General features: G+C 45.8%; 109 protein-coding genes, 4 tRNA genes and 1 pseudogene (2 of these 114 cut by a window edge). 89 read left to right on the forward strand and 25 right to left on the reverse strand.

Features of this window, described 5'->3' with window-relative positions; translation table 11 throughout:
• From ACE3K2_RS01425 to ACE3K2_RS01485, 13 genes are all read left to right on the forward strand, one after another.
• Window positions 1-1,057, forward strand: the 3' portion of a protein-coding gene (locus tag ACE3K2_RS01425) for an efflux RND transporter periplasmic adaptor subunit (RefSeq protein ID WP_421885853.1). Its footprint begins 53 nt before the window's first position; only the last 1,057 of its 1,110 coding nucleotides appear in the window; its start codon lies beyond the left edge, outside the window; it ends in the stop codon at window positions 1,055-1,057.
• Window positions 1,057-3,975 (forward strand): ABC transporter permease, encoded by a 2,919-nt coding sequence (locus tag ACE3K2_RS01430; RefSeq protein WP_421885856.1) that lies wholly within the window; start codon window positions 1,057-1,059, stop codon window positions 3,973-3,975. Before ACE3K2_RS01425 ends, ACE3K2_RS01430 begins: the two co-directional genes overlap by 1 nt.
• A 2-nt stretch (window positions 3,976-3,977) precedes the next feature.
• On the forward strand, window positions 3,978-4,841 hold the full coding sequence (locus ACE3K2_RS01435; protein WP_421885859.1) for an ABC transporter ATP-binding protein: 864 nt from the start codon (window positions 3,978-3,980) through the stop codon (window positions 4,839-4,841).
• A gap of 21 nt (window positions 4,842-4,862) precedes the next feature.
• A complete protein-coding gene (locus ACE3K2_RS01440) occupies window positions 4,863-6,314 on the forward strand; it encodes an ABC transporter substrate-binding protein (RefSeq protein WP_421885862.1) in 1,452 nt (483 codons plus the stop codon).
• Between the two features lie 114 nt (window positions 6,315-6,428).
• On the forward strand, window positions 6,429-6,620 hold the full coding sequence (locus ACE3K2_RS01445; RefSeq protein ID WP_047843730.1) for a hypothetical protein: 192 nt from the start codon (window positions 6,429-6,431) through the stop codon (window positions 6,618-6,620).
• Window positions 6,621-6,691: 71 nt separating this feature from the next.
• A tRNA-Met gene (locus ACE3K2_RS01450) sits at window positions 6,692-6,765 on the forward strand.
• 56 nt (window positions 6,766-6,821) lie between these two features.
• Window positions 6,822-6,895: transfer RNA gene (locus tag ACE3K2_RS01455), tRNA-Ile, on the forward strand.
• 183 nt (window positions 6,896-7,078) lie between these two features.
• Window positions 7,079-7,501 (forward strand): hypothetical protein, encoded by a 423-nt coding sequence (locus ACE3K2_RS01460; protein WP_421885864.1) that lies wholly within the window; start codon window positions 7,079-7,081, stop codon window positions 7,499-7,501.
• 204 nt (window positions 7,502-7,705) lie between these two features.
• Window positions 7,706-9,262 carry a tetratricopeptide repeat protein gene (locus ACE3K2_RS01465; RefSeq protein WP_421885867.1) on the forward strand — a complete coding sequence of 519 codons (1,557 nt, stop codon included), beginning with the start codon at window positions 7,706-7,708 and terminating at the stop codon, window positions 9,260-9,262.
• A 146-nt stretch (window positions 9,263-9,408) separates the two neighbouring features.
• A complete protein-coding gene (locus ACE3K2_RS01470) occupies window positions 9,409-9,576 on the forward strand; it encodes a hypothetical protein (protein ID WP_421885870.1) in 168 nt (55 codons plus the stop codon).
• A 171-nt stretch (window positions 9,577-9,747) separates the two neighbouring features.
• Entirely contained in the window at window positions 9,748-10,146 is a 399-nt protein-coding gene (locus tag ACE3K2_RS01475) for a hypothetical protein (RefSeq protein WP_421885872.1), read from the forward strand.
• Window positions 10,147-10,262: 116 nt separating this feature from the next.
• The gene (locus tag ACE3K2_RS01480) at window positions 10,263-10,376 is read left to right on the forward strand and encodes a YjcZ family sporulation protein (RefSeq protein ID WP_105410301.1); all 114 of its coding nucleotides are present in this window, start codon (window positions 10,263-10,265) and stop codon (window positions 10,374-10,376) included.
• 157 nt (window positions 10,377-10,533) lie between these two features.
• Window positions 10,534-10,863 (forward strand): DUF1904 family protein, encoded by a 330-nt coding sequence (locus ACE3K2_RS01485; protein WP_133385522.1) that lies wholly within the window; start codon window positions 10,534-10,536, stop codon window positions 10,861-10,863.
• 36 nt (window positions 10,864-10,899) lie between these two features.
• Here the strand turns inward: ACE3K2_RS01485 and ACE3K2_RS01490 are convergent, their stop codons facing one another.
• Together ACE3K2_RS01490 and ACE3K2_RS01495 are read right to left on the reverse strand one after the other, a co-directional pair.
• Window positions 10,900-12,123 (reverse strand): MFS transporter, encoded by a 1,224-nt coding sequence (locus tag ACE3K2_RS01490; protein WP_421885876.1) that lies wholly within the window; start codon window positions 12,121-12,123, stop codon window positions 10,900-10,902.
• A 140-nt stretch (window positions 12,124-12,263) separates the two neighbouring features.
• Window positions 12,264-12,452 (reverse strand): hypothetical protein, encoded by a 189-nt coding sequence (locus ACE3K2_RS01495; RefSeq protein ID WP_421885879.1) that lies wholly within the window; start codon window positions 12,450-12,452, stop codon window positions 12,264-12,266.
• Window positions 12,453-12,765: 313 nt separating this feature from the next.
• Between ACE3K2_RS01495 and ACE3K2_RS01500 the strand changes: the two genes are divergently transcribed.
• On the forward strand, window positions 12,766-13,914 hold the full coding sequence (locus ACE3K2_RS01500; protein WP_421885881.1) for an ATP-binding protein: 1,149 nt from the start codon (window positions 12,766-12,768) through the stop codon (window positions 13,912-13,914).
• 109 nt (window positions 13,915-14,023) lie between these two features.
• Window positions 14,024-14,506, forward strand: coding sequence for a DNA-entry nuclease (locus ACE3K2_RS01505; RefSeq protein ID WP_421885884.1), 483 nt, complete (start codon window positions 14,024-14,026; stop codon window positions 14,504-14,506).
• A gap of 39 nt (window positions 14,507-14,545) precedes the next feature.
• Here the strand turns inward: ACE3K2_RS01505 and ACE3K2_RS01510 are convergent, their stop codons facing one another.
• Window positions 14,546-14,770: a hypothetical protein gene (locus ACE3K2_RS01510; protein ID WP_339256381.1), complete on the reverse strand. Its 225-nt coding sequence runs from the start codon at window positions 14,768-14,770 to the stop codon at window positions 14,546-14,548.
• A gap of 206 nt (window positions 14,771-14,976) precedes the next feature.
• Here ACE3K2_RS01510 and ACE3K2_RS01515 point away from each other — a divergent pair, with 206 nt between their 5' ends.
• Window positions 14,977-15,426 (forward strand): hypothetical protein, encoded by a 450-nt coding sequence (locus ACE3K2_RS01515; RefSeq protein ID WP_421885887.1) that lies wholly within the window; start codon window positions 14,977-14,979, stop codon window positions 15,424-15,426.
• A gap of 426 nt (window positions 15,427-15,852) precedes the next feature.
• A tRNA-Leu gene (locus ACE3K2_RS01520) sits at window positions 15,853-15,938 on the forward strand.
• 79 nt (window positions 15,939-16,017) lie between these two features.
• On the opposite strand, the pseudogene ACE3K2_RS01525 reads toward ACE3K2_RS01520, so the two are convergent.
• Window positions 16,018-16,350 (reverse strand): annotated as a pseudogene (locus tag ACE3K2_RS01525) (tyrosine-type recombinase/integrase); the annotation flags it as partial.
• Window positions 16,351-17,036: 686 nt separating this feature from the next.
• Window positions 17,037-17,405 (reverse strand): ImmA/IrrE family metallo-endopeptidase, encoded by a 369-nt coding sequence (locus ACE3K2_RS01530; RefSeq protein WP_421886851.1) that lies wholly within the window; start codon window positions 17,403-17,405, stop codon window positions 17,037-17,039.
• A gap of 452 nt (window positions 17,406-17,857) precedes the next feature.
• Between ACE3K2_RS01530 and ACE3K2_RS01535 the strand changes: the two genes are divergently transcribed.
• Complete coding sequence (locus tag ACE3K2_RS01535; RefSeq protein ID WP_421885890.1) at window positions 17,858-18,862, forward strand: YecA family protein; 1,005 nt, start codon at window positions 17,858-17,860, stop codon at window positions 18,860-18,862.
• A 233-nt stretch (window positions 18,863-19,095) separates the two neighbouring features.
• Here ACE3K2_RS01535 and ACE3K2_RS01540 read toward each other — a convergent pair whose 3' ends face one another.
• Window positions 19,096-19,563 (reverse strand): fascin domain-containing protein, encoded by a 468-nt coding sequence (locus ACE3K2_RS01540; RefSeq protein ID WP_421885893.1) that lies wholly within the window; start codon window positions 19,561-19,563, stop codon window positions 19,096-19,098.
• Between the two features lie 422 nt (window positions 19,564-19,985).
• Between ACE3K2_RS01540 and ACE3K2_RS01545 the strand changes: the two genes are divergently transcribed.
• From ACE3K2_RS01545 to ACE3K2_RS01555, 3 genes are all read left to right on the forward strand, one after another.
• Entirely contained in the window at window positions 19,986-20,900 is a 915-nt protein-coding gene (locus tag ACE3K2_RS01545; RefSeq protein ID WP_421885896.1) for a Kiwa anti-phage protein KwaB-like domain-containing protein, read from the forward strand.
• A gap of 1,231 nt (window positions 20,901-22,131) precedes the next feature.
• Window positions 22,132-22,344 carry a hypothetical protein gene (locus tag ACE3K2_RS01550; RefSeq protein WP_421885899.1) on the forward strand — a complete coding sequence of 71 codons (213 nt, stop codon included), beginning with the start codon at window positions 22,132-22,134 and terminating at the stop codon, window positions 22,342-22,344.
• A 971-nt stretch (window positions 22,345-23,315) separates the two neighbouring features.
• Entirely contained in the window at window positions 23,316-26,237 is a 2,922-nt protein-coding gene (locus ACE3K2_RS01555; RefSeq protein WP_421885902.1) for an insulinase family protein, read from the forward strand.
• 155 nt (window positions 26,238-26,392) lie between these two features.
• On the opposite strand, the gene ACE3K2_RS01560 is transcribed toward ACE3K2_RS01555, so the two are convergent.
• Window positions 26,393-27,100 (reverse strand): helix-turn-helix domain-containing protein, encoded by a 708-nt coding sequence (locus tag ACE3K2_RS01560; protein ID WP_017687366.1) that lies wholly within the window; start codon window positions 27,098-27,100, stop codon window positions 26,393-26,395.
• 248 nt (window positions 27,101-27,348) lie between these two features.
• Here ACE3K2_RS01560 and ACE3K2_RS01565 point away from each other — a divergent pair, with 248 nt between their 5' ends.
• From ACE3K2_RS01565 to ACE3K2_RS01585, 5 genes are all read left to right on the forward strand, one after another.
• Window positions 27,349-28,569 carry a MalY/PatB family protein gene (locus ACE3K2_RS01565; protein WP_421885905.1) on the forward strand — a complete coding sequence of 407 codons (1,221 nt, stop codon included), beginning with the start codon at window positions 27,349-27,351 and terminating at the stop codon, window positions 28,567-28,569.
• 242 nt (window positions 28,570-28,811) lie between these two features.
• Window positions 28,812-29,480: a uracil-DNA glycosylase gene (gene ung / locus ACE3K2_RS01570; protein ID WP_421885908.1), complete on the forward strand. Its 669-nt coding sequence runs from the start codon at window positions 28,812-28,814 to the stop codon at window positions 29,478-29,480.
• A 19-nt stretch (window positions 29,481-29,499) separates the two neighbouring features.
• Window positions 29,500-29,919 carry a hypothetical protein gene (locus tag ACE3K2_RS01575; RefSeq protein WP_421885911.1) on the forward strand — a complete coding sequence of 140 codons (420 nt, stop codon included), beginning with the start codon at window positions 29,500-29,502 and terminating at the stop codon, window positions 29,917-29,919.
• 462 nt (window positions 29,920-30,381) lie between these two features.
• Complete coding sequence (locus tag ACE3K2_RS01580) at window positions 30,382-30,966, forward strand: TIGR00730 family Rossman fold protein (RefSeq protein WP_421885914.1); 585 nt, start codon at window positions 30,382-30,384, stop codon at window positions 30,964-30,966.
• A 120-nt stretch (window positions 30,967-31,086) separates the two neighbouring features.
• The gene (locus tag ACE3K2_RS01585; RefSeq protein WP_255319930.1) at window positions 31,087-31,215 is read left to right on the forward strand and encodes a hypothetical protein; all 129 of its coding nucleotides are present in this window, start codon (window positions 31,087-31,089) and stop codon (window positions 31,213-31,215) included.
• Between the two features lie 217 nt (window positions 31,216-31,432).
• Here the strand turns inward: ACE3K2_RS01585 and ACE3K2_RS01590 are convergent, their stop codons facing one another.
• Window positions 31,433-31,699: a hypothetical protein gene (locus tag ACE3K2_RS01590; RefSeq protein WP_421885918.1), complete on the reverse strand. Its 267-nt coding sequence runs from the start codon at window positions 31,697-31,699 to the stop codon at window positions 31,433-31,435.
• Between the two features lie 231 nt (window positions 31,700-31,930).
• Between ACE3K2_RS01590 and ACE3K2_RS01595 the strand changes: the two genes are divergently transcribed.
• The 9 genes from ACE3K2_RS01595 (at window position 31,931) to ACE3K2_RS01635 (ending at window position 39,394) form a co-directional block, all read left to right on the forward strand.
• Entirely contained in the window at window positions 31,931-32,668 is a 738-nt protein-coding gene (locus ACE3K2_RS01595) for a glycerophosphodiester phosphodiesterase (protein WP_421885921.1), read from the forward strand.
• Between the two features lie 272 nt (window positions 32,669-32,940).
• Complete coding sequence (locus ACE3K2_RS01600; RefSeq protein WP_421885923.1) at window positions 32,941-33,996, forward strand: FecCD family ABC transporter permease; 1,056 nt, start codon at window positions 32,941-32,943, stop codon at window positions 33,994-33,996.
• A gap of 2 nt (window positions 33,997-33,998) precedes the next feature.
• On the forward strand, window positions 33,999-35,030 hold the full coding sequence (locus ACE3K2_RS01605) for a FecCD family ABC transporter permease (RefSeq protein WP_421885926.1): 1,032 nt from the start codon (window positions 33,999-34,001) through the stop codon (window positions 35,028-35,030).
• Between the two features lie 44 nt (window positions 35,031-35,074).
• Window positions 35,075-36,790, forward strand: a complete 1,716-nt coding sequence (locus ACE3K2_RS01610) for an ABC transporter ATP-binding protein (RefSeq protein ID WP_249912174.1) — start codon at window positions 35,075-35,077, stop codon at window positions 36,788-36,790.
• Between the two features lie 232 nt (window positions 36,791-37,022).
• Entirely contained in the window at window positions 37,023-37,352 is a 330-nt protein-coding gene (locus ACE3K2_RS01615) for a hypothetical protein (RefSeq protein ID WP_421885929.1), read from the forward strand.
• A gap of 66 nt (window positions 37,353-37,418) precedes the next feature.
• On the forward strand, window positions 37,419-37,988 hold the full coding sequence (locus ACE3K2_RS01620; protein ID WP_421885932.1) for a DUF3221 domain-containing protein: 570 nt from the start codon (window positions 37,419-37,421) through the stop codon (window positions 37,986-37,988).
• Between the two features lie 48 nt (window positions 37,989-38,036).
• Window positions 38,037-38,432 carry a DUF5071 domain-containing protein gene (locus tag ACE3K2_RS01625; RefSeq protein WP_421885935.1) on the forward strand — a complete coding sequence of 132 codons (396 nt, stop codon included), beginning with the start codon at window positions 38,037-38,039 and terminating at the stop codon, window positions 38,430-38,432.
• A 344-nt stretch (window positions 38,433-38,776) separates the two neighbouring features.
• A complete protein-coding gene (locus tag ACE3K2_RS01630; protein WP_017687382.1) occupies window positions 38,777-38,956 on the forward strand; it encodes a ribbon-helix-helix domain-containing protein in 180 nt (59 codons plus the stop codon).
• Window positions 38,957-39,100: 144 nt separating this feature from the next.
• Window positions 39,101-39,394, forward strand: coding sequence for a DUF6809 family protein (locus ACE3K2_RS01635; RefSeq protein ID WP_421885937.1), 294 nt, complete (start codon window positions 39,101-39,103; stop codon window positions 39,392-39,394).
• Window positions 39,395-39,615: 221 nt separating this feature from the next.
• Here ACE3K2_RS01635 and ACE3K2_RS01640 read toward each other — a convergent pair whose 3' ends face one another.
• Window positions 39,616-40,518 carry a manganese catalase family protein gene (locus ACE3K2_RS01640; RefSeq protein ID WP_091014199.1) on the reverse strand — a complete coding sequence of 301 codons (903 nt, stop codon included), beginning with the start codon at window positions 40,516-40,518 and terminating at the stop codon, window positions 39,616-39,618.
• Window positions 40,519-40,779: 261 nt separating this feature from the next.
• Here ACE3K2_RS01640 and ACE3K2_RS01645 point away from each other — a divergent pair, with 261 nt between their 5' ends.
• The 4 genes from ACE3K2_RS01645 (at window position 40,780) to ACE3K2_RS01660 (ending at window position 42,146) form a co-directional block, all read left to right on the forward strand.
• Window positions 40,780-41,088 (forward strand): hypothetical protein, encoded by a 309-nt coding sequence (locus tag ACE3K2_RS01645; RefSeq protein WP_421885941.1) that lies wholly within the window; start codon window positions 40,780-40,782, stop codon window positions 41,086-41,088.
• 56 nt (window positions 41,089-41,144) lie between these two features.
• Window positions 41,145-41,465, forward strand: a complete 321-nt coding sequence (locus tag ACE3K2_RS01650; protein WP_036614744.1) for a DUF3889 domain-containing protein — start codon at window positions 41,145-41,147, stop codon at window positions 41,463-41,465.
• Between the two features lie 194 nt (window positions 41,466-41,659).
• Entirely contained in the window at window positions 41,660-41,881 is a 222-nt protein-coding gene (locus tag ACE3K2_RS01655) for a hypothetical protein (protein ID WP_421885944.1), read from the forward strand.
• Window positions 41,865-42,146 (forward strand): hypothetical protein, encoded by a 282-nt coding sequence (locus ACE3K2_RS01660; RefSeq protein ID WP_421885947.1) that lies wholly within the window; start codon window positions 41,865-41,867, stop codon window positions 42,144-42,146. The genes ACE3K2_RS01655 and ACE3K2_RS01660 overlap by 17 nt, the downstream gene beginning before the upstream one ends.
• A gap of 75 nt (window positions 42,147-42,221) precedes the next feature.
• Here the strand turns inward: ACE3K2_RS01660 and ACE3K2_RS01665 are convergent, their stop codons facing one another.
• From ACE3K2_RS01665 to ACE3K2_RS01675, 3 genes are all read right to left on the reverse strand, one after another.
• Window positions 42,222-42,458, reverse strand: a complete 237-nt coding sequence (locus ACE3K2_RS01665) for a DUF3892 domain-containing protein (RefSeq protein WP_421885950.1) — start codon at window positions 42,456-42,458, stop codon at window positions 42,222-42,224.
• 112 nt (window positions 42,459-42,570) lie between these two features.
• Window positions 42,571-43,014, reverse strand: a complete 444-nt coding sequence (locus ACE3K2_RS01670) for a GNAT family N-acetyltransferase (RefSeq protein WP_421886854.1) — start codon at window positions 43,012-43,014, stop codon at window positions 42,571-42,573.
• A gap of 235 nt (window positions 43,015-43,249) precedes the next feature.
• Window positions 43,250-43,507 (reverse strand): hypothetical protein, encoded by a 258-nt coding sequence (locus tag ACE3K2_RS01675; RefSeq protein ID WP_421885953.1) that lies wholly within the window; start codon window positions 43,505-43,507, stop codon window positions 43,250-43,252.
• 206 nt (window positions 43,508-43,713) lie between these two features.
• On the opposite strand from ACE3K2_RS01675, the gene ACE3K2_RS01680 reads away from it, so the two are divergent.
• From ACE3K2_RS01680 to ACE3K2_RS01705, 6 genes are all read left to right on the forward strand, one after another.
• A tRNA-Val gene (locus ACE3K2_RS01680) sits at window positions 43,714-43,785 on the forward strand.
• 173 nt (window positions 43,786-43,958) lie between these two features.
• Complete coding sequence (locus tag ACE3K2_RS01685; RefSeq protein ID WP_421885956.1) at window positions 43,959-45,632, forward strand: recombinase family protein; 1,674 nt, start codon at window positions 43,959-43,961, stop codon at window positions 45,630-45,632.
• A gap of 174 nt (window positions 45,633-45,806) precedes the next feature.
• On the forward strand, window positions 45,807-48,017 hold the full coding sequence (locus tag ACE3K2_RS01690) for a M1 family metallopeptidase (protein ID WP_421885959.1): 2,211 nt from the start codon (window positions 45,807-45,809) through the stop codon (window positions 48,015-48,017).
• Window positions 48,018-48,225: 208 nt separating this feature from the next.
• Complete coding sequence (locus ACE3K2_RS01695; protein WP_421885962.1) at window positions 48,226-48,495, forward strand: hypothetical protein; 270 nt, start codon at window positions 48,226-48,228, stop codon at window positions 48,493-48,495.
• Window positions 48,482-49,480, forward strand: coding sequence for a hypothetical protein (locus ACE3K2_RS01700; RefSeq protein WP_421885965.1), 999 nt, complete (start codon window positions 48,482-48,484; stop codon window positions 49,478-49,480). Before ACE3K2_RS01695 ends, ACE3K2_RS01700 begins: the two co-directional genes overlap by 14 nt.
• A 2-nt stretch (window positions 49,481-49,482) precedes the next feature.
• On the forward strand, window positions 49,483-50,169 hold the full coding sequence (locus ACE3K2_RS01705) for a hypothetical protein (RefSeq protein ID WP_421885968.1): 687 nt from the start codon (window positions 49,483-49,485) through the stop codon (window positions 50,167-50,169).
• Between the two features lie 126 nt (window positions 50,170-50,295).
• Here ACE3K2_RS01705 and ACE3K2_RS01710 read toward each other — a convergent pair whose 3' ends face one another.
• On the reverse strand, window positions 50,296-51,510 hold the full coding sequence (locus tag ACE3K2_RS01710; protein ID WP_421885971.1) for a chromate transporter: 1,215 nt from the start codon (window positions 51,508-51,510) through the stop codon (window positions 50,296-50,298).
• A 201-nt stretch (window positions 51,511-51,711) separates the two neighbouring features.
• On the opposite strand from ACE3K2_RS01710, the gene ACE3K2_RS01715 reads away from it, so the two are divergent.
• The 5 genes from ACE3K2_RS01715 (at window position 51,712) to ACE3K2_RS01735 (ending at window position 54,615) form a co-directional block, all read left to right on the forward strand.
• Entirely contained in the window at window positions 51,712-52,131 is a 420-nt protein-coding gene (locus tag ACE3K2_RS01715; RefSeq protein ID WP_421885974.1) for an organic hydroperoxide resistance protein, read from the forward strand.
• Window positions 52,132-52,305: 174 nt separating this feature from the next.
• Window positions 52,306-52,872, forward strand: a complete 567-nt coding sequence (locus ACE3K2_RS01720) for a YdhK family protein (protein ID WP_421885977.1) — start codon at window positions 52,306-52,308, stop codon at window positions 52,870-52,872.
• Window positions 52,873-52,984: 112 nt separating this feature from the next.
• Window positions 52,985-53,164: a hypothetical protein gene (locus ACE3K2_RS01725; RefSeq protein ID WP_421885981.1), complete on the forward strand. Its 180-nt coding sequence runs from the start codon at window positions 52,985-52,987 to the stop codon at window positions 53,162-53,164.
• A 481-nt stretch (window positions 53,165-53,645) separates the two neighbouring features.
• Complete coding sequence (locus ACE3K2_RS01730; RefSeq protein ID WP_278298976.1) at window positions 53,646-54,200, forward strand: copper amine oxidase; 555 nt, start codon at window positions 53,646-53,648, stop codon at window positions 54,198-54,200.
• A gap of 97 nt (window positions 54,201-54,297) precedes the next feature.
• Complete coding sequence (locus tag ACE3K2_RS01735; RefSeq protein WP_036614722.1) at window positions 54,298-54,615, forward strand: DUF1292 domain-containing protein; 318 nt, start codon at window positions 54,298-54,300, stop codon at window positions 54,613-54,615.
• A 206-nt stretch (window positions 54,616-54,821) separates the two neighbouring features.
• On the opposite strand, the gene ACE3K2_RS01740 is transcribed toward ACE3K2_RS01735, so the two are convergent.
• On the reverse strand, window positions 54,822-56,297 hold the full coding sequence (locus tag ACE3K2_RS01740; RefSeq protein WP_253442690.1) for an aminotransferase class I/II-fold pyridoxal phosphate-dependent enzyme: 1,476 nt from the start codon (window positions 56,295-56,297) through the stop codon (window positions 54,822-54,824).
• 176 nt (window positions 56,298-56,473) lie between these two features.
• Between ACE3K2_RS01740 and ACE3K2_RS01745 the strand changes: the two genes are divergently transcribed.
• The 4 genes from ACE3K2_RS01745 to ACE3K2_RS01760 all read left to right on the forward strand — a co-directional run bounded on the left by ACE3K2_RS01745 (window position 56,474) and on the right by ACE3K2_RS01760 (window position 61,041).
• Window positions 56,474-57,766, forward strand: coding sequence for an MFS transporter (locus ACE3K2_RS01745; protein WP_421885984.1), 1,293 nt, complete (start codon window positions 56,474-56,476; stop codon window positions 57,764-57,766).
• 253 nt (window positions 57,767-58,019) lie between these two features.
• Window positions 58,020-58,619: a hypothetical protein gene (locus ACE3K2_RS01750; RefSeq protein WP_421885987.1), complete on the forward strand. Its 600-nt coding sequence runs from the start codon at window positions 58,020-58,022 to the stop codon at window positions 58,617-58,619.
• 172 nt (window positions 58,620-58,791) lie between these two features.
• Complete coding sequence (gene gndA / locus ACE3K2_RS01755) at window positions 58,792-60,201, forward strand: NADP-dependent phosphogluconate dehydrogenase (RefSeq protein ID WP_421885989.1); 1,410 nt, start codon at window positions 58,792-58,794, stop codon at window positions 60,199-60,201.
• A gap of 330 nt (window positions 60,202-60,531) precedes the next feature.
• Window positions 60,532-61,041 carry a shikimate kinase gene (locus ACE3K2_RS01760; RefSeq protein WP_421885992.1) on the forward strand — a complete coding sequence of 170 codons (510 nt, stop codon included), beginning with the start codon at window positions 60,532-60,534 and terminating at the stop codon, window positions 61,039-61,041.
• Window positions 61,042-61,175: 134 nt separating this feature from the next.
• Here the strand turns inward: ACE3K2_RS01760 and ACE3K2_RS01765 are convergent, their stop codons facing one another.
• Entirely contained in the window at window positions 61,176-61,481 is a 306-nt protein-coding gene (locus tag ACE3K2_RS01765; RefSeq protein ID WP_017687407.1) for a rhodanese-like domain-containing protein, read from the reverse strand.
• 106 nt (window positions 61,482-61,587) lie between these two features.
• On the opposite strand from ACE3K2_RS01765, the gene aroA reads away from it, so the two are divergent.
• From aroA to ptsP, 4 genes are all read left to right on the forward strand, one after another.
• On the forward strand, window positions 61,588-62,883 hold the full coding sequence (gene aroA, locus ACE3K2_RS01770) for a 3-phosphoshikimate 1-carboxyvinyltransferase (protein WP_421885995.1): 1,296 nt from the start codon (window positions 61,588-61,590) through the stop codon (window positions 62,881-62,883).
• Window positions 62,884-62,942: 59 nt separating this feature from the next.
• Window positions 62,943-63,377, forward strand: a complete 435-nt coding sequence (locus tag ACE3K2_RS01775; RefSeq protein WP_421885998.1) for a CoA-binding protein — start codon at window positions 62,943-62,945, stop codon at window positions 63,375-63,377.
• A gap of 197 nt (window positions 63,378-63,574) precedes the next feature.
• Window positions 63,575-65,455, forward strand: a complete 1,881-nt coding sequence (locus ACE3K2_RS01780; protein WP_421886000.1) for a glucose PTS transporter subunit IIA — start codon at window positions 63,575-63,577, stop codon at window positions 65,453-65,455.
• Window positions 65,452-67,212 (forward strand): phosphoenolpyruvate--protein phosphotransferase, encoded by a 1,761-nt coding sequence (gene ptsP / locus ACE3K2_RS01785; RefSeq protein ID WP_421886003.1) that lies wholly within the window; start codon window positions 65,452-65,454, stop codon window positions 67,210-67,212. Before ACE3K2_RS01780 ends, ptsP begins: the two co-directional genes overlap by 4 nt.
• Before the next feature lie 120 nt (window positions 67,213-67,332).
• Here ptsP and ACE3K2_RS01790 read toward each other — a convergent pair whose 3' ends face one another.
• Window positions 67,333-67,857 (reverse strand): type 1 glutamine amidotransferase domain-containing protein, encoded by a 525-nt coding sequence (locus ACE3K2_RS01790; RefSeq protein ID WP_036674874.1) that lies wholly within the window; start codon window positions 67,855-67,857, stop codon window positions 67,333-67,335.
• A gap of 276 nt (window positions 67,858-68,133) precedes the next feature.
• Between ACE3K2_RS01790 and ACE3K2_RS01795 the strand changes: the two genes are divergently transcribed.
• The 4 genes from ACE3K2_RS01795 (at window position 68,134) to ACE3K2_RS01810 (ending at window position 70,939) form a co-directional block, all read left to right on the forward strand.
• Window positions 68,134-68,547 (forward strand): hypothetical protein, encoded by a 414-nt coding sequence (locus tag ACE3K2_RS01795; RefSeq protein ID WP_421886006.1) that lies wholly within the window; start codon window positions 68,134-68,136, stop codon window positions 68,545-68,547.
• Window positions 68,548-68,669: 122 nt separating this feature from the next.
• On the forward strand, window positions 68,670-69,017 hold the full coding sequence (ytxJ, locus tag ACE3K2_RS01800; RefSeq protein ID WP_421886010.1) for a thioredoxin family protein: 348 nt from the start codon (window positions 68,670-68,672) through the stop codon (window positions 69,015-69,017).
• Window positions 69,018-69,109: 92 nt separating this feature from the next.
• Window positions 69,110-70,123 (forward strand): catabolite control protein A, encoded by a 1,014-nt coding sequence (gene ccpA, locus ACE3K2_RS01805; protein ID WP_062835383.1) that lies wholly within the window; start codon window positions 69,110-69,112, stop codon window positions 70,121-70,123.
• A gap of 120 nt (window positions 70,124-70,243) precedes the next feature.
• Window positions 70,244-70,939 carry a 5'-methylthioadenosine/adenosylhomocysteine nucleosidase gene (locus ACE3K2_RS01810; protein ID WP_421886013.1) on the forward strand — a complete coding sequence of 232 codons (696 nt, stop codon included), beginning with the start codon at window positions 70,244-70,246 and terminating at the stop codon, window positions 70,937-70,939.
• 135 nt (window positions 70,940-71,074) lie between these two features.
• Here the strand turns inward: ACE3K2_RS01810 and ACE3K2_RS01815 are convergent, their stop codons facing one another.
• Entirely contained in the window at window positions 71,075-71,707 is a 633-nt protein-coding gene (locus ACE3K2_RS01815; protein WP_421886015.1) for a GNAT family N-acetyltransferase, read from the reverse strand.
• 295 nt (window positions 71,708-72,002) lie between these two features.
• On the opposite strand from ACE3K2_RS01815, the gene acsA reads away from it, so the two are divergent.
• Entirely contained in the window at window positions 72,003-73,727 is a 1,725-nt protein-coding gene (acsA, locus tag ACE3K2_RS01820) for an acetate--CoA ligase (protein ID WP_421886017.1), read from the forward strand.
• A gap of 131 nt (window positions 73,728-73,858) precedes the next feature.
• Here the strand turns inward: acsA and ACE3K2_RS01825 are convergent, their stop codons facing one another.
• From ACE3K2_RS01825 to rpsD, 3 genes are all read right to left on the reverse strand, one after another.
• Window positions 73,859-76,957 (reverse strand): transglycosylase domain-containing protein, encoded by a 3,099-nt coding sequence (locus ACE3K2_RS01825; RefSeq protein ID WP_421886019.1) that lies wholly within the window; start codon window positions 76,955-76,957, stop codon window positions 73,859-73,861.
• 229 nt (window positions 76,958-77,186) lie between these two features.
• Window positions 77,187-79,292 carry a methyl-accepting chemotaxis protein gene (locus tag ACE3K2_RS01830; protein ID WP_421886022.1) on the reverse strand — a complete coding sequence of 702 codons (2,106 nt, stop codon included), beginning with the start codon at window positions 79,290-79,292 and terminating at the stop codon, window positions 77,187-77,189.
• Window positions 79,293-79,483: 191 nt separating this feature from the next.
• A complete protein-coding gene (rpsD, locus tag ACE3K2_RS01835; RefSeq protein WP_062835377.1) occupies window positions 79,484-80,083 on the reverse strand; it encodes a 30S ribosomal protein S4 in 600 nt (199 codons plus the stop codon).
• Between the two features lie 465 nt (window positions 80,084-80,548).
• On the opposite strand from rpsD, the gene ACE3K2_RS01840 reads away from it, so the two are divergent.
• From ACE3K2_RS01840 to ACE3K2_RS01860, 5 genes are all read left to right on the forward strand, one after another.
• Window positions 80,549-82,537, forward strand: a complete 1,989-nt coding sequence (locus ACE3K2_RS01840; protein ID WP_421886025.1) for a sensor domain-containing diguanylate cyclase — start codon at window positions 80,549-80,551, stop codon at window positions 82,535-82,537.
• A 101-nt stretch (window positions 82,538-82,638) separates the two neighbouring features.
• Complete coding sequence (locus ACE3K2_RS01845; RefSeq protein WP_421886028.1) at window positions 82,639-83,526, forward strand: hypothetical protein; 888 nt, start codon at window positions 82,639-82,641, stop codon at window positions 83,524-83,526.
• A 111-nt stretch (window positions 83,527-83,637) separates the two neighbouring features.
• Window positions 83,638-84,753: an aminopeptidase gene (locus ACE3K2_RS01850; RefSeq protein ID WP_278298992.1), complete on the forward strand. Its 1,116-nt coding sequence runs from the start codon at window positions 83,638-83,640 to the stop codon at window positions 84,751-84,753.
• 96 nt (window positions 84,754-84,849) lie between these two features.
• Window positions 84,850-85,095, forward strand: a complete 246-nt coding sequence (locus tag ACE3K2_RS01855; RefSeq protein WP_036614658.1) for an HPr family phosphocarrier protein — start codon at window positions 84,850-84,852, stop codon at window positions 85,093-85,095.
• Between the two features lie 225 nt (window positions 85,096-85,320).
• Window positions 85,321-85,614 carry a YlaN family protein gene (locus ACE3K2_RS01860; protein WP_017687426.1) on the forward strand — a complete coding sequence of 98 codons (294 nt, stop codon included), beginning with the start codon at window positions 85,321-85,323 and terminating at the stop codon, window positions 85,612-85,614.
• Between the two features lie 185 nt (window positions 85,615-85,799).
• Here ACE3K2_RS01860 and cax read toward each other — a convergent pair whose 3' ends face one another.
• Window positions 85,800-86,870, reverse strand: coding sequence for a calcium/proton exchanger (cax, locus tag ACE3K2_RS01865; RefSeq protein ID WP_421886032.1), 1,071 nt, complete (start codon window positions 86,868-86,870; stop codon window positions 85,800-85,802).
• 184 nt (window positions 86,871-87,054) lie between these two features.
• Between cax and ACE3K2_RS01870 the strand changes: the two genes are divergently transcribed.
• Complete coding sequence (locus ACE3K2_RS01870; protein ID WP_017687428.1) at window positions 87,055-87,417, forward strand: Asp23/Gls24 family envelope stress response protein; 363 nt, start codon at window positions 87,055-87,057, stop codon at window positions 87,415-87,417.
• Between the two features lie 174 nt (window positions 87,418-87,591).
• Here the strand turns inward: ACE3K2_RS01870 and ftsW are convergent, their stop codons facing one another.
• On the reverse strand, window positions 87,592-88,881 hold the full coding sequence (gene ftsW / locus ACE3K2_RS01875; protein ID WP_421886035.1) for a putative lipid II flippase FtsW: 1,290 nt from the start codon (window positions 88,879-88,881) through the stop codon (window positions 87,592-87,594).
• Window positions 88,882-88,894: 13 nt separating this feature from the next.
• Complete coding sequence (locus ACE3K2_RS01880; protein WP_062835371.1) at window positions 88,895-89,242, reverse strand: YugN family protein; 348 nt, start codon at window positions 89,240-89,242, stop codon at window positions 88,895-88,897.
• A 210-nt stretch (window positions 89,243-89,452) separates the two neighbouring features.
• Here ACE3K2_RS01880 and ACE3K2_RS01885 point away from each other — a divergent pair, with 210 nt between their 5' ends.
• The 8 genes from ACE3K2_RS01885 (at window position 89,453) to ACE3K2_RS01920 (ending at window position 97,818) form a co-directional block, all read left to right on the forward strand.
• On the forward strand, window positions 89,453-90,622 hold the full coding sequence (locus ACE3K2_RS01885) for a M20 family metallopeptidase (RefSeq protein WP_421886038.1): 1,170 nt from the start codon (window positions 89,453-89,455) through the stop codon (window positions 90,620-90,622).
• A 168-nt stretch (window positions 90,623-90,790) separates the two neighbouring features.
• Window positions 90,791-92,467 carry a DNA repair helicase XPB gene (locus ACE3K2_RS01890; protein ID WP_421886857.1) on the forward strand — a complete coding sequence of 559 codons (1,677 nt, stop codon included), beginning with the start codon at window positions 90,791-90,793 and terminating at the stop codon, window positions 92,465-92,467.
• 36 nt (window positions 92,468-92,503) lie between these two features.
• Complete coding sequence (locus tag ACE3K2_RS01895) at window positions 92,504-94,222, forward strand: helicase-associated domain-containing protein (RefSeq protein WP_421886041.1); 1,719 nt, start codon at window positions 92,504-92,506, stop codon at window positions 94,220-94,222.
• 151 nt (window positions 94,223-94,373) lie between these two features.
• The gene (locus ACE3K2_RS01900; protein WP_145322858.1) at window positions 94,374-94,811 is read left to right on the forward strand and encodes a YlbF family regulator; all 438 of its coding nucleotides are present in this window, start codon (window positions 94,374-94,376) and stop codon (window positions 94,809-94,811) included.
• A gap of 143 nt (window positions 94,812-94,954) precedes the next feature.
• Window positions 94,955-95,218, forward strand: coding sequence for a YlbG family protein (locus ACE3K2_RS01905; protein ID WP_095290540.1), 264 nt, complete (start codon window positions 94,955-94,957; stop codon window positions 95,216-95,218).
• Between the two features lie 165 nt (window positions 95,219-95,383).
• The gene (locus tag ACE3K2_RS01910; RefSeq protein ID WP_017687436.1) at window positions 95,384-95,821 is read left to right on the forward strand and encodes a hypothetical protein; all 438 of its coding nucleotides are present in this window, start codon (window positions 95,384-95,386) and stop codon (window positions 95,819-95,821) included.
• A gap of 132 nt (window positions 95,822-95,953) precedes the next feature.
• On the forward strand, window positions 95,954-96,877 hold the full coding sequence (locus tag ACE3K2_RS01915; protein WP_421886044.1) for a selenium metabolism-associated LysR family transcriptional regulator: 924 nt from the start codon (window positions 95,954-95,956) through the stop codon (window positions 96,875-96,877).
• A gap of 71 nt (window positions 96,878-96,948) precedes the next feature.
• Window positions 96,949-97,818 (forward strand): PHP domain-containing protein, encoded by an 870-nt coding sequence (locus ACE3K2_RS01920; RefSeq protein ID WP_421886047.1) that lies wholly within the window; start codon window positions 96,949-96,951, stop codon window positions 97,816-97,818.
• A 71-nt stretch (window positions 97,819-97,889) separates the two neighbouring features.
• Here ACE3K2_RS01920 and ACE3K2_RS01925 read toward each other — a convergent pair whose 3' ends face one another.
• Window positions 97,890-98,336, reverse strand: a complete 447-nt coding sequence (locus ACE3K2_RS01925) for a GNAT family N-acetyltransferase (RefSeq protein WP_421886050.1) — start codon at window positions 98,334-98,336, stop codon at window positions 97,890-97,892.
• 372 nt (window positions 98,337-98,708) lie between these two features.
• A complete protein-coding gene (locus ACE3K2_RS01930) occupies window positions 98,709-100,481 on the reverse strand; it encodes an Rqc2 family fibronectin-binding protein (protein WP_421886053.1) in 1,773 nt (590 codons plus the stop codon).
• 356 nt (window positions 100,482-100,837) lie between these two features.
• Here ACE3K2_RS01930 and ACE3K2_RS01935 point away from each other — a divergent pair, with 356 nt between their 5' ends.
• The 12 genes from ACE3K2_RS01935 to rsmB form a co-directional block, all read left to right on the forward strand.
• The gene (locus ACE3K2_RS01935) at window positions 100,838-103,696 is read left to right on the forward strand and encodes a cation-translocating P-type ATPase (RefSeq protein WP_421886056.1); all 2,859 of its coding nucleotides are present in this window, start codon (window positions 100,838-100,840) and stop codon (window positions 103,694-103,696) included.
• A gap of 182 nt (window positions 103,697-103,878) precedes the next feature.
• Window positions 103,879-104,712, forward strand: coding sequence for a diaminopimelate epimerase (dapF, locus tag ACE3K2_RS01940; RefSeq protein WP_421886861.1), 834 nt, complete (start codon window positions 103,879-103,881; stop codon window positions 104,710-104,712).
• 215 nt (window positions 104,713-104,927) lie between these two features.
• Window positions 104,928-106,817, forward strand: coding sequence for a bifunctional homocysteine S-methyltransferase/methylenetetrahydrofolate reductase (locus tag ACE3K2_RS01945; RefSeq protein WP_421886059.1), 1,890 nt, complete (start codon window positions 104,928-104,930; stop codon window positions 106,815-106,817).
• A gap of 19 nt (window positions 106,818-106,836) precedes the next feature.
• Window positions 106,837-107,736: a YicC/YloC family endoribonuclease gene (locus ACE3K2_RS01950; RefSeq protein ID WP_253439066.1), complete on the forward strand. Its 900-nt coding sequence runs from the start codon at window positions 106,837-106,839 to the stop codon at window positions 107,734-107,736.
• Between the two features lie 51 nt (window positions 107,737-107,787).
• The gene (gene remA, locus ACE3K2_RS01955) at window positions 107,788-108,048 is read left to right on the forward strand and encodes an extracellular matrix/biofilm regulator RemA (protein ID WP_006209218.1); all 261 of its coding nucleotides are present in this window, start codon (window positions 107,788-107,790) and stop codon (window positions 108,046-108,048) included.
• A gap of 13 nt (window positions 108,049-108,061) precedes the next feature.
• Complete coding sequence (gene gmk / locus ACE3K2_RS01960; protein ID WP_017687445.1) at window positions 108,062-108,634, forward strand: guanylate kinase; 573 nt, start codon at window positions 108,062-108,064, stop codon at window positions 108,632-108,634.
• Window positions 108,635-108,791: 157 nt separating this feature from the next.
• Window positions 108,792-109,004 (forward strand): DNA-directed RNA polymerase subunit omega, encoded by a 213-nt coding sequence (rpoZ, locus tag ACE3K2_RS01965; RefSeq protein ID WP_091028645.1) that lies wholly within the window; start codon window positions 108,792-108,794, stop codon window positions 109,002-109,004.
• Between the two features lie 134 nt (window positions 109,005-109,138).
• Window positions 109,139-110,374: a bifunctional phosphopantothenoylcysteine decarboxylase/phosphopantothenate--cysteine ligase CoaBC gene (gene coaBC / locus ACE3K2_RS01970; protein ID WP_421886068.1), complete on the forward strand. Its 1,236-nt coding sequence runs from the start codon at window positions 109,139-109,141 to the stop codon at window positions 110,372-110,374.
• A 3-nt stretch (window positions 110,375-110,377) separates the two neighbouring features.
• The gene (priA, locus tag ACE3K2_RS01975; protein WP_421886071.1) at window positions 110,378-112,927 is read left to right on the forward strand and encodes a primosomal protein N'; all 2,550 of its coding nucleotides are present in this window, start codon (window positions 110,378-110,380) and stop codon (window positions 112,925-112,927) included.
• Between the two features lie 117 nt (window positions 112,928-113,044).
• The gene (gene def / locus ACE3K2_RS01980; RefSeq protein WP_145322836.1) at window positions 113,045-113,533 is read left to right on the forward strand and encodes a peptide deformylase; all 489 of its coding nucleotides are present in this window, start codon (window positions 113,045-113,047) and stop codon (window positions 113,531-113,533) included.
• A gap of 12 nt (window positions 113,534-113,545) precedes the next feature.
• Window positions 113,546-114,499, forward strand: coding sequence for a methionyl-tRNA formyltransferase (gene fmt, locus ACE3K2_RS01985; RefSeq protein ID WP_421886074.1), 954 nt, complete (start codon window positions 113,546-113,548; stop codon window positions 114,497-114,499).
• Window positions 114,496-115,343 carry the 5' portion of a 16S rRNA (cytosine(967)-C(5))-methyltransferase RsmB gene (gene rsmB / locus ACE3K2_RS01990; protein WP_421886077.1) on the forward strand. It continues 670 nt past the right edge of the window, so only the first 848 of its 1,518 coding nucleotides appear in the window; it begins with the start codon at window positions 114,496-114,498; its stop codon lies off the right edge, out of view. Before fmt ends, rsmB begins: the two co-directional genes overlap by 4 nt.

The following is a 115,343-nucleotide window of genomic DNA, read 5'->3' on the forward strand; positions in this document are numbered from 1 at the left end:
GAGGGGGAAACGCGCAGCAATTATTGTACTTGGTGCGATAATGGTTGCAACGATGTCGGGCTGCTCATTGCTGCCGTCAGAAACAGAGGAAGAAGTGCTTCCGCCAATTACGCCGCCAACGATCTCCAAGAAACCGGAATATGAGGTTCGGACAGAAACGTTGGAGAAAAAAGTAAGTGGCAGTGGCAAGATGATGAGTCAGCGGGAAGAGAAGGTGTACTTCACGCTTGATGGCATGCATGTCAAAGAGTTAAATGTTAAACCAGGGGATAAAGTGAAAAAGGGTCAGCTTCTTGCCGTGCTCGATGTGGAGAGTGTGGAGAAGGAGATTCGTGGCAAAAAACTGGCTATTCGCAAATCCGAAGTTCAGATGAAGGAAACACTTCGCAAAAAGGATGAGATGGACCCGGTGGAGTTTGAAGAGGCAACGATTGCGTTTGAAGAACTGCGCCAGGAACTTGCTGATCTGGAAGCACAACTGGGCAAAGCCACGTTGACTGCTCCGTTTGGTGGCACCGTAATTGCTGTGCAGGTTGAGAAGGGTGCAGCCGTGAAAGCGTATGATCCGATTGCTACGATTGCGGATACATCGAATCTGGTAGTGGCAGCTACCTTTGCCAAGGAAGATCTGGAGAAGTTCTCAGCCGGTATGAAGGCAGAAGTGGACATTAATGGAGCCGGTAAAGTCGCTGGCAAAATTAAAGTCATGCCTCTTGCTGACGCATCGGAAAGCGGCAGTGGCGAAGGATCGGGGGAAGGCGGGACGCCCCCAACCAAGGAAACGCTGGATAAGTATGTTATCGTTACACTTGCAAAAATGCCAAAAGGCGTGGAACGTGGCACACCACTATCGGTCTCGATTGTAACGCAGCGCACCGAGAACGCAATTGTGATTCCTGTATCCGCTTTACGCTCCATCGGTTCAAGAACGTACGTACAAGTCGTGGAGAGTGATGGCAGCAAGCGTGAAGTGGACGTTGAAGTTGGTCAGCAGACATCGACAGATGTGGAGATTCTGAAAGGTCTGACCGTAGGCGAGAAAGTAGTGGGACGCTAATGGGGCTGCCATTGCTTCGACTGCTGTTCCGCAAAATGTGGAACACGCGCTGGATGACCTTCAGCACATTGATCGGATTAATTGTGGCGGTTGCGTTCACCGTCAGTATTCCCATGTATGCCGATGGTGCGTTGAAACGGGTCGTTGCGCAAACGCTGCAGGATAATAGTGAGGGATTGCCAGCCGGTTCGTTGCTCATGAGTTATCAGGCACCCGGTGGTGTGAAGACAGACACACGGGGTCTGGACGAAGTGGATCGTTATATTCGTGAGGATGTTCCTCGCGATATCGGGTTTCCTTTCCATACGTATGTGAATTCGAGATCCATTCGCAGTACAGAGGTGAGCCCGGAAGATCCAACCAAAGTGGATGCCAGCAGGGTACGCAGTATGAGTCTGGGTACCATGAGTGGGCTGGATGCACAGGTGAATTACTCTGCCGGGGTAAAACCTGGAAACCAGGTCAAAGATGACACGATCGAGGCAGTCATGCTGGAAGAGGGCATGTACCGTAACGATCTGCACATTGGTGACATTCTGGAATATCCGGTGTATAGCGGCCTTGATATCACATTGCGTGTGAAGATTACAGGGTCTTTCAAGGCCGATGATCCGAACAGCCCTTACTGGGTGCAAGGATTTGACGGCATGATGAATGGGCTTTATGTGGATGAGTCGGTTTTTAATGATATTTTATTGAAGGAAAAAGGGATTCCACTTCAAAATTCACGTTGGTATTATGCCTTTGATCTGAAAGAAATCCAAACCAGCCAGTTATCAGGTCTGACTTCCGTGCTGGAAAGGCTGGATATTGATCTGTATCAGCGGCTGAAAGATACAAAAGTGGACATCACCTTCGGTGACCTGCTCAAGCAGTTCCGCAGTCAGAGTCTGCAATTGCAGACGATGCTGTTTACCTTGGCAGCACCGATGATTGCGATGGTCTTTTATTTTATTGCGATGAACGCCAGACAGTCATTACAGAAGCAAGAAAGTGATATTGCGGTATTGCGCAGCCGTGGAGCTTCAGCTCGGCAGATCTTCTCTCTCTACCTGCTTGAAGGCATATTTCTGGGCGCTATTGCGTTGGTTATCGGGCCGTTGCTCGGTTGGTTTATGGCCAAAAGTATCGGTTCAGCAAGTGGCTTTCTCTCGTTCGTAGATCGGAAGTCCATTCCGATCGGTGTATCCAAAGAAGCTATTCTTCTGGGCGTAGCAGCGGTCCTTGTTGCGATCATCGCATCACTTATCCCTGCGATAACCTACGCACGGGCAACGATTGTATCTGCCAAACGGCGGCAAGCACGTACAGACCGTCCGCCAGTATGGCAACGCTGGTTCCTGGATGTTGTGTTACTGGGTCTGGCTGGATATGGATACTACCTGTTCTATGAACGTCAGATGTTGACCTTCCAGACGGGAATGACAACCGATCAGTTGCAGGTACAGCCGTTTCTGTTCTTTGTACCCGCACTTGCAATCTTTGCGCTTGGACTATTCTTCCTGCGCTTGTTCCCGTGGATATTGAAGCTTATTCAGTTGATCGGTCGCAAGTTTCTCCCGGTCCCGTTGTATCTGACATTAACGCAGCTATCGCGTTCATCTTCTTCCTATTATCCGTTGATGATCCTGCTTGTATTAACACTGGGACTTGGGGTGTACAACTCGGCGGCGGCCCGGACAATTGATCTGAATTCCACGGAGCGTACGCTCTACCGTTATGGTTCGGATGTGATTATGCAGACGGTGTGGGAAGGAACACCTGAGGTTAAACCCGGTGGTTCCGGACAGAATGGCGGTACGGGTGGAGGTCAACAAGGTGGTGGCAATGGAGGTGGAGGTTCTACTGGTGGAGGTTCCGGCGGAGGCAATGGGGGTGGAGGTGCTCCGGGTGGTGGCGGTTCTTCGCAGCCATCCAAAGTCATTTACTCCGAACCTCCATTTGAAGTGTTCCGCAGATTGGATGGTGTCGAACATGCAGCAAGAGTACTGCAGACCAAGGGCAATATTATCGTCTCTGGTAAATCGGGCGGACAGGGGATGCTGGTCGGCATTGATAATGTAGACTTTGCTCAAGTGGCGTGGTTCCGCAACGATCTGTTCCCGGCACATCCCTACAAGTACCTTGACTTGCTTGGTAAATATGAGGGGGCTGTATTGATCTCTTCCAAATTTGCTGACAAGTTCAAGCTCAAAACTGGAGATCTCGTCTCCATGGGTGTACAGGGACAGGCAATTGAATTCGTCGTCTTCGGGATCATTCCTTACTGGCCAGCCCAGTATCCGGATCAGATGCCATTCTTCGTGGCGAATCTGGATTATATCTATGATCAGGTGCCTCTGATTCCTTATGAGGTATGGCTGAAAATGGAACCGGATGCCAAAGTGGCTCCATTAATGGAGAAACTTGCAGCAGAAGGCATTGAGTTATCGTCTGTGCGTGACGTACGCACCGAGTTGGTATCTCAGGGGAAACACCCGTCACGAGGGGGCGTATTCGGGATTCTGAGCCTTGGTTTCCTGGTATCGGTTATTATCTCGTTGATTGGATACGTGCTGTACTGGTTCTTCAACTTGTCCGGACGTGTTGTACAGTTTGGTGTATTACGGGCAATGGGGTTATCCCGGGCACAACTGAGCGGTATGCTGCTGCTGGAACAGGTGTTCACAGCGGGGCTGTCGATCCTGCTAGGTATTGGAATTGGTCAGGTATCGAGTCGTTTATTCCTGCCATTCCTGCAAACGACGGATAATGTCTCTGCTCAGGTACCTCCATTCCGGATTGTGTTTGAGCAGCAAGATATGTTGCAACTGTATGCGGTCACTGTGGTGATGCTGGTCATTGGTGCAACCATGTTGCTCTGGCAGATTCGCAGACTGCGGGTTCACCAGGCGGTCAAAATGGGAGAGGAGAGGTAAACGTGATCCAATGCGAAGGACTTGTCAAAATTTTTAAATCCAGCGATGTGGAAGTCGTTGCCCTTCAAGGTCTCAACCTGACTGTTAATCAAGGTGAAATGATGGCCATCATCGGTAACAGCGGTAGCGGTAAATCCACGCTGCTGAATATTCTGGGCGGGCTTGATCGTCCTACGGCTGGTACGGCTGTTGTGGGCGACTGGGATTTGCTCAAGATGACAGATGCCCAATTGGTTGAATACAAACGTCATACGGTAGGTTTTATCTGGCAAAATAACGGTCGTAACTTGTTGCCTTATCTCACTGCACTGGAAAATGTGGAGACTCCCATGATTCTGGGAGGCAAGCGTGATCGTGCTTACGCGAAACAGTTGCTCGAATGGGTAGGCCTTAAGGATCGGATGCATAACAAATTGCATCAATTGTCAGGAGGAGAGCAGCAACGGGTAGCGATTGCAATCTCATTATCCAATCGCCCCAAAATTCTGCTTGCAGATGAACCAACCGGTTCGGTCGATTCCGAGACATGTGATACCATCATGGGCATTTTTCGAAAAATGAACAAGGAACTCGGCGTTACGATTGTCATCGTTACCCATGACTTGACGCTAGCTGGCAAGGTAGACCGGATCGTAGCGATCCGGGACGGCTTGACCAGTACCGAGTTTGTGAAGCGCAACCCGAATTTGGATGATGAGCATCAATTGTCCGAAACGGGTATGCCGGACATTCATGAAGCATTTGTCATTATTGACCGTGCAGGGCGGCTTCAGGTGCCAAAAGAGTATCTGGAGGCCTTATCCATTGATAACCGGGCTACGTTGGAATTTGACGGTGAACGCATTGTCATTACACCGCCAAGATAATTAATGAGGGGGAATTGGGAGATGAAGAACAGGTTGTGGGGAAAACGTGTGCTGGCTGTCATGGCTACTGCGACGCTGGCATTGCCGCTGATTGCTGGCTGTACGGCAAGTGAAGCCAAGGATACGGAGCAACGTGTATTACGTGTGGCTACAATGTGGGGAGGACAGGATGACAGTTACTTCCGCCAGCAATTTACCGATGCTTTTGAACTGACACATCCCAATGTAACGATTGAGATTGTAGCTGCTGTTGACCAGAGCAGCATGTATGGATATGGCAACACGGAGGAGCAGCAGGAAGCTCCGGATACGATGGAAAGTCTGAAGAAGATTATGACGGGGGATAACCCGGTTGACGTTATCGTGGCGGATACTTCTACAGTCAAATCATTAATTCAGGAGAATATGGTAAAACAACTGGACCCACTGATTCAGGAAGATAAGTTTGACACCAATGATATCGTGCCTAGTGTACTGGAGGGAATTAAAGACCTTGGGGATCAGAGCATCTATGCTTTGACACCAACATTCTCCTCTTCTGCTTTGTTCTACAACAAGGGCATGTTTGAGAAAGCAGGCGTTGAACCGCCGACGGATAACATGACTTGGGATGATATTTTCAATCTGGGGGCCCGACTTACGAAAGGCGAGGGTAAAGACCATGTATTTGGTTTCTCCTTCACCACATATCAGGGGGGAGCGCCGTACTACTCCATGCAGCAGTACTACAGTTCGTTGCAATTGAAGACGTTTGACGACAAAGCAGAGAAGATGACCGTAGATTCTCCTCAATGGGAGAAAGTATGGAGCACCATCAGCAAACTTGCAATTGACAAAGTTATTCCTAAAGGTGATGAACCACAGGATCAGAATCCGAGTGGACGTTATGATCCGGTTCAGGGTGATCTCTTCCTGAGTGGCAAGACAGCTATGGCTATCGGCGATTATAGCTATATTAATCAATTAATTGATGCGAATAAAAATGCAGATAAAATGAAAGATTTTACAAAGGTAGATTGGGATGTAGTCACACCTCCAGTTCACCCGGAATCTCCTGAAATCGGAGGAAGCATCTATCTGAGCAACTTGATGGCGATCAACAGTGCGGCTCAGAACCCGGATGATGCGTGGGAATTGATCAAGTATATGAACAGTGAAGATTGGGCCAAAATCAAAGCACGTAGCAGCTATGAGATGGTATCACGGAAGAGCTTCATTAAGCCTAAAGACGGCCTGGATTACAACATTCAAGCCTTCTATTCTTTGAAGCCTATTCCGCCAACGAATACCAATCTGGATAAACTGTATCAAAAATCCCCAGGCTTGTGGCAAGTAAACGATAAAGGGATGGAATATTTCAATCAGGTACTTGAGAACAAAAAGACACCAAAAGAAGCGCTCGGTGAGTGGGCAGCTAAAGGAAACGAGATGCTGGAGAAATTGAAAAAGGATCCTAAAGCTACGTTTCAATGAGACAATGAGATTTGATGAAGTAGTCATATCGTAAGTTATGGATAGCCGCTGAAGATTTTAATCTTTGGCGGCTATTTTTATGAAAATGGGGTATTCTACAAAAAGCAGGAATAAATGACGACTCCGGAAAGGACGAGCGGTATGCACTGGGTATATTTCAGCAAGTTGTATGCAACCAAATTTCAGGCAGGATGTCTGGCTAAACGTATGGAGCAGGACGGATGGATTTACGGTCATAATGAACCGGCGGAAGTGGAAGTTTATCGATCACGCAAAGGACGTTACGGTGTACGTTTTATTCCCTGACATTACCCCTTGACTTATTGGGATAGAATGGTGTATATTAATTAAGTCGCTGTTTTAATATTTCTTACTGACGCGGGGTGGAGCAGCCCGGTAGCTCGTCGGGCTCATAACCCGAAGGCCGCAGGTTCAAATCCTGCCCCCGCAATTTAGTTTTTCCTGGATGATCCACAGCCATCATCTGCACGTTATACATTATGTCTAGGGCCCTTAGCTCAGTTGGTTAGAGCGGTCGGCTCATAACCGATTGGTCACAGGTTCGAGTCCTGTAGGGCCCATACTCTTAAACCCCTTGCCTAGTGCAAGGGGTTTTTTCTATCTGTATGTGAGTTCTGGAGTAAAGGTATCTGACTAATGGTGTCTTTCTAAAATACCTTTTTTTTCGAATCACGATGTATGTCCATGCCATATCTAAAATCTCGCATATACTACCTTATCCCAACCAATAGGAGGTAGATTTCATGAGTCAATTTCTTGATGCAAGAACATCTCAGAATGCGAGTTTGGCTAACTCTATCGCAATACCAATCCTGGTTATTAACACACCACAATTATTTGGTCAGATTGGTCTGCAAACAGAAGGAGCAGGGGCAAACCCACGGGTACAATTCAAAGGAACGGTAGCCGTACAACTTCCTTTGGCACTCGTTGGTGTAACCATCACAATTGTTAGGGGGACTTTGGCTACGGACCCTGTCATCTATTCTGCAACGTCTACGTTTAGCTTGAGTGTCCTTGCACCTCAGATTATTACGTTCTCTGCGGATGACTTCAATCCACCTATCACGCCTCAATTGACGTACACTGCATTTATTAGCTCCAACTTGCTCGGAACGATCCGTGTAGGCCCTGAGAACTTTGACGGAGCCGTGTATTCCGACTAATGTTGAGCGTCCTTGACTGAGTGAACTAGATCAATAGTCTTTGTAAATGAAAGGCCTCACGGACCTGCCCTCAAAAGCAGGTTTTTTTCTTGTTGAAGGGGAAGACTGAGCTTCATGGAGTAGACAGGGTTCTATGATATAATACATTACAGAGATTGAATGGTATTCGAAGAAATTAGTGATAGAAAGCAGGTTTCCATTTTAATGACGTCAAATGAAAGTCAACGTTTTCGTTACAGTGAAGCTCCGGTCTGGGATTGGCAGAGAGCTTATTATGAACAGAAGGGGTTACAGGCTTGGACTGAGAATCAAGTCCCTCAATATATTACCAGTAATCCGATGATTGCCACGGCTTATGCAGAGATGATCTTTGGGTTTCTTCAGGACCTCTCGAACAAGGGAAAGATCACGGAGACCGTAACCATTCTTGAATTAGGAGCGGGTGTAGGGCGTTTGGCACATCAAGTTCTCCTGAAACTGATCGAGTTAAAGGAATTTGCTGGAATACAGTTACCGCCTTTCAGATATGTGATGACGGATCTGGTTGCGGAGAATGTGCTGGGTTGGAAAGAGCATCCTTCCATGCAATCCTTTATTCAACAAGGAATAGTGGATTTTGCACGTTTTGATGCTGTATCGGATACGGAATTGAATCTGGCCGTCGCAGGCACGGTTATTCGGCCTGGTGATCTGAAACAACCGTTGTTGTTGATTGCCAATTACTTTTTTGACAGCATCCCGCAGGAATTAATCTACATTGGGGATGGCGAGATATATGAGTGTGATCTGCTTGTTCAGTCTCCGGATCGTCGTCTTGATCTTGATCCTGCTGAGATGTTGAAAAACATGATGTTGAGTTACGAGTATCGCAGGGCGCCTGAATACAGTGCAGATAACTATCCGTATTCGGAACTGATCACGTTGTACAAGGCGGAGCTGGAGGATTCCCACATCCTGTTCCCGGCAATTGGCTTGTCCTGTCTCGAACGGTTGAACAAGTTGTCACAGTCAGGTTATGTGTTGATTACCGCTGATAAAGGGGATCATCGACTGGATAACTGGAAGTTCGCAGAGCCACCTGAATTCGTTCTGCACGGAAGTTTTTCTTTAACAGCCAACTACCATGCCATTCAGTATGTCTTGGAACAACAGGGTGCCTACACACGATTCACAACACATCATTATAAAGATCTGAATGTTGGGTGCATGTTGATGGTGGACGAACCCCTCAGTTATGTGAACACACGTCTCGCCTACCATCGATTTGTTGAACGTTTTGGACCGGATGACTTTTTCAGTATGAAACAATGGGTAGACCAACGGATAGAAAGTATGGAGTTGAAGCATATTTTACCGTTTTGGCGTTTGGGCGGGTATGATGCCGAGTTCTTGATCCACAGTGCAACGCACATTTCCAGTCTTCTTCCTGATGCAAGTGATGAGGAAATGCTCGATATTCAGTCTGGAATTCATACGATGTGGTCGACCTACTATGTGATGGAGCACCAAGGGGGACTCGCATTTCTGGCAGGGCAGCTTTTATATGAGATGTATATGTATGAGGATGCGAAACGGTTTCTGGAGATATCATTGGTTGCAGATCCGAGTAACCATAATCCAGCCGTCTTATACGATTTGGCTGTGTGCTGTTATGAACTTGAACTGGAAGAAGAAACCCTGTCATATACCCGTAAAGTATTGGCTCTGGAACCTGATCACGAAGAGGCAACAGCGTTGCTCCAGAGTTTCGAGTTGATCTGAACGGAACAATTGAAGTCCTGTCTCCTGTATGTATGTAGGATGTGATGGGTAATGTCTATATAGAAATTGAAACCTTTAATTGAACTTCATCGTATTACTGGGATATTCAACCAATCATTTCTATAGTACATAAAGGAGACAGAGTTATGAAGAAAATGTTATCCGTCGCATTATATCCGCTTGCTTGGGTGCTGGGGGCACTGAGTATCTTATCTGGAAATGAAAACAGTGTCCTATTGGTGAAAGATATCGCTGCAGATCGAAGCTATGACGGACAGGCTATCTATGATAGTATTGAACGTAGAAATGCCTAACTACATATCCTTGAACTGTAAAGGTAATTGTGTCGTCGTGCAATAACATGAGAACCAATTACTCTTGAAGCAAAGTGCGATGAGCAGGAGTTCTGTCCGTACCATCTTTAAGCCGGTTTCGTACCTTATTCAGGTATGAACCGGCTTTTATTAATGAATGGGGGATACGAGATGAAGATGATCATTGGACAACCGAGGCTGGAACATCATTTGCTGCAGCTTGAATCCGAACTCAAGCAACATCCTGATGCGGATGTATTGTTCTTTCCTGAAGGTTATCTGAACCAGAATGTTGAAGACGCTTGTCGCTTGGCGGCTGAATATGGAACCATGATTGTATCAGGTCATCGCAGTTTGCATGAACGTCCGAAGGACCGATCCATCATCATCAGTAAGGCTGGAGAGATTGTATTGGAGAAAGCTAAATATACACCTGCTGAGACGGTTGTTCTGGCATCCCGAAGTGATACACGTACTCGTACAATCCTTCTGGATAGAAAAAATACAGACCCATCACCTCAGGAATCACAGCAAAAACAACTGAAAATCTCTATCGCTCCATCCGGTTAAATGACCGGGTATGAATCCTTGATGAATGGGCAGATGAACTTGCCAATTCGCCCGGTCACTTGTGCGGAATACGCATATGTTATGGCATACCTTGAAATTCAAAGGAGGCCAATCAAATGAGTCAAGTTGGATACGGTTGTTGTAATGTTGGTGGCGGATGGACTTCTACAAGTGCAATTCTCGTGCTTTTCATCCTGCTCGTGATCATCACAAAATCCTTCTGGCTGTAAGTCACGTATAGAACGTGCAAACAGTGGCTCCGCTGAAACTTCAGCGGGGCTTTTCCTATTTATAAGAACAACATATGCCATCCATGACATTTGACAACTGAAAACAATGTGCTTAAAATCACATAAGAGACTATTAACAGAGATTGAAGGGATAGCAATGCCGTTTATTCGCTTTAAAGGATTCACAGGTCCTCAGCTAGAGGAAGTTGTACCCCAAATTACAGAGCAGATGGCCCTAATTACTCATATTCCAAGGGAGAGAATGAAGGCAGAGCGTCATGATGTACAAGCGCTAACACCTTCTCCGGCTTCTATAGAGATTCTGATGTTTCAACGTGACCAAGAGATTCATAATCGGATTGCATCGTCGGTGCAAGCTATTTTGGAAGAAGCGTACATGCCGGATGTGCATATTTTCTTCAATATATTGTCACCTACTTTGTATTATAAACAAGGCAAGCCGCTGACAGATTATCGATTGGATTGAGACCGGGACGAGCAACGTGTTGCTCGTCTCTTTGATTTACATATTCTTCGTGTGTTTAGCATTGGGCTGATTCCTGTGAACCGTGCCGAGTAATAATGAGCATATTGCAGACGAGAGAAATAAGGCTCCACCAATGAGGTATACCCATTGAACGCCCAGTTGATCAGCGGCTAGACCAAAGATGACTATAGATACACTCATAACCGTGGAAATCAGGACGCCATGTGTGGCATATACTTTGGTTAGGGATGCGACAGGCACACTGCTCTGAAGCGCTGTCTGCTGAGCCACATCACGAATCTGATTAACTGGACCCATGAGGATGCATAACACCAGAGCGAGCCATGGCAGGCTGTTTAGACCATAAGTGATGGTCAGCAGGCTGAAGAGAAGAGAACCCATGGTCATGCTAGCGATCAGATGCTTCTGAATCCATTTGGCTAGTGTAAGAGCCAGAATACCTCCAAGCATGGTTCCAACAGCGTAACTCGAGTTCATGAGTCCCCACCAACCTTCTCCTCGTCCCAGGGCTTCTCTTGCAAAGGCCAGTGTGACAGCTCCAATCCAGATGGAACCCGCAAGAGCCTGAGCAATGTCCATCAGCGTGAGTAGTCGTAATGATGGATTCTTCCAAAGCATACTCCAGCCTTCCCTTAATACATTCCGTGGTAAAGCAGATTTCTGTAGTTGTTCTACATTCCGTGTGAGCGAGCCCATGGTAATCATAAAGATCAGAACGGCCCAAGACAGGCTTGTAGCTGCCCAGAATGTCTGTGAAGGCCCCCAGTTCATCACGGCGAATCCCGTCATGGCGTACCCCACAATGGTTACAGTCTGATTGGAGAAAGAGAGGAGGCTATTGGTTTTCACAAGATCTTCTCCCTGAACCAAGCGTGGCGTTAAAGCATTCAGCATTGGAGATTCCCATCCGTCCAAAAAGGAGAGTATGGCCACTCCGATCAATAGAATCGGCAGTTGTAAAATCAAGTGATTCAACGAAATGGCTATACAGGTCATGATTAATGTTTTGGCTAAGGAAATGCTGATCAATAGTCTGGAGAATGGGAAACGGTTCAGAAGTAATGGTAATGTGAAACCTGCTGTTATGCGTCCAATGATCTGTATAAGTGGGAACATTGCAGCAGAGAGGACCGATCCAGTATGACTGTAAATAAACGTCGTAATGACCATGATATATATGACATTAATAAGCGAGAGCAGCGTTTTGGCGGCCCAGTACGGATAAAATGCGATGTTCATGCCTATGATGTCCTTTCCGAAACGATATATCTATATTACGGGCATTGTCATCATTGCACCACAAACAAATTTATCATTTTCCCGTCATTTCAGCACAAAAAAACTGCCCAACAGGGCAGTCATCTTCTCATACTTATAGTTCATGCCATAGCGAGTGTGAATGCGATAAGCAACATCAGCATGCTGGTCGTTCTGACCATAGTCATATAAGGCCTGCTGGGTTCGGCTTCACCCCGGAAGATCCAGCCATAACGCAGATACCAGCCGAATTTTGGGAAACAGAGATTGATGATACAGAGTACCATGAATATAAAAAAGAGGGTTCTCATACCCATCTTCCTTTCTTACTTATATAACGAATCTCATCTTAACGTTTGCGTCTGCTAAAAAAGACTACAATCAAAATAATAATGATGATAATTAACAGAAATTTCATGTATGTTCCTCCTGATGTGTAGTTAGGTTGTTGTGGAATGTTAGTTATCAACTATTACCCAAGAACCACATGACTTGAATAACTATGTTACAATTAAAATATATTGTTTTATTATCAACACATACCATCTGGTGAATTGTATCTCCATATAATGTTCGAATACAGACTATATTAACATTAACGTGTGTGAGATGAAGGAGGAAGGCATGAGCCAAAATAATCAACTCTCATTACAATGGGAATTTATCATCTCGAAAGTGAAATCCTCCGTGACGGTGGTCGATGCAACATTGCCTGAGCTTCCGCTCATGTATGTAAACGAACACTTTACCCGGCTGACAGGATACACGTATGAAGAGTCTGTCGGACAGAATTGCCGATTTTTGCAAGGGAAGGATACAGACCCTGAAACGGTAATGCAGATTCGTGATGCAATAAAGGAACAACAGTCCATTAAGATTGATATCTTAAATTATACAAAAAGTGGTCAAAAGTTCTGGAACGAACTGAATATTAATCCGATCTTTAATGAATCCGGAGAGTGTTTGTATTTTGTAGGCATTCAATACGATATTTCTGAAAGGAAGTATGCCGAACAGCAGTTGAAGTTTGCAACTACAATGGCGGAGATGAACAGCAGAGGGCAATTGGAGTTCATCGGTAAGCTGAATCATGAGCTTCGTACCCCGCTTAACGGCATCATGGGCATGATTGAACTTGCCAGTATGGGTGACATCTCCGATGAGCAGAAAGAATATCTAGATCTTGCACATCAATCGGGTGAGGCACTCCTGAATATCATTAATAATAGTCTGGATATGGCAAAACTCGGCAGAGGCAAAATGGATGTGGAAAACATTGAGTTTCAACCTCTGAAGTTGATTCAACAGATTGTGAAGACACATGAGCCTGCGGCACAGAATAAACATATACGTTTGCTCTGTCATGCTGATCTGAATGTTCCTGATGTGCTTATCGGTGATCCGCTAAGACTTCGGCAGGTACTGGATAATCTGCTGAGTAATGCGATTAAGTTCACGGAACAGGGCCAAGTGCAGTTACAGGTGGATGTGAGGCAACAATTGATGGATACCATTATATTGGTATTCTCTGTGCGTGATACGGGAATTGGTATTCCTCCGCATCAGATCGAACAATTGTTTGATGCTTTTACCCAGACCGACATCTCCCATGCGCGTCGATTCGGCGGAAGCGGGCTTGGTCTGACCATCTGCAAAGAACTGCTGGAACTGATGAATGGTCAGATTTCAGTGAAGAGTACCGAAGGGAAAGGTTCACAGTTTGAGGTGACACTTCCCTTGCTGCGCCAACAGGCCATTCCCAATGTAGGATAACCAAACGAGCAGGACAGCCGGGTGATCTCGGCTGTTTTTTTATTGTATTGAATTGTTTTGCGAACGGGCGTTCTGTTATAATGTAAGTGTTGAATGGGGGAGACACAGCATGAGTAAGAGACGCACAAGACGAACACGCAAAGGTAAGCAAAGTTTCAAAAAGCAGGTACTGACACTGGTAGCCATGCTGCTCGTAGCCCTCTATGCCTGGGCTGGGGGAGAATGGCCGGAGGAGATTCCTAATCCATTCGGAGGGACTAATAAGAGTGTAGACCATACCATTACGTTTCCTTCAGAGCGCTATCCCGAAACAGCCAATCATATTAAAGCTGCTATCAAGGCAGGGTATTCGGATGTATGCACCATTGATCGCAGTGGAGCCGAAGGCAATCGAGATTTATCGCTCAAGGGTGTTCCGGTCAAAAAAGGTAAGGATCGGGACGAGTGGCCCATGGCGATGTGCGCTGAGGGAGGTGCAGGTGCGGATATCCAGTACATTACCCCGAAGGATAATCGTGGTGCAGGTTCATGGGTAGGGAATCAGTTAAGTACATATCCGGATGGAACACGAGTGAAGTTTGTAGTGAAGTAACAAGAAGAGAAAAACCAGACGTTCATTCGTCTGGTTTTTCTATACGAGTTGCATTCCACTTAAATGGTGAGAACGGATGCTTAACAGACGCGTAACATGTTCAACCTCATCAAACGGTATCCACAGACTTCCGTGAACCGTACGTAAGGAGAGAATCGATGTATCAGCGGTACGCTCGGGATATCCGGTTACCGTCTGACCGCTTGTATTACGAACCATGATCTGTTGCTTGCGCCGGATGGCAATTTCTACCTCTTTTTTCATAAGTCATTGCTCCTGATTATGAGATGATAAATCCATATGTCAATGTTTTCAATGGTTAATTTGTCTTCTTTATCTAGTCTATCAGAACTAGGTATGGATTTCCAGAAGAGAAATCAACAATGTTCTAGGTGATTTGACTTAGCTATGGATTATCCGTTTTTCAATAGGGATTACGGGGTTATATAGGGTAAAAGGAGGGGAACGGAATGACACAATTGATTATTGGGCTGGCCCGTACCGAGAACGAGGCCATAATCATGCTGAATAAGGCCAAAGAGGAAGGCATTAAGGATAAATATTTGGGGGCGGTGGCAAAGGAACAGCTTGATCTGGAGCTGGTGAGCGAGAAGACGGGTCTGCCCAAACCTTTGAAGGGTGCAGGAACGGATGGTGCCTTTGGCGCGCTAAAAGGTATATTGGCTGGTCTGGGGAAACGGATGGATCAGACAATGTCAATCGGAAAAGCAGTGCGCAGACTCGCCGGCAATGAGATTGGGAGTGAGACCGATGATTTGGTGCTTACACTGACTGAAGCTGGCATCTCGGAAGAAGACGCAAGGTATTATGAAGATTGGCTGTTAAAGAACCATATCTTGGTTATCGTGGAGTGCAGTGAGGAAGAGGCGGCTAGTGTTCGACCTATTTTACTTTTTTAGTTTAATTTAAGGCTGATTTTAGGTTTCTTTAATGTTGGGAAGGTATTCTTATCTCACACCTCCCTTAATATAGATTGGTTTACCGGAAGTCCGGGACCGCAACTCGGACTTTCTAGGCACTGTGAGCTGATGCTTGCAGTGCCTGTTTCATTTATATAAGTTGAACTAAAGATTATTTACACTGACACTCCGATGACAGAATAACCTTCTAATCGCTGTTATCCCCAGATTTTTTCGATTCCCTTTTCTCAAGGGAAAATCCGGTGATAAAGGCGAACGCTTCGCTTTTTCAGTTTTTTCTGTCCTCTCCGTTATCGTGTAAATCATTAGTTAAACTTATATAGTTAGATTATTTTTATAAAAAGTGTTGCAAAGTTAATTAGTTCATGGTAAGATATTTCTTGTCGCCAAGAAATACATAATCCTGCCGGGGTGGCGGAATTGGCAGACGCACAGGACTTAAAATCCTGCGGTAGGTGACTACCGTACCGGTTCGATCCCGGTCCTCGGCATTCTAAAAAAAACTGAAAACCCCTTACTGCATAAGCATAAGGGGTTTTTTTTTTATAGTTTAAAAAAGGACTGCCGAAATTAGAGGGAACGAGTGGGATTTTCCTCTCTGGGGACGGCTTGGGGACGAACTTTTGGATCGAATACGTCTAGGTGTGCCGTTGTTTTTCTGCTTAACTTCTTGGTGACATGGGCATATGTGTCTGTGGTTACCTGTGATGTAGAATAGCGCAACAGATGCTGGATCTCTTTTATGGATGCTCCCTGACCAAGTAAGTAGATTTTGTTTGTATGACGCAGTCCATGTTGGGACACATTCTGGAATTCATTGCGTTCACACCTAATTTTCCATTGTTGAGATGGCGATGTATGGTAATATGGTTTTCCCGAACCTGAGTGGAATACGAAGTTCCGATCGTCGCCTTTCCATTTCCCTTGGCCTTTGCTTCAAATCGTATTTTGCGCTTTGCCTTAACATGGGCTGCTAGCTGCTCCATATACCATTGAGGCATGTCTACATAATCGTCAGATGCTTCATTTTTGGGTCTGTAATGTCGGCCTGTCCATTTTGTGTATGTGAAATGCTTTCGTCGATACACAATCGTTTATTTACAAAATTGCAGTCGTCTTCATCCAGCGCAATTAATTACGTCTGAAGCCTCCAATTATAGCTCCTAGAAAGTAAATTTTTCAGCGAGTATCGCTTTTGATTAATGTGTGGATAACCTCTGTAGCTTGCTCTTCTTCGAAAAAGTTCTTTCTGTCCTTTCGAGCTTTCTTATCCTCCTTACTGATCTGTGGGCGTTGAATACCGTCTAATGGATTCTCGTTTTGAACTTTCCATTTTTTCGTGAAATTCTTTAAACGTGAGTTTAGAGGGAGCGATGTAACTGCCGCTAAGACTTCCTGCTTAAACTTGGTCAGCTTACATCTAAAAAATCTTTAAGCTTTTTTGTTGTCTTCAATAGCGCCTTATCTTCGACAGTGATTGTTTTCCGTGGGCGGTTACGACTACCGTCATTTTTTAACCACAAGTCTACTGTGAGTCGCCACTTGTTTTCCCCTCGTTTTTCTATACTTAATTTTTCCACTTATTCCCCTTAGTTGCGAACATAAGTTTTATTTTTATTTATGGTAACACCTTTCAGCTGGAAAGCGCAAAGGTACATTTCGAGATGATGCAGTTGCCTCGGTACTCCACAACGTAATAGGTAGGCTTCTTGGGTTTCCCCTGGAATTCGTTTTGTGGAGAAGGTTAAAAGTTTAATGGCAAAAAGATTTGCCTGTCTTTCATATTTGCCCATGTTGAAAAATGTATGTTCATCTATCCAGAATTGGCTTAAACCTGAATGAAGTCGATCAAGCTCATGGGCGCATACTAACCGCTGCCAATCTTCAGACAATCCATTGTGAATGACAATAAATCTCCTTCGTAACCGCCTATAGTAACCCCCCCCTAGTTCCAGGATCCAACGCGATGTTGCTTATTGGCAACATAAATGTACAGTCTTGTATGTCGAAAACGATCGGCTTCGGGATCAATTAGGAAAGGGTGCAGAGCATGGGGGCGGTGCAGATGGAAATGTTCCCAGTAGTTAATAATTCTGATTATATTGTTGCTAGAAGCTTGATGAATAGATATGCCCGGATGCGAAAAACGGCTGATGCAATTGAAATGGCTATAAATTTATATAGATGAAGATGTGAAAAAAGTAATGTACTACCGTTTCATTCGTGGATTTCCTAGATGGGGAACTATTAATAAGTTCCCAATATAACTGAAAGATTAATTGACAGGTGAATTGTTCGCGGAGTAAAATCCGTTGCAGAAACGCTGAAATTGATTGTGCTGGTTGAATAGTCTGAGAAATACGCCAGGCAGCTGGTGTATTTTTCAATCAGAATTGGGAGGATTAAAAATATGGGTACTGCGAGAGTAAGGCGAAATGACTTATGCCCCTGTGGAAGTGGGAAGAAACACAAAAATTGTTGTATTAATAAGCGCAAAAGAAAGTACATGTCTGAATTTGCATTACACGCCTATACTTCTCATTGCATAATGTTTTATCCACACGATTTGAAAAAGTTGAAATTTGATCAAAAGTTTCATATTTATATGATTAATATGATTCCAAAACTCACTTACATTAAAGATTCATTAGAGGTCACAAAGGACAAGATTCGTATAGATATGGCTGTAAAGACCGCTTATGAAGAGAAAGTTAGGGGAATTGATTTTGATTTGGAAGGGGTTACTGATCATAGAACCCTACGTATTAACTTCAATGAATCTTCTAAAACAATGGAGATAATTGATGGTCAAGGTCAAGGTTGGTTAGCTAGAGCACTTAATTTATATCGAGAATGTACTGAAAAAGAACTGGAATCCGAAATCCTATATATAGGGCAATCTTTTGGAAGTTTTGGAGATAGAACTGCTCAGGATCGTCTTTTGGCGCATAGCACCTTACAACAGATACAATCAGATTTTTTGTTTAATGAACCAATAGGTGATTTGGCAATTTCTCTGTTAGAGTTTACTCCGAACTTACTCACAACTTTTGATGGTGTCAGCAAAGATTATGAGATGAGTAATGAAGAGGATACTACTCACATGATGAAGGTATTAGGTTCCCAACCTTGTGTATTACATAGTCAAATGATTAATGTCATTGAAGCTGCTCTAATAAACTATTTTAAGCCAGAGTACAATGCAAAATATAAAGATAATTTCCCGAGAATAGAGCACTTAGGTTACAAGCATTACTATGATTTAGATTATAACTCAATACAAGTCGAGATTGACACTTATGCATTGAATTCAGACCTTTTTACGAAACACACAAAATATTCCGATTTTAACATGATTAAGTACCCATTACACTCTGAAGAAACTAGGAAAAATATGTTTAAATTTTTTGACTAATTAGGGTTGCTAATTTCAACCTTTCAATTTTTATTTAAATGCTTAATAGCGTCTGTAGTGAGTCGGCACAACGTCTGGAGTTGCAATTAAGGTAGAGACATAGGGAAAATATCCCGGGTGTCCCTGCAGCCCCTTATCGCGGCAGGACTCGGCCGTACTGTGGGGTGAATATCTTTGAGTGAAACGTCAAAGGTGCGGAATGTGGGGAACGCGGGTAAGAATCCCGTGATTTATTATTTTGGTTCTATGATAAATCGTTGCCAAGAACCAAGACATGGAAAATAGCCTTGTAAGTAGTTTTGATTGTTCATATTAACACCAATATAGTGTTGTTGAGCTGGTGAATAGATAACATTCCAGCTAGTTCCATCTAATGTTTCAGTATGAAGTGTGAATTCTTCAGTTGGACCAGCGCCTGATTCGCTTGCTGTCAACCACCCTGTCTTTATGGAAACATAACGTTGCGAGCTAGGTGAGTACAAATTGAAGAGTCTGCTGTCATTTCCTCCTAATTGTCGCATTTCGAACTCTGCCAATCCATCGGAGTTGGGTTGAAATGCAATAAGTTTGTTGGAGCCTGGCTCTACAATGACGTATTGATTTGTTTCACTGAAAAGTATCGACACCTTACCGTTAATTGGTAAGTCCATTGGTTCTGTCCGATATCCAAAACGAGTCCAGTAATGTTGATGGTAATACATTGTAAAAAACCTCCTAAAGGGTATTTTTTACACAATGTATGTATCAACGCTTGCCTAGGTTCGATGATAGTTAACATCATGGCTTATTCGCATGAGTCGGGTTCGATTCCTAAAAGGGCCCTAAACAAATAAAACCACTCCTAAAGAGCGGTTTTATTTGTTTCTAAATTATCTAGCGAAATTGTCCTCCATAAACTGTCCAAACTGAAGTCCTTTCGTTTCCATATGATCTAATGCGATATATGCACCATAAACGATTAATCCAACACAAAAAATTGAAAGAAAAACCGAGAGGACGAAGCTCTGTGCTCTATTTATAACTATGCACCTCCTTTTGGACTAATACTTTCGGCATAGGAAAAAGGAAATCCTGCTTATTATGTCGAAATAATCCTTTCACATAGAAAAAAGGAGGGCTTTCTTTGGAAATCAGACCGATTATACAGATGTTAGACGATCCGGATAAAAGTATTGATGTTCGCTTGTATTTCACACGAAAAAGAATTAATAACAGGTACACATCGTTTTCACCTAGCATAGAACCGGAGTTGCAGAAGGAATTGGTCAAGATAGTTAGAGATGCACTTGCAGAAGTTGTAGATAAAGAGCAAAGAAATTATAGCCCAGTGGGAACCATTGACGGTGTGATTGAGCATTGTGCAGTAAATGGTATCGATAGCTTTCAAGAAATATTAAGGAGTATGGACGAGGATGTAGCTATCCGTAGGCCCATAACTTCTGAAGAAATTAAGAAGCTAAACTTCTATTGTTTGAAGATTTACATTGACAATGCTGAAGAAATGCTGATTTTTAGAAGGGTTACTAAATTTAACAGATTATCCAAAGGAATGGTTGGTTTTTTTGTAAATAACGATTTTAAAAAGTTGGAGTCTGATTTGTTAGGTATCGATAAAAATATAGACTTATTGGTAAAAAACAATGAAGTGTTAGTGATGAATCATATTGCTCTTGAACGTATTTTCTCTGTGCAAGAGCAGTTTGTAGGAAAAGCTACTGAGACCTTAAATATTGTTGAACGATCGAACAGAATAACAAACTTCGACCAGTTTCGTGAAGATTGTTTAGGAAACGCTAGAATCGTAAGGGCTCTTACTAAGATATTAGAAAATGAAGAGCGTGTACAACAATGTTTTGAGAACTTTGAAAATGTTATTCAGGTGGTCGATATTTTTGAACTGGATATCAATTTTGAAGAAGGTAATAACGCGATAATTTATGAGGATAAGAGTCAGTTGCTTGATATTACTAGGCTTATTAGGGATTCATTTTACAGATCCTTAATTAATAGTAGAGAGGGCATTGATGAAGGGATTTAAAATTCTCCTGAAATAGGTGAAGAAAATGATCACTGTCTTTTATAGAGTCGGACTTTACGTTTCTTCTTTTTTTCCACTTTATATTTTGTTAATTATAAACAACTATGAATCATTTTCCTCATGGAAGAAATTTATAAGTATATTGTATTTCGAGAAGCCAAGTGTTTCACTTTTCTGGGCTCTAATCCTAGTTCTAATGTTACTTTCTCTTCTTTCATTGTTTATAATTACAAGACTCAGTTTAAACGAACGTAAGACATTTGAGAATGTTAGTAGGACCGAAGACAACCTACTTGATTATGTTGTTACGTACCTGGTTCCTCTGTTATCTATCGATGTTGCAAAACTCAACAGTTTGCTTGTTAATGCTGGGTTATTTCTGCTTCTGGGTTTTATATATGTAAAAAATAATTTTGTGTATTTAAATCCACTTTTTCTATTCTTCGGGTATAACATTTTTAAAACTTCAAGTGAGGAAGTAATAATTTCTAACTATGATATTCACGATCTGAAAAGTATGGAGAGAGAAAGGTTGGACTACAGGCCACTTGGCTATAAAATTTATTTGGTTAGAAAAACTAATTAAACCAGCTGTGTTATGTAAAGCGCCCTTTGCGGTGCTTTTTTTATTTCATATTATCAAGCCATTGAAATTTAGAGGGAGGTTTTAGGATGTCTGAAGGAGGTGGCAAGTATTAGAAGCTCAAGTTTTGTTTCGATAAGAGAGCGGCCGTTACACTTCATCTTCAAGCTGCAACCAATACGTTGTAAAGGGTGCGTGTGGGCGCGTGGACAGGCGTTAGCGGGTCCCTCCTAGGGAGGGGTGCGGGTACGAATGACCCCGGTTTTCGGCTATTTTTGATTAAAAAAATCACTGTGCGCTGTGCATTTTGAGGGGGTGATTTGAGCTTGAAAAATGATGTAAAAATGATCGGAATCTTTCGGTTTTCATGTAGAGCAAAATTCAGATTGTCATCTCCTTGTAAAAAAACTCAGGTGCTCTTCATTGCATCAAGAAATATCTGAAGCGAGGTAATTGAATAGAACCCCTGCATTGTCGCTCATAGTTCTGCATAGAAAATGACTAACCTGCTCGTTAGCTTAATGAACGATTTCCGATAAATGCAAAAAATCTAGTCATTTGAGTGGGTATTTTTTCTGTTGTTAAGAGAACATATATTCGCATTTGATTAAAATAAAAATTTACGTTCTGTAATATGGAGGGGGAAATATGCCAGTCAAATATTTGGGTTGGTTGGTCGAGATCATTTATGAGGATAAAAGCGGGGAAATTACAAATTATCGAATTCAGGTCAAAAGTAATGATCCAAACTTATTAAGGCAGACGACATTCTGTCAGGCCTGCCACGTAAAATCCGATATCGGATTGCTGGCTTTAATCCCATTAGAAAATAACATAGGAGGAATGACAGATGTTAAATGACTATGAGCGGAAAGTGCTAAGGATTTTATATAACTATAAAGGAATACGGCAAAGATTTTTTACGATTCATGAGCTGACCATAAAGACTGGAAGGGGAAAGCATAAATTATGTTTGCTCTGAACGGTCTGGTTGCTGCCAATTTTGCCTGCCCGACCAAATGATCTGAGTTATTGGACTGAATATTAAAATGATGAGAATGACGGATTATATGAATGCATTATCCGAAATGGTCCTGCCGGAACTGAATATGCATAATACAGAGAAATGACAGAATGAGAATTGCGTTATTAAGTTGATTTGGGATCAATAGCAAAAACCCTTGTGCTGATTTTGACTTCTGCATAAGGGTTAGAAAAACCATCAGAGTGGTTTTAGCATTAGTAGAAAACTCAATTTTGCTTGAGTGAACTCGGGGGCGAGCTGGGGCAAACTGTAGGTCAAACTGTAGAAATTAGTCCAAATTAGTCCAATTAGCTAATGACATGAATCCATGATATGACTACATTTTGTCCTTCCGTTCCATTCTATATCAATCAGAGCATATGTCTAAAATCCTGCGGTAGGTGACTACCTTACCGGTTCGATCCCGGTCCTCGGCATCTTAAAAAGAAAGGTCGTATGACGCTTGTTAACCAAGCTGCATGCGATCTTTTTTTATGTTCTTTAATATGAATGTGATATCATAGCTGACCATTTCACCATGCAGTTCATAAACATAAACGCTGCATAATACATATCAGAAGGTGTATTTATCTGACTTTTATGAAGAGACGGAACAATGGTGTATACTATCCGTAGGCATATATTACCTTTACCTTGCTGAACGATATAGGTTCAACTACACATTTACACGATAACAGCGATCGGAAGGTTATTCTGTCATCGGAGTGCCCGTGTAAATAGCCATATTTGAACTTATGTAGAGTCACAAAACCAATAAAACAATCTTATGGACGGAGGACTCAAGTTTATGTTGAAACAGCTTAAGCCATACAAGGTGTTACAGGAACGCAGAATTGAAGAACTCAAATCGGATGCGTATCTGTTGGAGCACCAGAAATCTGGCGCCAAAATTGTACTTTTGTCCAATCAGGACGACAACAAAGTATTCAGTATCGGTTTCCGCACACCTCCGGAAGATGATACAGGGGTAGCCCATATCCTCGAACACTCCGTGCTCTGTGGGTCCAAGAAATTTCCGGCCAAGGATTCTTTTGTTGAGTTGCTGAAAGGTTCTTTGAATACATTCCTTAACGCCATGACGTATCCCGATAAAACGATCTATCCGATCGCGAGTCGTAATGATCATGACTTCCATAATCTGATGGATATATATCTGGACGCGGTATTAAATACAAACATTTATGAGAATGAAAAAATATTTTTGCAGGAAGGCTGGAACTACAATCTGGCCTCTGCGGACGATGAGTTAACTTACAACGGAGTTGTATATAACGAGATGAAGGGTGCCTTTTCTTCACCGGAACGTATGGTGCGCAGAGAAGTGCTGAACTCTCTTTTCCCGGATACTACATATTCCTCCGAGTCTGGCGGATTCCCGGAAGCGATCCTGGATCTGACTTATCAGGGGTTGCTGGATTTCCACACGAGATACTATCATCCTTCCAACAGTTACATCTATCTCTACGGGGATATGGATATGGAAGAGAAGCTGCAATGGCTGGATGAAAATTACCTGAGTGCATATGATCGTATCGAGATTGATTCGGAAATCAAGCTGCAACCAGCATTCCCAGCACGAGTGGATACGGTAAAGTCTTACTCTGCGGGTAGTACGGAATCCGAAGTGGATAACAGCTTCTTGACCTATAATGCGGTGATTGGCACAAGTCTGGACAAGGAACTGAATATTTCGTTCCAAATTTTGCTATACGCTCTGCTGAATGCTCCGGGAGCGGTATTGAAACAGGCTTTGCTTGATAAAGGAATTGCCAAGGACGTCTACGGTTCGTATGATGACAGCCTGTATCAGCCTGTGTTCACGGTGGGACTGAAGAAGAGCAATCTGTCGAGCAAAGAGGATTTCCTGGGAACCGTCCAAGAAGTGCTTGAGCGTGTGGTGAAAGAAGGCTTCGATCCTAAGGCGCTCCTTGCTGGTATTAACTCCTATGAGTTCAATCACAGGGAAGCGGACTATGGCAGAATGCCGAAGGGTCTGATCTACGGATTCTCTTCCTTGCAAAGCTGGTTGTACGATGATGAGGCACCTTTCACCCATCTGGAGGCTAATGACGTATTTGCTGAGTTGCGGACAAAAATGAACGAAGGTTACTTCGAGCAATTGATCGAGAAGTATTTATTACAAAACACACATACTTCCTTTGTAGCCCTGACACCGGACAAAGGGTTGAATGCACGCAAGGAAGAAGCACTGAAAACACGTCTGAAAACCATTCAGGCGGGTCTTAGCGAGGAAGAAGTGCAGACGCTGATTCAGAAAACGGAAGCACTCGCCGAGTATCAGAATACACCTTCAACCAAAGAGCAGCAGCAGGTCATTCCAACGTTATCAATTGAAGATATTGAACCCAAGGCCTCTACGTTGCATCAAACGGTAAATCAGGTCGACGGCACAACCATTCTCCATCATAACCTCTATACGAACGGGATTGGTTATCTGAGACTGCTGTTCGATATCAAAGAAGTGCCACGTCATCTGCTGCCGTATGCAGGATTGCTCAAGAATGTACTGGGTTACGTGGATACTCAAAACTACTCGTTCAATGATTTGTCCAATGAAATCCACATTCATTCTGGTGGTATTCATAGCGGGATTGGATCGTATGCCAACGCGCATAAGCACAATGAATTCAAGGCTACTTATGAGTTCAACGCGAAAGTGTTGTATGACAAGCTTGGATTCGCCTTTGACATGATCAAAGAAATCGTGTTCACGTCCCAATTCGATAATTCGAAGCGATTGTATGAGATCATCTCCCAGATGAAAGGTAACCTGCAACGGAATCTGATCAACAGCGGACACTCTGCGGGAATTGGCCGGTCTTCGTCCAAACATTCACCGGTTGCGGATTTCAGAGAAGCGGTAAGTGGCATTGCCTTTTACCAGTGGTTAGAGGATCTTCAGGCGAATTTTGAGGCGAGAAAAGAAGAGTTATCTTCCAGCCTGCAAGAGTTGACGGGATATATTTTCAGACCGGAGAACTTGCTTGTCAGTTACACGGCCGATGAGCAGGGATATGAAGGATTGGAGCAACAGGTATCCGATCTGAAAGCGAAGCTATTCACACATGAGGTTGCCAAGGAGGAATTTACGTTCCTACCTGCTACTCATAAGGAAGGATTCCGTTCCCCGTCAGAAGTGCAGTACGTGGTGCAAACGGGCAATTATATCGACAAAGGGTATCAATACACCGGTTCACTACGGGTTTTGCAAGGCATTCTGTCCTTGGATTACTTGTGGACCAATATCCGCGCGAAAGGCGGAGCCTATGGCTGCATGTCAGGCTTCAGACGGAATGGAGACAGCTACGTTGCATCGTATCGTGATCCGAATCTCGATAAAACGTACAAAGTATATGAAGAGATACCGCAATATTTGACCGATTTCCGGGCAGACGAGCGGGAGATGACGCGTTATATCATTGGTGCGATCCAGGATCTGGATACGCCGAGAACACCTTATGGTGAAGGGGCATTCTCTCTGGAGTGTTATCTGTCGAATGTGACTGAAGCGGATCTGCAACAGGAACGTGACGAAGTGTTAAGCACGAAGGAAAGCGACATTATCGGTTTTGCTGCGCTCTTATCAGACATACTTGAACAGCAACAGCGCTGCGTAATCGGTAATGAGAACAAGATCGAGCAACAGAAGCAAATGTTTGACGAGACGTTGGATTTAATTAAAAACTAAACGTTAGTCTCGCTGATTTTGATTCAATAGGCGTCAAATACAAAAGGCACTTTTATGAGCTGTTCAACAGCTCATAAAAGTGCCTTTTTTTAATGAGTAGGAATGAGGAGCAACTATCTCTATTCCAGATGAGAATGGGTGACACACTGCGTTGTTCAAGTGACAGCAAGCATGTTGTAGATTTTCAACGTTCGCAGATCTTCCTTTGAGATTTTTAATTCATTATATAACTCCTGATTCTCAGGCAGCGGGGTTCTGGAGAATAACATTTTGAGCGCAATCGGCATGAAAGGTCTGAAGGAGACGCCAGCCATCAGTCCCCATTTTTTCTCCGATTCCTGAAAAGACGCCAGAATATTAATATATAGGTTCTCCAGCGGCGTCGCCTGATTTTTCAAAATCAGCGTGGTGAGTGTATCATAATGCTCGGTGTGGCCCCAATACATATTCTCGCATTCCTGGTAGTTCTCAAAATCCTTCACATTCATATACATCACGGTGCGATAACGGTTGGCATCCGACTGAGCCATCATGTCAATGACACAACGAATGAGACTGTTGTTACGCCCATCATAGAAATAGGAATAGAAACGGGTGGAGTTCTTGAAAAAGCTGGACGGGACCGCATTCATCAGGGGAGATGCATGCCTAGGTTCTTGGTACAAGAGCTGCTCCACCTGAATGTTGAGCGCATTCGCAATATGATGCAAGGTGACCAGATCAAGTGTAATATCTCCGCTCTCATATTTGGATAGCGTGCCCTTGCTTTTGAAGATCTGATCCGCCAGCTGTTGAATCGTCAGCCCTCGCCACTTCCGAAAGTTTCGTATTTTCTTGCCAACTTCCTGATTGATATTGTTCATAACTGGTTCTCCTTATGTAATGTTTCTTGAGAGTACGTGAAAATGATGAAAGTCATTCATAAAAATAATGTTATATGAGAAATATATCACTTTTTCACCGAAAAACCTATTCTGGAGAAACAATGAACTATATTTGTTTCGTCAGGATAGATTCTATTGCATTTGATGCAATTTCTACGTCATGGAATAATAGACGCATACGACATGAACCGACAATGAAAAGTTGAGTAGACAGAGGAGTAGAAGCTATGAAATATAACTTTGATGAGATTATCGACCGCACAGGTACAAATGCCATGAATACGGATGGTTTCCGTCAATATATTTTTAACGCCACCGAAGATATGACATTTCCATTCAAAGATGAAGAATTCATTCGCATGTGGATTGCAGATATGGAGTTTGCCACACCTCCGGAGATTCTGGATGCAGTCAAGGAGCGTCTGGACCGTAGAATCATGGGATACTCCCAGGTGTTCGATCCGGCATACTATGCAGCTGTCTCGAATTGGATGAAAAGGTACTATGACTGGTCCTTCCCGAAGGAGCATTTGGAGACCTCAAACGGAATCATCCCCGCTTTGTATGACCTGGTGGAATATATCTGTCAATCGGATGAGAAAGTACTTATCGTGACTCCATCCTATGGATTCTTCAAATCAGCTGCGGAGCATAATGATCTTGAACTGGTATGTTCGGATATGCTCAATGAGCAGGGGCGGTACTCAATTGATTTTGAGGATTTTGAAGCTAAGGCCAAGGATGAAAAGGTAAGGGTATGCATTTTCTGCAACCCCCATAATCCGTCTGGACGCGTCTGGACAACGGAAGAGTTACAACGTGTGGGTGAGATCTGTCTGAGGAACAATGTATGGATTATTTCGGATGAAATTCACTGTGATCTGCTGCGGACTGGCAAAAGACATACGCCACTTGCAAAGCTGTTCCCGGATACGGATCGAATCATTACATGCATGTCTCCGAGCAAAACATTCAACATGGCTGGTCTGATGTTCTCCAATGTCATCATTCCGAATAAGGCAATTCGAGACATCTGGCAGGCACGCCATTATGGTTTCAAAAACCCACTGAGCATCGCTGCCACGCAAGCGGCTTACGAAACGGGTGATGAATGGCTGAAACAGTTAAAAGGTTATCTTGACGCCAATTTTGCATGCGTAGAAGAGTATATGAAGCAGTATCTGCCACGGGCTGTCTTTCACATTCCCGATGCCACATATCTGGCCTGGATCGATATCTCGGCATATGCTCCCCAGGATGTAAGTTTACCGTTATTCTTCGCGGAGCAAGCGGGTGTATTGCTCGAAGATGGTCATATGTTTGTAGCGAATGGTGAGGGTTGTATTCGGTTGAATCTGGCTTGTCCACGTTCTGTTCTTCAGGAAGGATTACGGAGAATCAGCAGTGTGCTTGTGAAAGAAGTCGAAGAGGTGCCCGTTCAAGTATAAGGTCATCAAGTCATCACGCAACAGCGTGGTGGCTTTTTTCGGATGAGTATACAGAGTGCAGCAAAAACAAGGTTAATTTTGAGGTGAACTTATACCCTGATGCGCAATTCTGGTCTGCTGTCCCCGGTTATGTTAAAATGGTGGATAGTCTATGAGTTGCATGACATGCGGCTCTAAGAAGGAAGAGCCCGGTAGCTGGGCTGCACGAAACTGCATTCATCAGGGGAAAGGAGCCTATACATATGTTTGGAAACGATTGGGACAAGGTACTTCAGGAAGAGACGGAAGCCGAATATTTTAACAAGATTCGTTACACCCTCGCCGCCGAGTACAAAACGCAGACGGTCTTTCCGCCCAAAGAAGACCTCTTCTCCGCACTGAAGCTGACGCCATATCATCAGGTTAAGGCCGTTATTATTGGGCAAGATCCTTATCACGGAGCGGGTCAGGCTCATGGATTAAGCTTTTCGGTTAGACCGGGGGTACGTGTGCCTCCTTCTCTGAAAAATATATATAAGGAACTTCAGGCCGATCTGGGCCTGCCAATTCCGAATCATGGATCTCTGGTTCATTGGGCACAGCAGGGAGTCCTGCTGTTAAATGCTGTTCTGACGGTTCGTGAAGGTCAGCCAAACTCTCATCAGGCATTGGGCTGGCAGACGTTTACGGATGCTGTCATTCGCGCGCTGAATGAACGTTCAGAACCGATGGTATATATGCTGTGGGGCAGTCATGCCCAGAAGAAAGGTACATTTATCAACAGGGACAAGCATCTGGTACTGGAGTCTACACATCCCAGTCCGCTGGCTGCGCATCGCGGATTCCTCGGCAGTCGTCCCTTTTCCAAAGCCAATGACTTCTTGACCTCCAAAGGTATTGAACCGATCGATTGGAAGATACCTGAAAACTAGACAGATGGAGGTGAGAACATTGCGACATTGGATAGGACGAAAAGTAGCGGTATACCGTGCAACAGGCATACGGGAGCCATTAAAGGGAACCCTGGTTGAGTGGGATGAAGAAGCGGAATGTGTACGGATCGGGCCAAAACGGATTAAGGTATCGTTTGACAATATCGCAATGATCAGACCTCTTCCCGAAGAGAGTCTTCCCTTAAAGAAAGCACGTTCTGAAGTGCACAAGGTTGGATATGTGATGAAAAAGGCGATTCAGTTCGATAATGCAATCTATTTCAAATCACAAGTTATGATCTGGCGTCGGGCCAAAATTGTAGCGTTATCCACAACGATTCTGCGTCATGACGAGGATCAGGTTGAACTTGCAGATGGTCGGGTTCTTCGTAAAGACAGGCATATGTTTGTCGTACGTTCACGCCGTGGCATACGTTAGATATACGAAGATTTAATATTCATTTCATGCAAAAATCATACGGAGTTAATGTTTGGTCTGTATATTAGGTAATAACAACCCCTTCTAAATTGATGTGTACTGAAATGGGAGCCCGGCCGGCTGCAAACGGTCGGGTATTTTTTTTGTCCATTGGTTCTGTTAACCTGTTGTACATACCCATAACATTCATGTTATATATTATTAAAATAGATAAATTGAACTAAACATTTACACGAGAACGTAGAGGGCAGAAATAACCTGAAGAAGCGGAGCGTTCGCCTAAAAGCTTTCTGAAAGAAAGCTACATCGGAAGCATACGCTATCCCTAGATATTTACCTTTGTAAAATTAAATCAAAATATCTGGGGATAACAGCGATCGGAAGGTTGTTCTGTCATCGAAGTGGCAAGTGTAAATATTCTTTAGTTCAATCTAAAAAGATCATGAGAAGGAGTGAAACCCAATGAAACGTATAGCTGTTTTTGCAGGCTCCAATCCGGGAAATCACCCCGAATATACAGAGAAGGCTGTTCAACTGGGCAAACAAATTGCCGATCGTGGTTATGCACTGGTCTATGGTGGTTCTTGTATGGGTTTGATGGGTGCAGTAGCCGATGCTGCTCTTGAGCATGGGGGAGAAGTAATTGGGGTTATGCCTACCGGATTGTTCCGGGGCGAGGTTGTTCATGGAGGGCTCACACAACTGATTGAAGTGGGAACCATGCATGAACGGAAGGCTACGATGGCTGAATTATCCGATGGATTCATTGCTCTTCCCGGAGGTATGGGTACATTTGAAGAACTATTCGAGGTACTGTGCTGGGCACAGATCGGCATTCATCGTAAGCCTGTTGGTTTATTAAATGTCAACGGATATTATGGACCGCTGATGAAGATGGTAGAGCATAGCGTACAGGAAGGATTCTCCAACACCTCGCATCTCAGTCTATGGAGTTTGGAATCTGATCCGGCTGAACTGATCAACCAAATGTCATCCTATATTCCAGCGGAGTTGACTCAGAAGTGGTCACAACTCAACGGAAAATGAGTGCATAAGAAGATGGGCCTGTACCCAATCGTTTCTCGGGAGAATTTTCGATCTGCCCAAGCAAGTTGCGCTATCGGACATAGTCTATAGTGTACTTCGATGAAGAGGGGAGTGTCACTGATGAGCGAACTCAAAGGTACAGGTTACGGTTATTGCGGAGGCTTCGGTGGTGGAGCATGGACATCGACAGGTGCAATTCTGGTATTGTTCATTCTGTTGGTTATTATCTCTCGCACATTCATTCTGTAATTCGGTCAATATCCCGGGACGGGGATGACGTTGCAGAGGCAGCGCCCGAATAAAAATGACCTTTCCAAAGAGACGTCGGTATATGCCGGCGTTTCAGGGGAACGGTTTTTTGACGTTTCCAGCATACGTTGAGTGATTGAAAAAGCAAAAACCTGCCCCTGAATAAGGTCAGAAGCAGGAGAGAGCCTCCTGAGCCAATAGCTGCACAACAAGCAGTTTACACCACAACAGCAGTTTGATCCGGATTACCTAACGATTTCCAGGCGATATATAGCCCGATGGCGGCTGCAATTAAGGAGAGTATTGCTGCAACAATAGCCAGCTGATCCAGTGTGTTGGGTGAAGTGGAGTTAAAAGAACGCTGATTACCCGTCTTGCCGGATTTGTTTTTAATATGGACAGATGATCTGGAAAGCCTGGAAGCCGACTGTAACTGGGATGTGTGAGGACGCGTAGGTGTCGATTTTTTCTTTGAGGGATTCAATAGTCAACCTCCTTATAACGGAGTTCAGTGCTTCCATCGTTCATACTATGTTATGTCGAATTTCGGATTGAGTTCGCAAAAATGAGTGAATCCCCAGCCCGTTAGAAGTTGGGCCCGGTCGCTAGTATTAGCGAAGCAAACAACGGATTATACGCTCTGTTAATACAGGTCTAACAAACCGTGTTTATAGTGAGGATCATGGAGTGAAGCTTGAATACAGGAGGCGCTGGAATGAGGAACATGGAGATTATTGCCCACCGCGGTGCATCTGCCGTATGCCCGGAGAACACGATGAGTGCTTTTGAACGGAGTCTGGAGCTTGGAGCGACAGGCATTGAAACCGATGTGCAGATGACGAGTGATGGCAGACTGGTACTGATTCATGATGAGACGTTAAGCCGAACTGGTGGCGCAGATGGCTGGGTTAAGGATACGAATTACGATGAATTGCGCACACGGGATGCCGGTTCCTGGTTCCATGCTGATTTTGCCGGAGAACGTATTCCTTCTCTGGAGGAGTTATTTAAGCTGGTACAGGGGAGAGGAACCCTGCTTAATCTGGAATTGAAAAATGGTATTGTGAGTTATAAAGGGATGGAAGAGAAGGTTATACAGACGATCCGTGACTGGAATCTGGAGCAACAGGTCGTGCTGTCCAGCTTCAATCATGCTTCGCTCGTGAGATGTAAACGTCTTGCCCCGGAGATTCGTACAGCACTTCTATATATGGAAAAGTTGTACCGTCCCTATGATTATGCGTCTAAACTCGAAGCTTCCGGCCTTCATCCCTACAAGCTGGCAGTTACACATGAAGATGTTGCTGCTGCACTGGCACATGGTATTGTTACCTATCCATTTACGGTGAATGATCCTGCCGAGATGCATGCCATGATTGACATGGGTGTGCAAGGGATCATTACCGATGTTCCGGATGTCCTCGCATCTTTGCTTACGGTACATGCCCGTTAAATGAGTCTGTATTTTACATGTTCTACATATGCAATGATAAGGCTGTGTTCGAGCTTTTGGGCTCCTGCACGGCCTTTTTGCGTGTGAAATTGTGTGCAAATCTTCATATATGCAATAAACATGTCCTATTTGTCCATTGCCAGAGTCTATGGATTCACTTACAATGGTCTATGGGAATGAGAATCAATATCATTAAAGTTTGGTATTTATAGAGAGGTGATTGTTATGTACATAGGTTTGAGCCACTCCACTCATAACGAGGGTGGGCGCGTATGAGTTCACAAGCTTCACCAGAAAAACATAATCCGGATTCACCCACAGCGAAGATACATACTCGTCCATGGGCAGCCACACTTATTCTTACAGGGGGAATCTTGTTACTCGCTCTGGGGATGGCGTTGTCCATTTCTTTTGGCGCTGCGGATATTCAGCTTAGTGTGGTCTGGAAGGCCATCTTTGATTTCAATCCGGAGTTGACTCCACATCAGATCATATGGGAGATTCGATTACCACGTATCCTTGGCGGAGCAATGGTAGGTGCATGTTTCGCTGTAGCTGGTGCGATCATGCAGGGCATGACTCGTAACCCGCTGGCCGATTCAGGTCTGCTTGGGTTAAATGCGGGAGCTGGATTTGCGCTTGCCGTTTGTTTTGCCTTTTTCCCTGGCTTGCCATTTATGTATATCATCATGTACTCCTTCCTTGGAGCAGGGCTTGGGGTTCTGTTGGTATATGGTTTTGGTGCAGCTTCCAAATCGGGTCTTACACCATTGCGTCTTGTGCTTGCAGGTGCGGCTGTCTCAGCAATGTTGTCGGCACTCAGTGAAGGGATTGCATTGTATTTCAGAATTGGACAAGATCTGGCTTTCTGGACAGCCGGTGGTGTAGCCGGAACGAAGTGGTCTCAACTTGAGGTCATGTTCCCATGGGTACTCGCTGCGCTAATCGCAGGTCTTCTCATCTCCCGTTCCATTACGCTGCTTAGTCTCGGAGAAGATATTGCCGTGGGCTTGGGGCAACGTACGGGGCTGATCAAGCTCATAGGCCTGATTGTTGTACTGATTCTTGCGGGTACGGCTGTGTCCGTGGTAGGTGCGGTCGGTTTTGTCGGACTCATTATTCCCCATCTCACGCGAAAACTGGTTGGGGTCGATTATCGCTGGATTATCCCATGTTCCGCTGTGATGGGCAGTTTGTTGCTTGTATTTGCGGATCTGGCTGCACGTATGATTAACCCACCGTACGAGACGCCAATTGGCGCGTTGGTTGCCCTCATCGGGGTACCCTTCTTCCTATATCTGGCGCGTAAAGAAAGGAGGAGCCTGTAACGATGGAATCCTCAACAATAGTTGGAGCAGAGCGCAAGAAGAGAACCAAAGGTACGATTGTCCTCATTGTACTTGCCCTATTCATTATTACGGCTTTTGTGGTGAGCATGAACACAGGTTTTACCAAGCTTTCGCCGCTTGAAGTGATGCGTACCCTGTTTGGTGGAGGCACGGCGAAACAGGAATTGATCCTGTTTGAATTCCGTCTGCCACGTATTGTGATTTCGGTGCTGGTCGGAGCAGGACTTGCGTTATCTGGTTGTATTTTGCAGGGGGTATCTCGGAATGCGCTGGCAGATCCGGGGATCCTCGGAATTAATGCAGGTGCTGGCCTGGTCGTCATGTTATTTGTTTCCTTTTTCCCGACAACAACAGCAGCGCCGGTATTTCTTTTGCCCATTCTGGCCCTGATCGGTTCCGGTTTTGCTGCATTTCTGATCTACGTTCTCTCTTACAAAAAAGGAGAGGGTATCCTGCCTACACGTATGCTGCTTACAGGAATCGGGGTAGCGGCGGGAATCAGTTCTGCCATGATCGTGCTTACCTTAAGGCTTAGCCCGGAAAAGTATCAATTTGTAGCTACCTGGATGGCAGGCAGCATCTGGGGTTCAAACTGGAAATTTGTAACGGCATTACTGCCGTTTCTAATCATTCTTGTACCGCTTGTACTGTATAAGGCACGTGTATTGAATGTGCTGAATCTGGGTGACCAGACTGCCAGCGGACTCGGGACTCCAGTGGAGCGTGAGCGACTGATCTTGCTTGCGGCTGCAGTAGGGCTTGCCGGCTCATGTGTATCTGTGAGTGGGGGGATCGGTTTTGTGGGTCTGATCGGGCCGCATCTGGCGCGTCGTCTGGTGGGTCCAAAACATCAATTCCTCTTACCTGCATCGGCCTTGATCGGTTCATTGCTCGTACTGGTTGCAGATACGCTGGGCCGTGTCATCCTGCAGCCTTCGGAGATTCCTGCGGGTATCCTGGTTGCCATTATTGGTGCGCCATACTTCCTGTATCTCTTAAGCAAGACGAAATAAAACGTAATCATTATGGTGTGATTGCATAAGGAGGACTTCAGTCCATGCTTCGCCGTTTCTTTGCCTATTACAGGCCTTACAAAAAGCTCTTTATTCTTGACTTCAGCTGTGCGATTCTGGTCGCGCTGCTGGAACTGGCTTTTCCACTTGCAGTCAACCGGGTAGTTGATGATCTGCTGCCAGGCGGCCGCTGGGACTGGATTCTATGGGCATGTCTGGCATTGCTCGGCATCTACTTCCTGAATTCATTCCTGAACTTTGTGGTTACCTATTGGGGACACAAGCTGGGCATTAACATCGAGACGGATATGCGTAAAAGTCTGTTTAATCATGTGCAGAAGTTATCGTTCCGTTTCTTCGATAATACCAAAACAGGACACCTCGTATCCCGCATGACGAACGATCTGATGGATATTGGTGAGATTGCCCATCATGGTCCGGAGGATGTATTTATTGCGGTCATGACACTGATTGGTGCATTCAGCATCATGATGAGCATTAACGGAAATCTGGCGGTGTTAACCTTTATCATCGTACCCTTGATTATTTATCTCTCGCTCTACTTTGGTAGCAAAATGTCCAAGGCATTCAGCCGAATGTTCGGAGATATTGCGGATTTCAACGCTCGTGTTGAGAACAATATCACAGGGATCCGTGTTGTTCAGGCTTTTGCCAATGAAGAGCATGAAAAAGCACAATTTGCTGTGAACAACGGTCGTTTCCGTCAAACGAAACTAATTGCATACAAAATCATGGCCTGGAACTCCTCTGTCAGTTATATGCTGATGAAGCTGGTATCCCTCTTTGTCCTGGTATGCGGAACATGGTTTGTCATTAACGGCAGTATGACCTACGGTCAGTTCATTGCATTTATTATGCTGTCCAATGTGTTCCTGACACCCATTCAGAAGATCAACTCGGTTATTGAGACGTATCCGAAAGGGATTGCAGGCTTCAAACGTTATACGGAGCTGCTTGATATGGAACCGGATGTGGAAGATCGTCCAGGAGCCGTATCGGTATCCCATCTGCGTGGAGATATTCGTTATGAGCAAGTGACCTTTGGTTATTCGGATCAGGAGCCTGTGCTCAAAGGTATCGATCTCAATGTACATGCAGGGGAAACTGTGGCCCTCGTCGGTCCATCGGGTGCAGGTAAAACAACGCTGTGCAGTCTGCTGCCACGATTCTATGATGTGCTGGAAGGTCGCATCACGATTGATGGGCAGGAGATACAGGACATGACGCTGGACTCCTTGCGCAGTCAGATCGGAATTGTACAACAGGATGTATTCCTCTTTGATGGAACCATTCGCGAGAATATTGCCTACGGTAAGCTGGATGCATCCGAAGAAGAAATCTGGATGGCTGCCAGACGTGCACAGATGGAACCTTTGATTCAATCGATGCCGGAAGGGCTGGATACGTTAATTGGTGAACGCGGCGTGAAGCTGTCCGGTGGACAGAAACAGCGCTTGTCCATTGCCCGTATGTTTCTGAAAAACCCGCCAATTCTGATCTTGGACGAAGCAACATCCGCTCTGGATACAGAAACGGAAGCAGCCATTCAGCAATCGCTGGCTGAGTTGTCCGAGGGCCGGACCACACTGGTCATCGCCCACCGATTGGCTACGATTAAAAATGCAGACCGCATTATTGTCGTTGCTGAACAAGGCATTACGGAGCAAGGACGTCATGAAGAATTACTCGCAGCAGGTGGGGTGTACAGCCGCCTTCACTATGCGCAGTTTGGTGCGTAACCTGTTCGATGTGGATGTAACAATGTAAATACAAGAAGTAACGCCATCGTTCTTGACTTGGAAGGGGTCAGGACGTTGGCGTTATTTTCTTTTTCATGGTTCGGGCGAGAGTCTGCGGTGCAACGTTATTGTCAGCCTGTGGTCATGGATATGGAAACGGGTAATATAGTTAAGAGAACGCTTAACGTGTAAGATATGTTCATCATCTTGCAAGATGTAGGAGGTGCACGATATGCAGTTGAACGATATGCTGAAAATTCTTATAACCTGTCTATTATTTATTCTGATCTGGTGGCTTCTGACTCAAGGGATTCGCAAACTTTCCAGTACTCGCGAGGGGGCCGGTTTTCGACGCTGGGGCGCATGGTCCATTGGACTTTTCATAGTTGGCGCTGTGCCACTCGGTTTTTCATTGTACACGGAGATCTTTGATGAGCGCCTGGATGCCAACATCGGTTTGGGGCTTGCCATGCTGTTTGTATGGGCCTACTGTGTGATCTTGTTGTGTGCGGCATTGGTGGTATGGGGCAGGTATGTGTACAAAAGGGATATGAAGAAGTGAATGCAACAATAATCTGATACGGAACGTCAAATTTGGGAAGAGGTGTTATTAAAGGGGGATGTATATATGACCAATCTTCGTCGAGTCCTCATACTGCTCTCAATCCTGATCGTGTGCCTTACTGGATGTTCAGGATCAAACGAATGCAACTCTGTGCAGACTCAAGCCAATGCATCAAGTGAAAAGGGCTTCACTGGATATGTGGTTGAACGCAAAGACGATTCCATTCTTGTTGTTGATCCTGCTTATCAAGATCATGGTTCGAATGGAGAAGAAAGTCGGTACTATCCGGCAAAATGGTTCTCCAATGCGCCTGGTCCGCAGATCGGCTCATATGTTGAAGTCTGGACGGATGGAAGGCCGGAAAATCAGCCTTATCCCGGGCAGGCCAGAGCAGATAAGATAGCGGTATCTTGTCCAGATACGCCAGACGGTGCTCATCTAAGTGAAGCGGACGCAATTCGGGGCGGACTATACTCACCAGATGGAGCAAAGGTACGTGTTCCTGTGATTGAAGATGTACAATTTGATCATGATGCAGGAGCGTGGACGATTCGCATGAGAGATGCGATGTCAACGACGGAGAATCAAGATGAGATGGATATCAGCGTAGAGGATGTGGAGCCAGTCGAGTAACAAGAGGCAATTTCATTTTGCAAATGATAGATGAGAAAGAAAAATTAAATGGATATTAGGGCGTGTCTTCCCCGCGACAAATTTGATTTTGAAGCAGTTAGCAAGTTAAATGAATTTGGTAATGAAGAGTTGAAAGGCATTATTCCAGAACTTATGCAGTGGTTACAAGACGGGAATTGGCCAATCTCTAAGCCGGTAGAGGATCTATTATTGAGATTGGGAGAGGATTTAATTCCTCATATCAAGGATGTATTACAAACCCAGGATCCACAGTGGGAATATTTCATTTTGGTGGGGTTAATTGATCGATTGCCTGTATCTCATCTGAGTATGCTACAGACGGATCTGGTAAGGATATTGGAGTCCCCTACACCTAGTGAGGTACTTGAGGAGTTGGATGAGGTTATCTTTGAGCTTTTGGAAAAAATGGAGGTACACCGATGAGAGATCAGTGGAGATGGAAGTTTGGATACATAAAAACAGGTAATCAACTTTCTAAGAAAGACTGAAATATGGAAGATGTAGTGATAAAAATGCTAAAACACCAAATTTTTCTTTCTACTTCTTTGCGTGTCTCCTGAATCTTAATGGTTACTCAATAAAAGTACTCTAACAACCTTGAGCGCCTAGCCGTTCAAGGTTGTTTTTTTAATCATTCAAACGGTTTACAGACTATAGATTTATCTATGAATCTGCTGTCACAAAAACGAACGTATGTTTTACAAATACATTGACTTTTTGTCCTGACAATAATATATTGTTGTCAGGACAAAAAAAGAGGTGAAGCAATGTCCGCCAAAAAGATGGGGCGGCCTAAATCTGACAAACCCAAAAGCAGAACGATTGAGATACGTGTTGATGAGGAAATTATGAACAAGCTCGATATTTCGGCTGAGAAGCTGAATACGAATCGATCAGACATCGTTCGCAAAGGGATTGAGAAGATTTACGACGAACTCCAAAAATGAAAAAAAGGAAGCAGCGTAAGTCCCACGAAGAACACCGCTGCTTCCTATCCCGCAATCACTACGAATGAGCGACTGCATAAATATCCTACCATGTGCAGAACGTTCATTCAAGTGAGCTGCGAATTGATATACAGGAGGATGCACATGAATTCGATAGTAGAAGCATTATATAATGGACGACTTCGACCGGATGAGATGATGATGCCGACACATCCTGAATACCAAGCGTTAGGACGGCAGATTGCAGCTCTGACAGAGCAGTGGAAGAATCGATTGAGCGAGGAAGAATTCCGTGAGCTTGAACAGTTATTTGACTTGTGTGGCAGATGTGAGGGCATGCATACGGAAGCAGCGTTTGCACAAGGTTTTCGTTTGGGTGCCAACATGTTAATTGAAGTCATGAGTCAGCGTGAGGAATCGGTGATGGAGTTTAACTAAGTTTAACGATGTGAACAGAGATCCGGTTTACTTTTACAGCTAAATTCTCAGGAAATGACGTGCATACAACATACTTATTTTTCACCATAAAATGGTATCATAAATTTAGTATAACAAAGCCCTCCAACTCTCTCTGCATTCAGCAGCAGGGTTGGAGGGCTTTACTTAAACATAGAGTTAACAATATATATAGGGAAAGAACCTGTTAAACAAATTGTTCCTTAATCCGCAATATTCCCAGCCATCTTCAGACGACGTGCAATTTCTTTAAAGTCTTCTTGCGATATACCCGGTGCGAATTCTTCCTCGACCGCAGGAGCTTCCGGAATCGGGAATCCTTCAGGTATCCCTTGGATGACTTCAAGAGGTTGTCCATCTTCGGGGTGAGTCCCTTTCCAGATCTGGCCGATCGCATTGAAGTCTTTATCACTATAGGTGTACAGCTTGGTGTGAACCCCTTTTTCTTCATATTTACGAGCCTCGTTGAAGGCTTTGTTATTCAATGAAGGAATAGGTACCAACTTGGTCACATTTACGCCAGTTGCAATCTCAAGTGCTTTCGCATATGCGACGACATGCACGCCACCACGTACCAGCAGGAAACCAACCACTTCCCGGGCTGCCGGGTGATCTGTCATCTCATATACTTTCATCTTATGGGTACGAGCACCACACTCGAGGAAGAAATTATGAAGCAGATCTTCGACCAGATTGCCGCTGTTGAAGACGTTTGCTCCCGTCCATGGATTACCCATGGAGTCAAAAGGCATTGCGCCTTGTGCACCTGCCAGATAGTGATATGACAAACGAGCATCTTTCACGGAACCTAGCGGCGTATCGTCGGGTTCTTTGTACTCGGTTGAACCTCTGAGGCATTTGTTAATGCCATGAGATACAAGCTCAACATGTCCCAATTCTTCGGCCGTGATACTCATGACCAGGTCATAGAAGGGCTTCAGTTTTTCCTTGGATCGAAAATTAAACGATTGATAGAGGTAGTTGTTCAACGTTGACATTTCTCCGAATTTGCCGCCGAGCAATTCTTGTATGGCTGCTGCAGCATTCGGATCTGGCTTCTCGACATTGGGAATCTCAATCAGGATTTCATCCAAGCGTTTGAACATTGGGGTGTAACCTCCTCAAAGTGGTATTGCAGATCGTGTAAGGTTTCATGATCGCGAGATCACTCAGTCATGGCCTATTACACATATTTTGGATTTTTTAAACAAAAAATCAACCAAATGGGACTTAAGTATCGCATGACATATGCCCCAGCTCTTATCTCTTTTGTTATTTCCAATACAGTGATTTTTATGTATAATCAAACATTCGAACGACTTCAAGTTACAAGAGAATGGAGTCATAAATCCATAAAGGAGTAAGAGATGAACAAGCGTTGGATACAAATAGTTGGGATTGTGATGTTTCTAATGATTCAGATGTACATAAGCAGCGAGCCTGCCACAGCATATGTGGTTACGAACGAGGTTCAGGTGGATGAAGATACGCGGGAGTTACTTGAAAAGAAATACGGGTTGGAACGTCCTCAGGAACCACAGACACAACATCCCTTTTTCTCGGGTGACTGGGGAATGAGTTTCCGAATGGAGACTCCTGATTCGTTTGACCGGCTTGTTCATGTGGTTCCTTTTTCCCTACGGCCGCTGGCCTGGATCTTTCGTTTATTCGTGTAAAATGAAACCCGGACGGGCAATATAACAGAAACATATTGTCCCAAGGAGTGAGTGAAATGAGAATGCTCATCGTTACCGTCATGTCGGTAGTCCTGAGTTTAGCCGGAATTACATCAGGCACAGGCGCCGCCATCCCTGATTATGCGAAGTGGGGAATTATAGCGGTCAAAGAGACACAGACCAAGTATAATGTGGATATTTTGGACTACAAGCATATCGGTCGTACCTCTTTAACAGCAGATCAATCACGGGAGCAGTTCAAGTTATGGGTTCGTGCCAAAGACGGCAAGCAATTCGCGGTCTATGTGAATGTTGATTTTAATCCATCTACACAGCAGTTAAAGAAAGTACAATTTTCGGAATCGGATCGACACTGATCCGTCACTGAACCGGGTGCTACAAGTCATGTTGTCATATCGGCAGTATTATTAGAGGAACCAGACTCCCTTGATCATTAAGGTGAAAGTCTGGTTTTTTTATTTTACAAAATCCTTTTTTTACTATTGAATAAAGAACTTATGTTCGCATATAATATAAAATACAAACAAACGTTCTTATCGGAGGGATGATTATGCTAGGGAAATATATTGGCCAGATGGTGGAGCTTGTCTACATGGATCGTGCAGGGCAGATAACGCAGCGACAGATTCGAATTAACAGTGTACGTGGCGGGATGATTAGAGCATCAGCGGGAAAAGAAGGCTCACCCAGAACCTTTCTGGAGCAAGGTATTCTGGCATGGCGTCCTGTTAAGGACCTGAATGAGGAGGTAAAGTATGCTGAACGACTTTGAACGCAAGATTTTGCGTATTATGGTGAATTATGCAGGGCAACGGCGCAGGCTGCCGCGTATGGATGAATTGGAGACCAAGACGGGACGAAGCAGAGCTTACATTCATGAGTCATTGCTGGAGCTTGAACGCACCGGGCACATCGCGTGGGAGAATCGGTCTACTCTCGAAGGGATACAGATTTTGCAGGCATGGGAACAGGTACAACAGCCGATTCGTAAAAGCCATCCTTCCGGGGGCTCCGTAAAATATTTTACGGACTATTAATTCTAATAAGAAAACGCCAACCCGGATATCCGGATCGGCGCTTACTGTGTCACACGTACGACATGTGCATCTATTTTAGAAATGGGGAAGTTGGTCCAGGTTGTTTGTTGGGTCACCGTCGGCATCGCCGCGAATGTACATTTCGCCATCCTTGCCTTTAAATACATTCACGCCGGCAATAGCGCCAGCCTTTACTTCGGCAAGTGCCTGCTGATAATCCAGTACACGTCCTGATGAAGTCTGAAAGGCCGTCAGGTCACCGTCGCCATTTTTCTGTACGGCTGTGAAACTCTCGCGTGTTGTTTGATCCATGATGTCACACTCTCCTTATATGACGAGATAGGAATCTGCTTACCTGATTAGCCTATCCGAATTCAGCGGAAGTATGCACCATATGCTGATAAGACCTGCCAACGCCTAGGTTTTACAGGCTCTTTCTCATACGAACATGCAGAATATCTGCATCATAAAAAGGTTCTTCCGAAATCACTTCATAGCCCAGTTTTTCATAGAATTTCTGTGCCTGACATTGCGCATCCAGTACAGAATAGGTTAAGCCGAGTTCACGTGCCCGCTCCTCCATCGCGAGCAGAAGCACACGTCCATAACCAAAAGAACGATAAGACTCAAGCACCGCGATCCGCTGCATTTTGGCCGTATCCTTGCTGTAGTAGATCAGACGTCCTGTGGCTACAGCTTGTCCATCCGTGCTTAACAATACATGATGCACATCTGGACTTATGACATCATATTGATCAATCTCAATCTCGGCAGGCACCTGTTGCTCGATCACAAAAACGTGATGGCGAATTTCCAGGGCTTGCTTCAGTTGCTCTTCTGTCGATACATAACTAATCTCAGCTGCCAATTCCATTCCTTCTTTCTGCTCTTGCGCGACATATCAGACTGAATTATACAAAAAAATGTTTTTCCTGTATAGTGAAGTCTGGAACATATTGGGAGAGGAGGGGGTAGTGATGGGCATGACAGGCATCATGGTCATTACATTGTTAATGTCAGCGGGAATGATTGCTCTATTGTATTATGTGACCAAGAAAGCATACTCACGCAAGTGGGATGAAGAGGAGTAATTCATCGGTTCTTCACGGCAGGACTTCACTGGTTCCTCGCGGAGAATATACATCTTGAATGACAGATTTGGAGTATACGTCCAGCCAGACGGGAAGAGATTCAACGCTCTCATTGGGTTGTTTTAGCTGTTGGAATTGAACCGTATGTTCATCCCGCTCCAGGCCGCAACCAGTAACGGTGGTAATGAGAATCAGTAACCCAGCGTAGAGAAAGAAGCTTTTCGTAAATGTATGTTTAAGGGATGCTAACCGTTTTGTTAAGTTTCTCATAGCGAATTCACCTCGTTGTCTGAAATGGTAATCTTTCCTTTATTGTGCACCATTTCGGGTGAATTATAACCAAATAAATCATTGACAATGAACACGGTTACTTGATATGATACTGTTACTTGATTGGGAAATAATTATATATCATGATCTGTTAGCTCAGCTAAAGATAGCATTAGGATCGTGATGGATACATCTTAATTTATTACAGGGCGATAGCTCAGCGGGAGAGCATTATCTTGACAGGGTAAGGGTCGTGGGTTCGATCCCCACTCGTCCTATATGAAAAATGAAAGGCAACTTCTTTTGAGAATTATATCTCAAGAGGGGTTGTTTTTTTATATAACATTATGGCCACCTCCAATAATATATGTAGGTGGTTTTTGTTGATCATAAATATACTTAATGGTATAATTTGGGTAAATTTAAATAGTTAAAGTAGTTATAACTATCGATGAAAATAATACAGAAAAAAGATATGGTGGTTGATGGAATGGGACAAATAAAGCGTGTTGCAGCGCTATATCGAGTATCTACAAAAGGACAGATGGACGGAAACGATATTCCAATGCAGCAACGAGCATGTAGAAAGATGGTAGAGAAACAAGAGGGATGGAAGCTAGTTAAGGAATATACCGAAAAAGGGGTATCTGGTTTCAAAGTACCTGCTTCGAAGCGTGATGTTATACAACAGGCTAAAGAAGATGCAGAGAATGGCTTATTCGATGTCTTGTTGGTATTTATGTTTGATAGGCTTGGAAGAAAAGATGATGAGACTCCCTTTGTACTTGAGTGGTTTGTAAATAAAGGGGTTGAAATGTGGTCTGTAATAGAAGGTCAGCAAAAAATTGAAGCTTACACCGACCGGATGGTCAACTTCTTAAGATTCTGGCAGTCAAGCGATGAAAGTAGGAAGACCTCTGACCGTGTCAACGAAAAACATATACAGATGGTCGAAGATGGTGTTTTTAGGGGAGGAGGTATTCCCTACGGGTATAAAAGTGTTGATTCCGGTAATGTAAATAAAAAAGGAAAAGCACTGCAAAAACTGTGCAAGCACGAAGAAGAGTCAAAGATCGTACAAGAAATATTCCGACTAGTACTTGAAGAAGGTTACGGACAATTAAGAATAGCTAAACTTCTAAACGAAAAAAATGTTCCGACAAGAAAAGCAAAACAATGGGGTGCTCCAACTGTAAACGTTATACTTAAGAATCCAATTTACAAAGGAGTGATGAGATACAGAAAAGAAGAAGGGGACGATGTATTTTCAAAACCAATCCCTGAATTAATGATAGTGTCAGAAGAGGATTGGAATAGTGTACAAGATATAAGGGATAAAAAGAACCCTAAGAATCCAAACAGAAATGAAAATTCCATTCCCATGAGCACACAGGGAAGTTTACTTTTGACTGGAATAGCCAGATGCGGTTGTTGCAATTCTAGATTGACTACGACTACATTTGTAAATAAATACAAAGCAGCTAATGGAGAAATAGTTAGATACAATCAGAATAAAAGTTATCGTTGTAGTGGAAAATTGCAAGGAAAGACGGATTGTAATGGACAGGCAACATTTTCTTCAAAGAAGGTAGAGACACAAGTCTTTAAAATGGTGGATGAATACTTAAGTCAACTCAGAACAATAGATTTCCAATCAGAAATTGAATCATTGAAAAAGAGAATTTCTAATGAAGAAGAGGAAAAGATTAAAACAATGCAAAATTTACTGGAAGAGCACTATGAGGAGCTCGTGGCACTAAATACTGAGGTTCCAAAAGCTATAATGGGTAAGAGCGCATTCAAGCCAGAAATGCTCAATGGTCTTATCGAGAAAAAAGAAAACGAGATTCAGAAAACTTCTGAAGATATTAAGGGAATAGAGAAATTATTATCCACTAAAAAAATGGAGATATCAGAGATGGAGACTCTAAAAGATTATCTCCCAGTTTGGCGAGATGTGTTTACAAATGCTTCTATAGAAAAGAAGAAAATGATGTTATGCACATTGCTTGAGGTGGTCTACATTAGCAAAGATAAAATATTGGTCGAAATCAAGAGCGGAATAAAAGAATTACTCGGTCATCTATACAGAAAGAGTAAGGGGACTAAGAGCTCGCTTATTTGACAGGGTAGGGGTCAGTGGTTCGAGCCCACTACAGATCATACACGAGAAGCCTTACGATGTAAGGCTTCTTTTCCTTTTTTTAAACAAAACTTAAATAAAACATAAATTCAACGTAAGGTTTCTCTTCTATACTTGGTTCTGAGGTCAACATAGAACAGGAGAAGGAGAGAACTTATGAATTATCCAAGTCCATTTACATCAAAGTTAGCCAGAGTAGGGATCGCGGGTACACTGGCTTTAATACTGGCAACAAGCCCACTTGCGAACATGGGGGTTGCCGTCGCGGAAGCAGTCCCAACACCTGTATCTACGAAGATACCTATCACACAGAAAGACTCCTTAGAGCAGTCCCCGATTCAATACCAGATCCAGGCTCGGTTGAATGAGAAGGAGATGACGATCCAGGGGAGCGAGAAGGTGACATATCGCAACACAAGCAAGGATGCACTCCAGCAGCTGGTCCTGCATACATATGCTGATGCGAACCTTTCCAAGTCTACACAGGCGACGATGTTTCAACAATTTAATGAAATGATTAGCAGCGATAATCCGGATAAGAAACCAGAAGATTTTCTTGGAGGAATCGATATTCTTGCTGTAACTGAAGGTGGGCAATCGCTGGATTTCCATAAGGAAAACCAAGCGTTGACCGTGCAGTTGAAAGAGTCCATTCAACCAGGCGAATCGGTAACATTTCAATTGGAATTCCATCTGAAGATACCTTATGGCTCACAGCGAGTGTCTTATTACAAGGATATAATCAATGGTGCACACTGGTTCCCGGTGATGTCTGTATACGATGAAGTCAAGCATCAGTGGAATAAGGCACCGTATAGTCGAACATTCGAGAGCGATTATTACACCTCGTCGGACTATGAAGTTCAATTCAATGTGCCTGATAAATATCAGGTAGCCATGCCTGGCTCTATCACCACTCAAGACAGTACAGAACATGGACGTAAGATTGTGTCTGCTGTAGCCGAGAATACGAGAGAGTTTGTTTTCTTTGCCAGTCCTAATCTTCAAGTGGAGCGCGCTACCCGTAACGGTCTGACGGTGGAATACTATTATTTCAACGATGATCCATCCAAGAAAGAGATCGTTGACCGGTATATTAATCAGGCATTTAAGGTCATTGATTTCTATAGTGAGAAATACGGCAAGTATCCCTATCCTGAGTTCCGAATTGTCGAAACGTATGTACAAGGCGTTGCCGTGGAATATGCGAGGCTGATTCAGATGGGACAGATTCATGATGGCGCGGTTCCAGAAGAAGATATAACTTTTGTTCATGAAATAGCGCATCAGTGGTTCCATGCATTGATCGGTAATAACTCGGAGACAGAATCCTTTCTGGATGAAGGTTTTGCCGATTTCTCCATGGTGTATTTTGCCGAGAAACAGGGAGATAAGCTAAATGGTTTTAGATCCATACAGTTTGATACTGCGCCCGTAGATATGACCATTGCATCAACAAATGATGAAGTAGGGGACTTGGCCAATCTGCTCTACTATCAAAAAGGGCGACAAGCGATATACCAGCTTTACCGTTCCGTCGGTGAAGAGAAGTTTGATCACTTTATGCAAGAATATTTCAAACGATACGTGTACCAAAATGCGACGATTGATGGACTTCTTCATACCATCGAAGATGTGCTTGGTAAGGAAGTACGTACCGAAATGCAAGCGGCCCTATATCAGCCTGATTTCGTTTTAAAGCCTGAATACCAATTATCACAGGAAGAGACCGCCGCATATGTGCATGATATCTTTCAAGCGCAGTATCAGGCTGTCATGGGTATGATCCCTAATCTGCCTTATGAGGTGATGAGTCGATTGATGGACAAAGTCCTTCAAGGCGAGGAATTAACCATTGTGCTCAGTGATAAGGTGAGTAAGCTTGCAGCTAAGCAGCAGGAAGATATGGTTGATCAGTTGACTGGATTCCTTGATATGAGCGGTATACGGTACGACGTTGTACGGGATCGCAAGGAACTGAAGCAAAAGATGAAAAAAGAGATCGGTAACAGCAACCTTATTGTCTTTGGCAATGCCAAGTCAAACGGATTGGTACAGGCTTTAAAATCCAACATTATCGATCGGACAAAACAGACCGGTTTCCCTTGGAAGAATATGATGAATCAACCTCTCACCGCTGGTGCATATGTTATCCAACATCCCTATAACCAGAATCGATTAATGCTTCATTATTTCTGGAATGAGGATCATCTGAGTGATGCGGCACTTGAAGCTTTTAAACTAAAAATACAGGAGTCTATCGGATTCACCAATGACTTTTACCAGTACTATGTATTGGATAACCAGGGCAAGCAGAATTCCGATAAAAAAGTAGCGAATCCCATATCTTCACTTTTTGCGGAGTAATAAGGAATTGGTTTTGCAGTTTCTTCGTTCAACAGGTTAGCCAATTTGTATTGGTTAGCCTGTTTATGTTTAGTCATGTTTAACAAGCAAAACATTAGTTATACGAAACCAGACTTAGAATAATAGGCTGCAAGATGGGCATAATGCTTTAACACAAAGGGAACTTCATGAATATACTTATCGGGAGAAAACAATAGGAGGGATTAATATGAAGAATCAACATTATCCGGGCGTACGAATGAAAGGGATGTTTGCTGATTACAACGGTAAAGGAAATAAAGGAATGAATAAAATGAAAGCGTATTCATATAGTGCTAGAATTCGCCCTATCATTCGTGTTACTCAGGAGTCAGCTGCGAATGAGGGTAATGTTGTTGATTTTTCAATCCTATTAAAGGACACTTCGGGTGTTTTATATTCGCGACCGGCAAATGGTAACTTACTCACAAAGGAGTTGAGTTCCCATGTCTATGACTGAAAATATTGCTCAGGCAGCGCTGGACGCAGCGATGAAATCGAACAGGGCCATTGCGCCTTATGATTATTGCGATGCAGAATCGAGACGGATGTACACGCCTCAATTTGATAAAAAAATGGACAATCCTATATATACCGCTGCAATGGCGGGTCTTCAATCGATCTATTGGTTTCGGGCGGTCAAAGTGAAGGGGCTTATCCCTGATGCAAAAGCAGATTATTATGCTACGTACTCCACCAACCATAATAACATCGGAGGAATTGGACTAGCCTACTCTAACAGCCCGACAGGACCATGGACCAAACACGGACAGGTATATCTCGATACTGTGGTTGGGAATTCGACCGAAACGCCATTTGTGATCTGGAACGATGAAGAACAATTGTTCTTTATGTATTATCAACAAAACGGACTGGGGATCAATCAATCAACGGCACTTGCAACCTCTGTAGACATGATTAACTGGACAAGAGTGGGTTTGATTCTGGACAAACCTCCCGGTTTCCCAGGTGATGGTCATACCGGTTACTTCTCGTGTTTTAGAAATGGGGGCAAATGGATCGGTTTCTCGGTGATGGGCGGCGGTGACTTTGGCCGTAAATGTATCTGGTATTCTCATGACGGACGTAGCTGGTTAGCTGATCCAAGACCATTAATGGGTGGTAATGATGCGACGTTATCAGCAGAAGAAAACATTTCAAGACCCAATGCTGGTGTATTTATGTATAAAGGGAGCATGTGGTGGCTGGGCATGTTATCTGCTTATGCTTCCGGTGGGGTTACAACTGTAGCTCGGCCTGCTATTGCCAAGATCAGCCCAGACTTGCGTCAGCTGCTGGACAAACCTTCAGATATATATTTTCCGGCATTGAATTGGGAAACGACCAATATGCAATCCTTGATGGTGTCCGTTATGGACGGCGTAGTGTACGTGTATTACAATACCGATCATAATATCGGTGTAGCCTATTCGGTGGGGGTGTAGAGATGCTTATACGTGATGCAACAGGTCAGATCGTGCCCTTTGGAAAGGTCCATAAACAGCTTGTGGCCGATTTTCTTTACGGAACGTTACCGGATTGGGTGGAGGTGGTGGGTACCCCTACGTTTGAGCCTTTGCCTGACAGAGGAACCATAACCGTTACAACACCGACTACGGCAGGAGCCACGGCAGAGTTGAAAATGAAACATCTGATTGACAGCTCGAAAGTAACCGCTATTGCATTTACTTTGGAAGCGCTTCAATTAAACGGGAACATTGGAATTTCAGTTCAGGTTGGCATTAAATCGAAGGACAGCAAGGCCGGAATCACTTTTTTTCAAAACGTTAATCAGAAGTATGGGATGGTCCGTGCCTATAAGGCAGATGGAACGTACACCGATTTCAAGCAAAACATGGTGTTCTTCACCACACATGGCGTGGCGGGAGATGAGGCACAGAACCGAAAGAATCTCACTGTGCTGCTCTGCACCGGATTACAGTTCTCGGCGGGGCTCGAGAGACCTTCCGTGTGGCTTGGTGCGGATGATCAGTATGGAGGTGTTGCTGCTGACCTCAGTGGTGGGTTGTTCCAACATGGAGAACTGCAATGTCTGTTGAAACTCACCACAAGTAAGGCCGAGGCCAAGTATTTCAAATGTGCACAGATGAAAGTGGATATCTGGAGTAACTGATTGTTGGAGTGTTGAAGAGAATAAATCAATTATCTGCATGGATCGGTAAAAAGACATACTTGCAGGGATGGGTACCTAAACACGTACGCTTCGAACAGGAAGTGTAATGTCAGGTACCTTTTTTATTTAGAGAAGATTCATGATTGTACCGCCTGCTGCACCAGCAACAACAACGATCCACGGTGGTACTTTCCAGAAAACAAGCATTAGAAACAAAATGCACATGAGTGCAAAATCAACAGGAGTCAGGATCGCAGTTGTCCAGAGCGGATCGTACAACGCAGCCAACAAAATACCTACTACGGCTGCATTAATGCCGATTAATGCTCCTTGGATTTTCAAGCTTTTACATACAGAATTCCAGAAGGGCAATACGCCTACGATCAGAAGAAATGCTGGCAAAAAGATAGCGATCGTTGCAACCAAAGCACCTGGAACCCCACGCATCATCGCACCTAAATAACTGGCAAAGGTGAACAATGGTCCAGGTACAGCTTGTGCTGCTCCATATCCCGCCAAAAAGTCGGACTTGTTCATCAGACCTGTAGGTACGAATTCACGTTCCAGTAACGGAAGTACAACATGCCCTCCACCAAATACAAGTGAGCCTGAACGGTAGAAGCTATCAAAGAATAACAGCCATCCCGAACGATCAAATGGTGTGAGTACCGGAAGAAGAATCAGGATTCCAAAGAACGTAACCAAACAGACGATTGCCAACTTACGACTCATAGGGACAGACAAGTCTACTGTATTAATCGCTGTCATTTTTCTAAAATGGATCATACCTATCATGCCTGCAATAACAATAAAAAGGATTGGGGTGAACGCAGTTGGCCACACAAGAGTCGCCGCTGCAGTAAAGATAGCGATGGTTGCCCTGTAACGGTCAGGAGTTAATTTTTGCCCCATACCCAATATCGCCTGAGCAACAATAGCTACAGCAACAATTTTCAGACCGTGAATCCAGCCCGTACTGCTGATATCAAATCCTTGCAGAAGGAAAGCAAACAATACCAACGCCATGACAGAAGGAAGTGTAAAACCAAGCCAAGCCATCAGTCCCCCCAGCAATCCGCCGCGGATGATGCCGATTCCAATCCCGACTTGACTGCTGGCAGGCCCGGGCAAAAATTGACATAGCGCAACTAAATCTGCATAGCTTCGTTCATCCATCCATTTTCTACGGCGAACATATTCTTCATGAAAGTAACCGAGATGAGCGATCGGTCCCCCAAATGAAGTCAGGCCGAGTTTGGTGGATACAGCCAATACCTCAGAAAGTGCCCTGACTTTATTAGGTTTGGGCTTGTCCGCGGTTAGAAATGAATTATTCTCCAAACGTGTTATTCCTCCTAACCTTAATTAATTTCATTATAATCCTCCTCATCGCTATTCATTTAAACGCAGCATTAAACTATATTATTTTTATATTAACTATTTACATACGCAATTTAATTGTGTACAATGTAATTGTTAGCGATAGAAAAGAAATCGAAATGTAGTCAACATAAATCTAAAAAACCAAAGGAGTTTTCAACCATGAAAACATTATATGAAACAACAGTGATTAATACAGGCGGACGTCAAGGAATCGTACAATCCCCGGATAACGTGTTTATGATGGATGTTGCGGCACCGCCTGAACTCGGAGGACAAGTGACGACAGCGACGAATCCGGAGCAGTTGTTTGCAGCAGGGTATAGTGCATGTTTTAACTCCGCATTGGAGTTCCAATTGAAGAAACACAAAGTTGAAATTGAAAGAAGTACTGTAGCTGCAACCGTGATGTTGGTGACTGATTCTGAGGATAACGGCGTGAAGCTTCAAGTCGATTTGGAAGTTAAAATTCTCGGTCTGGATGAGGAGACAGCACAGAAGTTTGTGAAACTTGCCCATGACTACTGCCCATATTCCAAAGGAATTAAAGGGAACGTGAATGTTAACGTGGAACTGGCGTAATCATTGAAACGATTTGTTGTTATAAGAAGCCTCCGAGAAATCGGAGGTTTTTTTGTATTATTTTGCTTCATTGTAAGATGTACTTTGCCCAGAAAAAGAATAATGATGATTGAAATATACCTATAGGGGGTATAATGAATGATACAAATAGAATTAAAGGAGTGCAAAACAAACATGAAAAAATATTTACTGACCCTATCGACTATATTAATTACAGGCAGTTTGATTTTGAGTGGATGTGGCAAGGAGACTCGGCAAACTATTGAAAGTAACGATGACAGCCATACAGCAGCCGCAGGTGAGATGCACCATTCTGAATCGGGAGAGCTACCGGAAGGTCTGCGGGAAAAAAACAACCCCACCTACCCAGTAGGAAGCCAGGCGTTGATGAGTGCCGACCACATGTCAGGCATGAAGGGGGCAAAAGCAAAGATCGCTGGAGCATATGAAACTACGGTATATGCCGTTACGTATACGCCAACCACAGGCGGAGATCCCGTGCAAAATCATAAATGGGTGATCCATGAGGAAATACAGGACCATACGGATCAATCGTATGTGACAGGTTCTGAGGTAGTGTTGAGCGCTGATCACATGAAAGGGATGAAGGGTGCGAAGGCCACCATTGATTCTGCTGAAGAGACAACGGTATATATGGTTGATTATACCCCGACAACAGGGGGAGATTTGGTTAAGAATCACAAATGGGTCACAGAAGAAGAATTATCTTCTATTCAATAGATCCATTGGTATAGAAACAGCCCTTTTTATACAGAAAAATTAATTTCATACTCAATTATGGGTTATAATGGTATTAAGATTACACAAAACTGCTAAAAGGGGAGTGTACTTTATGATGGATTTTAGCAAACCACCCCATGGCTCTGAGACCGATACACACCGTCATCGTCATCAGGAGAATGAACAGAAATACCTGTCCGGAGGCAAGAGCATTTGGTATGAAATCAGCAACTGGCTCATTGTCGGAGGTATTCTCCTTGTCATATTTTTAGTAATTAAATACGTTTTTTAAATAGACCATAGACACACAACCGGGCGAATCCCCATATGATGCATTACATCAGTAAGCACTTGGGGAAATGGGGAATCCGGGATGGCAAAGGCAAAAGGAAAGAAAGCTCCCGCATTAAAGAGTGACAAAATTCGTGTATCCATGAAGTTGGTCACTTCGGATGTATGTGAGAGATGTAAGACACCATGTACGCGAGGCATGGATTATGCTGCACGTATGAGAATTGAAGGGGCTTTAGGCAAGGGCGTTCCTTGTATATTGACCCGGCATACTTCTTCATAACTCTTCGTATAATCCCGTGTATATAACAATTATAGATCAGGGGCATCCTTTAATGTGGATCGCCTCTTTTTGTGCATTCCAAGGGGTGGAAAAAATTCTGGATAAAAAATGAAAAATGATGAAAAACAGCGCAACTTTGTGGATGAATCTACAGTATAAATGTACAACAGCTAGCAGCAGGGGAGGGAATATTGACGGGATGAAATGGAAACGAATATTGCTTTGTGTCACGGTATTCTCCTTGCTCGGCGGGTCTTTATTGTTTGCAGATTCGGTGAACGAGAAGATTCGTGTTCTCATTAACGGCAAGGAAGCAGCTGATGGAGGTTATCTCATTGATGGAACGACCTATGTACCTGTGAGGGAAGCCGGAGGCGTCGTCAAATGGGACAGCAGTAACAAGAGAGTAACGGTGATCAAACCGAATGTACATATTTTTCTCTTCAAGGGAGACACTGTATTTGGCAACGTTAACGTAGGTAAGCTGAAATTCAATGTATTTTCACAAGTGGACAGTCTGACAGCAGATGTAGCTGCGGTGAAAGTAACGATTACCAATCCGAGCGGTCAGGTGAAGGATATCCAGTCCCAGGAGCTTACAACACAGAAGGATAACTTCTGGTTCCGCACATATGATTTTACGTACGATTTCAGTCGTGCCGGCAAGTATCAAGTCGGCTTTCATATTAAAGAAAATGCAAACAGCAATTACGTTCTGGTAGCAGAGAAAATCATTACAGCGCTGAACGATTGAAGCGAAAATAACCCTGTGAGTTAAATTGACCTGGGTCATTGAACATGTTACGATATGCAAGGTTACACAATTTCTATTTATAAAGCGAGGTATTTCAATGAGCGATCACACACATGAACACGGCGATGGCTGCGGATGCGGGCAAGACCACGACCACGACCACGAGCATGAAGAAGTCCTTCTCACATTAACAGACGAGAACGGCCAAGACGTGGAGATGGTTTTGGTGGAGACGTTTGACGTGGAGAAGCATGTTTATGCGCTCCTGCTGGAACGTAACAATCCTGAAGCTGACGGCATCATCCTGCGTATGGAAGAAGAAGACGAGGAAATGGTGCTCTACAATATTGAAGACGAAGAAGAGTGGAACCGCGTTGAAGCGGCTTACAACGAACTCGTTGCATCACAAGAATAGTCATTCTTTTGGAACATAACATGAAGGCTCCTTGATTTCAGGGGGCCTTTTGTTTGTTTTTAAGAGGTGTATGAGCATTTGTATGATCGTTTTGAACGACGAAATAGACGGGAAAATGCAAACTCGCTTGTCCTACAACATAAAAAAAGACCAAGCGTAGGCTTGGTCCTTTAGATTTATCCCCTGCATAGCGCAATGGGGCTGTTTTAGAAAATGGCATCGGCTTCCACGATCACTTTAACATTGGTTACACTGCGATCTTCGGGTCCTTTGACAGGCAATCCAACTTCGACATGATCGATAATATAGTCGATGTTCTCTTGGGTAATAACCTCACCCGGTAACAGGATCGGAATTCCTGGCGGATAGACATAGATGAATTCAGAGATAATACGTCCTGCGGATTCCTTAAACGGAATCACTTCGGTATCACCATAGAATGCATCACGTGGCGTCAGCATCAACTGTGGAATATCCGGAACTTTGACTACCAGTTCATGAGCCGGGTTCACTTGATAATAGGTACGGGAGAGATCCTGCAACGCGTTCAGCAAGATATCCACGCTGTCATCCGTATCTCCTGGCGTGATGAGACACAGAATATTGTACATATCACTAAGTTCGACTTCGATGTTGTAATGCTCACGCAGCCAGTTCTCTGTCTCATATCCTGTAATACCCAGATGGCGCACATGGATCGTTACTTTGGTTGGATCATAATTGAAGGTTGCTTCTGTACCCAGCAGTTCTTTGCCGAAGCAATACAGTCCATCCATATCGTTAATCGAACGTCTGGCAAAATCGGCTAGATCAATTGCTTTCTGTGCAATCTCACGACCATGGAGTGCCAGGTTACGTCTTGATGTGTCGAGTGAAGCAAGCAAAATGTATGAAGTTGATGTTGATGTGAGCAGACTCAGGATTGTCTGTACACGCTGTGGATTCACGAACCCATTCTTCGTGTTCAGGTTGAGTACGGAACTCTGTGTCATGGAGCCACCAAGCTTGTGAACACTGGTTGCAGCCATATCGGCACCTGCTGCCATCGCAGACAGTGGCAGATCCTCATGGAAATGAATGAGTACGCCATGGGCTTCATCAACAAGCACAGGGACTTGATAACTGTGTGCCAGCTCAACAATTTCTTTTAGGTCTGTAACCACGCCGTAATAGGTCGGGTTAATGACAAGCAATGCCTTGGCATCCGGATGGCGCTCAAGTGCACGACGGATAGACTGTGTGGTCACTCCGTGGTCAATGCCCAGATTGGCATCTTGTGAAGGAGATACAAATACGGGTTTGGCGCCTGAGAAAATAATGGCGGACAAAACCGATTTATGCACATTCCGGGGCACAATAATTTTGTCACCCGGTGAGCATACAGATAGAATCATGGTCATAATGGCACTGCTTGTGCCTTGTACACTAAAATAGGTATAATCGGCTCCGAAGGCATCTGCTGCCAAAATCTGTGCTTCCTGAATGACACCAGTTGGCTGATGCAGGTCATCCAGCGGTGCGATGTTAATCAAATCTATGGAGAAGGCATTATCGCCAATAAATTCACGGAATTCGGTATCCGCTCCCAATCCTTTTTTATGGCCCGGAATATGAAACTGTACCGGATTGAGTGCCGCATGATTTTTTAAAGCGGTAAACAGCGGCGTACGGTGGTGATTCATTATTGCTGTCACAACCCTTCCTAATAAAATTGGTAAACAAAGATGAGTATAGCAAATTAAGACCCGAATGCAACAGTATAATCGACAATTTTTTAAATTGCCGAGATTTGGTCACATTCCCCACGGTTACACTAAGGATAGGGAATAGGCAAATGAACACCGAAAGGGGAAAAAGAATGCAAACTGACACAAAACCAGTCAAAATTTTGCGATCACCATTTTTTATCGCGATGTGGCTGACACTTTTTCTGGTTGAAATTATCAAAGGAGCCCTACTGGTAGCTGTTCTGCCCGTGTATATGGACAATATTCTGGGTCTCTCCGCGGGTGTGATTGGTGTGGCATTTGCTCTTCAATATCTGGGAGATAATCTATTCCGGGCACCTTCCGGCTGGGCAGCAGAACGGATCGGGTTCCGTGCAACGATGGTCACAGCACTAATCTGTACCTTAATCGCTGTTATTATGATCCTTTTTCTCAAAAGTGCTGTTGGACTGGCCTTGGCCTGTCTGATTCTTGGTATTGGTACGTCACCGCTCTGGCCTTGCGCCATGACAGGGGTGACTGCGATGTCAGGCCCACAGAACAAGAATGGTACAGCAATGGGGGCGCTGGAGATGGCCGCTCTGGGCGGTACAGGCCTTGGGCCAATCGGCATGAACTGGTTGCTGGAGCGTACACATCATGATTATCGCACCATATTTCTGGTGTTGATGGGTTGTGCCATTCTCGTTATTCTGGTGGCCATGATTCTTCCTGGACGTGTCATTGTTGAAGGAGAGCATGCCGAGCAGGCGGCGAAGAATAGAGATGTGAAATATCCAGCCAAACCGAATTTGCTCACGCCGTTCATACGGCTGCAAAAGAGTGTGAAGGACACACTGCAAAGGGTTCGCAGCACGCTTAATGTTAATCCACTGGTGTATCCTGCCTTGTTTATGCAATCGTTTGTCATTGGACTGCTCAGTCCAGTCATCACGCTATATACACGCACGGACCTGCATATCTCACCAAACCTTTACAGTTTGTTGCTGATTGCGGGTGGTGGAATCACCGTTATTGCCTTACTGCCTGTAGGTAAAATGGTAGACAGGTTTGGTACGAAACCGTTCCTGAACATTGGTTTTTTGATGGCTGCGGCGAGTCTGTTCGCGTTTTCGTCCATAACCTCCATTCCGGTGGTGTTTGGTGTTGTTATGCTGGTGGGCATCAGTTATGCCATGATTCTGCCCGCTTGGAATGCTTTTGTAGCCACACTGATTCCCAAAGGAGAGCGGGGAGCGATCTGGGGATTTTTTCTCACACTCCAGGGATCAGGCATGGTTGTAGGCCCTATTGTTTCCGGTCTGCTGTGGGACCACGTTAGCCATCCGGCCCCATTCATTGGCAGTGCCATCGTCATGGCAGGACTTGCCGTTGTGCACTTTGTGTTATCCCGCAATCCGTTTCGCACCGCTCCAGCCAAATAAGTGAAAAAACAGGGAGTTCCGTTAACCAACCTGGTTGTGGAACTCCCTTTTTTGCGTCCGTTATATCATGATAATCGGGGGCTTGCCCCTGTGCGTCTGCGGAAAGCTGCAATCCTGCGGTCCTTTCGATGAAAAATAGTCAAATAACCAAGTACCCTTACATAAAATGAAGTATAAAATAGGGTAAGCCGATTGAGTAGAAGCGATTGAAGACGAGGGCCGGAGTTGATCCGGTACAGATGGAGGGAGTGCCGTGAATAAGAGTTATGAAGTTGAATATTGCAATCTGGAGCTGCGGTTCAACCGTCGGCATATCCAAAATTTGATCAGAGACCTTATTCGTGAGGGATATTCACTATATTGGAGCGAGGACGAATCCTTTTTTATCCTGTCAGTCCGGACCGGCCGCAAGCTGGTAAAGCTCCGCTTTCAACAGACACGCACGGGGAACTACAAGATGACTGGAGATTATATTATTAAGGATGCCAAGCTTGCAGAGTGGCTGGAGAAGCTGATTGGAGATACACGCGGGCATGCGGTTGTGAAGCGGTTCAAGGATCAGCAGATGACCGTGGAGAACATTTTATTTGGTGAGGTCATTCGGCTTGTGGAGGTTTCCGGGTTCAAACAGCGTGTCATATTTCAAAAGGAACCTGCGCCAACGGCGGAAGAGATGGAAGAAATGTTCCTCTCGCGTGAAGGCGAGCAAAGGCTCATGTTGTTGCGTATGGAAGTGGACGATGAACTGGAACGCCTCTACACGGCCATGCAGACGGATAATATAGACAAAGCAAATGCTTGTCGTGAAGTCTTAAAACAGCTGTCCGGACATCTGCTAATGTTGGAAGGCTGACAAGACAAGGCCGTATTTATGAAAATACGATGAACACCTCAGCAAATTGGGGTGTTTTCTCATTGCGTAGCTGTGCCACGGGGTTCACTTCTATACATAAAACCGTTAAAATGGGAGTATTGTTGAGAATGTATTTCAATAAAATTAATTGGAGCAAAGGATGGAGGACCAGATGACAAAACAACAAATTGGCGTAATTGGCCTGGCTGTCATGGGCAAAAATTTGGCCCTTAACATTGAAAGCAAAGGTTTCTCAGTATCGGTTTATAACCGTTCCCCGGAGAAAACCAATGATCTTCTGAAAGAAGCTGAAGGTAAAAACCTGACAGGCTCATTCTCCATTGAAGAGTTCGTAGCATCCCTGGAATCCCCGCGCAAAATTTTGATCATGGTACAAGCCGGCAAAGCGACCGACGCTACCATTGAACAACTGCTTCCTCACCTGGATGAGGGCGACATCATCATCGATGGAGGGAACGCATACTTCCCTGATACGCAACGTCGCAGCAGAGAGTTGGAAGACAAAGGCATTCGCTTCATCGGTACAGGTGTATCCGGTGGTGAAGAAGGCGCACTGAAAGGCCCTTCCATCATGCCAGGTGGACAGGAAAGTGCTTATAAACTGGTTGAACCGATCCTGACGGCGATCTCGGCCAAAGTCGGTGACGATCCATGTTGTACATATATTGGCCCTGACGGTGCCGGACACTATGTGAAAATGGTGCATAACGGTATCGAGTACGGAGACATGCAGTTGATTGGTGAAGCGTACCACTTGCTCAAATCCGTATTGAACGTTTCCGTTGAAGAGTTGCATGCAATCTTTACGGAATGGAATGAAGGAGAGCTGGACAGCTACCTGATCGAAATCACAGCAGATATCTTCTCCAAATACGATCCGGAAACAGGCAAACCAATGGTTGACGTGATTCTGGATGCGGCTGGACAAAAAGGAACAGGTAAATGGACAAGCCAAAGCGCGCTGGATCTCGGCGTACCTTTGTCCATGATCACGGAATCCGTATTTTCCCGTTTCCTGTCTGCCATGAAGGACGAGCGTGTAGCAGCAAGCAAAATTCTCAGTGGACCAGCAACTGGAGCATTCTCTGGCGACAAAAAAGCGTTCATCGAGAACGTACGTAAAGCGCTGTTTGCAAGTAAAATCGTATCTTATGCACAAGGATTTGCCCAAATGCGTGCAGCTTCGGATGAGTATGGCTGGGATCTGAAATACGGTAACATTGCCATGATCTTCCGTGGTGGCTGCATCATCCGTTCGCAGTTCCTGCAAAACATCAAAGAAGCGTATGACAAAGACGCAGCGCTGAAAAACTTGCTCCTGGATCCTTACTTCCAAAACATCGTTGAGTCTTATCAAGGCGCATGGCGTGAAGTTGTAGCGGCAGCTGTACAACAAGGTGTTCCAGTACCTGGTTTCTCCAGCGCACTGTCTTACTACGACAGCTACCGTACAGAGCGTTTGCCAGCAAACTTGCTGCAAGCACAACGTGACTACTTTGGTGCTCACACGTTCAAACGTGTGGACAAAGAAGGAAGCTTCCACCACAATTGGATGGAGTAGTACCCCATATCCGAATCGATGAGATTTGGACAGAGCGCCTTAAAGTGGCAGATTTGGCCGGCTAAGAGGCTCAAAAGAGGTTTGGCGTTCCGGTGATTGCCGGTTAATGCCAGGCCTCTTTTTTACCGTAAATAAGCTTAATGGAGCTCGGCTGCTTGAGGGTGAGATCTGAAGGGGGCTTAGATGCCGGGAGTTACTTGATCTGTCTTGGGAGTAATTGTGGATGGTCGAAAGGAAGTCGGTTGGGAGATGGTCTTTCCCAGTCTGCAGGGCTGTGTTATGATAGGACAAAAGTGCTCACGAATTGCTTGAATTAAAGGAGTGTACACCTTGAGCAAGTCTAACAATATTATTCTCATCGGCATGATGGGAACCGGCAAATCAACCGTGGCTGACATGCTTGCACGCGAGCTTGGTTATCGATTGATTGATGTAGACGCCGCGGTGGAAAAAGAGGAAGGCTGTACGATTCCGGAACTGTTCACTGGCAAGGGAGAGACGTATTTCCGTGATGCCGAGAGCCGCGTGTTGTGTTCGGTACTGGAGAAAAAGTCACAGGTCATCGCGACCGGAGGTGGCGTGGTGCTGCGTTCGAATAATTGTGATGTGATGTTGAACAATGGTTGGGTGGTTGCCTTGACTGCTGATCCGGCTGTGATTGTGGAACGTGTTAGCGGTTGTGACAATCGTCCACTTCTCGAAGGCAATGCAGAGGAACGCATCAAGACGATTATGGAAGAACGGAAAGACGCATACCGGTTCGCGCATTATACGGTGGATACAACTCAGTTATCCGCTGCTGAAGTGACTCGTTTAATTTTAGCGCATTACCGCGTCTAAGCTTGTTATCATCGAAGTTTGATGATTTATAACTGGTGGAAGATATAACAAAACGGGCCATAGTGGCCCGTTCGTTTCTAAGAGAAGAGTAGAGTAGAGGTCAAAGTTTACGAATAACTCCACTCCAGGTTTCTCTAGTCTTCCTGTTGCCACTGAAGCATACCGCCGACCATGTTTGTACAGCCTTCATATCCCAGTTGCTGCAGATATTCACATGCACGCTCACTGCGGTAACCGCTACGACAGATAATCACGATCTCGCCTGACTTCTCAATCTCAGACAGACGGTCCGGGATCTGTCCAAGTGGAATATGCTTGGCTCCTTCGATCATGCCTTGCGCGACTTCATCGTCCTCGCGGACGTCTATCATCTGGAGCTTCTCTCCCGCCTGTAAACGGCGGCGCAGCTCAGACGTTTCAATTTCAGCTATTTGTGTCATATTCAGGTCCTCTTTTCTGTATGGACTTAACGCCTATAATGATACCCAAGCGATGCACGGAATGTCAATTTGGCCACAATATAATCAATGAAGGAGAATTTCATCCATGGACGTTATTGTTAAACCAACCCCCACTCTGAACGGGGAAATCGGGGCTCTGTCCTCCAAAAACTACACTACCCGTTATTTGCTGGCTGCTGCGCTGGCAGAAGGCACAAGTACCATTCATTTCCCGGCACACAGTGAAGACAGTGACGCCATGCGCAGATGTATTCGTGATCTTGGGGCAGTACTTGAAGAAGATGACAGCAAGATTGTGATCAAGGGCTTCGGGAGTCATCCACGTGATGTGCGTGAGTTGAATGTGGGTAATGCAGGTGCTGTACTTCGTTTCCTGATGGGCGTTACAGCGCTCTGCCCTGACGTTACATTTGTGAATACGTACCCGGATTCGCTGGGCAAACGTCCGCATGATGACTTGATCGATGCGCTTGACCAATTGGGTGTACAAGTACAGCACGAACAAGGACGCTTGCCGATTACAATCAAAGGTGGCAATGCCAAGGGTGGACACATTCGTGTATCCGGCTCCGTCAGCTCCCAATATCTGAGCGCATTGCTGTTTGTTACACCTTTGCTTGCAGAAGACAGCACCATTGAAGTGCTGAATGACCTGAAGTCCAAGGTCGTTATTGGACAGACGCTGGAAGTGCTGAAGCAGGCAGGCATCGTTATCCATGCAAGTGATGATTACATGTCCTTCCGTGTACCAGGTGGACAGGCTTACCAGCCAACGACCTACACAGTTCAAGGGGATTATCCTGGATCAGCAGCGGTTCTTGCAGCAGCAGCGGTTACACAGTCCGATGTGAAGATTCTGCGCCTGATGGAGCAGAGCAAACAGGGTGAACGTGCAATTGTTGACGTGCTGCGCATGATGGAAGTGCCCTTGACACATGAGAACGATGTTGTACATGTTCAAGGAAATGGCAGACTGAAAGCGATCGAATTCGACGGGGATGCCGCAACTGACGCCGTTTTGGCTATGGTAGCCGCAGCTGTGTTTGCGGAAGGCACGTCACGGTTCTATAATGTAGAGAACCTGCGTTACAAGGAATGTGACCGAATTACCGATTACTTGAACGAACTGCGGAAGGCAGGAGCAAACGTTGAAGAGCGTCAAGCTGAGATTATCGTACACGGACGTCCGGAAGGCGTCGAAGGCGGCGTTGAGATTAACGCTCACTACGATCATCGTGTAATTATGGCGCTCACTGTTGTGGGTCTGCGTTCCAAGGAACCGCTTCGTATTCGGGATGCACACCATGTAGCCAAGTCATATCCGCAATATTTCGATCATTTGCAGGCGCTTGGCGCCTCGGTTCAATGGGTAAAAGAGTAAATAACTGAAAATTAGTCTTTTGAACACGCACTTTAATCAGAAAAGGATGGTGCTTGAACATGGAATTTAACAACCCTACTCGTGAAGAAATTGGACAACTTTTGCGCAAGGCAGGCAACATCGCAGTTGTCGGTTTATCAGACAAATCGGATCGCACTTCCTATATGGTGGCCGAAGCCATGCAGAGCAGAGGTTATCGCATCATCCCGGTTAACCCACAGGCGGAAGGTGAAATCCTTGGTGAGAAGGTATATGCCACACTCTCGGATATTCCAGAGCCGGTAGACATTGTCAATGTGTTTCGTCGCGAAGAGTTTTGCGCGGATGTCGCACGTGACGCCGCTGCCATCAAAGCAAATGTGCTGTGGCTTCAGCTTGGCATCCATAGTGATGAAGCGGTCCAGATTGCTGCAGAGAACGGCATGACAGCGGTAACGAATCGTTGTATCAAGGTAGAGGATTCCATCGTTCTGCGCGGCGCTGGACGCGGCTGAGAGGCCCGTACACCTGAGATCGGTTGATCTCCTGATCTGACCCAATTGAATGAACATAGGATGAATCCCGTTAACTTGAAGTTGACGGGATTTTTTCTGTTCTCTTTTTGTGATATTAAATGACCAATGGGTTACTGTTTTGCTTTGACAAAACGTTGTGTAAAGCTTACCATCTAGGATAGAAAGGAGAGGTCGCCATGAATTGGCTCGGATCCTTGCAGCAGCTCGGACGAGCGGTAATGCTGCCTACAATGGTCCTGCCTGCCGCCGCAATTTTGCTCAGTGTTGGCAGTCTGCCTTGGGACGCCTGGGGATTGGATGTTGTCGGTGAAGTGTCTACCGTGGCCGGACACGGTATTTTTTATTTCTTACCGTATTTGTTCGCTGTCGGTGTAGCACTGGGACTCTCCAACCAGGCCGGACAGGCGGGACTTGCTGCTCTGGCTGGTATCGTGATATATGATCAGGTGACTCGGAACTTCGGCGACGGCACCGTTCAGCCCGCTTCCTTAATCGGAATCATACTCGGCGCGCTTGCCGGTGGGATGCATAATCGGTTTAAAAGCATTAAACTTCCTGAAATTTTACAATTTTTCGGGGGTTCAAGGTTTGTTTTGCTCATCGTTGGACTCTGTTCGGCATTGTTCTCCTGTTTTATGTTATGGCTCGCTCCGATTTTACAGCATGGATTGAATGCCATTGCCACTTGGGAATACAGTCTCGGGGGATTTGGCTTGTTCATCTACGGAGTGTTATACAGGGTGTTGGTCGCTTTTGGACTTCATCATCTGCTTAATAATGTGTTCTGGTTCCAGTTAGGAACCTTCGAAACGCCTGATGGTAACATTGTGCAAGGGGATTTGCCCCGATTTTTTGCAGGAGACCCTACCGCAGGATTTTTTATGGCGGGTTTGTTTCCCATCATGATGTTTGCCATTCCGGCGATAGCCTTTGCGATTATTCAGGAAGCCAGGGAAGATCTGAAACCGAAAATCAAGAAAACTTTTCTGACATCGGCACTCGTTTGTTTCCTAACCGGGGTATCGGAACAGATTGAGTTTGCTTTTTTGTTCGCGGCACCTTATCTGTTCATCGTGCATGCAGTGATGTCCGGTGTTGCCATGTGGATTAGTTACTGGCTCGATATCCGGCATGGATTTTCTTACTCCGCAGGTATTATTGATTACATACTCAATTTCCATCTATCGGAGAATGCTTGGAAGCTCATTCCGATTGGCATACTATATGGGCTGGTTTATTACTTCCTGTTCCGATGGGCCATTCGTACGTTCAAGATTCCAACACCAGGACGTGAAGAGGGCTCCATGCTGGAAGATTGGGTAGGCAACATTCCTTATCAGGCACCTTTAATCCTCGAAGCATTGGGTGGGAAGAGTAACATTGTACAGGTTGAAGCATGTATTACACGTCTTCGCCTGACTGTGCATGATGATCGCCTGATCGACACGGGTGCCATGAAAAGTATGGGCTCCGCTGGACTAATCAAGCTGGGTGGCGGTAACGTACAGGTGGTATTCGGGACCTACTCGGAATTAATTCGGGAAGAAATCGCGAAGCTGCTGGAAAGAGATCTGCAACAGGTTCTGTTCTGTGCCCCCGTTCAGGGTAAAATGCTTCCGATTGAAGAGGTGCCGGATCAGATCTTTGCAGCCAAGCTTGTCGGTGATGGTGTAGCTTTTGTTCCGGAAAAGGGAGAGCTGGTCTCACCCGTGTACGGAACGATTATGCACTTGTACCCGACCATGCATGCCTTGGGTATTTCTACCCGTGAGGGGCTTGAGGTGTTACTGCATATCGGCATCGATACCTCTCAGTTGAAAGGCCATTTTGAAGCTTTTGTTCAGGAGGGCGATACGGTGGAGCCAGGGCAGTTGTTGATCAAGTTTGATCTCGCAGTACTTCGCGAGCAAGCGGCGTCACTAACAACACCAATGGTCATTACGAATCCAGATCGTGTAAAATCATGGAGTTTTGCTCCATTTAAGCAAGTTAAGAAAGGTCAGGCATCCGTTATGTCCGTGGTGCTCTATGACAGGAACGTTGGAGGGGTAGAATGAAGATACAAGGCATCAACGGAGCTGCAGGCATAGCCATCGGCAAAGCATTTGTCCTGCCCAGTTGGGAATGGGATCTGCCGGATCAGAAGATGGATTCGGTAGATCTCGCCCAAGAGTTCGAACGGCTGTATGAGGGCATACGGACATCTAAGGATGAGATCGAATATATCAAAAATGAGTTCAAGGAAGTTGTTGGACCAGAGGAGTCCAGTATTTTTGATGCACATCTGGCAATCCTCGAAGATCCGGTATTCATGAACGAAATTCGTGGCATAATCGAACGTCAGTACAAGGCGGCAGAAGTGGCGGTCAAAGAAGCCATTGACCATTTTGTCACGATGTTTGACTTGCTGGAAGACGAGTATATGAAAGAGCGGGCTATTGACATTAAGGATGTGGGTAACCGTCTGCTCAAGCATTTGCTCGGCGCACCGGAGATTACACTTCCTTCGGATACCCAGCCGTATGTACTCGTGGCCAAAGAGCTGTCGCCATCTCAACTGGCGCATCTGAATCCCACTCATGTATTAGGCATTGTAACCTTGATTGGCGGGAAAACTTCACATTCTGCGATTATGGCTCGTGCCCTTGGCATTCCTCTCGTTTCCGGTCTGGAAGCGAGTCTTGGCATGCCGGTAGAGACAGGTGACATGCTTGTTGTGGATGGTGACAACGGCTTGGTATTTACGGACCCGGATCGCAAGACGATTGAACGGTATACGATGCTTCGCAGCAAACAACTGAAGAAAAAGGAACAACTTCAAGTCCTTGCTACTGTGGATGCCGTTACGAAAGATGGGGCGGTTCTGCACTTGGCTTCCAATATCAGTTCGGTGAAGGAATTGGACCTTGCTTTGAAACAAGGGGCCAAAGGTGTGGGCTTGTTCCGAACAGAGTTCTTGTATATGGACCGTGCTACGTTCCCGGGTGAGCAAGAACAGTATGAAGTGTACCGTCTTGTGGCTGAGAAAACAGCAGGACAATCCGTGGTTATTCGTACACTGGATATCGGTGGTGACAAGCAACTCGATTACTTTGAATTGCCGGAGGAAGACAATCCGTTTCTGGGTTACCGTGCGATTCGAATTAGTCTGGATCGCAAGGACCTGTTCAAAACACAGCTTACAGCCATTCTGCGTGCCAGTGCTGCCGGAAATGTCAAAATCATGTACCCGATGATCTCTTCGGTGGAAGAACTTCAGCAGGCCAATGAGATTCTTCGTGAGGCGATGTCCGATCTGGACGAGCGCGGTTTACCATACGACCCTCATATTCAGGTGGGAATCATGATTGAGGTTCCTGCAGCAGTAATGATTGCTGATCTGCTCGCAGAGGAAGCGGATTTCTTCAGTATTGGTACGAATGACCTGGTTCAATATGTACTGGCAGTAGATCGAATGAATGAGCAGATCGCTCATATGTATCACCCCTATCATCCGGCTGTTCTGCGGATGCTTCGTGCCACAGCGGATGCGGCGCATACGGCCGGAATTGATGTCAGTGTGTGCGGAGAGATGGCAGGGGACGAGCGTGCCATTCCGCTTTGGTTGGAGCTTGGCATTCGCCACTTGAGTATGTCTCCACAATCTTTGTTACGTGTGAAGCACAGAGTGCTGAACACAACAGCATCGGCTGCCAAAGAAGAAGCGCGAAAGTGCTTCGCCCTACGGACCAGCGGAGATATTGAGGAGCGACTGCAAGTCTTTAATGACTCCACGGGAAGTCCAGACGAACAAAGTGGTTCGAACGCATCGTGATTAGGGAAAATGGATATAAATACCTTTAAGTTAATATATTTACATTTGTGATAATGTTGTATTAGAAAGCTTGTTATACAAAATAACCCCACTGTGCATGAGCGCACAATGGGGTTATTTTTACTTGTCAGCGAGTGCATCGCAGAATGCCTTGCCGTAAGGTGGAAGGTCAGGCGGACGACGTGCCGAGATGATATGTCCATCAACGACAACCGCTTCATCTTTCCAGATTGCACCTGCATTTTCCATGTCATCCCGAATGCCTGGTGTAGAGGTCACTGTAACCCCGTCCAGAATTTTGGCAGAGATCAGCACCCAGCCCGCATGGCAGATCTGTCCAATCGGTTTCCGGTCTGCATTCATTTCTTTTACAAGCTCCAGTACTTTGGGATAACGACGCAGCTTGTCCGGTGCCCAGCCGCCTGGTACAAGAATGCCATCGTAATCTGAACTGTCGAGTTCATCAAAACTGTATTCCGCTTCAGCAGGCACACCATATTTGCCAATATAGGTTTTTCCTTTTTTCTCTCCAGCAAGATGCACTTCTGCACCTTCTTCACGAACCCGATGCACAGGGTACCACAATTCTAAATCTTCGAATTCTTCATCGACCAGAGCGATGACCTTTTTACCGGTTAATCTCATGTCCATCTCTCCTTTGTGTGGTGATTAGGGATGTCGCGTCTTTCATTGTAACAGATTCTCAGAGGGAGTTCATGGAAGTGCATGTTCATTTTAGAGGAAGCGATTACAAGTCAGTGACTGCCTACATTCGACAACCTTGATCTGGAGGGAGTGGTAATTTGTGCAACCTTTGATTTGCAGCAGGAATTGAGCCGAAATAGGTCGAATGGTACGTATATAGAGTAGAGAACGAATGAGGTGATGGTTGTGCGCAAGTCGTGCAGATGTGGACATGTAATGGAATTGGAATTAAGAACAGTGGTTTACGCCAAAAAGGTGGAGATTCGAAACGTACCCGTATTTGCGTGTACAGATTGTGTATCCTACGAAGTGCTTCCGCCAGTCAAGCCGGATTTAACAGAATGTATAAGCACATTGGGTGAACAACCTGTGAAGCAAGACGTATCTTTTGGTGAACGTAATGAACTGGCAGACCTCTTTCATGAGCAACTGCTGGCCTGGCCGGATGCCACCGATCGGGAGATGGAATATCGAATGCAGCAAGCAGTGGAAGAGCGTATCAATCTGCTGTTGGACATTATGGGTTACGCAACAAAGTCTGGTGATCCAGAGTGGATTGAGACCACGGAGCGCAGATTAAGTCAATTATCCGGATTTGTGTGGCAGGAGTACTTCTCAAATGCTGTCTAATTTTGACGTGTAAAATGCTTGTTTTCATGAAAATTGGCTTTTTTGCGCACTTTTTGTTAAGATATCGAAGAGTGAAAACGCTCAACATAGCGGTATTCCTGGTAAAGGGGGATGTATATCTAATGGCTGACATGACTAAAATGACAAGTATTGAACAGCTAAACTCCGCATTGGAGGCTACCGAGGATCAACCCTTGCTTCTGTTTAAGCACAGCACGCGCTGCCCGATCAGCTCGAACGCTTATCAGGAGATGAACGATTATTTGCTTAACAATGCCAATGAACAAGTGAAGTATGGCATCATCTATGTTGTGGAAGATCGCCCAGTATCCAATGAAGTAGCAGATAAGCTGGGTGTTAAGCACGAATCTCCACAGGCGATCTTGATCAAAAAGGGAATTCCTGTATGGCATACTTCCCATTCAGATATTACTAGAACCACACTTACGAATGTTTTGAGTGAGTCCTAAAGCCTATTTTAATTGATTAATGCAAAAATTTGTCGTAATATAAATCTTAATGAAAATGGTATGAAAATTTACTGGTAATGGAGAGAAGTACTGTGACGGTAACCATTTATGATGTGGCACGTGAAGCTGGAGTGTCTATGGCAACGGTATCACGGGTAGTTAATAATAACCCTAATGTCAAACCGCAAACGCGGAAAAAAGTATATGAAGCCATCGAACGGTTGGGATATCGTCCGAATGCGGTAGCCAGAGGTCTGGCAAGCAAAAAGACAACCACGGTCGGGGTCGTTATTCCAGATATATCGAACTCAACCTTCGCGGAGATTGCCCGCGGAATTGAAGATATTGCGAATATGTATCACTACAATATTATTTTGTGTAATGCAGATAAGAAAAAAGAAAAAGAAATTCGTGTTATTAACACGTTGCTCGAAAAACAAGTAGATGGATTGCTCTTCATGGGCGGAACAGTAACGGACGAACACATTCAGGCGTTCCAGTCTGCGGCTGTGCCGATCGTACTTTGTGCAACGAGTGATGAGAAGGGCACATTCCCTTCAGTGGATATTGACCACGAGGCGGCTGCGTTTGACGCGGTAAACACCCTGATTCGTCATGGACACAAGGAAATTGCAATGATCAGTGGAACACTCCAAGATCCTGCGAATGGATATGCCCGTTTCCAAGGTTACAAGAAAGCGCTGGAAGCAGCAGGCATGGAATACCAGGAGGATCTGGTACGTATCGGTAACTATCGTTATGAATCCGGTGTGGAAGCGATGAAATATTTCCTCGGACTGAAGAAGAAACCGTCGGCGATCTTTGCTGCAACAGATGAAATGGCGATTGGTGCCATTCACAGCATTCAGGATGAAGGCCTGAAAGTACCGGATGATTTCTCGATTATTAGTGTGGATAACATCCGTATGGCTTCCATGGTGCGTCCTCAGTTGACAACAGTGGCTCAGCCAATGTACGACCTTGGCGCAGTAGCGATGCGTTTGCTGACCAAGTTGATGAAAAAGGAAAATGTGGAGAACCCTCGGGTTATTTTGCCGCATGAAACGATTCTTCGTCTGTCTGTAAGTCACGCAGATGTAGTTTAATCGGGATTTTATACAGGAAAGGGAGAAGCCATTCTCTCTACATAGTGGATATGCGAGAGCTCCGGAGACGGAGCTTTTGTGCTGAATGAGGTTAAAAGTGAAAACAGGAGGTATCCGAAGATGCGTGAAACGATTGGGATTATCGGAGCAATGGATGAGGAAGTGGAACTTTTGCTGGCAGGTATGAAGCAGCTGGAGACGGTCAAACAAACCGGGATTACATACGTTGCAGGCGAGTGGTTGGGCAAGCAAATTGTCGTGTGCAAATCTGGTGTAGGTAAAGTGAACGCAGCAGTTACCACGCAGATCTTGATTGATCGGTTTCAGGTTGATCGCATTATTTTCACAGGTGTTGCGGGTGCAGTTAACCCGGAGCTGAACATTGGAGATATGGTTATATCGTCTGTATGTGTTCAGCATGACATGGATGTGACACCACTGGGATTCGAACGCGGGGTTATTCCTTACCAGGAGACATCGGCGTTCCCTGCCGAGGCTTCGCTTATTACACTGGCTGAAGAAGCGTGTAAAGCGCTGGGGGCCAATTACCTGATCGGTAAAGTGTTATCCGGAGACCAGTTTATTGCGAATAAAGATACGGTTAACATGTTATATACTGAAATGGACGGCGCATGTGCCGAGATGGAAGGGGCTGCAGTCGCTCAGGTCTGTTACATGAATCGTGTACCATTTGTTGTCCTTCGTGGGATGTCGGATAAAGCGGATGGTTCAGCCCATGTGAACTTTGCTGAATTTACCGTGCAATCTTCGCAGCGTTCACATCGCATTGTGGAGCATATGTTGGGAAATATGTAATGGCATAGGCTTGGATAGTAAAGCGATTCATTATGAATGAAAGACCGCCTTTCAATTAGCTGCTCCATGAGGTATGGATCAAGCTGCGAGAGGCGGTCTTTGTTATGTATATCGTTTTCCCAACAGAACATCAAATCAGTACATGAACCGATGGCGGAAGCGTACACGATCAAACTGTTCTTCCGATGTGATGGGCACCTGACTTCCGATACGCACCATCAAACAGTTGGCAGGATGTGAACAGATTTCAGGGTCGTCTGTTGCATACCAGGTCATGTCGATCGTTTGCATTAGCTTCTCCATCATTTTGCGATAATCCCATACGTTTAGTCCGCTGCCCTTCAGATCCCAATGCCAATAATATTCTGTGGTGAAAATAATGTAGTTCTCCATGTATTGATCTTCCAGAGCCGTAAGCAACATTTCACGTCCAATGCCAAGCGACCGATAGTCGTCCGCAACCTCGATTGCCCCAAGCTCAATCAGATCAGTCATGTTGCCCTCGGACCAGCGTTCACAATCATCCGCGTAGTGAAAGGTTACATAGCCGATAATCGTTTCATTTTCGTGTGCAATGATAATTCGACCTTCAGGCAATGCTGCAATCTCGGCCAGAGCTTTCTGCTGCTCCGTTGGGCGCCGGAAGGCATCCAGATCCGAATGGAAGGCAAGACGGTTTATCTCCTCGGCCTGCACGGGGCCTTCAACAGTAATCCGGTGGCCGGACTTGAAGATGGAACGCATATGATGTTCTTTGATATGTTCCATGGTTCATGCTCCTCTCTCCCTACTTATAGAGGTTCTTCAAAAAGAACGCTATAGCAAAAAATCCAAAAAATTGAAAAGCCATAGACGACAATTGAAAAGATTTGCTATAATTGCGTAGACAAAAAATGTTCACAATTCAATACAGTATGGATAACATCTGTTTGGCCGAGCAAGTACATGATGAGAAGTTCTCTCTACTAATGTAAGCGCTAACTGGAAGTTCAGTCAACACAAAGGCAATGAGAAATGACCCCTAACGGGAATCGAAATGTCGAGTTGAAGGAGGCTGGCAAGCATGAGTCAAGCACATGGTGAGATGCTGCAAACGGTTGTGTCTGAATCTAATCTGGGCGATTACACGGAGGCGAGAAGCCGGTTCGATTGGGAATCGGTGGAAAGGCACTTTACGTGGCACGCCAGCGGAAAAGTAAACATGGCGCATGAAGCAATTGATCGTCATGTACTGGAAGGAAGGGGCGGAAAAACCGCTTTATTGTATAGCGATGCTTCACGCGAAGAGGCCTATACTTTTGCTGATCTGAGTGAACAGTCGAGTCGGTTCGGGAACGTTCTCCGCAAATATGGCATAGCCAAAGGGGAACGGGTGTTTATTTTTATGCCACGGAGCCCTGAGTTGTATTTTAGCCTTCTGGGTATATTGAAAGCTGGAGCCATCGCGGGCCCTCTATTCGAAGCTTTTATGGAAACAGCAGTGAAGGATCGGCTGGAGGATAGCGGTGCAGTAGCACTTGTGACAACGCCGGAATTGCTGAAACGCATCAAACGTTCCGAGTTGCCCGAACTCAAACATATATTTATTGTGGGTGGGGGCGTGCAGACTGAAGAAGGACTTATCGATTTTGATGCAGAGATGTCTGCCGCTTCGGATGAGATGGAAGTGGAGTGGTTGAATCGTGAGGATGGTTTGCTTATTCATTATACCTCAGGCTCTACGGGTAAACCGAAAGGGGTATACCATGTTCAAAACGCCATGATTCAGCACTATTATACAGGTAAAGTTGTTCTGGATTTACGTGAGGATGATGTGTACTGGTGCACTGCGGACCCTGGTTGGGTCACAGGGACTTCTTACGGTTTCTTTGCTCCATGGCTCAACGGAGTGACCAATGTGATACGGGGCGGCCGTTTCAGTCCGCAAGATTGGTATAGCACCATCCAGAAGAACAAAGTCACGATCTGGTACAGTGCACCAACGGCCTTTCGTATGCTGATGGGAGCAGGAGAAGAGACGATTGCACAGTTTGATCTGAGCAGTCTGCGTCATGTCATGTCTGTCGGTGAACCGCTGAATCCGGAGGTTGTTCGTTGGGGGTGGAAAGCCTATGGTCAGCGAATTCATGATACCTGGTGGATGACGGAAACAGGTGCACAGTTGATCTGTAATTATCCTGGAATGCCGATCAAGCCTGGCTCCATGGGACGTCCGTTGCCTGGTATCGAAGCAGCCATTATTGATGATCGCGGACAGGAACTGCCTCCTTACAGTATGGGTAATCTCGCCATACGGGCACCTTGGCCATCCATGATGGCGAAGATCTGGAATAATCCTGCGAAATACGAGGAGTATTTCAGGCTTACGGGCTGGTATGTATCCGGTGACTCCGCTTATATGGATGAAGAAGGATATTTCTGGTTCCAGGGACGGATTGATGATGTGATTAACTCGTCAGGCGAGCGTATCGGCCCCTTTGAGGTGGAGAGTAAGCTTGTGGAGCATCCTGCGGTAGCAGAGGCGGGTGTAATCGGTAAGCCGGATGTGACACGTGGGGAGATCATCAAGGCCTTTGTGGCGCTTCGTGAAGGATATGAGGCGACACCGGAGCTGAAAGAAGAGATCTACCGTTTTGTCAAAGAGGGCCTGTCTGCCCATGCTGCTCCGCGTGAGATTGAGTTTAAGGATAAACTGCCCAAGACACGTTCCGGCAAGATCATGCGGCGTGTACTGAAAGCCTGGGAGCTTGATCTGCCAACAGGAGATCTATCCACCATTGAAGACTAACGTTGTTTAAAAGCCTGCTTTATGCCAATGGCATGAAAGCAGGCTTTTTTAGCTGCTGCATATGCAAATAAAAAGCCGCACCCTCAGATACGGTCTGAGGATACGACTTGTTTTGGATCACTATGCCTGAATCAGGGTTGAAAATGTACGGCTGCAGAAGGTTCGGATTCACCCGCACTGTTACTGGCAGATACCTTGAACCATCCACTGGTCGATGCGGGTACTCCGTAATCCAAAGTATTACCCGCTGTTGTTCCAATTTTGGTGAAAGGAGCCGAGCCTGTTTCACTGTAATATACAGCGTAACTATCCGCGTTTGACGTTGACGCCCATTGAATGCGCAGTCCTTGAGTGAGGGCAGATACGCTGACTTGACCAGGTGTGCCTGGGGGTGTTGTTGGCGTATCATCGGTCTGCGTTTCTCCCGGCGTAATGACTGTACCTGGAACTTCAATCGGCTCATTCATCTCTTCTTCCACAGGAGGAGCCACACTTCCAGCACTATTTACTGTAGCGCTCGGAGCAGACTCTCTGCCTGCAACATCCACTGCGGTTACATAGAAGGCGAAGTTGCCGCCTTGTGCTGCATATGCAGAGAATGATCTGGATTCACCAGTCAGGACAACCTGACCCTGGTTCTGGAATCCTCCACCGTTCACAGAACGGTACAAACGATAACCCACGACATCATTTTCAGGTGTGGCATTGAATGTAATGACAGCTCTGTCACCCGAGGTTGAGATTCGTACGTTACCCGGTGCATCAGGAGCTTTACCGTTATCTGTTCTTGGATCAATCTGTGTCGGCATGTCTGCATCAGCATCTTCAGGAAGATAATAAGCAAGAGACTCATGTCGACTCATACGTGTGAATGCATTTTGCAATTCTTTGATGAGATCCGAGATTGGCTTTTTACGCTTGATTACTGTTTTTTCTTTCAACATGTCCGAAGGTGTTCCGTCACGCGGAATATAATTTACACCATTGTAAGTGATGTATTTGGCTTTGGCGACACCATCATCGCTATCCTTCGGAACAAACTTGCTGTTGAAAATATCTGTAACAAATTTGTCAGTCATGGATGTTGGCAACTTGCCGCTGTAAGCTGATACTGTACGCGTTTCGATGCCAGATGGTTTTTTGAACGAATCCGTGACGAACAGATCTTTTTGCGTATCGATCACTTCATTCAGGATTTTCGACCACAGTTGCTGCGCACGTTTTCGCTGTGATTTGCTTTCCAGCGTATTTACCGGCTGTTTGTATCCAACCCACACGCCAAGTGTGACATCTGGTGTATAACCTTCAAACCAGACATCTGCATAGTTTTGAGTGGAACCCGTTTTACCTACAATCGGTACACTCTTCGAATATTTGTAATTCTCACGTACTTTATCTGCCGTTCCTTCTGTAATAACGGTGCGCAGCATATCCGTCATGAGGTATGCTGTCTGCTCCGAGAAGGCTTGAACAGGTTCAGTATCGTGTTTATAGACGATGTTGCCTTTGGAATCTACAATTTTGCTAATCATGTAGGAATCGTTATATACACCATTATTGGCGATGGCACCATAGGCACTGGTCAGTTCTTCAACGGTTACACCGTACTGGAGACCTCCGAGAACACCAGTCTGAGCCTGATAGTCTTCCTTCTGAATGGTGGTGATTCCTAATTTCTTGGCAAAGGCCCATGCTTTGTCGATTCCGACTTCTTCATTGAACAACTTCAAAGCCGGTATATTAAGTGAATAGTTCAGTGCTCTGCGGGCCGTAACAAGGCCTTGGTAACGGTTATTGGCATTCTTTGCAATGTGGTACCCGCTCGGACCGCTTTTCAAAATAATCGGTGAGTCATCAATAATTGAAGCTGGCTGAACAAGACCTTCATCTAACGCAGGAAGATAAGCGGCTATAGGTTTCATCGTTGAACCTGGCTGACGTATCATCTGCGTTGCGTAGTTCATCTGTTCATCCTGGAAATCCCGTCCCTCAATCATGCCCAGAATAGCACCCGTTTTGTGATTAATCAGCATGGCAGCAGTTTGTTCTTTCCCTTTGACAGGATCATCTGCTGAGAAGTTGCTGTCATCTTCCGCAATGGTACGCATCGTTTTGTAGATACTTTTGTTGATGGTTGTGTAAATGCGATATCCACCTGTCCGCAGTTGCGTCTGAGCTTCTTCTAATAATGCACTGCTTTCCTTCTGAGGTGTATCTGCATCTGTACCTTTGTCAGTAGATTCCGCTGTATCGGAATTCAACTGTTTCATCAAAATCTGTGCAGCTTGTCGTTCCGTTTCCATCATAAGATATGGATAAGTGTTGTAAGCTTTGATGGTCTTCGGAGCGAGTGAGCTTTTGATATCAAAAGCAAGAGCCTCGTCATACTCGGACTGATTGATTTTGCCCAGTTCAAGCATACGGCGCAGTACCAGATGCTGACGGTTGATTGCGCGGTCAAAATTTTCCTCTACAAAATCACCCTTACCGTTAAAAGCGGAGTAAGAGGAGGGGAGTTGAGGCAATCCAGCAAGATAAGCAGCCTGAGCAATGTTGATTTTTTCCAGATCGTTAATATTGAACAATCCTTTGGCGGCCGCTTTGATTCCATAAACGTTGTAACCGCTGGAACCATTACCAAAAGGAACTTTGTTCAGATAGGCTGTCATGATCTCGTCTTTGGTCAGGAAACGTTCGAGTCGAAGTGAGAGCAAGATTTCTTTCACTTTCCGATCTTCCGTGCGATCCAGATTCAAAAACACACGCCGTGCCAATTGCTGAGTCAGTGTACTACCACCGGTTTGTACTGATTCTTTCAGCACTTTTTGTTTCACGGCACGTAGTGTTCCGCTCATGTCTACACCTTTATGTTCGTAAAAATGATTGTCTTCAATCGAAATGACTGCATCAATAACCTTTTGTGGAATCTGGTCCGTAGTGACCGGACGCCTGTCTTCTTCCGTACGTAACTGACCGATCGGACTGCCGTCGGCAAAGTAAGCAAAGCCTGTGATGGAGTTTTCGCTGACTTTTTGTTCAATCAGGGCCCTTGAACGGACAGGCTCGTCTTTCACAATGGAACTGACGTAACCCATCAAAGCACCGCCTACAAATAGTGCCCCCATAAATCCAAGGACAACCATCCATTTGACGAAACTTCCCAGTCTGCGGACAAAGCTGCGTTTGCGTACAGGCTGTTCATCGGGCTTTTTCTTATTAACATCAACCATTCAGTGTCTTCCTCCTTTTAACAGCACTTATTATAGCATAAAAAGGCGGGTTTGCATGCCTGAGAAATACAAGTAATGGTCGAAATTTGCCATTCTGCCATGCTTTATGCTATATATCATGCGATATTGAAGCACATTTCATGAGTTGTATGCCAAAATAAGCAGGCCACCTCCATGCTGAGGTGCATAGGGTGGCCTGAATGATGTGTCGTATTTGAGGTCTTCTATATTAGGTTTTAAAGCGTTGAATCAGTTCTAGCAGTTCCTGGGTGAGATTAGCGAGAGAGGCAGAGGCCGCCGTAATCTCTTCCATGGATGCGAGTTGTTCTTCTGAGGCAGAGGCCATACGAGTTGCGTGATCTGCTGTCTCATGACCAATGGTTTTGAGTTGCACTAACGTGGCATCAACCTGCTGTGATCCAGCTGACATCTGCTGCGCAATGGCTGAGACATGTTCAATCTGCTCATTCACATCTGTAATCTGTGATGAGATGGAGAGGAATAGTTCACCGCTCTCATTAATCACTTCGGATATATGGCTAACCTCGGCATTTCCCTGTTCCATATTTTCAACGAGAGAAAGGACCTCTTGCTGAACATTATGAATTAATGCTGCAATCTGCGCTGCTGATGTTCTGGATTGTTCGGCCAGATTACGAATCTCAGAAGCGACAACACCGAACCCGCGCCCGTGTTCCCCTGCACGTGATGCTTCAATGGAAGCATTAAGTGCAAGAAGATTGGTTTGACGGCTAACTTCCGTGATCATGCCTGTAATATGGCCAATCTCTTCAGAACGTTGTCGGAAATTCTCCAGTGCGGTCATGGACGTCTGTACAGAAGAGGTGGCACTATCGACCATACGCATGGCGGACTGAATCTTATCAGTTCCAACCGTTGTTCGCTCAGCCACCGCTCGTGATGAATCGGATACATCGGAGGCGGCTTGTGCAATTCTTCCGATCCCTACAGATATTTCATTCATGGAACGAGAGGACTCTTGCAGCTCCTGCACCTGTCTGCCTGCTTTATCTGCAACTTCCACTCCTGTTAATGCAATCAGTTCGGCAGCTTTACCTGTTTCTTCAGCACCTGCGGTTAACTGTTGAGAGGTAGAGCCCACAGAAAGGGCATGTTCGGAAATAACCGATATGGTATGACGCAGTGTATCCATCATCTGATTCATATGACCCGCCATGACGCCGAATTCATCTTTGGAGCGTACAGGTAACTTTTGTGTCAAATCTCCGCCAGCGAGCTGTCCAGCGACGATGTTGACTTGATTCAACTGTCTCACAATCGAGAGGATGGTGTAAGTAACCACACCTGCAAGCAGAAGTACTGCCAGTGCGGCAATCAGTATGGACCAGTTCAAGCTGTCATAGAAGGGTTGAAGGATATGGCTCTTTGGCAGCGCTGATACAAGATACCAGTTTGAATCCGTCCCTTGTAACCTGGCAGGCTCAGCAATAAACAGTTCTTCCCCTACTTCAGGGTCAGTGGCGTAAAACTGAGACTCGCCAGACTGGATACGCTGGATGACCGTCTTCATATCAGATGGAATGACGGCTCCTTCATGAGCCAGTTCCGGTTTGGAGCCGTGTGCAGCAATCTGTCCTTCGCTCGTAATAAGCATGGCATAACCCTGATCCGGATTAAGTGATGCTATGTTTTGCTGAAAACGATCAATGGTAAAGTCGGCCCCAACAATGCCGAGAAAAGTATTGTTTTCATCTAATAGGGGGAGGACAATCGAAACGAGTAGTGTTTCTTTTCCGCCAACCGTGTAGGTAACAGGTTCGGACCAATAGATGGATTTGGTTTTCTTTGGCTGCTGATAGTAAGTACTAGTTTCACCGCTTCCCTCATAGGTAGTCAGAGGTTCAAAATGTAGAGAGTTGCCATCGCGTATAACGTACGGAACGAATCGCCCCGTATCATCATCATATTCTTCTTTGTTGACATGATCGGCATCATTCCCATCAAAGGCATTAGGTTCCCAGCCCGTATAGAAGCCAAAAACTTTCTCATCCTTTCTCAGATACTGCTCAAGGAGTCTAGCGACTTCCTCGCGATTGAGTGAGCCGTTCTGGGCGGCATCCAATAACGTAGTACTCATGGTGTCCAATGTGTTTTTGACCTGATTAATGTCTGTCATAAACTCGTTCGTAGCCCGATTTGCAGCCTGTCCAGCAACGCTTTCACCGTACTGGAGGCTCTTGTCGTAAATGGACTTGGTGTTAAATGCAATCAGGGCTCCAATACAGCAGAGTAACACAACTCCGAGTAGAAGTCCGAGCTTAACAGCAAGCTTGCGATTGCGAAAAAAATGCATGCTTTTATTCCCCCTCGATGTCTCTCTTGTGATGCTTATATGGATCAGTGCTTCTCCTAAAGGGAGGTTATATTTTATATCGATATTCGAGGTTCTATAATGAAGATAAATCGAAAAAAAAGCATAGAAAAACAGCTGCCGAGAAAATCTCGACAGCTGTTTGGATTGAAACTTTAATGTGATTGCAACGATTAACGGTTGTAGAACTCGACGATTTGTTTTTCATCGATGTCTTGGGACAATTCAGCGCGCTCAGGCAAGCGGATGAATTTACCTTCTACAGCTGCTTCGTTGTATTCAACGTATGCTGGAAGATGCGAACGGCCTTCCAAAGCTTCTTTAACGGAAGAAAGAGCGCGGCTCTTCTCACGCAAGCCGATTACATCGCCAGTGCTTACTTGGTAAGAAGCGATATCGACTTTTTTGCCGTTTACAGTTACGTGACCGTGTGCTACCAACTGACGCGCTCCAGCGCGGGAGTTAGCAAACCCAAGGCGGTAAACGAGGTTGTCAAGGCGACACTCAAGCAAGAACATGAAGTTCTCACCGGCAATACCTTGCATTTTTTGAGCTTTAGAGAACAGTGTGCGGAATTGCTTCTCGCCCAAACCGTACATGTGGCGCAATTTTTGTTTTTCTTGCAATTGCATACCGTAGTTGCTCATTTTTCTGCGTTGGTTAGCTCCGTGCTGACCTGGAGGGAAAGGACGTTTCAATTCTTTGCCTGTTCCGCTAAGGGAAATGCCGAGGCGACGGCTCAATTTAAATTTAGGACCAGTGTAACGTGCCATGTTTAAAGTAGCTCCTTTTTAGTTAAAGTTCATATTAGGGCTCTGTTTGCGCTCCAATTTGTTGATGCGGGCTTGACCTCGCATAGAACGATCAGGAAAGTTCAGCCGCTGTCCTGAAAGCAACAAAAAGAATGAGGGTGACACAACCGGTAATGCCCAAATTTAAAGACCCATTAGTAGTCTTCATCAACAATTTATATTACAGTTTAAGAGAACCAAAGTCAAGCGCAGAATAAAAGCAAAAAAACGTCTAAATTTGTCGATAGGTCGTTGGGCCTAAAATAATGGGACAATTTTCTGAAATATGGATGCAAAAAAGCTTTAAACAGAGTAAAATAGATTGTATCTTAACTTTAAATCATCTTTATGTAACAAGGTTATCGCAAAGAATTTGCAGGTTTGCGATAACGTCTGCAGATTAATGCATCCTGGTGGATGCAAAAACGGTGCAAAGGAGCGCCTGACATGTTAGAACATCTAAGAAGTTTACCTGCCAGCTTGAATTCACGAAGTTCGGGCGATTCCGCATCTTTTGCCGCTTCTCGTTCTCATGAAGAGCATGTGTTGTGGATGCAAAAAATGGATATCACACCTTTTGATTTTTCATATTTGGGCAGCTTGCTAGAGCAGGCATACAGTGACTGGAACTCCAGAGTGGGTTCAAGCCTTGCCAGGACAATCTTTTACAGCGTGTGGAACACGGAAGGCGATTGCATAGGATACGATAGGGATCTTGAAGCTGATCCGGGCGTGGATGCACGCAGGCTGGTATTGGAATGTTTGGATAAGAGACAGGTTCTGTCCCTTAAAGGGACAAGCGAACGCGGTGAATATCTTATAATAACACATCCCTTATTCTCCAGAACGAACAAGGATATGTTTGCCGTATTCACTGCTGTGATCTATGAATCCAATCGATATGAAACGTCTGAAGCTGTGGTTCAATCTGAGGCATTGCATTATCACACCTGCTTTTACCGAAGATTTGAATACATATTTATGACGGACCTTTTACATGCTCATGAACAAACTGCACGTGAGGAACACCGGAGGTCCATCCTCTTTCAGATTGTCCAGCGAATGCATGACAAAATGGATGTCGAGGCCATATTGGATGAGGTATTTGACAGTATGGACTACTTGTACCCGGCCACTTATATCAAATTGTATATGTCCCAGGATCAGAGTAACTCTGATCCGCGGATTAAACCGTTGCTTGTCCATGAGCGAGGAGAAGATATATGTGTGCGTTCATTTATGGAAGGCAAGCTGATCGTTGCTCGCTCAGATGATGCAGAGAACCGCATTGTAGATGTAGGGATTCCGCTGAAAGGCAAGCAAGGCATATACGGTGTGTTCCATATCGAAATGAATGAAGAGATTATGGAAGAATCGGATCTGCAATTGATTACGATGATGGTAGACACCGCAGGCACGGCCTTTGAGAACGCCAAATTACACGAGCAATCCAATATGTTAATTCAGGAACTTCGTTTAATTAATGATCTTACACAGCGGTTGAACAAGAGTCTGCATCTTTCGGAGATCTATCAATTGTCTGAGCAAGAGTTAAAAGAAATATTCCAGGCTGAAACGTGTTGCATTCTTCAACTCAATGACAGTACGAATGACTTCGAAGTCATGTCATCCAACGTAAAAGATGTTTTTCACCAATCCTTTTCTGTAGACTACGGTATCGCAGGATTGGTGTATCGAACAGAGGAACCGCTTATTATACCCAATTATGCGCAATATAATAAAGTATCCTCCTTTTTCATGGAAGATACGGGGTCCATGTCACTGATCGCATCTCCGATCAGAGTTAATGGTGAAGTGAAGGGTGTCATTTTGCTGGGACATAGTAGAGAGCATTATTTTTCATATGATAACTATCGACTCTTACAGATGTTATCCATTCATATCGGGATTGCCTTGTCGAATGCTACGCTGCATGCTGAGGTACGACGATTGGCTAATCTGGATATGTTGACAGGTCTGTACGTGAGGCATTATCTGGATAGTGTGATTCACGAGCGGCAGGCTCATGAATTCTGTGGTTCCCTCATTGTGGTGGATATTGATCAGTTCAAACAGGTGAATGATACATTCGGACACCAGACGGGGGATCAAGTATTGAAACAAGTGAGTGAGATCGTTACCAGCTCTGTTCGCCCGCAGGATGTCTGCGCCAGATGGGGTGGAGAAGAACTGGCGATCTATATGCCACAGGTGAGTGTAAGGCAGGCGCTGGATTACGCGGAAGTGATTCGAAAGAGAGTCGCGGAAGAGACCAGACCGCTTGTCACGGTATCCAGTGGCATCGCAGAGTGGAATTGGATGGATGAAAAGGTCAGTGTAGAGTCATTGTTTTATCGGGCTGATATGGCTTTGTACAGCGCGAAGAATGGTGGTCGGAACAGAATCGTTGTAGAGGAACAGAATGTAACGCGTTAAGAGAGAACCATTCCAATTGCGGAGTCGTTCTCTTTTTTTTGTGCATCGGAGATCAAGTTGTGTATAGAAGGAAGTATAAGCGTATACGGGCGGGGCAATCTATGGAGAAAGTTCATGGAAGGGTGAAGATAGACATGCTTAACCGCCGTTCGGTACGTACATTATGGTTATTTGTGAGCATCGTGATTATTGGTGTTCCGGGTTGTGGGTTCCAGCGAGATCAAACGCCTGAAGAGGTTTTTTCCCTGGCTTTATCGGGGATAGCGGGAAAAGAAACGTTGAGTTTTGAAGGAGAAGCAGGACTTCGCCGGGAGAACAGTGGACTGTTCGAGAATCAGTTTAAATTCGAAGGCAAGCTGGAGAATCATGATCGCCTAACCCTTCAGACGCGATTACCTGGAGAAGTAACTGCTGTGGGCACAGGCATTCAGACAACTGCCGTAAAAAATAACGGACAGCCCAGTGGGTTTAGCGCCTCTTTCGAGCGGAAACAAGGGCAATGGATGGCATTGTCAGCGCAACATGAGCCGCTGCGTGGTTCTCTTTCCCGCTTCAATCCAATAGCCCAAATGGAGAAGATCGATAAGATGAACAAAACCATCAAATCCGAATATGGGTCCGGTCGTCGAACCAGAATATTACGGATTGAACTTGCACCGGAAGACGCCAAAACATGGGCTGTAGCCCAGCTAAACGACGAGATGAACGCCATTCGGGCAGAATATATGCATAAGGCAGCAACGGTGAAAGGGGCGCGTAAGGAGAAGCTGGAGAAGGATCTGGACAACGTTTGGAAACAGGGTGAAACAACGATGCAACAGATGATGAAACAAGCGAGCGTACAGACGGTATATCATCTCACCGTAGACCGGAAGAGCAGTCTGCCTCTTCGCTTATCCTCTGAAAGTCAGGTGAGTTATACGGACAACAACCGTAAAAGTAACAAAGAAGCCCTTGTCACCGATGTAAACTTCAAGTCATATCAATAAACGAAGTGAGGGACTGCCTGCTGACGGAATGACTGTTCGCGTGCTACAATAGTATCGTAATTTACCGTTGTTCAATTCAAGCATGGCAGATGACAGGAGGTTTTTAACAAGATGAAGGACCCAAGAATTCAAAAGCTTGCAGCAAGCCTGGTGGGCTATTCTGTAGATGTACAGCCTGGTGAAAATGTATTGGTTGAGATGATTGGATCGGAACGTGATCTGATTAACGCCATCATTGAAGAGGTAGGCAAAAAAGGTGGTAACGTCTTTGTACAGTTGACCGATAAAACCGTACAGCGTGCGATGCTGAAAAATGCGACAGAAGAAATGATGAAGACGTGGGCAGAGATTGATCTGAACCGGATGAAGCAGATGGATTGTTATATCGGTATTCGTGCGGGAGAAAATGTGAATGATCTGTCCGATGTGCCGGAAGAAAAAATGAAAATGTACAATGCATTGTACTCCCACCCGGTACATAGTGAACAGCGTGTCAAACATACGAAATGGGTTGTGCTTCGTTACCCTAACGCAAGTATGGCGCAACTCGCCAATACGAGTACAGAAGCGTTTGAAGATTTCTATTTCGACGTATGTAACCTCGATTACGCCAAAATGGACAAAGCGCAGGACTCACTCGCTAACCTGATGAAGCGGACGGACAAAGTTCGTATCACGGGACCAGGAACAGAGCTGAGCTTCTCCATCAAAGATATTGGTGCAGAGAAATGTTCTGGACAAAAAAATATTCCGGATGGCGAAGTGTACAGTGCCCCTGTGCGTAATTCCGTGAACGGAACGATTAGTTATAACACGCCAACGCTGTACAACGGAGTAACATTTGAGAATATCAAGTTCACGTTTGAGAATGGAAAAATCATTGAAGCGACAAGCAACGATACAGAGCGTTTGAATGAAATTCTGAATTCGGATGAGGGTGCTCGTCATATCGGTGAATTCGCAATTGGGTTCAACCCGCATATTCTGCATCCGATGAAAGATATTCTGTTCGATGAAAAAATCGCAGGCAGCTTGCACTTTACACCAGGGCAGGCTTACGAAGAAACAGACAATGGCAACCGCTCGTCCATCCACTGGGATCTGGTGTTAATCCAGCGTCCAGATTATGGCGGCGGAGAGATTTATTTTGACGATGTTCTGATTCGTAAAGACGGTATTTTTGTTATTCCTGAGCTGGAATGCCTGAATCCGGACCGTTTGAAGTAGGAACAGGATTTTGCTGTTGCTAGGAAAGCGGATTCACGGTATCATGTAGTGGTAATTAATAGATGATACCAATCGTAAAAAGACGGAGGGATTCCTATGTCGAGTAATAACGCGGCTGTAGTGGAAATTGCTCAAACAGCAGGCAAGTTTACTTCTTCAATCGTGCTTCATTCGGAGAACAAGTATATCGATGTGAAAAGTATTCTCGGATTGTTTACAACGCTGATCAGCACGCATAGCTATGAACTGCATGTTCATGGTCCAGATGCAGTTGAAGCAAAAGCAGCCATGTCAGAAGTATTTGCCAAGCATGGACTGAATGTAAGCATCGCATCTGAGTAATAACTCTCAAGAAGCACCTCTGCCTTTTTTGGCAGGGGTGTTTTTTGGCATAGCATGACCTGAATGCGCATCTGGACGGGACTGGAACAGGAGGATTTTTCTTTAACAGAAGGCTTAACTTTGCGGGCTTATTTTGGTCAGGTTCTTGTATTAGCTCTTCATTTCGTCTAATATTAGAGGTAGAACGTCTTTACGCGATTTTTGGGACATAGGGGGGAAAAATGCATGACTTCATCTGATCTGCAGGACCAGCTGAATTTGAAAGCGATCAGTCTTCTTCAAGAAGATGCAGATAAAATACAGAAGCTTATTGAAGTACAGATGGAGAATCTGGCTACCCGCTACTGCCCTCTCTATGAGGAAGTATTGGATACACAGATGTATGGGTTCTCCAAGGAAGTTGATTTTGCTGTTCGTGCAGGGCTCCTTCCAGAAGGTGCAGGTAAGCAGCTGGTTAGCGCGCTTGAGCGGAATTTGGCAATTCTATATGAAGCCTTGAACAAGAAGAATGAGCAATAGCCTGCAAATGCGCGGGTCAGAATAGAAGGCATGCAGGCGTTATGCATGCTTTTTTTGTGCGTCTGAATGGGGATAGGGCTGCAAGTCAGCCGGAAGGCGTATACAAGCAAAGAGACAGCACCGAATGCGAATTCGGGCTGCCTCTTGTGGCTTGTTTATTTAATGCCGGCTTGGTGAAGGCCCGGTTACACCAGGAAGAAGGATACGCCGAGTATGATATATACCACGAGCAGGAGTAGGCCTTCGTACCAATTTGTTGAACCATCTTGGGTAATGGACTTCGCAATAAACACGGAGACGCCGATGGCGACCAGTTCAATCGTTGTAAATACGATATCCATGGTTCTTCCTGTGAAGTAGCTGACAAAAATCAGTACAGGGGCAACAAAGAGCGCGATCTGCAAGCTGCTGCCGACCGCAATCTCAACGGCGGCTCCAATTTTATTTTTCATGGCAAGCATGATCGCTGCACTGTGTTCGGCCGCATTACCGATAATGGCCACAAGGAATGCACCGACGAACAGTTCGCTAAGACCAAATTCGGAAGTGAAGACTTCGAGAGTGCCCACCAGCCATTCACTGACAAAGGCAACCATGACCGTTGCGAGTACCAGATAGAGAATAGATTTTTTCTTGGACCATGCCGGAGCATGTTCATGCGGTAGTTCTTCATCGCGATCCTCCGTGACATCTGCAAGATACTTCTTGTGCGTCACCATGGAGAAGAGTAACCAGGCAATATACGCGAGAATGAGCAATCCGGCTACGATGAGACTTAGTGTATTGGTGTCTTTCTGTGTAATGGAATGTGTATTGAGAAAGACTGCCGGAATAAACAGGGCAATGATGGCAACAATCATCAGGGATCCATTCAGACCTGCGAGTGAAACATTATAATTCTGAATTTTGAACTTGAGTCCTCCGGCAAAAATACTTAACCCGAGCACTAACAGCAGATTTCCGATGATGGAACCTGTCAGACTTGCTTTGACCATGTCGAACAGTCCCTCTTTCACGAGGAAAATGGCAATGATCAATTCGGCGGCATTGCCGAAGGTCGCATTCAGGAATCCACCTAGCCGTTGTCCGGCGTAATGGGCTACATTTTCGGTGGCTTTGCCTAAAAATCCGGCCACAAAAATAACCGAAATGGCTGATATCACGAACTGTAGAATCGAATCCCATTTCAAGTAGTGGGCGACGGCACTGAGTGCAAAGAACGCAATCAGCAAAATGGATGAAATCCGGTTTCTCACAACAAACACCTCGGTTATAAAATATTTTGTTTTTGATTTGCATTGAAAAATGCTTATGAGATTATTTTCATATTTCAATATAACCAAATGGTGGTAGGTTGTAAACGCATCTTTTTGAGTTTAATTTGCTTTTTGGGGTGGAAAGGATTTAAAATACGAGTAACGAAGTGAAGGAGGATGTGGCATGGCAGAACAACTTCAACTGGAGAGCGGAAACATCCGGATTGCCGATGACGTGGTTGCGAAAATTGCCGGAATGGCTGCAATGGAAACGCCCGGAATTGCCGCAATGTCTGGAGGTTTGTCAGAGGGCTGGGCGAAGCGACTCAGCGGTAAAAACGTACAGAAAGGCGTGAGCGTTGAGGTCGGCCAGCTGGAAGCAGCCATTGACCTGCGCATCATCGTCCTGTACGAAACCCCGATTCATGAAGTTTCCCGTATGCTTCAGCAGAACGTAAGAGAAGCGGTAGAGACCATGACCGGATTACGCGTGGTTGAAGTCAATGTAAAGGTAGAAGGCGTATCTTTCAAAGGCGACGATCTGTAGACATCGCAATCCGCGATGAAGGACAGAAGCATCATAATCCTGTTTTTCATCTTGATAGACAGTGTGTTCCAAAGACAAACAAAAAAAGCTGCGCATCCAATCGGGTGCACAGCTTTTTTTATGTTTTTTTCTTTTGAACTGGGTAACTGTTCCGCTTCTGAAGGAATAGCCCGTTTATCGAATCCGACGGATGGATTCCCGTGAACGAAGAGCAGGAGAGGTACGCGTCTGTGTCTGTACAGTCACGGACTTGGTTTTCTCTTCCTTGATCACGTCGAGATTGTTGGTGCGCGAGATACTGAGCAGGATGCCCATGGCAACCATCATAACAAAGAGAGAGGTCCCCCCATAACTGATAAACGGAAGCGTGACCCCCGTCACCGGAATGGTCTGAGTTACACCACCGATGTTGATAAATGCCTGAATCGCGATCAATCCCATAATGCCAATGCCCACCAATGTTCCGAATGGATCGGGACAGCGCAGAGAGACAATAATTCCTCGCCAGATGAAGTACAGGTAAACGAGCAGGAATAGTGTACTTCCGATGAACCCGAGTTCTTCACCAATCACGGAGAAAATAAAGTCATTATACGCATTTGGCAAGTAGTGCAGCTTCATCGTACCTTGTCCAATTCCGGAACCTGTCATACCGCCATCACCAATGGCAACAAGGGAACGGTAGAGGTTAAGACTTCCGCCATTAATGTCGGATAATGGATCCAGGAAAGCTTGAATACGTCCGATCTTGTAATTCTGCTCCGCAGTGACTGCTGTTGCAGTGGTCGTTGCGTCCGAAGGAGACGCGGAAGAAAACAGGGAATTCACTCCAAACGCCAGTGCCCCACCGAGTACAACCAAGAGTATTGAACCCAGGATATGTTTCATACTGGCTCCACCGGCATAGATCAAGAGACCACAAGTGGACACCAGAATGAAGGTGGTACCGAAGTCTGGTTGCAGCATAATCAGTCCTGCGATGAATCCGACGATGAACAAGACGGGAAAATACCCTGTCTTGAAAACCCTGAATTTCTCACCTTTTTTGGTAATCAGAGCAGAAAGATATAAAATGATAGCAATTTTTGCGAACTCTGCAGGCTGAATACTGAAACCAAAAATATAAATCCAGCTTCGTGCACCGTTCAATACCGCGCCTGTGACCAACACAATCACCAGCATGACCGTAGTCAGCAGGAAAAAGGGGGCATAGAGTTTTTTGTACTTGTTGAAGCGGATATTCATGGCAAAAAACATGCCAAATAGACCGATAATCGCCCACATAAGTTGTTTTTTCGTGAAGTAAAGGGCATCATTGTTAAATCTTTCGCTTGCGATTGCAATGCTGGAACTGGAGCTGAACACCATCACCAGTCCGAAGCCCACCAACAATAAAGTGAGGATTAGCAGTTGAAAATCCGGCGTGCCTCTCTTCGTTTTCGTTTGGGCCGTTTGTTGTTTCATCGTTTGGCCCAGCCTATGCTTCCAGCAGTTCTTTGAGCTGCTGTAATTTTTCGGCTGCCAGCTTCACGACTGGCTGTGGAACGGAAGAGTCATAATCCAGACCGTGAGGGAAGGTGGCTTTGCCAAGATAAACGGCTTCAACAGCAAGAACGGTATCCGGTTTTTCCAATTTGCCTTCCACTGCGCGGGTATTAATGCGTACAAAGTATTCTGATTTGGTTTGTTCATCTTCAATTTTGTAGTCATATGTAGCACGGTAATATTCCCATTGCCACCGGACAAATCCGACTTTCTCGGCGCTCTCATCCAGGTATGCCAAGTCGCTCTTCAAGCCATCCAAGCCTGTATTCTCAAAAATCATAAGCGTTTGATCCTCCTCATAAGCTTCCGAGTATAATTTCTCGAGTATTTCTCTAGTTCATGATAGTATGTTTCCCCTTCCCGTGCAAGCTTTCCAGAGGCGTTTCGTATCGGTTTTCTTCCAATTCTGCTACAATATACAGCAATAGGTTTGAAGAGGAAGGTTCGGGCTTGCTATAAGTCCCGTTCAAGATTGAAAGGGTGGAGAGACATGACTAATAATATATGGTGGGAAGATCTGCAGATCCACATGGTGGAATGGCGGCGTCACCTTCATCGCAATCCAGAGGTTTCCTTTCATGAGGAGAAGACATCCTCTTTTGTTGCGGATATGTTGGAGAGTTTTGGCGTTGAAGTGAGGCGCCATGTCGGTGGGCATGGTGTCATTGGTACAATCCGTGGGGACAACCCGGGTCCTGTCGTCATGCTGCGAGCCGATATGGACGCATTGCCAATTCAGGATGAGAAGAACATCGAGTATGCGTCACAACAAGCAGGTGCGATGCACGCATGCGGCCACGATGGTCATATCTCCATCTTGCTAGGTACGGCATTGTATTTCAGCCGTCACAAGCAGGAGATCCGAGGCGAGATTCGTTTTCTGTTCCAGCCAGCAGAAGAATTGCTTCCGGGTGGTGCAGTCCAGGTCATTGCAGATGGGGCGCTTGAAGGCGTGGATGTCATATACGGCATTCATCTGTGGACCCCGCTGCCGGTAGGTGTTGTTGCCAGCAAAGCAGGACCGATGATGGCCGCGGCGGACGATTTTTATATTGAGATCAAAGGTAAAGGTGGACATGGCGGGATGCCGCAATCCACGATAGATAGTCTAATCGCGGGTTCTGCGCTTGTAATGCAGCTTCAGACCGTTGTTAGTCGTTCGGTTGATCCATTGCAACCGGCGGTGCTGACCATTGGTACAATGCAGGCGGGCTCTGCTCAGAATGTAATTGCAGAGCAATGCAAAATGAGCGGTACGGTAAGAACGTTTGATGAAGAGACCCGCAATGGGATGAAAGAACGAGTACTTACTATGGTGGACCAAACAGGGGCAGCGTACGGCGCAGAGACTCAAGTGAAATATATTATGGGATATCCACCTGTGGTGAACGATGAGCAGGAGACAGCGCGTTTCTTCAGAGAAGCTACAGAATTATTTGGGGCAGAACGAGTGCAAGCATCCCCGATGCTGATGCCAGCGGAAGACTTTGCGTATTATCTGCAAAAGGTTCCAGGGTGCTTTATGTTTGTTGGAGCAGGCAACCCGGATAAAAATGCGATCTATCCGCATCATCATCCGATGTTTGATTTTGATGAAGATGCGATGCAGACTGCCGTGAGATTATTTGTCGCCATGGCTAAGGGTTACACAGCCGAATGACTTTAGAAGCAGTTGGGCATCCTGTTCATACCGAGGTATGGGCAGGATGTTTTTTTTGATTTTTATAGAGTTTTTGAACTCTCAATTATAGAGGTTCATTTTCGGAAGCTACCGAAACTGGACTTTTTTGTGATAGGAGGAAGGCTTCAAATGGAAGGAACAGAACATATGCTAAGGACAGATGCTTGTATCGTTCAACGAGATTTTACAGTTTTGCTGGAAGTGGGCCACCCCGGATTCGAAAGAGCAAGAGAGCAACTTGGGATGTATTCAGAACTGGTTAAGACACCGGCAGCGTTTCATACTTACCGAATCACTCCGTTATCGCTCTGGAATGCGGCTGCGCTGGGATGGAATGCAGATCAGGTCATCGCAAGTCTGGAACGGGTCTCGCGCTGGAATGTGCCTGCTGCACTCATACAGGATGTTCAAAGAATCATGAATCAATATGGCAAATTAAAGCTGCATTCCGAAGCAGATCACACCAAAATGCGCCTTTATAGTGAGGATGAGCGGTTGCTGGATGAATTAAGCGGATTAAAAACGATAGCTGCTTTTCGTATGGAACGCAGGGATGCTCATGAACTTCTGCTCCCAGGAGAACAGCGAGGGTTATTGAAAAGGGAATTAACACGATTGGGTTACCCCGTACTTGATTACATGGGATATCGGGAGGGAACCAAGCTTTCATTCCAATGGCGAACCAATGATTCAGTCAATCATTCAGAGCGATTTGCGCTGCGTGCTTACCAGAGAGAGGCTGTGGATGCATTTGAAGGCAGTGAGGGGATGGGAGGAAGTGGATTACTCGTACTTCCTTGCGGAGCAGGCAAAACGGTCATTGGCATGGCGGTGCTGGAGCGGCTTCAATGTGAATGCCTTATTTTGACGTCCAATACAACGTCTGTGCGACAGTGGATTCAGGAAATTCAAGACAAAACCACAATTACCAGCGAACAGATTGGTGAGTATTCAGGTCAGAAAAAACAGGTGAAACCTGTGACTGTAGCTACATATCAGATTCTTACACACCGGAAATCAAAGGAGGCTGATTTTACCCATATCAAACTGCTCAGTGAGCGGCAATGGGGGCTGATCATATATGATGAAGTACATTTACTGCCAGCGCCGGTGTTCCGTGCAACTGCGGATATTCAAGCTACGCGAAGGCTGGGATTGACGGCTACATTGGTTCGAGAGGATGGCTGTGAACAGGATGTATTTTCACTGATAGGTCCAAAGCTCTATGATATGCCGTGGAAACAACTGGAGCAGCAAGGCTGGATTGCTGATGTACAATGCCAAGAGATCCGTATCCCGTTTTCCCCGGAACTAAGGTCGAATTATTTGCAAGCCGAGGTTAAGCACCAATTTCGATTGGCTGCCGAGAATCCGGCGAAGGTACGTGTGGTTAAGCGTTTGCTGGAACGTCATCGGGATTTACCCGCGCTAGTCATTGGACAATATCTGGACCAACTAGAGTTGATTGCCCGGGAAATTGAAGCACCTCTGATCTCGGGGAACATGTCACAGCAGGAGCGGATTAAATGGTTTGCCGCTTTTCGACGTGGAGAGATCAAAACGATAGTGGTATCCAAGGTTGCCAATTTTGCTGTGGATCTGCCTGATGCTGCTGTTGCGCTTGAAATATCCGGGAGTTTCGGTTCAAGACAGGAAGAAGCACAGCGGTTGGGAAGAATTTTGAGACCAAAAGCAGGGGAGAACAAAGCATATTTCTATGCGTTGGTATCGGAGGATAGCAAGGAACAGGAGTTTGCATTAAACCGTCAGATGTTCTTGGTGGAACAGGGATATGAATATGCCATCGTCCATGAGAACGAATAGTTCATTTATACTTGCGATAAGAGGAGGGAATGGGATATGTCTTCATCTGGACCAATAGATGAGCCTGTGGTACTGAACCTTGATTCATGGTCAAAGCTTACTTTGGTGGAGCAAAAAGTGCTTGGTGCAATTTTTCACAAACATGCCGGCCAGCCTTTTTCATCTCTCCTGCCGCGAGAACAGTGGGCCAGCGAAGGGTTAAGTGTCGCAGAGGCCAGTTCTTCATTCGCCAACCTTAGGCAGCAAGGATGGATTGAATCTGTATATAAGAGTTGGGGGGAGCGATTATTCTATATTCCTGCCTCGCTGATGGAGACATTAACGATTGTTTACGCGCAAAGAGTGGGCATAACCGTTAAACAAAATACAAATCTTACGCATGTACTACAGGAGGGAAAGTCGGATATTGCTCCAGAACTTCTTCATCTGATTGCTTGGATCGAGAGAGAAGGACTTCCTTTGACAGGTAAGGGCACGATACATAAGAAAACAGTTCAGAAATTAAGCGAAGTAACAGTGCTATCTGCTGCAGACTTTGAAGGTTTGGGCATTCGCTATGCACATTCGGATGTGTATCCGATTCATGTCGCAATCCTTCTCGACCTATTGATCAGTCTGAATCTGGTTCAGAAGTCTGACGGCCGAATACAGGTTGTAAATCATCGATTACAACAATGGTTGAAGCTCTCATGGAGGCAGATGCATCGGGAGATATATCAAGCGTGCATGGAAAGGTACGGAGACGCAGAACCCGCGTTGCAGCATTTTCGTTATCAATTGGCAGTGCTTGGGCCAGAACAGAATATATGGTGCCATATAGAGAATTCAGAATTGAAACCACGGGTCAGGGGTTGGCTCAGCGCACTGGCTGGTTGGGGTTATGGCGACGTCGGAGAAGATCAGTCAGGAGATCTGGCATTCCGTTGGTTGATCAAACCGCAGAACCTGTTACATCAAGAACAAGAGATGTTAAATGAGACGGGGCCGAGTGGATTTTATATGCAGCCTGATTTTGAAATGTTGGTGCCACCGGAAGCAAGGCCTGATGTGATCTGGATGCTGGAGCAATGCGCAGAACGGGTGACGCGTGATCAAATGTCTATCTATCGCATAACGAGAGAACGATTCATTTCGGTCATAGCCAGAGGGTATGGATTACATGAAGTGATGGAGTTTCTGGATCAATATGCTCTGACAGGCGTACCGGAGAATGTGCGGATTGGGTTAGCAGATTGGACAAAGGAGACGGATGCTGAACCGTTGACTGTAGATCGGAACATGGAGGTAATGGAGGCAAGTACAGGTTCCACAGATAATCCGAAGTTATTAGAAAATGATGTGTTGAGCGGTGTATATTCTTCGTTCTACACGCCCTATAATCAAGGTCTGGTTGATGTCCCAGCATCTGTGCATGGGTTGGAGCGTGATCATTCTGTCATTGAGAAGAAGTTCTATCTGTTGGGATTTGAGGAGATACCGGAGACCTGGTACAGGGAGTGGCGTCGATATCATAGTTCAACCGCACGACAAATTGCTGCCAAAGCCATTGAGTGGCAGACCAAGTTGGGGATACAACAGGAAAATCGTACACAATACCTCATTCCACATCAGGTAGAAGGGCATGAACAATGGACTTTAAGCGGATGGTGCATGCTGGATTCAACTGAACATACATCAGAGACGGAATGGCGTACATTCTCCCCGTCAGAGTGGGATACAATGCGTCTTATCCTGCCAGATGATGTCATAACCTGACTATTTTACGTGAATTTCAGGTTGAAAGACGAATTTTCGAGATTTCCCTATTTCTAATTGCAGGAAAAACTCTTCTTAACTATTCATGGATATGCTATGATGAGGTAGTCTACGTTAAGTAGAACTTTATATATAGATAGGATGAATATTCATGAGCGTAGCGGAAATGAACACGGTCGATATGGCCCAAGTGTTAACGGGCGCATATGAACTGGGCGACATGATTAACCAATCTGCCGAAGTATCGGATTATTTATATTGGAAGCAGCAAGTCGAGACTACCCCTGAGATTCAGATGGGGATCCGGAAGCTGAATGCCAAGAAGGAATTGTTTGAAGAAACACAGCGTTTCGGTCATTTTCACCCGGATTATCATGCAGCGAAAGACCAGGTGAAAGCGCTGGAACAGGAGTTGGAAAATTTCGAGGCGGTAGCACGCTTCAAACAGGCAGAGAAGTCCCTGGATGATATGTTATTCCAGATGTCAGAGACCATTGCATTCGCCGTATCAACGACTATTAAGGTACCGAGCAATGATCCAAATCCGAAAGGCGGCTGCGGTAGTGGCGGCAAGTGTGGTTGCAGTTAAGTAATCAGGTAAGTAACAGGTAAGAGTAATTAATTCAAATTCATGACAGACCGGACCTTTAGGGATGAATGTTCGCGGTTCAAGTGACCGGGCAACAATCATGCCAGGCGCCGGTCTCCATTATAGAAGGGCGGGGAACGATGATGTTTGCGGAAAGGACAGGATTCATTATTTGGGTCAGTGATTTGAAGGCTGCCCGTAATCTCGAAAAATATGGCACCGTGCATTATATCTCCCGCCGTATGCATTATGTGGTCATGTATGTTAATGCAGAACGGGCAGAAGATACGATGAAAAATGTGAAGCGACTTTCCTATGTGCGCAAGATCGAACGCTCGTATCGTAATGAGATCAAAACCGAGTATGCCAGCAAAACCATGGACAAAACAAGCTTTTACGGAATATAGACGAGAAACTGGAGGGACCCTTTGGGGTCGCTCTTTTCTTGAATTATGCACAAATGGATTTTAGTGAAAAAAAGTTACACTTACGCCTTGAGGTTGCGGGACTAATGTTGTAATATATTTGGTAATAAATAGATAGAAAGTCCTATCTGGTGGAGAGTGATTCCCATGCGTGATAAGGTGATGCAACGTTGGAGCACCTATGAGCCGTTTTTCGTGGCTCTTGGAGACAAGAAAGTGGCCGACATCGTCATTACCCATCATGCCAAGATGCGGTATGCAGACCGTATTGAGCCTGCACGTAGTGATGATGACCATATTGCGGCGTGGTTATGGGAGTGTCTGAAGCAGGACCGTATTACACCATACTACCGTAATGAACAGGACGTCTACCTGATTGATGAGGATCTGGTGGTGGTCGCCGAATTTTCCGAGCTTGAAGGAGAATATGATATTGCGGGTAACCCGCTGCACAAAATGATTGTAGTTACGTTTCTGGGACGAATGTCGGAGACCATTGAATTAAGGGACCTGAAGTCATATTATTCATGGTTAAGACATTCAAGAAGAATGACGCTGGTCAAGAATAGTCGTAAGCATAAGTAAGCCTGTGTAGATCCAATATGTTGAAATCATAGATTCAAGTTGTATCGCATGCAGACAAGCTGCATGCTTTTTTTGTTGCCAAGCGGGAAATCGGCTACAATATAGAGAGTGTAATCGAAGAGGGGCGAAGTTATGAATTTTCACCAATTGCATATTTTTTATACGGTAGCAGAGAAGGGGAGTTTCTCGGCTGCTGCACAAGCATTACATATGACTCAACCGGCAGTAACGATGCAGATTCAATCATTGGAGGACTATTTTGGGACCAAGTTGCTGCATCGTTCCACCAAAAAAATAGAATTATCCGAGGCGGGGCGGACGTTATTACCTCATGCCAAACGGAGTGTAGAGTTGGTCAGACAGACGGATGAAGCGATGTCAGCGTTTACCCAGATGTTACAGGGCCGACTTCAGCTGGGAGCCAGTCTAACGATTGGGGAATATGTGCTTCCACGCATGTTAGGACCATTTGCGCTTCAATATCCCGATATTTCAATCGTCATGAAAGTGATGAATACAACGCAAATTATGGATGATATATTGAAGCACCAGCTTAATTTTGGTCTGATTGAAGCGCCGGTGCACCACCCGGACATGATCGTAGAGCCTGTTATGCAGGATGAGCTGAAGCTGATTGTGCCTGCCGGGCATGATCTGGCTAAGCGTAGCAAAGTGAATATTGAGGATGTCATGAATTATCCCTTTGTGCTGCGTGAGAAGGGATCGGGTACTCGTCAGGTGATGGAAGACCAATTGCAGAAGAAAAAGATTGATCCACAGGATATGAATGTTGTGATGGAGCTTGGCAGTACAGGCGCGGTAAAATCGGCCGTGGAGGCAGGTGTAGGCATTACGATGTTATCTCCTTCTTCCGTGCAGCATGAACTGGCTCTGGGACTTGTTCATATTGTGGATATCCGAGGACTCGAATTCAAACGGCAGTTCTATGCCATTCATCTAAAATCGTCCTTACTGCCCCTGTCAGCTGTCGCTTTCCTGAACTATCTGCGTCAACAGGAGCAACCTGAGCAGGAACACAAGACGGGAAAGGCTTAATCGTTGGCAACATCAATTGATAGATAAGATTGAATCACAATTCACTTTTGTAAAGAAAGGAGTTGCTACGCGTGAATCAAAGCAAAGGACGCTGTGATCTGCATACCCATAGTCAGGCCTCCGACGGAATGCAACCACCGGCTGATAATGTGAAGCTTGCCAAACAAAAAGGGCTATCTGCGGTTGCCTTAACGGACCATGATACAGTAGCTGGCGTAGCGGAAGCACAGCAAGCGGGAAAAGAGTTCGATATTGATGTTGTTGCCGGAGTAGAGATCAGTACCCGGGCTGGTGGGAAAGATATTCATGTGCTTGGTTATTATGTGAATACAGAGGATGAGCAATTCCTGCAACGGTTGCGCGGATTACGTGAAGCGCGAGATGAGCGGAATCATCTGATCATCGCCAAGCTTCAGGAACTTGGGCTTGATATAAGCTGGCAAGAGGTACTGGATGAGCTGGGACGGCCGTTAGAGCCGGATGAGAGTATCGGCAGACCTCATATGGCTGATGTGCTGGTGAAGAAAGGCTACGCTGTTGACATGCGGGATGCATTTGATCGATATCTTGCTGAAGGCAAGCCTGGCTTCGTATCTGTACCCCGCGTTGCACCAGAGGATGCGTGCGAGTGGATCAGGGCCGCAGGTGGAGCCGCTGTGATTGCCCATCCGGGTCTCTATAACGATGATGAATTGGTGCGACGTATCATCGAAGAATCTCGTCCGGATGGTATCGAAGTATTTCATTCGGACCATGGCCCGGAAGAGGAACGCAGGTATGCGGAGATGGCCAGGGAATATGATCTTATTGAAACGGGTGGATCGGATTACCATGGGGAACGGCAAGGTGTTGTTTTCCACGGAGATCTTGGTAGCAAGACCGTGACGGTTGATGTGTTGGAAAGACTCAAGGCAGCTGCCTTACAGCAAAAAGGAGTATGAGCGGATAGGACATGGAAGCATGGAGGGATAACCTGCCATGAATTCATGTCCTGTTTTGTGTTGAAAAGTGTCTATGTGATGGAATAGTTGACCCAATTGCCACGTGTAGCGCCAAGACGCTCGAATAATTGCTGTGCTCGCTCATTGGTCACTGCTGTGATCCAGGACATATAAGCACAGCCATGATCACGCGTATATTGCTGACAGTGTGCAAATAACTTGGCTTCTGCTGCGCCTTCTCTGAATGGTTCCGTAACAAATAGGTCATTCATGATGGCGACACGCTCTGCTTTCATCGTACTGTAAGTGAAGAACAGGGTGGCAAATCCGATAAGCTTCCCGTCCTCTTCTGCCACAAATTGAGCCCCGATCTGCTGATTAAGCAGGTTGTTTATCAAAAGCTGGATGGATTGATCACCAGGCCAGGGGTTGTTGTAGAATCCCACCACATAGTCATGCATTAATGCCATCAGGGGTTTCAGATCATTAGGTTGAGTTTCTCTGATATCTATGGTCATGGTACACTTCCTTTAACTACAAATTTTATTCATCACAATTGAATTATTATACATATAAATGAATTAATATTCAAAAAAATGATAAATAAGCTGAGCTTCACATATTATTGAAACAAGTAATGTAATAACAAAAATCCCCTGAACCGTTAATGGTCAGGGGATTTTTCTATTGTTACTGTTACATCTATATAAGTTGAACTAATCATTTATACGATAACGGAGAGGACAGAAAAAACCTGAAAAAGCGGAGCGTTCGCCTTTATCCCCGGATTTACCCTTGAAAAAGGGGATCAGAAAAATCTGGGGATAACAGCGATTGGAAGGTTGTTCTGTCATCGTAGTGTCAGTGTAAATAATCTTTAGTTCAACTTACTATCCATTTTTAATGGTGGATGGCAGACTCTTGATCAATTCATCATTTGGCGTGACAAACAAGGTCTTCTGATGATCATAGATGACAAAACCAGGCTTCGCACCACTTGGTTTGCGTACATGACGGATAAACGTGTAATCGACTGGCACACTGCTGGACTCCTTGGCTTGACTGAAGTATGCAGCAAGCTGTGCTGCTTCTTCCAATGTAGCTTCACCAAAGTCCGTACTGCGAATAACGACATGTGAACCTGGAATGTCTTTGGTGTGCAGCCAAGTGTCGTTGGAAGACGCGAGACGGTTCGTCACGTACTCGTTCTGCAGGTTGTTTTTGCCCACAAGAATATCAATTCCCTCCGAGGAAGTGAACTGGTGTACGGTCGGACGATCGCTTTTCTTCTTCTTTTTACCTTTTTTGTTACGGTCGCGAAGGTATCCTTGCTGAACAAGCTCATCCCGTATTTCCTCAATATCGTTCATCGATGCAATGGATAGCTGCTGTAACAGGTTATCAAGATAGTCAATTTCGTCCTTGGTTTTGCCAAGCTGCTCATGAATGACAGCCAAACTGTTTTTGTATTTGTTATACCGCTTGAAATAACGTTGTGCGTTGTCAGACGGTGTGAGCAGCGGATCAAGCTGAATGGTAATGTTGGCTTGGTCTTCATCATAGAAGTTCACAAGCTCCACGCTTTTGTCCCCTTTGTGGACCTGATGCAGAGAGGCAAACAACAACTCACCCCATAGTCTGAACTTGTCCGCATCATCCGCTTCCAGCAGATCCTTGTTCAGGTTGTCGAGCTTTTTGATGTTCTTGCTTCGCTCATTCTGCAGAAAACGGAGCAGATCACTTACTCTCTGTTTAACCGTGTCCCGTTCAGCCTTGTCTCCGTAATAATCTTCCATGCATTTGCTCATCGTGTCATAGGTTTTCTCCAAATCCTGAATGCTCTCAAGATGAACGGCCGAGAAAATCATTTTACCTTTGGCGTTCATTCCGGTTACAGGCGTGTAGAGTTGATCTCTCACAGGTCCCATCACGGCTTCAAAAGCGTTCCAGAGTGCGTCAGCCTCAACTCGGCTCTCACCCTCAATCACAGCCGGAGTGCTCACGGTGCCTTCAGCAGCAGTCCCACGGGCAGCAATCTCTCCGGCAATTAACGGGCTAAGACCGCTAAAGGAGTTCACAAGCCAGCGTGATGCCTCTTCTTCAGCGGCGTGATAGTTGTCCTCAAATACTGTACGGCTCACTTCGAGCGGATTACTTTTATGTTGTTCGGGTGGGGCGGTGTAGGAGAAGCCGGGCATGATGACCCGGTAGCTGCTGATGGACGGAGTCACATGATGAATACCATCCAGAATCGTTCCTGTAATGGGATCAAGCAAAATAATATTACTGTGACGTCCCATCAATTCAATGATGATCCGTTTAACCGAAACATCCCCCAGTTCGTCGCGTTGGCGCACATCGATGTGGATGATACGTTCCATGCCAATCTGACGGATCTCCTCAATGATTGCACCTTCACAGTGCTTGCGGAGCAACATGCAGAACATGGGTGCTTCCGTAGGGTTAAGGAATGTCTTTTCCGTAAAATGCACACGCGGATATGTCGGGCTTGCCGAAACAAGCAATTTGCTATTACCTCGCTGAGCACGCAGCGTGAGAACTACGTCATGACCATTCGGCTGGTGGATCTTGCTGATACGTCCACCAATGCAGCCTTGCAGTTCATGAACAATGGCCCGTGTTACGATGCCGTCCAATGCCATTTTTTCCACTTCCTCTCTCAATCGAGCATCTGCATATATCATGCCTAATGCTTCATCTATATAACAGAAACGTGCAACCAGGTATGTAAAAAAACAAGGACTGGCAGCAGATTCTTCGTTGCTTACCTGTTGAACGCTGATCATGGTACTGCGCAGAACATCGCAGACTTTTATTTTAGCCTATTCTGTCCATCAGGGAAAGGATTCACCTTCCGGGTGCTAATCACAGACCTGTCCGAATACATATAGAGCAGGTAGTTTGTCCGGCATAGTGTACAGCCTGTCGACCAGCACGCCGGTGAAGCATGTGAGCTTATTTAGCAGATGAAATACAGACTGGGAGGGAAACTTGAAGCATGGAACATACCAAGTGGCATCAACTTAGTGATGAAGAGCTTCGTAACACTCTTGGCGTCAGCCCGCAGGAAGGATTGACGGATGAAGCTGTAGCAGAGAAGAGGAAAGTGGTCGGTTCAAATGAGCTGAGCGAGGGGAAGCGCATATCTCCGATTACATTGCTCTTAAATCAGTTCAAGGATTTTATGGTGCTGGTGTTGATGGGAGCAACGTTGGTATCCGGATTGCTGGGTGAATATCTGGATGCGGTAACGATTGTGGCTATTATCGTACTGAATGCAATTCTGGGGTTTGTACAGGAATTCCGGGCTGAACGATCTCTTCGTGCATTAAAACAGTTGTCTGCACCTCTTGCCAAAGTACTTCGTTCAGGCCAGGAAGTACACCTTGCCGCCAAACAACTTGTCCCCGGTGATATTGTCATGGTGGAGAGTGGGGACCGCATACCCGCTGATGTGCGCTGGCTGCAAACGAACAGTCTGGATGTGGAGGAGTCGGCCCTTACCGGGGAATCGGTTCCCGTAAGCAAACATTGCCTTCCGATTGCCGATGAGGACGTTCCGCTTGGTGATCAGAAGAATATTGGTTTTATGGGTACCATGGTCACTCGTGGTACAGCCAAAGGTGTGGTTATCCGTACGGGGATGGAGACGGAGATGGGCAAAATCGCTGATCTGATCCAGAATACGGAGGAACAGGAAACACCGTTACAGCACAGGCTTGAACAACTGGGCAAAATTCTGATTTTTGTCGCATTGGGATTAACCATTATGGTTGTCGTCGCCGGGATATTGCACGGACAACCAGCGGTTGGCATGTTTTTGGCAGGGGTCAGCCTCGCGGTTGCTGCCATACCGGAGGGTCTGCCGGCCATTGTAACCATTGCACTCGCACTAGGCGTGCAGCGTATGATCAAGCGTAAAGCCATTGTGCGCAAACTGCCTTCTGTCGAAACCCTTGGCTGTGCTTCCGTAATCTGTTCGGATAAGACAGGTACGCTCACACAAAACAAGATGACGGTAACGGATGTGTGGCTGGAGGGACGCAGCATCAAGGTTACCGGAGATGGTTATGCACCTGAAGGGCAGATGCTGGAGAACGGTCGAACGGTGGAACTGAAGAGTGACCAGTCGCTACGCAGAATGCTCCAGATCAGCGCGCTTTGCAACAATGCCAGTATTGTGGAGAATGTTGCAAGCGAGGGGGCGAGCAAGAAAAAGGACAAGGATAACAAAAAAGAAGGCAAGAAAAAAACGAAAAAAGGGGATCTCCAGGAAGAAACGGTCAAGCGAGACAATGTATTCTGGGAGCTTAAGGGTGATCCGACGGAGGGGGCGCTCGTCACACTGTCCTCCAAAATGGGGCTTACCCCTGCTGGTCTCAAAGAGTTGTATGCCCGGGAGCAGGAGTTCCCGTTTGATTCGGAGCGCAAACGCATGTCGGTCCTGGTTCAACACCAGGGAGGCCGAATGATCTATACCAAAGGTGCACCGGATGTATTGATCGGACACTGCAGTTATATTTTGTGGGAAGGCAAGGTTGTACCTTTCACTGGAACGCTGCGGCAGAAAGTGATGGCAGCCAATGAGAGCATGGCCGGCGCGGCACTACGTGTCCTCGGAATGGCCTATCGTGAAGTGCGGCCGGAAGAAAAAGTGGCTGATGAACACGCCGCCGAGAGTCAGCTTATATTCGTGGGACTTACAGGTATGATTGATCCGCCGCGTCGTGAAGTGCGCGATGCGATTGCAACATGCCGCAAGGCGGGGATACGAACGGTCATGATCACAGGTGATCATGGTACAACGGCAGAAGCGATTGCTCATCAACTCGGGATTCTTCCACGCGGCGGTGCTTCTCTAAGTGGTCAGCAGCTGGCAGGCATGACGGATGAACAACTGGATAAACAGGTAGAGGGAATCTATGTGTTCTCAAGAGTGTCTCCTGAACATAAGCTTCGTATCGTGAAGTCTTTGCAGCGCAAAGGACATGTCGTTGCCATGACGGGGGATGGGGTGAACGACGCTCCGGCTATTAAAGCGGCTGACATTGGGATCGCGATGGGCATTACAGGAACGGATGTTACAAAGGAAGCTTCGGCGCTTATTCTGAGTGATGATAACTTCTCAACGATTGTGGCGGCCATAGAAGAAGGTCGTAATATTTATGAGAACATTCGCAAGTTTATCCGTTATTTGCTGGCATCAAACGTGGGTGAGATTTTGACAATGTTCTTTGCAATGATGATGGGCCTGCCATTGCCGCTTGTACCAATTCAGATTCTGTGGGTTAACCTGGTGACAGATGGTTTGCCTGCAATGGCGCTCGGGGTAGATCAGCCGGAAAAAGATTTGATGGAACACAAACCCCGTGGTGCCAAGGAAAACATTTTTGCCCGCAGACTGGGTTGGAAAATTGTCAGTCGGGGTGTATTGATTGGATTATGTACACTCGGAGCGTTCTGGCTTACCCTTCAGGCTGCGCCGGATAACCCGGGTCAATTGATCAAAGCACAGTCTGTGGCTTTCGCTACACTCGTATTGGCGCAGCTCATTCATGTCTTTGATTGCCGCAGTTCGCGCTCGATCTTCCATCGAAATCCACTACAAAACAAATATCTCGTTCTTGCTGTGATTTCATCGGTTGTACTGATGCTGGTTGTCATGTACGTTGAACCGCTGCAGCCGATCTTCAAAACCGTACCGCTAGGTTTGCGTGAATGGGCCATCTGTATCGTTGCTGCTGGCATTCCAACGTTCCTTATGGGCGCGGGAAGCGTGTGGGGTGGTCGTCGTAACCGCCGCCGTATGGGTGGTTCTGGACGCTTCGTACCGAAAAGTACAAAGTTTTCAGCATAAAATCAATACCTTTTCCTTACCCATTTCGTTATGCTATCCTCAAAATGATTCGAAGCGGCAGCTTTGGCATTTTGCAGGATAGCTTTTTTGTGTAAATGTTGAATATGAATTTCTATGGTAATCCTGTAGAAGAGCAAGAATATAGCTTTGGCAGCAGACTGCCAAAAGGAGTGGGCAAGATGATGGAATTTACGAAAATGCATGGACTTGGTAACGATTTTATCGTTGTATTTGGTGAAAAGGAACTTCCGGCAGACGCAGCAGAATTGGCTGTGAAATGGTGCAACCGTTTCTTCGGTATTGGTGCGGACGGCCTGGTGTATATACTGCCTTCAGAGAAGGCGGACTTTCAGATGCGCATCATGAATTCGGACGGTTCGGAAGCAGAGCAGTGCGGTAATGCCATCCGTTGTGTATCCAAATATGTATACGATCATGGTCATGTTAGCCAGGAGCAGATTACCATTGAAACGATTGGTGCAGGGGTACAACCTGTAACTCTCAACATTCGAGATGGTAAAGTGGAAACGGTGCGTGTGGATATGGGTGAGCCGATCCTGGACGGTCTTCAAGTGCCTACAACGGTAGATGCCAATCCCGTGGTTGATCACTACATTGAAGCGAACGGACATGCGTTCAAATTCACTGCCGTATCCATGGGTAACCCACATGCGGTGATCTATGTAGATGACGCTGTGAATTTTGACCTCACGACTTGGGGTCCACTTCTTGAAGTACATCCGATGTTTCCGAAAAAAATCAATGTGGAATTCGCCACAGTTCGTGACCGTGGATATGTGGACATGCGTGTATGGGAACGCGGAGCTGGCCCAACACTTGCATGTGGAACCGGAGCTTGTGCAACACTGGTATCCTCTGTCCTGAATGGACATACAGATCGTACAGCCGTCATCAGCCTCAAGGGTGGGGATCTCCACATTGAGTGGAATGAAGCGGATAATCATGTCTATATGACAGGACCTGCTGAAGTTGTTTTTAAGGGAATCACTTCATAATCAAGTGAATGGTGTAACACAAGAGGCCTGAGGGCCTCTTTTTTTGTCAAAAAGGGCAGGTCATGTCTCCTGTACAGAGACATATTGGGGGCTGTATGGTAAGAAAGTCCATATGAGCTGGATACTCATCAAAAACCTGTGTTTTTCTTCGTTTTTTAGGGTTTTTTGTGTTACATTAGTATGAAAATGATCACAGCTAGGCGGGGGGAAAAGGGATGAAGGCGGATTTGCGCAAAGTTATGCAGGAACGAGTTCTCATTGGAGATGGGGCCATGGGAACGTATCTGTACCAAATGGGATTCCCGGTAGGGATTTCATATGAAGAGTTAAACTTGATTTCACCTGAAGTGGTGGCGGAAGTACATCGCCGTTATCGGGACGCAGGTACAGAGATATTTGAAACGAATACGTATTCTGCCAACTATGACAAATTGTCCAAGTTTGGTTTGGAGTCCAAAGTGGAGGATGTGAACCGTACCGGTGTTCGTATTGCCAAAGAGGTGGCTGGAGCTGACGGTTATGTTCTTGGAGCAGTAGGCTCTATTCGCGGCGGCAAGCGGACGAACGTCTCCACGAGTGAACTGAAACGCTTCTATCAACAACAGATCTTTGCACTGCTTGATGAAGGCGTGGATGGCATTCTGCTGGAGACCTTCTATGATATCGAGGAAATGGATATTGCCCTTTTGCAAGCGCGCAAGCTAAGTGATCTGCCCGTGATCGGACAGTTTGCGGTAGAGGATGTAGGACACACACTGGACGGATATACAATGCCCGAAGCATTCCGGATCATGCGGGAGCAGGGTGCGGATGTGATCGGTTTTAACTGTCGCTCAGGTCCAAACGGAATTATGCGTGCCATGGAAACGGTCTCCGGACGTATCGGCATTCCCATGTCTGTCTATCCGAATGCAGGTGCAGCAGATTATGTCGATGGTCAGTTCCGCTATGGTGCCACTCCAGAGTATTTTGGTCAGACGGCTGTGCAATTTGCCGAGCTGGGCGCTCGTATTATCGGCGGTTGCTGTGGTACAACACCTGATCATATTACCGCTATGAAAGAGGCGCTCGCTGACTACGTGCCTTCGCCTATTTTGGAACCTGATCCGTCAGAATCCAAACCGCGTATTGTGCTGCATGAACATGTGGATGAGCGCTCCGGACGTGGAGGTCAGCCTACGATTGTTGATCTGGTCAAGCAGCGTCACACAGTCATTGTTGAACTTGACCCGCCGCGTGATCTGGACATTGCCAAATTCATGAAAGGTGCGGAGACACTAAAGGCAGCAGGAGCCGATGCCCTGACACTGGCCGATAATTCGCTAGCGGTTACACGGATGAGCAACATGGCGTTGGGTCACCTCGTTCAGGATCGCACGGGTCTTCGTCCATTGGTGCATATTGCCTGCCGTGACCGGAATCTGATTGGAACGCAGTCTCACATGATGGGGTTTGATGCTCTGGGCATTAATCATGTACTTGCTGTGACAGGGGATCCTGCAAGATTTGGTGATCTGCCGGGATCTAGCTCGGTATACGATCTAACCTCTTTTGAAATCATACGCATGATCAAACAGTTGAACGATGGAGTGGCCTTCTCGGGTAAACCGTTGAAGCAGAAAGCGGGCTTTGTCATCGGAGCGGCATTTAATCCCAATGTGAAATATCTGGATAAAGCTGTACAGCGTCTGGAGAAGAAAATTGCTTCTGGTGCAGATTACATCATGACTCAGCCTGTCTATGACCCGGAGTTAATCGTGGCAATGCATGAAGCAACCAAACATCTGGATGTGCCTATTTTTGTAGGTGTAATGCCACTGGCAAGTGGACGGAATGCAGAGTATCTGCACAACGAAGTTCCCGGAATTCAGCTTTCGGATGAAGTGCGTTCCCGTATGGCAGGTCTGGAAGGCGAAGAGGGCCGTGCGATGGGGGTAAAAATTGCCAAGGAACTGCTGGACGTAGCAACAGCACATTTCAAAGGGATCTATCTTATGACACCGTTTATGTTCTACGGCATGACGGCCGAACTGACTCAATACGTATGGGAGAAGTCGGAGCATCAATGTCCTACTTGTTTCAACCCTAATAATCAATTACAATAGTAAAACGGATGTGATGCCGATGTCATTCAGTATGACCGGATACGGTCAATCCGCCTTTCATTTTGGCGGCTATAAGGTACAATTAGAGATCAAATCTGTTAATCATCGTTATTGCGAAGTGATGATGCGTTTGCCAAGAGAGTGGACGTATTATGAAGACGGTTTGAGGAAAATCGTACAGAGTCGTTTGAAACGTGGACGGATTGATGTTTATGTAATGAAAGAAAAAGAGGAAGACCAGGCTCTTCCCGCTGTTCTGAATGAGCAGACGGTCAGGGCCTATCTGCAGGCTGCAGAGCAACTGGAAACCCAATATGGAATGCAGGGCAAACCAAGTATTGTGGATATGCTTGGACTGCCGGACGTCATGGTTCATTCGGATGGGACAAGTTCCATTCCCGAAGAGCAGAAGGACGAATGGGAGCGAGTTCTGCAGGAAGGATTGAAAGAGGCTCTGTCCAGCCTTGAACAGATGCGCGCTCGCGAGGGTCTTCATCTGGCCAGTGATCTGGAACGACGGATTACCCGTCTGGAGTCACTGCATACCGAGATGCTTGATCTTGCACCAACTGTGGTAAGTGATTATCGCAACAAGTTAAGACAGAGGCTTACGGAAATGCAGGAAGAAGGCTCTTTCCCTTTTGATGAGCATAAATTGGGTATGGAAATTGCAATGTTTGCCGATCGTTCTAACATAGAAGAGGAGCTTACACGTCTACTGAGTCACTTTGGACAGAGCAGGGAACTGCTGAAAAGTGATGAGCCCGTAGGTCGTAAGTTGGACTTTCTAATTCAAGAGATGAATCGGGAAGTCAATACGATTGGATCAAAAGCCAACCATTTGGCTCTGGTGAATCGTGTTGTCGAGATGAAGGCGGAGCTGGAGAAGATTCGTGAGCAAGCGGCGAATATCGAATGAACGTCCACATTTCGGCAAAAGAGTCGCATGTATAGGGGGAAGAACCTGATTATGGCAATCAAACTCATTAACATTGGATTCGGTAACATCGTATCGGCGAACCGGATTATATCCATCGTGAGTCCGGAATCTGCGCCGATCAAGAGAATTATACAAGAGGCTAGAGATCGTCACATGCTGATTGATGCAACGTACGGAAGACGTACTCGTGCCGTAATTATTACGGATAGCGATCATGTCATTTTGTCTGCAGTTCAGCCTGAGACGGTCGCCCATCGTCTTTCTTCGAAAGATGATGATAACGACGAATAAAATGGAGTGTAATATGTCTAAGGGATTACTGGTAGTGTTGTCTGGCCCATCTGGGGTCGGGAAGGGTACTGTATGCAGCGCTTTGCGCAAACGGGTGCCGGAATTGATTTATTCCGTATCGGCGACAACCCGTCAGCCTCGTCTGGGTGAAGAACATGGTGTAAACTATTTCTTCAGAAGTCATGAAGAGTTCCAAAACATGATTGCTGAAGATCAACTGTTGGAACATGCGGAGTATGTTGGTAATTATTACGGAACGCCGCGTGATTTTGTAGAAAAAACGATTAACGAAGGCCGCGACATCATTCTGGAGATTGAGGTTCAAGGCGCGTTAAAAGTGAAAGAGAAATTCCCGGAAGGCATCTTTGTTTTCCTGCTTCCTCCTTCATTGGACGAGCTGAAAGATCGCATTCAGGGCCGGGGTACCGAAAGCCAGGCTACCATTGATCACCGGATGTCCGTAGCGGTTGATGAGATCAGTCTGCTGGAGCAGTATGATTACGCTGTTGTGAATGATGAAATTGATTTGGCGTGCAAGAGAATAGAAAGCATCATAATCGCCGAACATTGTAAGATCAATAAATAATCCCTTTTGCCGCTGCAGAATGCGATATAAGTGGGGGAGTTGTCATATCATGTACTGAAGCAGTCCTTCTCGGAATGCCCGGATGTGAAGACATGCCACATCCGTTCTGTCAGGCGGCAACTTGCGATTATACTAATGCGAAGAGGTGTTTGTTAATATGCTGTATCCTTCTATTGATGAAATGATGAACAAAGTCGACAGCAAGTATTCCCTTGTTGTTGCTGCTTCCCGCCGGGCTAGACAGCTACGTGAAGGTGAAAAATCGGATTTAAGAGGTGCGAGATCCCATAAACAAGTGGGCGTTGCACTGGAAGAAATCTATGGAGACCTGCTCGTTGTCATCAAAGGACAGGACGAAGAGGAAGAGTAAGCCGCCTGCGGCTGCTCTTCAACTGCATACGGCGCAAGCCGGATTAATTGACAACCGCGAGGTTGTTATTTTTTTACGAATAAGCATATTTTAACGGAATCATTAGACGTCGTATAATATCGGGGGAAATAAACATGTTGAACGGTAAAAAAATCGTGCTTGGTGTGACAGGCGGCATAGCCGCTTACAAAGCGGCAACATTATGCAGCAGACTGGTGCAAAAGGGAGCGGATGTTCATGTGATTATGACAGCTTCCGCTACACAGTTTATTACCGAATTAACGTTGCAAACGTTGACCCGAAATACCGTATATACCGATACATTTGATGAGCGTGAGCCAGCAGTTGTATCCCATATTCATCTGGCAGATCTGGCTGATCTTGTTCTGGTTGCCCCGGCTACAGCCAATGTGATTGCCAAGATGGCACATGGCATGGCAGATGATATGCTCTCAACAACGCTGCTTGCCACGACAGCTCCTGTCATGATTGCCCCAGCGATGAATGTACATATGTATGATCATCCGGCTGTAAAGCACAATATGAACCTGCTTGTTGAACGGGGTGCCATGATGATTGAGCCAGGTGAAGGTCTGCTTGCGTGTGGATATGTAGGCAAGGGGCGTCTGGAAGAACCGGAGAGCATTGTGGATGTAGTGGAACGTTTCTTTGAACAGCGCGAGTCTGTAGACCGTAGTCGGCAGGGACAAGCTGCATTGTTACAAGGCAAGAAGGTTGTTGTTACGGCTGGAGGTACAATTGAGCGCATTGACCCGGTACGATACATTACGAACGATTCGTCTGGCAAAATGGGATTTGCCATTGCTGCAGCTGCCCGTGATCTGGGGGCAGATGTGAAATTGGTTATGGGTAATACCCAAGAGAAGCCGCCGGAGAACGTTGAGTTGATCCCTGTACAGTCTGCACAGGATATGTACGAAGCTCTAACACAGGAGTGGGATGGCGCAGATATCGTGGTTAAAGCGGCCGCTGTTGCCGATTATCGTCCAAAGGAAGTTTATACCGAGAAGATCAAGAAAAAAGGCGACACGTTGTCGCTCGAACTTGTTAAAAATATAGATATTCTTGAAACGCTGGGCAAGCAGAAAACCCATCAGTTTTTGATTGGTTTTGCTGCGGAGACTCAGTCCGTTGAGATGTATGCACGTGAGAAATTGGAACGGAAAAACTGTGATCTGATCGTAGCCAATGACGTAACCCGCACGGGTGCAGGATTTGGAACAGACACCAACGCGGTACATATCTATGACCGGGAAGGTTTGGTGGAGGAGCTTCCAGTGATGGCCAAGAACGATGTGGCTCATCGGTTGCTCCGGATTGCGGCGGAGCGCATTGCCGGGAGGAATTAGGATATGGAGATTGCCAAGGTCATAGTCGATGTTCCTGTGAAGGAAACAGACCGGCCGTTTGATTACCTGGTACCTGAATCGATGAGGGAATGGATCGAGATTGGCAGCCGGGTGGGTGTGCCTTTTGGTCATCGGACGGTGCAGGGATTCGTGATTGATCTTGTGCCACGTACCGGAGAGGAAACATTCAGGCTTAAGCAGATTCAGGAGTTGCTGGACATTGTTCCCCCGTTGTCAAAAGATTTGGTTGAGTTGGCCGAATGGATGAGTAGGCGTTATGCCAGTAACCGGATTTTGTCATTGCAGGTTATGGTGCCTACCGCATTAAAAGGGAAAGCGGAGCGATACATCTCGCTGGGCGATGCACTTGATGGACAGATGGCAGGTGCACAACCGGATGATGAGGTGTTATTTGTTTGGGGAGAAGAGTCTACGACCGAGAAAGTGCAACAGGATATCATCCGTTTTGTCAAAAGTCGGGGTCAGGTACCACTGCAACAACTGAGTCGAAAATATCCCAATCATGCTGCACTAATTAAGAAATTATTGCTTGGTGGCGTACTGCTGGAGAGTCAGGCCATCAAGGACAAGTTGAATAAAAAAACGATGAAGTCCGTTGATCTGGCTGTAGATATTGCTGCTGCTCAAGAAGCACTTGCTTCATTCCCGGCGAAAGCACAGCGGCAGAAGGAAATTCTGGCTTTTTTGCTGGAAATGAAAGAACTGCTGCCCATGCCGATGAAAGAAGTGTTATCTACACTGCAGGTATCAGCCGCAACGATGAAGGGGCTTGAGGAAAAGGGATTGATCGTCACAGAGGATGTTGAGGTCTTTCGTGATCCTTATCAGGGCAGGAAGTTCAAGGCGACTGAACCGCTGGTTCTGACCGATGAGCAAAAACAGGTTTACGACAATATCAATGGCCGATTGCAGGAACAACGCCACGGAGTGTTTTTGCTACATGGTGTTACGGGAAGTGGCAAGACGGAAGTCTACCTTCAAACCATTCAACAATGCATCGAGCAAGATCGGCAGGCCATCGTACTGGTGCCCGAGATTGCACTGACACCACAGATGGTTGAACGTTTTAAAGGGCGGTTTGGCGATCAGGTTGCGGTCATGCACAGTCGTCTGTCTGGTGGTGAGCGCTATGATGAATGGCGCAAGATTCGTGAGGGTCAGGTGAAGGTTGCGATTGGGGCGCGTTCAGCCGTATTTGCTCCATTCAGTCGGCTTGGGTTGATCATTATGGATGAGGAACACGAGACTTCCTATAAACAAGAGGAAACACCGAAATATCATGCCCGGGATGTAGCGGTAAAAAGAGCACAGCAGCATCAGGCCGTAGTTGTTCTGGGCTCAGCGACACCTTCGCTGGAAAGTTACTATGCGGCACGCTCGCAGAGCAACGACGATTTTGCACCACTCTTGCTGGAGATGCCAACACGGGCACTGGGCAACAAGCTGCCCGAAGTGCGAATCGTTGACATGCGCGAAGAGTTGAAGGATGGTAACCGCTCCATGTTCAGCAGGGCTTTGCACAAAGGGCTGGAGGAGCGCTTGGAACGCGGTGAACAGACGGTGCTTCTGCTGAATCGCCGTGGGTATTCAACCTTTGTCATGTGCCGAAGTTGTGGATATGTGGCAGGCTGTCCCGAATGTGATATTTCATTGACGTATCATCAGCGCTCCAATAATCTCCGTTGTCATTACTGTGGCTATGCGGAAGCGGCTCCGGAAGTGTGCCCCGATTGTGGAAGTGAGCATATACGATATTTCGGCACAGGTACACAACGAGTCGAGGAAGAGCTTGCGAAGCTCTTTCCGGGGATACGGGTCATACGGATGGATGTGGATACAACAACGGAAAAAGGGGCTCATGAGAAGCTGTTGAAACAGTTTCGTGAGAAAAAGGCAGACGTATTGCTGGGTACCCAGATGGTTGCGAAGGGGCTCGACTTCCCGGATGTGACCCTGGTTGGCGTGATAACAGCGGATTCAGCATTGAATTTGCCTGATTTTCGCGCTGCCGAAAAAACGTTTCAGTTACTAACACAGGTAGCAGGCCGAGCGGGTCGGCACCAATTGCCTGGTGAGGTGTTTGTCCAGTCTTATACGCCGGAGCACTACTCTATCGGGCATGCGAGTCAGCATGACTACGTGTCGTTTGTACGTGAGGAACTGCTGCACCGTCGCAATCTACAATATCCGCCATACTGTCGCCTGATTCTGGTGACCTTTTCGCATGAGCAGCTTCCGGTACTGATTCGTCTTGCCGAGAACTACACGCGGATACTGAAAGAGAAGGCTAATGCGGCCGGATGGCTCGGCAGTCTGGATCGTTTCAGCAATGATGCCTTTGATGTATTAGGGCCGGTAGCGTCCCCGATTCCCCGGATCAAGAATAGATACAGATTCCAATGTATGATAAAATGGCGGGGGGATGTAGATGCCATAGGACTCGCTCTGGCAACAGCCCGGCGCATGGATGATGATGTTCAGGCGCAAAAATTGCTTATTAGTCTGGATGTAGACCCGCAAATGTTAATGTAGGCATTTTGCAGCAATGCGGATGTAAACAAGCGGTATAAACATAGATTAAAATGAATACCCCAAAAATACAGAATATCGTCCTGAAATTATGATGAGGATTAGGAAGGTGCTTACAACATGTCGATTCGCATTATCGTGCAAGAACCAGATGAGGTGCTCCACAAGAGAGCCAAAGAAGTAACCAAAATTACACCGAATGTACAAAAATTGCTGGATGATATGGCTGATACCATGTACGATGCGGAAGGTGTAGGTCTTGCTGCACCGCAGGTTGGTATTTTGAAACGTCTGATTGTTATTGATGCAGGTGATGAGCAAGGGCTGATCAAGATGATTAACCCGGAGATCATTGCAAGTGAGGGAGAGCAATTTGGACCGGAAGGTTGTCTGAGTATCCCTGGAATTAATGGTGATGTTCGTCGTTTTGAGACCGTTACGGTCAAAGGTCTGGATCGTGAAGGCAAAGAGTTGATTATTACGGGAAGTGGCTTGCTTTCCCGTGCATTCCAGCATGAAATTGATCATCTGGATGGCGTACTTTTTACGGATATCGCCGAGAAAGTGTACGAAATTGCAGCCGATCAAACGGGACCGCGTCGTAATTAAGGAGTGATCGATTTGAATATTGTTTTTATGGGAACACCTGAATTTGCAGTTCCTTCTCTCGATATGCTGATTGCAGAAGGATACAATGTGGTGGGTGTGGTGACTCAGCCTGATAAACCACAGGGACGCAAAAAAGTACTTACGCCAACACCGGTTAAGGCCGCGGCAGAACGCCACGGTCTGCCGGTGTTTCAACCGGTTAAACTGCGTGATCCGGAAGCGGTAGCCCGCTTGGCTGAATGGAAGCCGGACCTGATCGTGACTGCGGCTTTTGGTCAGATTCTGCCCAAAGCCGTGCTGGATATGCCCGTTCGCGGTTGTGTGAACGTGCATGGCTCTCTTTTGCCAAAATATCGGGGAGGAGCCCCGATCCAACGTTCCATTATTAACGGTGAATCCGTGACAGGAGTCACCTTAATGTATATGGCTGAAGGCCTGGATACCGGAGATATGATCTCGCGTGTGGAACTGCCAATTACAGATGAAGATACATCAGGATCGATGTTTGATAAATTAAGTGAGGCGGGTTCCAAACTGCTTCAAGCTGAAATGCCACGATTGATTGCAGGCGAGACAACGGCTGTCCCTCAGGATGATGCCGAGGCTTCGTATGCTCGCAATCTGACTCGGGATGACGAGAAGATGGACTGGAGTCGGACTTCACGTGAATTGTTCAATCAGATCCGCGGCCTTGTGCCATTTTCGGGTGCATTTACGATGTGGGAAGATCAGGTCTTCAAAGTTTGGGCTGCGGCTAACCCCAATCAGGTGGATCTGGCAACCTCTTCGGATGCTGGACAAGCAGAGCCGGGAACCGTCCTGCAATTGGGCAAGGCAGGGATTGAAGTTCGCACAGGCGATGGGTCCCTCTGGTTGACTGAAGTGCAACCTGCAGGCAAAAAGGTGATGCAAGCCGCTGACTTTGCCCGTGGGGGTACACTGAAACCTGGAACGGTGCTGCGATGAGTGGTAACACACCGGGTCGTTTGTCGGGAAAAAGTCATAAAGCTACAGGAAATGCGTCCGGGCGTGAAGGAAACCGCCGCCCGAATTCGGGAAAATCGGGGGGGCCTGGAAATTCGTCTGCATCCCATTCTGCCTCAGGTGGTGCAGCTCGCTCCCAGAAACCGAAAACATCTGCTCGTGCATTGGCAGTCAAAGTTCTGAGTGCTGTTGAGCAAGATGGAGCATACAGTAATCTGGAGTTGAACCGTCGTCTGAAAGAGGCGGATTTAAGCCCTGCGGATGCTGGACTGGCTACCGAATTGGTGTACGGAACAATCGCCAGATTGAACACACTTGATTATTTTCTGGAACGTTACGTCGCCAAAGGCGTATCCAAACTGCAACCATGGGTTCGTAGCCTGCTGCGGATCAGTGTATATCAGATGATATACCTGGATCGTATTCCGGAGCATGCCGTGGTGAGCGAAGCGGTTAATCTGGCGAAGAAACTGGGCCATCAGGGAATCTCGGGGATGGTGAATGGTGTGCTGCGCAATATGATCCGTAATCGGGATGAACTTCGTATTCCAGAACATCTGCCCGTGGCTGAACGTATTTCACTGGAACATTCCCACCCGTTATGGATGGTTGAACGTTGGATCGCACACTACGGCGAGGAGACAACGGAAGCCATCTGTCGTGCGAATAATGAACCGCCAGCAGTAAGTGTCCGAGTTAACACAACAATGACCACACGGGAGAAACTGATGCATGAGATGGCAAGCACAGGTGCAGTCGTTGAAGCTTCTCAGTTAAGTTCCGATGGAATTCTTGTACGCAGTGGCGGGAATATGGCACTAACGTC

The organism is Paenibacillus sp., from assembly GCF_048976745.1.
Lineage (GTDB): Bacteria > Bacillota > Bacilli > Paenibacillales > Paenibacillaceae > Paenibacillus.

What these genes read in the sequence shown, in the direction of transcription:
- ACE3K2_RS01675 (WP_421885953.1), bottom strand. Translation starts at nt 43,507, where the DNA reads ATGAGAAACTTAACAAAACGGTTAGCATCCCTTAAACATACATTTACG.
- ACE3K2_RS01795 (WP_421886006.1), top strand. Translation starts at nt 68,134, where the DNA reads ATGGAATTGGAATTAAGAACAGTGGTTTACGCCAAAAAGGTGGAGATT.
- rpsD (WP_062835377.1), bottom strand. Translation starts at nt 80,083, where the DNA reads ATGGCACGTTACACTGGTCCTAAATTTAAATTGAGCCGTCGCCTCGGC.
- ACE3K2_RS01660 (WP_421885947.1), top strand. Translation starts at nt 41,865, where the DNA reads ATGCTGAACGACTTTGAACGCAAGATTTTGCGTATTATGGTGAATTAT.
- ACE3K2_RS01945 (WP_421886059.1), top strand. Translation starts at nt 104,928, where the DNA reads ATGAAGGCGGATTTGCGCAAAGTTATGCAGGAACGAGTTCTCATTGGA.
- ytxJ (WP_421886010.1), top strand. Translation starts at nt 68,670, where the DNA reads ATGGCTGACATGACTAAAATGACAAGTATTGAACAGCTAAACTCCGCA.
- ung (WP_421885908.1), top strand. Translation starts at nt 28,812, where the DNA reads ATGTTTGGAAACGATTGGGACAAGGTACTTCAGGAAGAGACGGAAGCC.
- ACE3K2_RS01775 (WP_421885998.1), top strand. Translation starts at nt 62,943, where the DNA reads ATGGAATTTAACAACCCTACTCGTGAAGAAATTGGACAACTTTTGCGC.
- ACE3K2_RS01655 (WP_421885944.1), top strand. Translation starts at nt 41,660, where the DNA reads ATGCTAGGGAAATATATTGGCCAGATGGTGGAGCTTGTCTACATGGAT.
- coaBC (WP_421886068.1), top strand. Translation starts at nt 109,139, where the DNA reads ATGTTGAACGGTAAAAAAATCGTGCTTGGTGTGACAGGCGGCATAGCC.
- ACE3K2_RS01830 (WP_421886022.1), bottom strand. Translation starts at nt 79,292, where the DNA reads ATGCATTTTTTTCGCAATCGCAAGCTTGCTGTTAAGCTCGGACTTCTA.
- ACE3K2_RS01905 (WP_095290540.1), top strand. Translation starts at nt 94,955, where the DNA reads ATGTTTGCGGAAAGGACAGGATTCATTATTTGGGTCAGTGATTTGAAG.
- ACE3K2_RS01605 (WP_421885926.1), top strand. Translation starts at nt 33,999, where the DNA reads ATGGAATCCTCAACAATAGTTGGAGCAGAGCGCAAGAAGAGAACCAAA.
- aroA (WP_421885995.1), top strand. Translation starts at nt 61,588, where the DNA reads ATGGACGTTATTGTTAAACCAACCCCCACTCTGAACGGGGAAATCGGG.
- ACE3K2_RS01585 (WP_255319930.1), top strand. Translation starts at nt 31,087, where the DNA reads ATGAGCGAACTCAAAGGTACAGGTTACGGTTATTGCGGAGGCTTCGGT.
- ACE3K2_RS01485 (WP_133385522.1), top strand. Translation starts at nt 10,534, where the DNA reads ATGCCGTTTATTCGCTTTAAAGGATTCACAGGTCCTCAGCTAGAGGAA.
- ACE3K2_RS01910 (WP_017687436.1), top strand. Translation starts at nt 95,384, where the DNA reads ATGCGTGATAAGGTGATGCAACGTTGGAGCACCTATGAGCCGTTTTTC.
- ACE3K2_RS01540 (WP_421885893.1), bottom strand. Translation starts at nt 19,563, where the DNA reads ATGTATTACCATCAACATTACTGGACTCGTTTTGGATATCGGACAGAA.
- ACE3K2_RS01745 (WP_421885984.1), top strand. Translation starts at nt 56,474, where the DNA reads ATGCAAACTGACACAAAACCAGTCAAAATTTTGCGATCACCATTTTTT.
- ACE3K2_RS01635 (WP_421885937.1), top strand. Translation starts at nt 39,101, where the DNA reads ATGAATTCGATAGTAGAAGCATTATATAATGGACGACTTCGACCGGAT.
- ACE3K2_RS01930 (WP_421886053.1), bottom strand. Translation starts at nt 100,481, where the DNA reads ATGGCATTGGACGGCATCGTAACACGGGCCATTGTTCATGAACTGCAA.
- ACE3K2_RS01495 (WP_421885879.1), bottom strand. Translation starts at nt 12,452, where the DNA reads ATGAGAACCCTCTTTTTTATATTCATGGTACTCTGTATCATCAATCTC.
- ACE3K2_RS01625 (WP_421885935.1), top strand. Translation starts at nt 38,037, where the DNA reads ATGGATATTAGGGCGTGTCTTCCCCGCGACAAATTTGATTTTGAAGCA.
- ACE3K2_RS01850 (WP_278298992.1), top strand. Translation starts at nt 83,638, where the DNA reads ATGAAGGACCCAAGAATTCAAAAGCTTGCAGCAAGCCTGGTGGGCTAT.
- ACE3K2_RS01615 (WP_421885929.1), top strand. Translation starts at nt 37,023, where the DNA reads ATGCAGTTGAACGATATGCTGAAAATTCTTATAACCTGTCTATTATTT.
- ACE3K2_RS01490 (WP_421885876.1), bottom strand. Translation starts at nt 12,123, where the DNA reads ATGAACATCGCATTTTATCCGTACTGGGCCGCCAAAACGCTGCTCTCG.
- ACE3K2_RS01895 (WP_421886041.1), top strand. Translation starts at nt 92,504, where the DNA reads ATGTCTTCATCTGGACCAATAGATGAGCCTGTGGTACTGAACCTTGAT.
- ACE3K2_RS01730 (WP_278298976.1), top strand. Translation starts at nt 53,646, where the DNA reads ATGAAATGGAAACGAATATTGCTTTGTGTCACGGTATTCTCCTTGCTC.
- acsA (WP_421886017.1), top strand. Translation starts at nt 72,003, where the DNA reads ATGAGTCAAGCACATGGTGAGATGCTGCAAACGGTTGTGTCTGAATCT.
- ACE3K2_RS01740 (WP_253442690.1), bottom strand. Translation starts at nt 56,297, where the DNA reads ATGAATCACCACCGTACGCCGCTGTTTACCGCTTTAAAAAATCATGCG.
- ACE3K2_RS01845 (WP_421886028.1), top strand. Translation starts at nt 82,639, where the DNA reads ATGGAGAAAGTTCATGGAAGGGTGAAGATAGACATGCTTAACCGCCGT.
- ACE3K2_RS01610 (WP_249912174.1), top strand. Translation starts at nt 35,075, where the DNA reads ATGCTTCGCCGTTTCTTTGCCTATTACAGGCCTTACAAAAAGCTCTTT.
- ACE3K2_RS01900 (WP_145322858.1), top strand. Translation starts at nt 94,374, where the DNA reads ATGAGCGTAGCGGAAATGAACACGGTCGATATGGCCCAAGTGTTAACG.
- ACE3K2_RS01705 (WP_421885968.1), top strand. Translation starts at nt 49,483, where the DNA reads ATGCTTATACGTGATGCAACAGGTCAGATCGTGCCCTTTGGAAAGGTC.
- ACE3K2_RS01550 (WP_421885899.1), top strand. Translation starts at nt 22,132, where the DNA reads ATGCCAGTCAAATATTTGGGTTGGTTGGTCGAGATCATTTATGAGGAT.
- ACE3K2_RS01500 (WP_421885881.1), top strand. Translation starts at nt 12,766, where the DNA reads ATGAGCCAAAATAATCAACTCTCATTACAATGGGAATTTATCATCTCG.
- ACE3K2_RS01885 (WP_421886038.1), top strand. Translation starts at nt 89,453, where the DNA reads ATGACTAATAATATATGGTGGGAAGATCTGCAGATCCACATGGTGGAA.
- rpoZ (WP_091028645.1), top strand. Translation starts at nt 108,792, where the DNA reads ATGCTGTATCCTTCTATTGATGAAATGATGAACAAAGTCGACAGCAAG.
- ACE3K2_RS01915 (WP_421886044.1), top strand. Translation starts at nt 95,954, where the DNA reads ATGAATTTTCACCAATTGCATATTTTTTATACGGTAGCAGAGAAGGGG.
- ACE3K2_RS01460 (WP_421885864.1), top strand. Translation starts at nt 7,079, where the DNA reads ATGAGTCAATTTCTTGATGCAAGAACATCTCAGAATGCGAGTTTGGCT.
- ACE3K2_RS01765 (WP_017687407.1), bottom strand. Translation starts at nt 61,481, where the DNA reads ATGACACAAATAGCTGAAATTGAAACGTCTGAGCTGCGCCGCCGTTTA.
- ACE3K2_RS01470 (WP_421885870.1), top strand. Translation starts at nt 9,409, where the DNA reads ATGAAGAAAATGTTATCCGTCGCATTATATCCGCTTGCTTGGGTGCTG.
- remA (WP_006209218.1), top strand. Translation starts at nt 107,788, where the DNA reads ATGGCAATCAAACTCATTAACATTGGATTCGGTAACATCGTATCGGCG.
- ACE3K2_RS01480 (WP_105410301.1), top strand. Translation starts at nt 10,263, where the DNA reads ATGAGTCAAGTTGGATACGGTTGTTGTAATGTTGGTGGCGGATGGACT.
- ACE3K2_RS01840 (WP_421886025.1), top strand. Translation starts at nt 80,549, where the DNA reads ATGTTAGAACATCTAAGAAGTTTACCTGCCAGCTTGAATTCACGAAGT.
- ftsW (WP_421886035.1), bottom strand. Translation starts at nt 88,881, where the DNA reads ATGAAACAACAAACGGCCCAAACGAAAACGAAGAGAGGCACGCCGGAT.
- ACE3K2_RS01650 (WP_036614744.1), top strand. Translation starts at nt 41,145, where the DNA reads ATGAGAATGCTCATCGTTACCGTCATGTCGGTAGTCCTGAGTTTAGCC.
- ACE3K2_RS01430 (WP_421885856.1), top strand. Translation starts at nt 1,057, where the DNA reads ATGGGGCTGCCATTGCTTCGACTGCTGTTCCGCAAAATGTGGAACACG.
- gndA (WP_421885989.1), top strand. Translation starts at nt 58,792, where the DNA reads ATGACAAAACAACAAATTGGCGTAATTGGCCTGGCTGTCATGGGCAAA.
- ACE3K2_RS01935 (WP_421886056.1), top strand. Translation starts at nt 100,838, where the DNA reads ATGGAACATACCAAGTGGCATCAACTTAGTGATGAAGAGCTTCGTAAC.
- ACE3K2_RS01515 (WP_421885887.1), top strand. Translation starts at nt 14,977, where the DNA reads ATGACACAATTGATTATTGGGCTGGCCCGTACCGAGAACGAGGCCATA.
- ACE3K2_RS01815 (WP_421886015.1), bottom strand. Translation starts at nt 71,707, where the DNA reads ATGGAACATATCAAAGAACATCATATGCGTTCCATCTTCAAGTCCGGC.
- ACE3K2_RS01645 (WP_421885941.1), top strand. Translation starts at nt 40,780, where the DNA reads ATGAACAAGCGTTGGATACAAATAGTTGGGATTGTGATGTTTCTAATG.
- ACE3K2_RS01665 (WP_421885950.1), bottom strand. Translation starts at nt 42,458, where the DNA reads ATGGATCAAACAACACGCGAGAGTTTCACAGCCGTACAGAAAAATGGC.
- ACE3K2_RS01440 (WP_421885862.1), top strand. Translation starts at nt 4,863, where the DNA reads ATGAAGAACAGGTTGTGGGGAAAACGTGTGCTGGCTGTCATGGCTACT.
- ACE3K2_RS01700 (WP_421885965.1), top strand. Translation starts at nt 48,482, where the DNA reads ATGTCTATGACTGAAAATATTGCTCAGGCAGCGCTGGACGCAGCGATG.
- ACE3K2_RS01510 (WP_339256381.1), bottom strand. Translation starts at nt 14,770, where the DNA reads ATGAAAAAAGAGGTAGAAATTGCCATCCGGCGCAAGCAACAGATCATG.
- ACE3K2_RS01620 (WP_421885932.1), top strand. Translation starts at nt 37,419, where the DNA reads ATGACCAATCTTCGTCGAGTCCTCATACTGCTCTCAATCCTGATCGTG.
- ACE3K2_RS01725 (WP_421885981.1), top strand. Translation starts at nt 52,985, where the DNA reads ATGATGGATTTTAGCAAACCACCCCATGGCTCTGAGACCGATACACAC.
- def (WP_145322836.1), top strand. Translation starts at nt 113,045, where the DNA reads ATGTCGATTCGCATTATCGTGCAAGAACCAGATGAGGTGCTCCACAAG.
- ACE3K2_RS01555 (WP_421885902.1), top strand. Translation starts at nt 23,316, where the DNA reads ATGTTGAAACAGCTTAAGCCATACAAGGTGTTACAGGAACGCAGAATT.
- ACE3K2_RS01925 (WP_421886050.1), bottom strand. Translation starts at nt 98,336, where the DNA reads ATGACCATAGATATCAGAGAAACTCAACCTAATGATCTGAAACCCCTG.
- ptsP (WP_421886003.1), top strand. Translation starts at nt 65,452, where the DNA reads ATGAAGATACAAGGCATCAACGGAGCTGCAGGCATAGCCATCGGCAAA.
- ACE3K2_RS01810 (WP_421886013.1), top strand. Translation starts at nt 70,244, where the DNA reads ATGCGTGAAACGATTGGGATTATCGGAGCAATGGATGAGGAAGTGGAA.
- ACE3K2_RS01715 (WP_421885974.1), top strand. Translation starts at nt 51,712, where the DNA reads ATGAAAACATTATATGAAACAACAGTGATTAATACAGGCGGACGTCAA.
- gmk (WP_017687445.1), top strand. Translation starts at nt 108,062, where the DNA reads ATGTCTAAGGGATTACTGGTAGTGTTGTCTGGCCCATCTGGGGTCGGG.
- ACE3K2_RS01720 (WP_421885977.1), top strand. Translation starts at nt 52,306, where the DNA reads ATGAAAAAATATTTACTGACCCTATCGACTATATTAATTACAGGCAGT.
- ACE3K2_RS01950 (WP_253439066.1), top strand. Translation starts at nt 106,837, where the DNA reads ATGTCATTCAGTATGACCGGATACGGTCAATCCGCCTTTCATTTTGGC.
- ACE3K2_RS01855 (WP_036614658.1), top strand. Translation starts at nt 84,850, where the DNA reads ATGTCGAGTAATAACGCGGCTGTAGTGGAAATTGCTCAAACAGCAGGC.
- ACE3K2_RS01780 (WP_421886000.1), top strand. Translation starts at nt 63,575, where the DNA reads ATGAATTGGCTCGGATCCTTGCAGCAGCTCGGACGAGCGGTAATGCTG.
- ACE3K2_RS01630 (WP_017687382.1), top strand. Translation starts at nt 38,777, where the DNA reads ATGTCCGCCAAAAAGATGGGGCGGCCTAAATCTGACAAACCCAAAAGC.
- ACE3K2_RS01860 (WP_017687426.1), top strand. Translation starts at nt 85,321, where the DNA reads ATGACTTCATCTGATCTGCAGGACCAGCTGAATTTGAAAGCGATCAGT.
- ACE3K2_RS01505 (WP_421885884.1), top strand. Translation starts at nt 14,024, where the DNA reads ATGAGTAAGAGACGCACAAGACGAACACGCAAAGGTAAGCAAAGTTTC.
- dapF (WP_421886861.1), top strand. Translation starts at nt 103,879, where the DNA reads ATGGAATTTACGAAAATGCATGGACTTGGTAACGATTTTATCGTTGTA.
- ACE3K2_RS01465 (WP_421885867.1), top strand. Translation starts at nt 7,706, where the DNA reads ATGACGTCAAATGAAAGTCAACGTTTTCGTTACAGTGAAGCTCCGGTC.
- ACE3K2_RS01735 (WP_036614722.1), top strand. Translation starts at nt 54,298, where the DNA reads ATGAGCGATCACACACATGAACACGGCGATGGCTGCGGATGCGGGCAA.
- ACE3K2_RS01580 (WP_421885914.1), top strand. Translation starts at nt 30,382, where the DNA reads ATGAAACGTATAGCTGTTTTTGCAGGCTCCAATCCGGGAAATCACCCC.
- ACE3K2_RS01475 (WP_421885872.1), top strand. Translation starts at nt 9,748, where the DNA reads ATGAAGATGATCATTGGACAACCGAGGCTGGAACATCATTTGCTGCAG.
- ACE3K2_RS01445 (WP_047843730.1), top strand. Translation starts at nt 6,429, where the DNA reads ATGACGACTCCGGAAAGGACGAGCGGTATGCACTGGGTATATTTCAGC.
- ACE3K2_RS01825 (WP_421886019.1), bottom strand. Translation starts at nt 76,957, where the DNA reads ATGGTTGATGTTAATAAGAAAAAGCCCGATGAACAGCCTGTACGCAAA.
- ACE3K2_RS01640 (WP_091014199.1), bottom strand. Translation starts at nt 40,518, where the DNA reads ATGTTCAAACGCTTGGATGAAATCCTGATTGAGATTCCCAATGTCGAG.
- ACE3K2_RS01690 (WP_421885959.1), top strand. Translation starts at nt 45,807, where the DNA reads ATGAATTATCCAAGTCCATTTACATCAAAGTTAGCCAGAGTAGGGATC.
- ACE3K2_RS01535 (WP_421885890.1), top strand. Translation starts at nt 17,858, where the DNA reads ATGGGTACTGCGAGAGTAAGGCGAAATGACTTATGCCCCTGTGGAAGT.
- ACE3K2_RS01890 (WP_421886857.1), top strand. Translation starts at nt 90,791, where the DNA reads ATGCTAAGGACAGATGCTTGTATCGTTCAACGAGATTTTACAGTTTTG.
- ACE3K2_RS01600 (WP_421885923.1), top strand. Translation starts at nt 32,941, where the DNA reads ATGAGTTCACAAGCTTCACCAGAAAAACATAATCCGGATTCACCCACA.
- ACE3K2_RS01870 (WP_017687428.1), top strand. Translation starts at nt 87,055, where the DNA reads ATGGCAGAACAACTTCAACTGGAGAGCGGAAACATCCGGATTGCCGAT.
- ACE3K2_RS01565 (WP_421885905.1), top strand. Translation starts at nt 27,349, where the DNA reads ATGAAATATAACTTTGATGAGATTATCGACCGCACAGGTACAAATGCC.
- ACE3K2_RS01685 (WP_421885956.1), top strand. Translation starts at nt 43,959, where the DNA reads ATGAAAATAATACAGAAAAAAGATATGGTGGTTGATGGAATGGGACAA.
- ACE3K2_RS01595 (WP_421885921.1), top strand. Translation starts at nt 31,931, where the DNA reads ATGAGGAACATGGAGATTATTGCCCACCGCGGTGCATCTGCCGTATGC.
- ACE3K2_RS01695 (WP_421885962.1), top strand. Translation starts at nt 48,226, where the DNA reads ATGAAGAATCAACATTATCCGGGCGTACGAATGAAAGGGATGTTTGCT.
- priA (WP_421886071.1), top strand. Translation starts at nt 110,378, where the DNA reads ATGGAGATTGCCAAGGTCATAGTCGATGTTCCTGTGAAGGAAACAGAC.
- ACE3K2_RS01880 (WP_062835371.1), bottom strand. Translation starts at nt 89,242, where the DNA reads ATGATTTTTGAGAATACAGGCTTGGATGGCTTGAAGAGCGACTTGGCA.
- ACE3K2_RS01560 (WP_017687366.1), bottom strand. Translation starts at nt 27,100, where the DNA reads ATGAACAATATCAATCAGGAAGTTGGCAAGAAAATACGAAACTTTCGG.
- ACE3K2_RS01790 (WP_036674874.1), bottom strand. Translation starts at nt 67,857, where the DNA reads ATGAGATTAACCGGTAAAAAGGTCATCGCTCTGGTCGATGAAGAATTC.